Genomic DNA, 114,198 nt, shown 5'->3' with positions numbered 1-114,198 from the left:
CTGAATATTGTTTGAGCTTCTGCCCTTTAAACGCCATAAAAATGCACCCCTTAGATTTTATCGGAATAACCAGGGGGTTTTTCCAATGTCTATTCTAAGGGGTGCACTTCATATACCGGAAGCGGGTCTTAGGTTGGATATAAGATGCAATTGCCGGTTCGTTCTGCAGGTTACCGGGCGCGGAGCGGCTTCTTCCAGAAGCCGAGGATCAGCCCGGACAGAACCGCGCCGACCGCTACAGCGAGAAGGAACAGCAGCGCATGATTGGCGAGCGCAGCTACAAAGATGCCGCCGTGCGGTGCCGGCACGTCGATATTCCAGAGTTGGGTCAGGCCGCCGGCTACAGCCGAGCCGAGAATGCAAGAGGTCAATACCCGCAGCGGATCGGCGGCTGCGAACGGAATAGCGCCTTCGGTGATAAACGACAGGCCGAGCACATAGTTCGTGAGACCGGACTGGCGCTCCTGGTCGGTGAATTTAGATTTGAACAGCGTCGTAGCCAAGGCGATGGCCAGGGGCGGCACCATTCCGCCCGCCATAACAGCCGCCATCATCAGGCCGTTCGTATTTCCGCTGGATGTGAATACTCCGATTGCGAACGTATAGGCCGCCTTGTTGAACGGTCCGCCCATGTCGATCGCCATCATGCCGCCGAGAATGAGGCCGAGCAGCACTTTGTTGCCGGTGCCGAGGCTGTTGAGACCGTCGATCAGGCCCTCGTTGATCCAGCTGAAGACCGGGTCGAAGATGAAGTACATAATGGCTCCGGTGACGAGAAGCCCCAAGACCGGGTAGAGCAGGATCGGCTTCAGTCCTTCAAGCGACTTAGGCATGCCGGCGAGAGCCCGGCGAAGTCCGAGAACGACATAGCCGGCGAGGAAGCCCGCGGCCAGGCCGCCCAGGAAGCCGGCATTTGCCGTGGCAGCCATGAAGCCGCCGACCATACCGGGCATGAGCGCCGGCCGGTCGCCGATGCTCATCGCGATGAAGCCTGCCAGAATCGGAATCAGGAAATGGAAAGCGCCTTCGCCGCCCCCAATGGCTCCGAGCAGCTTGACGAGCTCGTTATCCGGGCTAAGCGTACGCTCCAGCAGGAACGAAATCGCCAGCAGAATGCCGCCGCCCACGACGAACGGAAGCATATGCGAGATGCCGTTCATCAGGTCTTTGTAGATTCGGCTGCCGACCTTTGGCCGACCCGTAGAAGACCCGCCCGAGTGCGCTGCGCCCGCAGCGTCGCCGCCGGCCGCTCCCTGGCTGCGGTAGATCGGCGCTTCGCCGACCGCCGCCTTGCGGATCAGCTCCTCCGGCTTCCGGATACCGTCGCTGACCGGCCGCTGAAGCACCGGCTTGCCGTCAAAGCGCGCCATGTCGACCTGCTTGTCGGCGGCGACAATGACGCCGCTGGCCCGGCGGATTTCGTCAGCGGTCAACACATTCTGCGCGCCTTCCGAGCCGTTCGTCTCGACCCGGATGCGGACGCCGAGCTCCTGCGCTTTCTTCTTCAGCGCATCTTCGGCCATGAAGGTATGCGCAATGCCGGTCGGACAGGCTGTTACCGCGACGACAAAAGCTTCGCCTGCCTCCGGTTGTCCGGCACCCGCATCCGCAGCCGAAGACTCCCGCCCGTCCTGCGGCAGGACCGGGCTTGCCGCGTTCGCTTCTAGCCGCTCCCCCGCTTCCGCTTCGGACTGCTTGGCATCGAACAGAGCAACGACTTCATCGGGCGTCTCCGCCTTCTTCAGCGCCTCCATGAATTCCGGCTCGATCAGCAGCCGGGACAGCGCGGCCAGTGTGCGCAGGTGCATGGTTCCCGCTCCTTCGGGAGCGGCGATCAGGAAGAACAGGTGGACCGGTTCGCCATCGAGCGAATCGTAGTCCACACCGGCGAAGCTTTTGGCGAAGAGTACGGTCGCTTCCTTCACCGCTCCCGTCTTGGCATGCGGCATGGCAATGCCGCCTCCGATGCCCGTGCTGGATTCGCGCTCCCGCTTCCAGATCATCTCCGTGAACAGCTCCCGGTTCACAATGCGACCGCTTTCAACAAGCTTCGCAATCAGCTCGTCGATGACCTCTTCCTTCGTCGCGGATGCCAGGTCCATAATCATCACTTGCTTCAGCATCAAATCCGTGATTTTCATTCGATTCAATCTCCTTTACGGGTCATTCACAGCGGTGTCATCCGTATCAGAAGCGTCCCCGAAGGGCCTGGGTCTATGCGACTAGGCGCAAGACCCGGCAGCCGAACGCAGACGCCTGCTCTTCTATCCGGTGTGTGCTATCTTCCGGATCTCCACCTGCGGACGCAGGCGTTCAATGTCGCTCCGTTCAGCGAGGTCATCCGAGAAAGCGGTCGCGCTTCCGCAGGCCACGCCTGCGCGGAACGCTTCCAGAACGCTGCCGGTGGCATCAAGCGTGCCGACGAATCCGGCAATCATGGAGTCTCCCGCGCCGACCGAATTGCGGACCGTTCCCGCCGGAGCCGCCGTGCGGTACGCCGCGGACTCCGTAATCAGCAGCGCCCCTTCGCCGGCCATCGAAATCAGCACATGCCTCGCTCCCCGCTCCAGCAGCCGCCGGCCGCAGCGGATCAGCTCTTCCTCGGTCCGCAGCTCCGTCCCGAACAGCTCCGCCAGCTCATGATGGTTCGGCTTGATGACGAGAGGGTTCAGCGGCAAAGCGTTCAGCAGCGCCTCGCCGGTCGTATCCATTGCAAAATCGGCCCCGGCTTTCTTCACCGCCTCAATCAGCCGGCTGTAATAGCCTGCGCCAAGCGAAGGAGGCACGCTTCCGGACAGCACGGCGATATCGCCCGGCTTCAGACGGGACAATCTGGTGATTAATTCCTCCGCCTCCGCCTCCCGGATCTCCGGCCCCTGGCCGTTGATCTCCGTCTCTTCGCCCGCTTTCAGCTTGATATTAATCCGGGTATCGCCTTCTATGAAGACGAAATCCCGGCCGATTCCTTCACTCCGCAGCCGGTCGTCCAGATGGCGGCCGGTAAAACCGCCGAGGAACCCGGTCGCCGTATTCGCAATCCCGAGCCGGTGCAGCACCCTGGAGACGTTGATGCCTTTGCCTCCGGGGAGCTTGAGATCGCGGTTCATCCGGTTGAGTCCGCCCAGCTTCAGTTCCCCGACCTCGACGATATAATCGATGGAAGGGTTAAGCGTAACCGTATAGATCATCGTTCTCCCTCCATTACTTGTGTCTTGTGAAGAATGGAAGCCCGCATCTGGGAAGGCACGGCCTCCGTAATCAGGGTCGCTTCGGCAAGATCGAACAGCTTCGCGAAGGAGACCCGCCCGAACTTGCTGCCGTCGGCCAGCACGTAGGTCTCCGCCGAGAGCTGGTGCGCCCGCCGCTTGACCATGGCTTCCTCCGGATCGGGCGTGGTAAAGCCCATTTCGGCATCGACGCCGTTCGTCCCCAGGAAGCATTTGTCAAACCGGAAGTTATCCATATTCTGCAGCGCAATGCTGCCGATAACCGCCTTGGTATGACTCTTCATCATCCCTCCCAGCAGGTAGCTGCGGATCTGCTTGCCGACCAGAGCCTCCACATGCGACAGCCCGTTGGTCACTACCGTAATCCCTCGGGCTTCAATATATGGGATCATGGCAAGCGTCGTTGTTCCGGCATCCAGATAAATGCACTCGCCGTGCTGGACCTTAGCAGCCCCCAGACGGGCAATTACATTCTTCTGTTGAACGTTTGTGGAGGATTTCTCCTCCATGCCCGGCTCCAGACTGCGCTGCGGAGAAAGGGTCGCGCCGCCGTGGACGCGTCTTAGCAGCCCGCGGGCCTCCAGATCAATCAAATCCCGGCGTACCGTGGATTCGGACGCACCAAGCAGCTCGATCAGCTCTTGGATTTTAACGGTTCCCCGTTCCTGTAAGCGCTGTAAGATTAGGGCATAGCGTTCTTCGGTCAACATCTGCATTCCTCCAACTGAGTTAATCATATCATAAAAACCTTAAAAAACAATCATTATTATTCAAATTCATTCACAACCGTTCAGACCACTCTAACCTGACGGCCTAGACCCTATTACCCGCAGCCCTGCCCGCTAAAAAAAAGATGCCGGCAAAGGCCGGCATCCTGTCAGCTTCCGAACCCCCTGCCCCTCCCTGTCGGGATGCAGAGAACCTTGTCTTTTGCCGCCCGGTCCCGGTCTCCAGCGCCAAGCCTCCCGCAGCCAGGTCTCCCGCCGTCCGGCAAACCGGCCGCGGCCGAACCTACCCCTGAAGCGCCTTGCGGACGCTCAGAATATAGCGGGCCTGGTCGAGCGGATTCACGCCCCGGCGTGTCCGCTCCGCCTTCACGTCAGGCGGGCATTCCTCGTAGCCGTCGAATACGCTCGAGAACGTGCCTCGGCCTTTGGTGAAGGAACCCAGCGACGCCGGGTAATCCAGCGAGGTCGCCAGCGGCACCCGCCCTTCTATCCATATCCGCCCTTCCCGGAGCAGCGGCGGCTCAAAGGAGCCCCGCATCTGCACAAGGTCGTTCATCACCCGTCCGGCGTTCTCTTCCGGTACGGCGATCCGCACGCACAGCATCGGTTCCAGCAGCTTCGTTCCCGTCCGCGCCAGCCCGTCCATCAGTCCCATAGGCGTCGCCACGGCAAAATCAAGCGGATGGGTATGCCACACATGATGCTGGCCTTCCACCAGCGTCACCCGCAGGTCGGTGACCTCCCAGCCGAAGAGCCCTTGGCTCAGCGTCTCCGGCACCCGCCGGGCGGTCTCGTTCTGATACTGCGGGAGCAGGTCCGAGCTGCGGACGATGGACTCATAGATCAGGCCGCTGCCCCGCGGCAGCGGTTCGATGGCGAAGCGCAGAATTGCCCAGCACGGTTTGGGCATCGTATAGGCAATGAAGCCTTCGCCGGCCCGGGCCGGCGTCTCCTTGTAGATCACAGACGGCGGTCCGAAGGTGACGGCCAGACCGAAACGCTCCCGAACTACACTCGCCAGAATCTCCAGTTGAATCTTGCCCATGACCTTGATGTGCAGCTCCCGGTCTTCCGGCAGCCACTGGGCATCCAGCAGCGGGTCTTCATCGGCCAGCTCCCGGAAGGCGGCCATCGCTTCATGATCCGCCGCGCCTTCCCAGAAGACGCGGACCGTCAGCAGCGGAACCGCCAGCTTCGCTTCCGGCGGCACGGCGTCCGGCGAGCCGAGCACATCGCCGACCCGGGCGTCTGCCAGCCCGTAGACGGCGGCGATGTCGCCTGCCGCAAGCTCCGGGACGGCCTGGGCCCGTCCGCCCTCCAGTCTGCGGATCTGCGTAACCTTGCCGCCCGTCTCGCCCGCCGGGCCGGGTACGGCGTCCCGGTTGCGGAGCCGTCCCCGGTAGAGCCGGACGAGCGCCGCCTTGCCGAGCCCGGGGTCCTGCTGGACGCCGAAGACAATGCCCGACAGCGGCGCTTCGGGATCGCCTTCCGCCGGCGGCAGGTAGTCGATTACGGCATCCAGCAGCGGCCCGATGCCGATCGCCTTCGCCGCCGCTCCGTACAGGAGCGGGAACATCCGGCAGGCGGCCGTCTCCCGGGCCAGAAAGGCCTTCCACCCGGCCGCGCTGTCCGTCTCCCCCGCCAGATAGCGGGCGAACATGTCCTCGTCGCGTTCGGCGAGGCTCTCCAGCAGCGCCGTCCGCTCCGGGCTTCCCGGCGCATCGGCCCACAGGTCGGCGGCTCCGCTGTAATCCGGCCCCGTCCCAAGGGGGCGCTGCACCGGAATGACGCCGTCCGACAAATAGGCGTGCGCCTGTTCCAGCACCCGGGCGGGGTCCGCGCCGATCCGGTCCATTTTGTTCACGAACAGAAGGGTCGGTATCTTCAAGCGCCGCAGCGCGCTCCAGACCGTCTCGCTCTGGGCCTGCACGCCCTCCGCCGCAGACAGGATGAGCACCGCGCAGTCCATGACCCGCATCGAACGCTCCACCTCCGACAGAAAGTCGACATGCCCGGGCGTGTCCACCAGATTGATCTGCGTGCCTCTCCATTCCAGCGAGACAATCGCCGACCGCACGGAGATGCCCCGCTGCCGTTCCACCTCAAGGGAATCCGTCTGGGCGGTTCCTTCATCGACGCTGCCGAGCGCCCGGATCCGGCCGCTCTCATATAAGATATGCTCCGTGGTTGTCGTCTTCCCGGCATCCACATGCGCGAATATGCCCAGGTTCAATCTGCGTGTTGCTCCCTTGTCCACTCTGCCATCTCCCGCTTTCGCTCCGTTGTCGTCTCTCTTCATTGTAGCCGATCTCCGGCAGGGGTACCAGAAGACGAAAGCGGACCCGTATCCAAGGAATCATCTTGACGGAGGAGTGCAACTTTTTGACGAACCGAGACATCTATAAGAGCAAGAGGTGATGATCATGAGAAAAACTATCGTGGCCTGCGGCATACTCGCCGCATCCTTGTCAGTCGGCACGGGCGCTTACGCCTTCTCCGATCTGAAGGGACATCCGGCCGAAGCCAAGATTGACAAATTGCATCAGTCTGGAGTGATTAACGGCGTGACCAGCGACCGCTTTGCCCCCAATGCCAAAGTGACGAACGGCCAGGCCATTCAGTTCCTCGTATCCGGTCTGGGCCTGAAGGCGAACGATTCCGATGTGCCGGTCTTCACCAAGGTGAACGCCAAGGCCTGGTATGCCTCCGCTATCCACATTGCGGCGCAGAACGGCCTCACTCTGCATGCGTCGTTTGATCCGAACGCCGTCATGACCCGGGCCGACTTCGCCTATCTGCTGAAGCAGGCTCTGGATGCCAAGGGGACCTACCCCGTAACCCGGATGTACCTGTATATCGCGGACGGCGACGTTCTTTCGGGCGAGCTCAATTCCAGTCTTCAAGTGCTGCTCAACACCCGGATTATTTCGCTGGAGAGCGGCGACAGATTCCGGCCGCATGATGCCATAACGCGCGCCGAAGCTGCCGTGTGGCTCTACAACGCCGTAGAATTCGCCCGCACGTCAATTACACCGAAGACAGATCTGCCCGCCGAACCCGCCGGGGAAGCGGACGCGTACACATCTGACGTTCAAGTGGATAAGACATCAGAGGGCGTCAGCCGGGTAACCTTGACGGTCGGCGGTCTGCCGAACCCGGGCTACAGCGTCAACGTCACCAAGATTGAATTCGGCACCGGCAAGACGGCCGTAGTCTACTTCCGGGTGACAGCGCCCAAGACCGGGTTCTATACCCAGGTCATCTCCAAGGGCACTGCTGTAACGTATGTGCCGGAAGGCTACACCGTAACGGCCAAATCCGAGGGCGGAAGCTCCGATTCCCGGTATTCGGACGGCTCCGGCAGCAATCCTCTGCGTTAACCGCCAGGACGCTTCGAGCACTTAAGAAACGGCAATCCTTAGGACCTGCAATCTCCTGATAACCGCATTAGGCAAGAAGAAAGCCCCCATCCTCGCTGCAAAGCGAAGACGGAGGCTTCTTCCTGTTTGCCGCCAAAACGGCCTTAACGAATCAGATTGCACGCTTGCCGAGTGCGCCTTCCGCCCTCCGCCCGCTTACTCGCTTCCATCCTCCGGCGGGATCATCGTCAGGCTGACCCGGCCCTTGCGCTCGTCCACGCCGAGCACCCAGACCGTCACATTGTCGCCGACCGCCACGACGTCCATCGGATGCTTGACGAAGCCGCGGCGCAGCTTGGAGATATGGACCAGACCGTCGTTCTTGATGCCGATGTCGACGAAGGCGCCGAAGTCGATGACATTGCGCACGGTTCCCTGCAATTCCATGCCGGGGCGCAGGTCCTCCAGCTTCAGCACATCCGTGCGGAAAATCGGCGCGGGCAGCTCCTCCCGGGGGTCGCGGCCCGGGCGCTGGAGGCTCTCCAGAATGTCGCGGAGTGTCGGAACGCCAACGTCCAGCCGTTCCGCCAGCTCCTCCGGATTCTGCGCGGCGAGCTTCTGCGCCAGTTCCTTCGTCCCTATCGTCCGGAGGTCGAGCTTCAGCTCGCGGAACAGACCGTCCACGACCGGGTAGGACTCGGGATGGATCGGCGTCTTGTCCAGCACGTTGTCCCCTTCAGGAACACGCAGGAAGCCGATGCACTGTTCATACGATTTGGCTCCGAGCCGGGGCACCTTCTGCAGCTGCTTCCGGGAAGTGAACTTGCCGTTCTCCTCGCGGAATTTGACAATATTCTTGGCGATGGTTCCGTTGACTCCCGCAACGTAGGACAGCAGGGACGGGGATGCCGTATTGACATCCACCCCGACGTGGTTGACCGCCGATTCCACGACCGCCTTGAGGCTCTCCTCCAAATGCTTCTGGGAGACATCGTGCTGATACTGCCCGACCCCGATTGCCTTCGGCTCGATCTTCACCAGCTCCGCCAGCGGGTCCTGCACGCGCCGGGCGATGGAAGCAGCGCTCCGCTCGGCGACGTCGAGGTCCGGGAACTCCTCCTGCGCCAGCTTGGAGGCGGAATAGACGCTGGCCCCCGCCTCATTGACGATGAGATAGGCCAGGGAAGGGTCGCCGATGTCCGCAATGACCTCGGCGGTGAACTGCTCCGTCTCCCGCGAGCCGGTGCCGTTGCCGATGACAATGAGCTTCACGCCATACTTGGCGATCAGCTCCTTGAACTTCGCGGCGGCTTCGCGCTTCTTGTTGTTCGGCGGGGTGGGGTAGGTCACCGCCACCTCCAGCAGCTTGCCCGTCTCGTCCACTACGGCAAGCTTGCAGCCCGTACGGTATGCCGGGTCCACCCCCAGCACGACGCGTCCCTGGACCGGCGGCTGGAGCAGCAGGCTCCGCAGATTGCCCGAGAAGATCGAGATGGCTTGATTCTCGGCCCGTTCGGTCATTTCCCCGCGCACTTCCCGCTCTGCGGATGGCGCGATCAGCCGCTTGTACGCATCCTCGATCACGGCTTCCAGCAGGTCTTTGACCGGGGAAGGCCCTTTTATGAACTTGCGGGCCATGAAGGCGTGAACGCGGGCCGGATCGAGCTCGATGCCGACCTTCAGGATATTCTCGCGTTCGCCGCGGTTAATCGCGAGAATGCGGTGCGGCGGCATCTTCGACACCGGCTCCCGGTAGTGGTAATAGTTCTCGTACACCGATTCCTGCGCGGCGTCCTTCGCTTCGGAGACCACCACTCCCTGAGCCGCCGTATGCTGGCGCACCCAAGAACGAATCGCCGGATCGTCGGCCAGCATCTCCGCAATGATGTCCATTGCACCCTGGAGCGCCTCCTCCGCCGAATTCACGCCCTTCCCGGCGTCGGCATACCGGGCCGCTTCCGTCAGTGCTTCTCCGCTGCGGCGCTGCTCCAGCACCCAATTCGCCAAGGGCTCCAGCCCCTTCTCCCGGGCAACGCTGGCGCGGGTCTTCCGCTTCTGCCGGTAAGGCCGGTACAGATCTTCGACCTCCTGGAGCTTGACCGCACGGCCGATGGCCGTCCGCAGCTCCTCCGTCAGCTTGCCCTGCTCTTCAATGATCCGCAGCACTTCCCGCTTGCGCTCGCCGAGCGAACGCAGATAGCCAAGCCGCTCTTCAATGTCGCGCAGCTGATTCTCGTCCAGCTCCCCGGTCATTTCCTTCCGGTACCGGGCGATGAACGGAATCGTATTGCCCTCGTCCAGAAGCGACACCGTCGCCTTCACCTTGGCGGCTCCCAGCCCCAGCTCCGCCGCGATAACGCCGATCATTCTCTCCAGCTCGCGCCGCTCCGCTTCCGCAGAGACGGCGGCTTCCGTAATTTTGTCCACAGCCAAGCCGATTCCCTCTTTCCTTGTAGCCTAGGGTTAAATGGTATCACATTTATTTGAGCCCAAGCAAAAAGACGCCCCGCTCCCGCAGTGCGCCTCCCTTACAAATGTTTGATTGGTTTTAAAAAGAGCCGGCCCGGATTAAAAGTCGATCAGGCCGAGGCTGATTTGCAGCGAGTCATCCACCTTTTTCATCGTTTCGTCGTCCAGGTGGGTGATCTTGTCAGTCAGACGCTGTTTGTCGATGGTCCGCACCTGCTCCAGCAGGATAACGGAATCCCGGTCGAAGCCGTGTGACACCGCGTCAATCTCGACATGGGTCGGAAGCTTGGCCTTCTGGATCTGGGCGGTGATGGCCGCCACGATTACCGTCGGACTGAAGCGATTGCCGATATCGTTCTGAATGACCAGAACCGGACGTACCCCGCCCTGTTCCGAGCCAACCACAGGCGACAAGTCGGCAAAAAAAACGTCGCCGCGTTTAACGATCAATAGTTACACCCCGCTAACTAAGCGGCCAAGAGTGCTGTCGGCGTCTTCTTCAGCGAGGAACGCTTCACAGGCCATGGACAAGTTGATCTTGGCCATCTCCATGTATCCGCGCTGCATCGACTCCCTTATGGAACGCTTCCTCCGTTCACTAAGATACAGCTTCATGGCCTGCCGGATCAGTTCGCTGCGGTTGGAATTGTCGAGTTCGACGATTCCGTCCACTTCCTGCAAGAGATGATCGGGCAAGCTGATCATGATTCTTTTGGTGTTCTGCAAATTGGCCACCTTCTCTTCCACCCCCACAAACCTTCTGCCCTTGTATTCCAGTGTAGCAATATGCAAGGAATTTTATACAAGGAATATATGCAGCGAGTATATCAACTATGCTGCATCCATGTCGCATCCCATTATAAACTACAATCGGCGGTTCGTATAGACTATACCTCACATAGTTGTATACGATTGAATATTTCGTGACCGTTCGCCACGGCCGCCGGGAGGCTTACAAGAGGCTTTAAGGTTTCAAAAGGGCATTGACGAGACGGGGCTCGGCGCCGCTTCGCGCATATACGCGCGGTACACGCGCCTGAATCATGCAGGTCACCTCGTAGTGAATCGTTCCAAGCTGATCCGCCAGTTCATCGGCCGTTATGACCGCGTCTCCCTGGCTGCCGATCAGTACAACTTCTTCGCCGGCTTTAATATGTTCCGCTTCTTCGGACAAGGATTTGAGTGAGATCATGCATTGGTCCATACAGATGGTTCCGACGACAGGAACGCGGCGGCCGCGGATCAATACTTCCGCTTTGCCGCTGAGCATGCGTGAATATCCGTCTGCATAACCGACGGGCAGCGTGGCAATCCGCTCCCCGCTGTCCGCTGTATAGCGGGTTCCGTAGCTTACGCCCCAGCCTTGGGGCAAATTCTTGACGTAGACGGCCATCGTCTTGAGCGTCATGACCGGATGGAGCCGGACCGTCTGCCGGTTCACCTCCGCAGAGGGATACAGCCCGTACAGACTGGCGCCTACTCGCACCATGCCCAGCGACAACTCCGGCAGATCAATGGCCGCAGCGCTGTTGCTTGTATGTATGATCGGGATGGTCAGGTCTCGTTCCCGAAGCGCTTCCGTCACACTCATGAATCGCCGGTACTGCTTCAGTGTATAGCTCTTGTCCTGTTCGTCTGCCTTGGCAAAATGGGTGAACATCCCCTCCAGTTCCGCTTGCCGGACTGTCAGCACCTCTTCGATAAACGGCGGCGCGTCGGGAGGCAGCAGCCCCAGCCGGCCCATGCCGCTGTCAATCTTGATGTGCACCTTGAGTCTGCGTTCGCCTTCCAGCGGCAGCTGTGCCACCGCCTCCAGAACCTCCGGGGTGAAGAGCGTTACCGTTACATCGTGCGCATAGGCTGCGGCAATCGCTTCCGGCGGCGTATAGCCCAGAACCAGAATCGGGAGGCCCACTCCCGCCTGGCGCAGCTGGATGGCTTCGTCCAGAAAAGCGACGCTGGCGTAGTCCGCGCCCAGCGCTTCCAATTCACGTGCAATCTCCACCGCTCCGTGTCCGTAGGCATTTCCCTTGACACACCCCATGAACCGGGTTCCTTCCGGCAAGTGCCGGCGGAAGGATTCATAGTTGGCCCGCAGCGCATCCAGGTCAATCTCGGCGATCGTCGGTCGATAGCAATCCTGCACTTTCTTCGTCACCTTCTCGTTAGTATTCCCAAGTTCTTAATCGTAATGGTAATGCTAACGGCTGGCAGTGTCAATTCGGCCGGAAAGACCGGGTGCAAAAAGACGGATACCGCCGGCGCAGAGGGAAAACTCCACAGCAGTACCCGTCTACCCGTTATTATTTACCCGATTGCCCTTCCATAGAAGCGGCAATTTGCATCATTTCTGAAAGCGGCAGATTTGCGCTCGTCAGACGGTACTCCATCCCGTCTCCCGGCATCCAGGTCAGCGTCCGCTGCTCATCGCCGGTCAGCAGCCCGGCGGTGAAGCCCAGGTCGATCATTGTGCCCGGCACCAGCGACACGGCCAGGTCCTTCGGCCGCGACTCGCGGATCGTGAACTGGTAGATGCCGTCGTAGCGGAGCAGAACCGCATGGTCCTCGCTGCCTTCAATCACGTTGGAATCCTTCTGCGTTACGCCTTCGGGCAGATAGCCCGGTTCAATCACGCCAAAGCTGCCGAGAACCGCCCCGGCTTCGCCGGACCTAGCGGTTGTGCCGGAATCCCCGGCTGCGCCCGCTGCCCCGGATGCCTCAGGCGACGAATCCTGCCCCTGGCCGGCCTGAGCCGCAGGCAGCGGATTGCCGTTCTCATCCACCTCAGCCACGGTCTCCTTCGAGGCGTCGCCGCTCAGATTCTTCTGCATATCAAAAGAGTCCTTCGAGAACTGCGGATCGAAGGCAAAGCTGTCGAACTTCACATCAACCACTACTTTGGCTTCGGAGTCCGATACCTGCACCTGCTGGGGCCGGTATGTTTTTTTGTCCAGCCAGATCTTCTGGCGGACCAGCGCGCTGCTCTGGTAGTTGGCGGCCACATCGAAGACATAGCTGTTCTTGTCTTCGGCGAACTGGCGGTTGTCGTCGGAAGCGATGCCTTTCAGCAGCGTCTGATAGAGATAGACCTGCCCCTGGTTGTCGGGCCAATCGCTCTGGAAGCGGAAGCTTTTGCCGAGGCTTGGGGTCAGAACGAAGACGCCGTCGTCGTTGCGCAGCACGATCTGCGTAATTTTCTTCTCCACGTTGGCCAGGCTGATCCGGTAGAAGGACGGGTTCTTGTACCAGATCTCAACCTTATACTCCTGCGGCTGCTCGCCCGTGTACAGCGTCATCGTGGCCGCTCCCTTGTAGGCGCCCTCCTTGCTCTCCAGCTTGTCGGCCACTCCGTTCAAATCCTTCACTACGGAAGCGGCATCCTTCTTCCCGCACCCGCTGAGTGCCAGGACCACGCTCAACACAATCACAAGCACGCATGCAATCCGGCGCATGACATCATCCCCTTAACCTGTATTGGTAACGTTGAATAGTACATGTCTATGAGGGACAAGAACGCATTATGCAGACGGGCGTGACAAGCAGGAAGGCGGCCCTGGCGGGCGCACATCAAACAGCGGCCGCCCAGGGATTCCCTGAACGGCCGCTGCCGTTGATACTAAGGAGAGGAGGCGTCTTCAGACCGGTCCGCTATCCGCGAGCCGAACGCCCAGGTGCCGGCAGACGCGCGTACGCCCCGTTCCATAATCCGGTCATGATTGCGGACGCCTCCATCCTTTCTTCACCCGGACCTCCCGGACAAAATGCACCTCCGTGCATCCGTTCCGCCCCCGGAAGGAGCAAGAAGTTCACCCGCATTCACGGCGTCCACTCGTCATGGACGATTCCGACCAAAGCCCGGTCTTCGCCGTGCTTCTTGAAGACGAGCCGCAGACTGCGCCAGTCCATGCCGTCCGCGCCGGGATCGGTGCCGCCGATATGATACTCGACATAATCATATGCAGAGGGGGGATAGACCTCCTCCAGATTGTTGCGGGCCGTGCTCTCGCCCAGCGCCCGGTTCAGGACGGTCTCTGCACCCGCCGCGTAATCGGCGTCGTAGACATACCGCTTGTAATAATCGCTGAACTTCAGCTTGATCGCCTCTCCGGAACCGGCGGCTGTTCCCCAGACGCGGCTCTCGGGGTCTTTCATCAGCTTCTCCGTCTCCTCCCTGGGGAAGACCGGATCCTTCTTCTCGTCCACATGCGCATCCGGCGAGAAACGCAGTCCCTCATCCGCGTCCGTCCACGCCGCCACAGTCTTCATATCGCCTGCCGCCAGCGCCCGCATGACCGTCTTCGCCGCTTCCAGCGCCGTCGGCGGTTGGCCTTCTTCGGGAGCGGCCTCCGGCGGCTCGGCGGAAGCTGCTGACGGAGAGGCCGTACCGGCAGTCTCTCCGGCGGCAGGACCAGAGGACGGGATGGCGGGCGCATGGGTCCTACCGGCCATACCGGCAGACGATTCCGCAGACGGGGCCGCACTCTCCGTGCTCCCGGGCGTGTACGCCGGGCTCGACGGGGAGACGCTGCCCGCCACGCCGCCGCAGCCGCCGAGCAGGAGCAGGACCGCAAGGGAAGCGGAGAGACCCGCTGCGGCTCTTTTGGACGAGAATCGCCCTTCCGCAGGATGGATGCTTCGCATAGAGTTACCCTCCTTAAGCTTGCATGATGGCTGTTGCCTCTTCTCAGACGACACTCGGCTTCCGGAAGTTACAGAGGGTCGGCGGATATGGCCGTCTCCGTGCCGGGTTCCGGCCACAACCGCCGGCGCAGCAGCAGCCCGGCCGTTCCGAGGCCGGCGAGCATAAGCCCGAAGGCGAGGAAGACGGGGCGGGGGCCTGCCGCCTGCACGAGCGTTCCGCCGAGCAGCGGCGCCGCAATCATGATCGCGCTGAGGAGCATGTTCTGGATGCCGAAGACGCGGCCGGTCATGGCGGCGGGCGTTTCTTTTTGCAGCCCGTAATTGAATGCGATGAAGAACACCCCGTTGCCCGCACCCAGCAGCAGACCCAGCAGCAGGACCGGCATGGCTCCTGTCCCGTCCCGCAGCAGGCCAAGTCCCGCCAGCGACGCTCCGATCAGAGCGTATCCGCCCCCGAGGCGAAATCCGAGGCTTCCCCTTCGCATACCGGCGTTCATAGCTCCCACCATGGCAATGGCTCCGATGCCGGCGGCCGAAATCATCCAGCCGGGCAGATAAGACCGGTCCGGGGCCAGTTCCCGGAACAGGCTGGCGAACTGGAAGTCGACCATCTGAATTACAACCGAGCCAACAAGACCGAACAGGAGCAGAACCCGCAGCATCCGGTTCTGAAGCACGAATGCCCACCCCTCCCGCCAAGTCTCGCGAAAGGAGGCCCGTTCCGACGCCAGCTCCTCGGTCCGCTCGCCGCTTGTGCCGCCGGCGGCCTTCATGCCTGCCCCTGCGGGCAGCCCGGCTGTGCGCCCCGTATCCCCTGTATTCCCTGCCCGGACCGACAGCAGCAGGCCCCAGGACAGCAGCCGCATTCCCGCATTCAGCGCAATGCACCATTCGGGCGAGAGCGCGACCAGCACCGCTCCGCCGAACAGCGGGCCTGCTACCTTCGAACCCTGCATGACCAGCGCGTTCAGCGAGGACGCCTGGAGAAGCTGGTCCTCCCGGACCAGACTCCTTGTCAGCGCCTGCTGGGCCGGCACGTTCAGCGTCGATACCGCCGAGCGCAGCAGCAGCACCGGAAGCAGCCAGACCATGCCGGGCGCCCAGATCAGCACCGCTGTCAGCAGAGCCGTGGCCAGATCGCACCAGCGCATCAGCTTCAGCCGGTCCAGCCGGTCGGCGGCGGCGCCGGCCAGGCTGCCTAGCACAATGCCGGGCAGCGCGGCGCTCACCGGAATCAGCGCGAGCATCAGCGGCGACACCTGCCACCGGTAGCCGGCCAGCACCTGAATCGCCAGCATATCGAACCAGTCGCCGAAGCTCGCCGCCGCATACGCGGTATAGACACGCACGTACACCCGGTTCCGCAGCAGGCTGTCCGGTCCGATGCGGGGCCATGCCCGCTTCGGGGACAGCCCTCTCTTCTCCGCAGTCTCTCCTGTTATCTCTTCCATTCTTCCCATCCTCCCCGGACGGCCGCAGGAGCGGCCTCTCTTCCTAGGCTCACTCTACCGCCAAATTGTCAGAGAAAGATCAGAGAATCAAGATCGGCAAGGCGGTGTCCGGGGAGTATGGTGTTCAAATCGCCTAATGCGTTCCAAGAGCCGCGTCCAGCTGCTTCCGCAGGCGCGGCAGCGCCCCTGGTATCCCATACCGTTCCAGCTCATCGGCGAAGCGGGCCTCATAGCGGTTCCGCAGCGGATGCTCCGGCTGCAGACCCATACGCCGGCAGGCGTGAACGATCCGGTGCAGGCCCGAGAGCTTCAGCGGCACAAAACCGGAGACCTCCAGCACATCCAGACCTTCCTCCAGCAGCTCTCCGGCCCGCTTCTCTTCTCCGCTGCGCAGCTCAATCAGCCCGCGAAGCACAGTGAAGCTGCCGATCTCCCGCAGGAAGGGCCGCTCCCGCATCATCGCTTCGATCCGGCACTCGTCCTCCCGCAGCGTTTCATCCGGCGCGCCCGCCAGGAGACGGACGAACAGCGCCGAGGTCGCGACCGGAATGTCGAAGTTCTCGAAATCCGGGGACGCTATCACTTCATAAGTGTCCGTCAGTTGCTCTTCCGCCCGCTCGAACCGGCCGGTGACGGCATAGAGATCGAGGATGTTAAGCACCTTCATCTCCGCATGCTGGAACGGACTCAGCACCTCTCGCTCCAGTGCGCATTCGGCATAGCGCAGACTCTCCTCCGCCTGAAGGCCGGTCATCGCAAAGAGCAGCAGCGCGTATATCCGTTCGGTCAGCGGAAGCGTGTCACCAAGCAGCCACTCCAGATCGCCTTCGACAAAATGGATGTACCAGGCGTAGAACGGGTCAATCTCGTACCCGAGCACCTCCTGCTGCCGGGCCAGCGCCAGCATCGACCGGCCCTGCCCATACCGCTGATAGGTGGCGAATACTCCCCGCATCGCCTCCCGCAGCCCGTCGTCGCGGGCCGACGGATTGGCATCGACGCGCAGGCCCGGCTCCTTCAGTGTCAGGCTGTAGCCCAGCCCCCGCACCGTGCGGATCGTCACCCCCGGCAGCGGCGCAAGCTTGCGGCGGAGCCGGTATATATGATCGTCCACCGTCCGCTCCACCGGATATTCCAGCGGCCAGACGGCGTCCAGCAGATGTTCCCGGGTGAAGGCCCGGTCTCTTCCCTGCACCAGAAATCGCAGCAGCGCGAACTCCTTGGGCAGCAGCGTGACCGTGACCCCGGCGGCCGAAGCCGTGTAGCCGTTCTCATTCAGTTCCAGCATGTTGATGCTCCTCTGCTCCCTTTCGGCCCCTTGGCGGACCTTCCGTATGTATTCTTCCGTTTATTATATCAGACTCCTTATCGGTCAAAAGCGCAGGTTAACCGCCACGGGGGAAGCGCCGGAATTTCTTGACAGAACTCTTCACCGGAAGTAGTATTCTATAATACGTCTAACCAATCCGGCCGATGTGCCGGCAATAAAGGAGCCAAGGTTATGATCGAATCCCTGCGCAAGCTTGGGCTCTCCGATCTGGAGGCCCGCTGTTATCTGGCGCTTCACGGCCAAGCCGCAGCGTCGGGCTACGAGGTAGCCAAACAGGTATCGGTCTCGCGCTCGAATGTATACGCTGCGCTGCGCTTGCTGGTGGAGAAAGGCATCTGCCGGATGATCGAGGGCGATCCCGTTCTGTTCGCTGCGATTCCGGTCGGCCAGGTTATCAAGCTGCTGCAGACCGACTTCGAGCGCACTGCGCGCGAGCTGACCGAACAAATGACGGCTCCGCCGGAGCCGTCCTCCTTCTTCTCCAATTGGAAAGGAGAGCGTCAAGTCACGCAGGCGATCCGCCGCCTGGCGGCGAATGCGCAGCGTGATATTCTGGCCGATCTGTGGGCGGAGGACCTGCCCCGGCTGGAGGAACCGCTGCTCGAAGCCGAGCGCCGGGGCGTCGCGGTCCATCTCATGCTGATCGGGGAGACGCCTACGCCTCTTGGTCACGTGATCCTGCACAGCCGGCCGGAAGGACCGGCCCCGGCGAGCCGGAACTTCTCGCTGCTGCTGGACAAGCAGCAGGCGCTGCTCGGCAGCTTCGGACAGCAGACGGCGTCCGCGCTCGAGAGCAATCACCCTGCCGTGCGCAGCGTGCTGGAGACCTCCTATTTCCACGATGTCGTTATGACGCGAATCGAGAACGATTTTGCCAAGGAACTGAAAGAGAAGTACGGAACGAACTACGCCCTGATCCGGCGCGAGCATCCCGAGATGTGTCCGAAGCCGAAGCGTTCACCGGAGTGAACGGGCGGCGTGCTTCTTCGATTGCCGGGTATTTACTGCAAAGTTACGATAATCGCGTTGCTGATCGGTCGGCCCGGCGCGGTCAGATACTTGCCGTTGCAATACAGGCCGCTTGAGGCGCCGCCGTCCAGGTTCATCGCCTGGTAGGCCCCGGCCTGCTTCATGATCTCCGCCAGCTGCGGAATGGTCGCGCCTCCGGTGGTCAAGAGCAGCAGCTTATGGTCCCGGGTAATGCCAAGCGCGCTTCTTGCGCCGCCGCCGGTGAGAATCTTCGGGTCCCGGAATCCTTCCTCCCGGACATGAATGGATACCTTGCCGTCGGTCACAAGACGAGGCCCGGCCTGCACGGCCCCCTCGATAACGCCCGCATCGAAGCGCCCGCGGAAATCCAGGCCTGGCAGCAGTTCGGCCAGCCCGTTGGCGTCGTAGACAAAGGTGGCTCTCCGGTCTCCCGGGCTGTTCTTCAACAGCTTGCCCCCGCTCGCGATATATCCGTAAGGCGCTTTGTATTCCCCTTTGGTGTACGCGTCAAAGAAAGTCCCGTTAATCGCCGCCACTGCCTTGTTCTGTACCGCGATTGACTTCAATTCCTGCACGTGTCCGACCGTGCCCTGCGCGAGCGCGACCCCGAGACGGACCTTCGGATGCAGCAGCGACACGGTGACAACGCGGGTATGATATGTGCGCGAACCTACTTTGAAGGCCCGCTCGGCGCTCGTGACCGGCTGCGATGCGGCTAAAGAGCCGATGCCATGGACTACCGGCAGGGCAGCCGCGTCGCCGCCCGCCGCCACGGTAACGGAGGTGCCGCCGCTGTTCCAGGTCAGGTTCAGATTCAGCTGTCCGGCCAGGAACCCGGCCGGAACATAAGTCGCGCCCTGCTCGGCGAACGGAGCGGCTGGAAGCGCGGCCGGCTTGCCGTTGACTTGAGCCGTCAGACTGCCCCGGACAAGGGTGAGATGCGTCTCTCCCCGGCTCACCGTAATTGCGCCGTCCGCTCCCGCGCCGGTTGAAATGCCGGCAAATCCGTCCAGGAAGCGGACCGGAAGGAAGCTGCGGTTCTGGCCGTCGACTAGCACCGCCATTTTGACGGCAGGCGCGGCGGCATGGGCGGGGGTCAGGATCAGCCCCAATGCCAGTAGCATGACGGCTCCGAGCGTCAGGAGCTTCAGCCTGCGCAGAGCCTGTCCTGTGCGGGTGCGGAAGCTCCGCCAATCCGAGGATAGCGGCTGAGTCTGCGGCTGGCGGTCCGGCTGAAGTTGTGGGTTCGGTTCGTGGAATGGGCCCGGCTCATACTGTGGGGCCGGATGATACGGTCGGTTCTGCTGGATCATTTCGGTTCTGTACTCCTTTTGTCGATTGATAGTCTGCTAGTGCTATATTTCATCGTTTGCTCTATTTCTATCGGGAAATTCTGTGAATTTCATGAATCCCGGAACTCAAGAGAGGATGTCGTTTCATTGAATGAGAACAAACCCTCCGTGCTCCATAACCGCTCGTTCCTGCGCTTATGGATGGCCCGGATTTTCTCCACTACCGCTTTTCAAATGCTGTCCGTTGCCATCGGCTGGCAGATGTACGTGCTCACGGACAGCGCTTTTCAGCTCGGCCTCGTCGGTCTGGCCCAGTTCCTGCCCATGCTGCTGCTGACGCTCCCGGCGGGGCAGACCGCGGACCGCTACGACCGCCGCACCATCGTCTATGTCTGCCAGTTGGTGGAGTGCGCAGCCGTCATGGTCCTCGTTCTCGGCAGCGCCCAAGGCTGGATCGAACCGGTCCATCTGCTGATTGCCGCCGCCCTGCTCGGCGCTTCCCGCACTTTTGAAGGCCCGGCCTCCGCTGCGCTTGTGCCGGACATCGTCGATCGCGACCAGCTGGCGCAGGCCTCTGCCTGGTCCGCTTCGGCGATGCAGACGGCGATGATCGTCGGTCCGTCGCTCGGGGGCGTGCTGGTCGTCTGGGGGACCTCCGCCGCCTACGTCGCCTCTTTGGTCGCGCTTGCGGCTTCGGTCGTCCTGATTCTCTTCGTCAAGACCGTGCATTTCGTCAAAAAACTGGACGCCGTCAACATGGACACCTTCCTCAGCGGCCTCCGGTTCGTCTTCGCCCGCAAAATCATCCTCGGCACGATCTCGCTCGATCTCTTCGCCGTCCTGCTCGGCGGCGCGACCGCCCTGCTGCCGATCTTCGCCGAGGATGTCCTGAAGACCGGCTCGCTCGGTCTCGGTCTGCTGCGGTCCGCACCGGCCGTCGGCGCGCTGGCCGTATCGCTCGTCCTTACCCGCGTCTCGCTGGAGAACGCGATCGGCAAGACGCTGTTCGCTTCCCTTGCCGTCTTTGCCCTGGCGACGGTTCTGTTCGGCGTCTCCACGAACATCTGGCTCTCGCTGTTCGCCCTGTTCCTCACCGGCGCTTCGGATGTGGTCAGCGTCGTCATCCGCTCGACGCTGGTTCAGGTCAACACGCCCCAGGATATGCAGGGGCGCGTCAACGCCGTGAACTCGCTGTTCATCGGCACCTCGAACCAGCTCGGCGAGTTCGAGTCCGGCACGATGGCCGGCCTCGTCGGCGCCGTCCCGGCGACCGTGATCGGCGGCATCGGCACCCTCGCCGTAGCCGTCATCTGGATGTACGGGCTGTTCCCGGTGCTGCGGGGACTGAAGACGTATACGGTGGAGGAGGGGTAATCGGGCTGGCTCCCGGTTGCTGAATCCATGGGCTGGATGAAATAGAATAACAGTCAATCACCCCCTATCCAGCGGATAGGGGGTGATTGTTCTGAAAGAAACATCAGGAAGCTACCCTGAATTGTTTTGTCGCAAACTCCTTTACAGAGCTAAGAGGAGTGTATGCCCTTCTTCTTGCGTCTAGTTACAGGCTTGGGCTGAAAGGGAAGTTCAATCCGATTAAACATTTCTGCATAGGCACGGTGCGGGAATAAGAGCGGATTATTAATGAGCATTAACAACTGGTTGAGTTGAAATGTAAGTGTGAGCAATGGAATCTCATTTCCCTCTTCCTCTGCCTCCCATACTTTCAACTCATTCATAGATCTCGTCTGAAGCTTTTTATTGATCTTCGCCCTATTCCTAATCGGAAAAGAAGGTTCGTTATGATTCAGCTCGTTAATCCAATCTGCAATCGTATCTTTGCCCGGTTCGCTCACCAACTCTACTTTAAGCCGGCTTCCCTCCGGTTTAATCAGAATATCAAAAGCTTTTCGTTCTTCCGTTAATATTCTCTTCGATGACATGTGGCATAGAATTCGAAGAGGACGTGTGGCAGTCTGAGTTGTCGTTCTGTCTATCCAGTCTCCATTCAGATCCTTATAGTCCATCTCTCCACATAATATCGCTGTTGCAGTCCGACTAATGCCAGTAAATGATGTTTTTAATCGGGCAATACTCTCCGCCCACTCAATTACGCCACTGATACCGGTACTTTTGCATTGTATTACCACGGATACGGCCTCGATTGGAATATATTTCATCTGCCCGTTTCTGAATATATATGGAGTATACTGCTCATCAAAAATCGCCAGGTCTACCTCATGGGAAATACAGCCCTCCGAATCGATAATGAAAACAGACCGGGCTATCGAGAACTTTCTGGGTACCATCTGCTCGAACATCGACATCCAGATATCTTCCCTGAATCCCCCGGTCGTCAAATGATGCTGAGAACTCATATTCAATTGTTCAACAAGGGACTGCTCCCAATGAACATAATTCATTTTCACTTTGGCGATAGCCAAATCGTCTTGGTTCTGCATTGTATCTCTCCTAACTACCTTCAGATAATCTTTCCCTATCGATTCCTACGCAAATAATCCGTAACCGGATGATGTCTTTCCTCCTAATCCCAGGCTCCCTAAGGCAGCTTTGACAATTCTCTCTGCCACCGGCAGCCAATCTTCCACTCCCTCTGCAATTGGATCAAGTTCCAGCCGAAAAGAGAACGAACCTTGTACCGCCAGAAAATGAATCGGAACAGGAGAATCATCGTCTCGCGGTGCATCTTCAGGTCTCTCAGACCGGAAGTTACCGTCGATATCCGACTGCATGTTCTGATATTTCCGGTGATGCGGCGTCAGCACATCCAGAGTCAATACTCGCTCGGCCGATGCTGGCGTTGGCCAGGCATCTTCATAATGAATAACAGCAGATTGGTCATTGTCGCCAAATAACATTTTATAGTAAGCCCCATCCTGTAAATAAGAAGAATTTTCCCTTCCTAATATCTGGTGACAGTAATGAGATGCTGCTCCTTTGATTGCAGTCCCCGGGAAGTAAGGGAATCCATATACCGGATGAAGTGAAACATGCGTTTCCAGCACCGAGGATTGTCCCTGACCGACAACAGCGGGTGCTTGGCAATCAAGAGTAAATATTGTAATTGGGCCAGCACCGATTGCTAGTTCTGCCTTCCTTTCAAACAGCGAATTGTATCTGGCTTCGTACCATTCTATCCACTCGGGATCTTTCCAACTCGTCTTGTAGATTTCAATGACTTTCTTATAGAACTCAGAACGATTGTCTTCTTTGTTGCTGATGACTTTCTCAAGTCTATTGTTTGCGGTTCCATCCACCGATTTGGTCATAAAGAGATAGGGATTCATTTCAGTTCTCCTTCCGGATCACTTGATGCTTCCACTCGAAGGATGGCTTCCGCATATCGTTTGAACCACACAGAGGCAGCTAATGCCTGTCTCGTTAGCATTCGATAGTTACTAGCATTTGACGAATCGTTGTTAGCAGCTTGGACAAGAGATGAATTTCTAATATCCAGTGCTTGGCCAAGATACTTCAAATACCGTTCATAAGCTTTATTTCTTGCTGTGCTTCCGTCCGCTAGAGAAGCTGTTCCCGCCTTAGCCTGATAGTAAATCGCAGTCAACCGTAACCCGTTCAACCGCACCATTGCCGGGAACTGATGACAGATGGAACCGAAGAAATTGGCTTCAGGTGTATTCGGTGTTAGATCAGTTTTCATGGCGCTAAAAGCAGCCTCCGCGTAACGCTGCTCGCTGGAGATCATCGAACAATCCCCCCTTTGCTAAGCAAATAACGTACTCTCCCCTTGCCAACACTGATGTTGGCGCCGATCTGAAGCACCAGATTCTCTTCCAGTTTACTCATGATCGCGTCAGCTGTAATTTGGGACTTTGTATAAACCTGATCACACCAAAGCAGGCCGTAAAATATGGCTTCCGAAGGGACATATTCCTCATACCACAAAGCGCCGTCCATTACCGTCTTCGTATCTGCCTGTATCCGAATTCGAGGCGTAATCTCACTGCACATGGTGACAAAATAATGAAAAGCTTCATCGGAGACAACGGCAAGTCTCCCTTTCCAGCTTAATCGGCTTGCTCCAGCTTCGTCTTCAGGAAAGAGTTGTTCGGCGCACCAATTCGCCCATTGATCCAGCTCTGGCGAATGCCGGGGTGAAAATCTGAACTCATCCAGCCAGATATCATTCGTTTTATCTTGCTGAGTTACCTTTTCGTCAGATTTATACGCCTGCAGCTTGCTATCCTGGTATATGTAAGCAACCTGAGTATTCACTCCCAACTGCTCTTCCATGTTCGCTATACCGGGATCAACCATCTGAAATCCCGCTGCCTCTCCGTCACGCATCATTCTTCGCAGTGCCAGCGGGCAAGTCACATACGCGAATATACCGTGTAGACTTGCAACCGGAAATGCCAGTAAACGGCCATCCGTAATTACCAGCGCACCTGCTGCTGATTCTGATACGTCTGAATACTCATCATCAGCAGTTCCTTCCGCTGCACGCCCAAATGCAGCTTCCACCCAATCGGAAGAATAATGATTAGAGCGCTGACAGTACCGCCGCTGTACCCCTTTCATCCCGCTGCCAGGCAAATATGGCCACTCCGTGGTGCGTTCACGAATAATCGGCAAATCAATATCCCCCACTCCTTGTCCCGTACCAATATGAACAGGTGAAAGGCAATGAACAAAATACATACTCGCGTCTGAGCTCATGGATTATCTTCCCCTTCTTATTCAATTCCCCACATTGCCAATCCAAACCCGTCCTCCCGATCAAGAGGGCCTTTGCGTCGGCGCGTATCGGATACGGATGCCAACCAATGTTCGGCCAAAATTCCCGCATTTCCCTCAAGAATCTCAAAAATATAGACGCTCCCTGCAGGCACCATACGCCGGACCGGCTTTTCCCGTCCTTCTTCCGCCGTACGGCTATAGCTCCAGCCCGATATGGGTTGCGCCCGATTTACACAGGCCCACCGTAAGCGAAGCCGAAGGTTCGGGAGTTTCATATCATCCGGATACCAGTTGGCGAATAAGTTTTGATTGGTTATAGAGTCAGCGTCGATCCAGCGCGGTCTCCAGCCTTTCAGAAAATAGGCAGGAGTTACAAGCGTCATTCGCAACAAACTGCCCGTCACTGCTCCACGCAGTCTTTCTGCGAGTTGGTCTGGACATTGCCATGGCGACAATTGTTCGTTCGGCCAATCCAGTTCCTGAAAAGAAGAGAGTCTACGCTTTCCCCCCATACTGTGCAGGCCTTTAAAAGTTATAGGAAATTCATAGTCTTCCATATCAAGGGATACAACTAGAGAAACGCCCTGTCGATATCGCAGCGCCTCCGTAGAGAAGAGCGCTCCTTCCAGCGTGTTTCCTGTACTCCCTTCTATGGCGTTATGTATCCGCTGTTCTTTGACAAATGGTTGGAGGAATGGAGAGTTAATCGGTGCGGCCTCATCATGCTTTTTCCCCGCTTGCTCCTTGGCCTCCCCACGAAGCCAATTCCTCCAACGTTGCAACTCATGTTCCCATTCCTCATCCGAAAGATCGTTCAAGAGTTCGCGGAACATCCAATCCTCGCGGACATAGGCCGGGCTATCGAAGTAGGGCTTGCCGTGAAAGTTCACGATGGGAGGTTCCAGTTCCATTCTACGACTTCCTTCAACCTTCATCCCGAAGTACCCTTCTCCATGACGAAGTGGCTCAGGCCGCAATCTTTCGGTCCTCGGGCAGCCCTTCTGCTCATAAAAAATACGGTCGGCAGGCATCGGGTAGTATATGTGCCCCTTCCATTCCAGCAACGGTCCGGCAATGCGGACCCGCTTTAAGATATCCGAAGTCGTTCCTTCCGGCAAAGAACCAAGCCTTTTGTAGAGCCAGGTTCTCAAGCTGCCCGAAAGCATTCCCGGTGACACTCCATCCATGCTACGGGCCGATACTCCAGGTGTCGCATCGAAAGGACGCCCATCACGGGGCATTAGCGGGTCAAGCGGCTCAATACGCAACAACATCACGATCCACCTCCATCTTGGTGAGTGTAATGGCCAGCATTATCTCTTCGGCCAAGCTATGTAACCGATCCACTCCTGAAGTCCCGTACTTTTGAAATAGCCACGCTACCCATTCGCTTAAAGAAATTTTGTCGCCTTCTTCACCCTGAACGGGGACCTGATCCAGACCTTTTTTACGGAGCAGCCGATTTAATTCCTGAACAATCACTTCCTTATTTTCTTTGCTACTAGGGCCACTTCCAATGCCGGGCACATTGTGAAGACGCTTTGTATACGTGTCATGCAGCAACCGCGTATCATGGGCAAGCTGTACGGAAATTTGCTTGTCCCGGTATAATTGCTTCCATTGTCGCAACCTTACCACCGGTTCTTCAGACCAAGGCAGGGTTACTTGCAGCTGATTGCTGCCGCTGCGCTTCTGCACATGCACGAATAGGCTGTTTCGTTGCCGTTTTGCTCCGCGTTCAGCCGCTTCAGCCAATTGTCTCACTTCGCCGATCGGCTCCAGCATGTGGGCGATCACCAGACCGGCGGATAGCGATGGCTGTATGGAAGAATCGTCATCCTGCATAATTCCAGCAAAATTCTGACGGAGTTCATCAACAGCCTCCAGGCAAGTGTCCAACGGAAGCAGAGCCATACAATCGTCGCCTCCGCCATAAATGAATTGGCCACCATTTTTCTGAATAACTATTCTGGAACCCGCTGCAAATTCCGAAAGACGTTTCGTCCATAACCGGTGACCTTCAAGCGTGCGGACTTCTCTCAATCGATCCCCAATTCGATCTCCGTCACACAGCAAAAAGGCATAGTAGGGCGAAGGAGCAAGGGCGTACTGGCTCGACCACTCCAGAATATGCCGACGTAACTGCTGTACTAACTTTCGGGGTTCTTCGACCGTCTTGGAACCATACTCATTCACCATGTCTTCCATTTGCTGCGGATAAAACAGCCTGGCGTCAAAATCGGATGCCTTCAGTGCCGATGCAATTTTCTCAGGAAGCTTTAAGTTACTCTTCTCCATGATTTGCAGTAACGAGCTATAGAGTTCACTTGCCTTCTTCTCCAGTTCCGGCTCATCCATCAATCGCATGCGGAATGGCTGAAATGCCAAATCGCATACAGATCTAAACGTTGACTGGCCATCATCGACATCAATAATCCGATTGCTTAATCGTTTGACCAGCGACACAGCGTCGAGCGTTTCGCTCTTACTTATTCCATACCGCGCATAATCTTTATAGCGTCTTTCCTTTAATACAGATTCTCTACCGGGATTCAGTGAAGACTTTTTATCGCCATAGATCTGAGATGGTTCATTCTGTCTGAAATCTCGCAATGTCTTTCGTCCAGCCAGTATTTGATTGACCCGCTCCAGTGTCACAGAATATGAGTCTGCATCCGGCATCGGTGCCCACGCCGCATTAAACTCGACGAAATCTTTGATCTGGCGTCTCCACATTTCAGTTAGAATTAGGCCCTCTCGGTCCAATAACTTTTGGGTCCTCGTTGCGTAGCAATTCCAACGTTCCAGTACTGCTTCATGAATCTGTTCTAGCAGAACAGAGGGATTGGGATGAGAGGTCACTCCAATAATCTTGTTGGCTACGGGCAGACGTTCTTCCGGACGCTGGTCATTGAAATCTTCCATTTCTCCAGCGAAAAAGGGCATCACCAGTTCACCCTCCTGCCGAAGTCGCAACGCTGCCGCCCGACTAAGCTCAGAGAGCAGAAATGAACCAAACCACAGATCGCGCGTTTTGCGGGCTTGAGCAATGAAGTCCTGTACCGGGCCCAGTGAAATAACAATCAGCGTTTGTTGTTTCTGAAGGATTTCTTCCAATTCTGCACCTCCGCACTGCACATAAATCCAGCCACAGCATCCGGCCCGCTGTCTTTAAGCGGGTAATGTGAACTGATGAAATGCTTGGGATAGATATGCTCTGGTAATATCCTGGTTTTTTCTAGCCTTTGGTCAAAATCTTTAGTCCGAGTGTGCATAGACATTTTTCGATCGGGTACACGCTTCAGTCGCAGCGATTTTAAAGGCGGCTGAAGCAGACGAATTATCGCGCCATAAGCTCTATCCTCACTTATAGCCAAGGGCTTAAGAATTAACGGAGAGGCAAGGCGGTTTTTTTCAGGATCTTCGTGGTTAAGTTCAGTTTTCAATGGTTCTTGGCCTGAAGATGAAGAGTCATCTTTAAACTGGAATATTATAGGAAGACCAAATTGCGCACGCGGGAAGGCAATATTAGACTTTTCATCAAGAGAAAAGGGAAGTTTATGCTTTTCGCTCTTCCAGTCTGTAATTCTCCGTATAGCATCCGGCTCAGGCCAATGCGTGCGTGCCTTTGGGGTGTTTCGTTTTTGCCTAAATTTGAAATATAAACGAATAGTATCTCCCCAGACTATATTCGTCGTTGCTGGTTTATCCTGAATAGCTAGCCCCTGCTCTCCATCACGAAGCATTGCTAGGACAGGCCATTCGCGTGATTCATCCGGCATAAGACTAGGTAATTTCTCCAGCCAGTCATTGGCCCATTTCCGGACTTCTATAGCGTTCCACCCATTGTTCATATTTGGTGAAAAGTCCGGACAGTATAGACTTCCGCACCCTCTACGCGTTCTTGCTCCGACTCCTCCAAAATTACACCAAGCCCACAATGCAAATTGGATTTCGTACCGAACCTCCTCCGCAGATAAAATGACCAATGGTTCTTTCGATCCAGACGAATAAGCCACGGAGTCTCCATAATCTAAATGCAGATCAAAACGCCGCCTTCTCTGCTCGTCAAACGCAACAGCACTGCTGTCCGCTTTATCCTTTTGCTTGTATGGAAATGCGACATAAGAATCCATTCGGTAGAGACTTGATTGCTTGACAGATGCATACATAGTGACACTCATTCGGAAGGGACTCGGCAATGAGGTGTCACCAAATATTAGTCTTTCCCGAGCCTTCAGATCCCCAGGAGTACGAAATTGTGCTCCCCGGGTTGCTCTCCACCAAAATCGTAAATGTCCCCGTACTGATGTAGCCCTAACATCCCCCACCTGGGTTAGATCAGTGCTCGTACCGGTCAAAACAGCCGCATTCACAATAGTGAAAGAGTAGGTTTGCCGACGATACTCCTGGGCCTCGCTAGCCCGCTTAATTTGTTCTTCCAGCTCCTGCAACGGAGGCGGCTGAATTCTCACTTTCATCACAAACCTCCTTCATCCTACAAAATATCCACTTTATTCTGAATTTCCAACTTTATACTTCTTTTGTCGCATCGCTGTTTCCTCCTTAAGCCAAAAAAAACACCTACATAAAAAAGTAGGTGTAATGAAAATCGTAGAATTTATGACCTAAATAACTACTATATCTCTCCGCCGAGCTGGGCGATTTCAATCCAGGCACTCTATACGGAGTGCGACGCTGAGGATCGCTATGATTACGGGGCAGTATTATATGTTTCAATCCACGCAATCCATACGGAGTGCGACGTTGCGGCCGGCTTAAAGCTGTTAGGGATGACCGAAATTTCAATCCACGCACTCCATACGGAGTGCGACGCGACCCGCTCAACCAGTTCAACACCGTTGCATGATTTCAATCCACGCACTCCATACGGAGTGCGACTCCGCTTCTGACTGAAGCTTCCGAGCTGATGGGTATTTCAATCCACGCACTCCATACGGAGTGCGACCGTAGCCGTTACAAGTTTTATAGCCTCCGTTGCATTTCAATCCACGCACTCCATACGGAGTGCGACCTACGGAATTCGTCTTGCCTTCCCGTTCCAGGAGATTTCAATCCACGCACTCCATACGGAGTCCGACAAAGGTTCATTACTGCGACGCTGACCGGGCGGAAATTTCAATCCACGCACTCCATACGGAGTGCGACCCACGTCGCCCGTCTATGTAAGTCGCGCGCTCAATGATTTCAATCCACGCACTCCATACGGAGTGCGACGCACAGTCGGGTGGACACGCTGTCCACGGTTGATGTATTTCAATCCACGCACTCCATACGGAGTGCGACGCTGGACACAGAGCGGATGTATCAAATCATTTACAATTTCAATCCACGCACTCCATACGGAGTGCGACCAAGCTGTCGTGGACTTTTTCCAGTCGCTCCCCGGATTTCAATCCACGCACTCCATACGGAGTGCGACCGGAGTCCATCCGGACCGTCGATACCCTCATGAAATTTAATCCACGCACTCCATACGGAGTGCGACAATCGAGAACAACTTTTCTTACCATACACCGAAATTTCAATCCACGCACTCCATACGGAGTGCGACCATAACCCGCAGGTGCATCGTTAAGCATAACCCGATATTTCAATCCACGCACTCCATACGGAGTGCGACGTAGATGGGTTAAAAAAGATTGGAGAGGATTTGCAATTTCAATCCACGCACTCCATACGGAGTGCGACTCTCACTTTTTGGTAGACGCCGGTCCATGCGTTTATTTCAATCCACGCACTCCATACGGAGTGCGACGTCGCGTATCGGCTCGGCCGTTGGATGCAGGTGCTATTTCAATCCACGCACTCCATACGGAGTGCGACAGCAAAAAACCAGCCGATTGATCCCCGCGAAGCATCAATCGGGCGCTTTTTCTGCGACTATCATATCAAATAAATCTGCGTGCTCTAATGACAAATTCAAGAACAGCTCGGATTCGACAGCATTCGTCGAATTTCGAGGTGCGAAGGACCCGGTAATTTCATGGGAGCTTGGGGTTCGCACCATGCGCTTGTGCTTTTAGAATCGCCGCAAATTCCGTGAAATCCGTCAAATGCTCTTCCAAAATCGCCTTAAGAATGTCCAACTGAACGGCCTGGTAATCGTGAACGGCAATATTACGGAAGCCAACCATCGCCTTAAGATTGCGAGCCAATCCCTCGGGAATCACCCCTTCTTGCAGCAGGATGTCAAAAGCTTCCCGGCTCGCCTGCGGCACACCCGTTCCAAGCTCCGCCACCGTATGCATCGCCAGATCGATGCAAGCTTCACAGCATCTTTGCAAGTTCAGGATGATGGAGTCCTGCTTCGTGTAATGGTGCAGATTCCGTTCGTCACCCGCGTACTCCTCATGGATTCGTTTCAGGCATCTGCGAATAACTTCGGTTTTGTTGAGCAGAATGTCTCGATTCATGTCCGTCCCTCCCTCATCCGGTTCTGGATGATCTCGCTTCTTTCTGCATTGAGCATGGCGTATTCCTTCAGGGATCGCATAAACAGCAGCTGACGCTTTAAAGCATCCGTCTCATAGAGCAAAATACCGCCGTCAATGATCTGTGCGCGAAAGACCGGACTCGCCTGTTCAAAATCAACCAGATCTACTTCCCGCCCCACCACATCCGCGAGCGTGGCGGCAATTTGAAACCGTTCATAGGCCCCGGGCCGATGGCAGTTGGGGATATACGCCAAATCCAGATCACTGTCCGGACGAAACGTCCCCTTGGCCGCTGAGCCGAAGAGCATTATGGATGCGGGAGCCACTGTCTCGTTAAGAATCCGTATGATGGCCTCGATCTGAGCAGGACTCAAGTTGACGGAACCTGGCGCTTCATGCTCGAGCTGGTTGATTCTTTTCATTCGATCCCTCCTTCGGCATCTGGTCATCGGCCGGCAGACTCCTGTGAATTACTCTGTGCTGCCATCATATATAATAAAGCCGACTCACTTGCATCTTCGGTTTTAGATTTATCATATCACGATTCCATTTATGCCCTCCATATGGAGTGCTACCTTACTGGATTGGGATGGACACGAGAGCCGAATGCATTTCAATCCACGCACTCCACACAGAGTGCGACAAACGCCCAGGTTGCCGACTGTGTGGTACTGGAATAATTTCAATCCACGCACTCCATACAGAGTGCGGCGTTGTGTATGGTGCAAACTTCAAGGAGGTCTACGTATTTCAATCCACGCACTCCATACAGAGTGCGACAGCGAAAAACCAGCCGATTGATCCACCCGAAGCATCAATTTGGAGCTTTTTCTCCCCCTATCATATCAAACAAATCTGTGCGCCCGGTTGACAAATTAGAGAATAACTTGAAATCGACAAAGTTCGAGGAAATCCGAGGTGCGAAGGACTCGGGGATTTCATGGGAGCTTGGGGTTCGCACCAGGCGAGCCTGGTTCGCCTGGTACGATTGAGAGAGGAGAGCAAGGCCCTTTGCAAGGGCCTGCCCCTCCATTCAGCGGCTCTCATACAACTCCGCACTCACCCCATCCAGCAAAGGGGTCCAGTCTCCGTCCGTATACAGCAGCAGCCGGTGCATCGCGCGCGTGCAGGCTGTATAGAACAGCTTGCGTTCGCTCTCGCGCCCGTATACGGCAGGAGAAGCGTTGTAGATCAGCACGGCGTCGAACTCGATTCCTTTGGCGAGGTAGGCGGGGATGACGACGGTCCCTTTCTCAAAAGCGAGCGTCTCCTTCGTCACGAGCCGCAGATCCTCCCTTCCTTCGTTCGCCAGGGCTTCCAGCGCCTCGCGGCTCTCGGCCGCCGTCTTGGTAATGACGGCGACCGAGCCGAAGCCGGCGGATTCCAGCGCCGCCAGATCGGCTGCAATCGCGGCGTTCCGTTCTCCCGCGCCGGTCCGGCGCACCACACAGGGCTTGCCGCCGCTTCGGTCAAAGGGGATAATCCCTTCGCCGCCGGGAAGCAGCGCCCGGGTGAATTCTACAATCTCGCGCGTGGACCGGTAGCTCCGCAGCAGCTCGATGATACGGGTGTCCGCCTCCCCGTAGAGACGGAGCAGCGGCGAATCCGCTTCGTTCAGGTTCGTCGATTGCGCGAAGATTGCCTGGCCGAAGTCGCCGAGGACGGTCATACGGGCGCGGGGGAACAGCCGGCGCAGGAACCGGTACTGAAACGCCGAGTAGTCCTGGCCTTCGTCCACGAAGAGATGACGAACTTCGGTGTTCGTGCGCACGCCTTCGACCAGCTCTTTCAGATAGAGAAACGGCGTCGCATCTTCATGGAACAGCCCGCCCTGCTCCAGCTTCTCCAGCGTCTGCGCACAGATCTCCGGCCAATGCCCGGGAACCCCGGCCGCACCGGTTAGGGTCCGATAAGACGCCTCTTCCGTGAAGAGCCGGGCATACAGCCCCGCCGCATCCACGAAGGACAGCCGTCGGACCTGACGGCGGAGCGGCTTGAATTTTGCATGAACGATCAGCTTGCGCAGAAGTTCTTCTTCCTGCTCCGCAAAATCAAACACCTCCGCCTCTCCCTGCTCGGTGCCCTCCAGCTCACCGTAGGCTTCCAGATACTCGGTTGTAAAATCAAATACCGGCCGGTCCCGCCGGTATTTGCGCAGCAGCTCGCCGGAGACGGCGTCATACTGGTCTTTGTCCAGATAGTCCAGCTCTTCTTCCACCCAGGACGCCTCCCGCTCCTTCCGCTCCAGCTGTCCGAGTCTGCGCAGCAGCCACTCGCGAAGCAGCGCAATGCGGTTCGGAAGCCGGACCGAGGCGTCTCCAGCGTAGAAGCGGGCGGCCATTTCATCCGCTCCGATCAGCACCCGGCCGTCCAGACGCAGATCGAGGAAGCACATGCCTTCGGCCGCTAGTCGGTCCGCATAACCCTGGAGCGCCTCCAGATAGGCCTCCGACGCTTTGTAGCGAATCCCCGCCAGACGCGCTTCGTGCCCCGGTTCTCCCGCAGCGGTCAGAAGGTACTCCATCTGGTCGAACGGATCTTCCATCCGCCACTGCTTCCCGAGTCCGTATTCCAGATACTCCTGGAAGGTCGTCTGCTGCATATTCTCTTCTCCAAGCTCGGGAAGCACGGTCGAGACGTAGCTGTTGAACAGCGGGTTCGGCGAGAACAGGACAATCTGATCGGCCCGGAGCCGGTCCCGGTGCTTATAGAGCAGGTAGGCGACCCGCTGGAGCGCCGCCGAGGTCTTCCCGCTGCCCGCCGCGCCCTGGACCACCAGCAGCCGGCTGTGGTCGTCCCGGATTATGGCGTTCTGCTCCCGCTGGATCGTAGCGACAATGCTCCGCATCCGGTTGTCGGCGTCCTGCCCCAGCACTTGCTGCAGCAGCTCGTCGCCGATGGTGACGCCGGTATCAAAAACATCCAGCAGCCGCCCGTCCCGGATGCGATACTGCCGCTTCCGCTTCATGGTCCCTTCGATCCGCTCTCCGCCCGGTGTCTCATACGCGCAGGGGCCCGGCGAATAGTCGTAGTACATGCCGGCTACCGGCGTGCGCCAGTCATAGATCAGGAAGCTCATTTCGTCCGTGCCCAGAAGAGAAGCAACGCCGATATATATCGCCTCTTCGCCGCTCTGTCCTGCCTCCTGAACATCAATCCGTCCAAAATAAGGCGAGGGCGCCAGCCGCTTCAGGCTGTTCCACTGACGCCGCCGCAGCTGGTGGCTGCGCTCCCGTTCCGACAGCAGCGCTTCCTGCTGCCGGATGCTGTAGAACGTCTCTTCGAAATCTTCGGGCGTACTGGCATTCACCGTCACTTCTTCCCAGAACCGCTTGCGAAGCTCGGATGCCTGCTCGCGCAGGCCGCCGACCAAGGGCTCCAGTTCGCCGATTCGCTCCTGAAGAAGCGCCTCGACCCGCTCCAGCCGACGTTCCTCTTCCACCCATTCCTGTTCTTCAACCATCCTGCCATCACGCTCCCCTGCAATTTGGTAAGGCATGGCCGGGTCCATTTGACAATCGCGATCCACCGTGGTATGATTAAATTGTAATTAAGATGGTCTTTCTATGTCCGATTGAATAAAATGTACCCATAGCCTTCCCATGATAGCATGGGGGCGGGATTTCTGCAAGGAATCTTCAGCCCCTCTTGGGCGGCGCTGAAACCATAAACAAAGACCCCGGAAACGGGACGCTGAATGGAGCGTCCGCTTCCGGGGTCTTTGCATTGACATCCTAACAGGAGCAACCCGGACGGCGCTCTAGACGCCGCTGTCCTTCTCGTGCCAGCCCTTCGCTTCCGCGCTCTCGGTAATATCCGAGAACACCGAGCGCCACGATGTGCCGAGTCCGGCCTGCTGATCGGCCTTGATTCCGGAATAGCGCTCGGCCAGCTTCTGCACCGCTTCTCCGCCGATCGTCGCTCCGATGGCCTCCTTCTTGCTGTTCTCATCCCAGAGCACATGGAATTCATACCGCTGAATCTCCGGGAAGAAGCGCTGAATACTCCAGGCATACTCCGCGATGGAACGGTAAATATCTTCCTTGATCGGAGCCGATCCGGCCTCCGGGATGAAGCTTAACCGAAGCGCGTATCCTTCCTCTCCGCTCTCCAGCTTGAACGTTTCGACAAACCGGAACGACACCCCCGTGAAGCGGCTGATGGTTTCGGTCATCCATTCCGTTCTCGACTCCTGCGCCGCCGCTGCGTTCGGAGCGGATGCCAGCGGAGCGGCGCTGGGGATGGTCCGGCTTGTGTTCCCATTGGAGTCGGAACAAGCCGCCAGAAGCAGAATGGCGGACAGCCCCGCCGCAGCGAGGATTCCTTTGGTGATTGCTGCCATAGGCACCTCCTTCACCCCCTTTTCTCCATGTTACTAGAAGAAACAACACCGGCACGGTTCTGAAGCCTGTATTCCCGGCTTCGAACCGCACCGGCATCTTCTATCCCGCCATATTGTTGAACGAATCCTTCTCCGAGAAGACCGAGATGTGATCGACCTTCCCCGTGGATTTCGGGATGGCGAATTTCAGCTGATAGCCCTCTTTCGCCTGATAAATGAGAATCTCATCGTCTCCGCTTGTCGTGATGTTGTCCGGCTTGCCGAGCGCTCCCTCCACCTGCTCCCGGGTGAGCGCCTGCACTTCGGACGAGCTGGACCTTACATCAAAGATCCGGCTGCCTTTGTTGAAGCCGATGGCCGCTTTCTTGTCCGTATAAGTGGCGTACATGCCTTTGCCCGCCCAATCTTCACGGTCGGGCTCGCCCCAGGCGGCTTTGACATCGTCGATCAGGTTGTCGTGGACGGCGAATTCGATGCCCGGCGCCTTGCCCTGCTTGGCCAGGGCCAGCATTTCCTGGAGCTGCGCGCTGGCATCCCTCTGACCGGAGTCGGCGGTCTCCGGCTCCGTGGAGGCCGGCGCCGCCGTAGCGGGAGCTTCGCCGCCGGCCGGAGGCATGCTGGCGGCAGGCTGCAAGCTTGCTGCCGGCGAAACCGCCGGAGCGGCTGTGGCGGACGGACGCGCCGAAGCTCCTGCAGGCGCGTTGTTTCCGCCGGACGAGCAGGCGGTCAGTCCGAGCAGTCCCGCCAGCAGAAGCCCGGCGGATAGGGTTTTATATCCATGCTGTCGAAGATTCATCTCATTCTTCATCTCCTTTGTTCTCTTACAGACGGTTCGGCGCCGCCAAAGGTTGCCGCGGGCGGCGCCCGTTTGATCTGTCGGCGGGCTTTGCGGTATGATGTTCAGCAAGTTCAATGAGGAAAGCAGGATGCCGGCATGTCTATTTTATTCGATCAGGTATATGAACTGATGGAGCTGTCCTTCCCTCCGTCCGAGTTCCGGACGCGCCGGGACCAGGCGGCTCTTCTGGACGATCCCCGCTACCGCCTCCTTCCGGTCCGCCATGAAGACGGCGCGCTCGCCGGCTTCATGGCGGTCTGGGAGCTGGAGACGTTCCGGTTCGTCGAGCATCTGGCGGTGCATCCCCGGCTGCGCGGGCAGAGAATCGGCGAGCGGCTGCTGACCGGTTATATCGGGGAAGCCGGAGGCGGACCCGTTGTGCTGGAGGTGGAGCCGCCGGAGGGCGAATGGCCGGAGCGGCGGGTGCGCTTTTACGAGCGGCTCGGGTTCGTCCTGAATTCTTATCCTTATGTTCAACCTCCGCTGCGCGAAGGGCAAGCGCCCTTGCCTCTCATGCTGATGAGTTATTCCGCACCGCTCGCAGAGCCTGACTATCTGCGCTTCCGGGACTCGGTCTACCGCCATGTGTACCGTCAGCCCGCTAAGATGTAGGCCCCGAGCCCAATGGGTCCGGACCGGCGGATGCCCGTTGGATCTGCCGGCGGCGCAAAGTTCATATGCAGCACAAAAAGGAACCGGCCCAGGCCGGTTCCTTTGTACGTGCAACCCTTGTCCTACTGCTGCATTCCGCCGCGTCCCGAAATCGAAGAACCGATCTGCGAACCGGCCGAAGAACCGAAAGACGGAGCATTGAAGGAAGGCATCCCGAAGGAATGCGCGCCGATTCCCTGGCCTCCGAACGCCGGCTGGTTGAAGGAAGCGCTGGACTCGATCTGGCGGCAGATCTGGGTCACCTGCTGAAGCTGTTGAATGGCTGTATGATGGCCCTGCAGTGCGGTCTGAATCGTCTGGGCCGCTCTGCGCTCGCGGTCGGCCAGGTCGTTCAGCTGGGCGGCGTTCTGCTGCTCCTGCTGAAGCATTTGCTGGTACATCTGGCTGGCCTGGTGAGTCTGATTGATCAACTGCTGGATGAGCTGCTCGCACTGCTGAATCTGGCCGGACAAGTTGCTGTTCAAGATGTGATTCCTCCTCGGAGTGGGAAAGTAGTGTAACCGCAGTTATTATGGTTGAGGCGCGCCGGAGCTATTCATCAGATTAACCGTGATTAGCTCCGCTCCTCCGCTTGGCCGGTATTTAAGCAGCCAGAGCTGATTGCCGCGGTACCCCACGAATCGAACACCGGAAGGAGTCCCAGTGAAGGCATGGGCAACGATTAGATTCGCCTGCTGATCGTACTCTTCAAGCTGTCCGGTCTCCGAGTTCATCAGCATCAGCCGATGATTGAAGTAATCGGAGGTCCAATTCGAGTCTATGGAAGAGAAAGTCTTGGTGAGCTCTATATTCACCTTGCCGGTCGGAAGCGCATATCGGGTATAAACCGGATTCGCCTTATTGACATCAATGCCTCCGGGACTGCCTGCAATGCTTGAGCGGGTAACCACCAGTTCCTCCCCTTCAATCCTTCCGCTAGTGGTCAAATTCCACGGCATGGATAGAGTATAGGAGCCTCCGGAAGACAAATTCAGCACCCGGTACAAATCACGCTCCTGAACAAGAGCGCCTCCCCTAAGCTTCAGCACCGCATAAGGGAACTCCAGCCATACCCTGTCCACCGCAACATCCTCATAACGGCGGCTATCCTCTTTCAGGGCATAACTTACCGTCCGGGAGGCTTTGAACCAAGGCGCTTGGTAGAAGAACAATCGGTCTGAACAGGCTACAGCCAACTCCTCCTGATGATTGGCAGCAGAGAAAGTCCAGGCGACTTGCTTCACTTGAGAGTTCAGGACAATCCGGGTGAAGACTTGTGAGGATAGTATCTTTCCTTCCGTAGAAAGTACAACTTTTCTAGGATGGTTATTTTCAGAGGTAATAATGATGATTTTATGGGGGTTAGTGAATACCCGGCTATCATAGATGGCCGGTAGATCCAGCTCCCACTTTATAGTGTTACGGGATAAATCCAACGCCTGAATGCGGTGATCGACCCGATCGATGAATAGAGTTGTCGAAGCGTCCAGCGAGCACACTTCCGTGCTCTTATCCAACAGGCTTTCGGAGAACAGCGGAGCGGCCCCTGCCAAGCCGACAAGCACCCACAGCGAGCCGAACCATAGGACGACGATCATCCCAACCGATTTCTTCAATTCTGTTCCTCCTCTTCTTATAAAATCAGAGAATGCCCTAATGGGCATCCTCTGGCTTCGATGAGACTTCATAGAATGAAGCAGCTCTTTCGTGACAACAGCCTTATTCTATATTTTGGTAATCATTTAAAACATTGGTTCACCCTTGTCTAGTCGGCATTTCTGTATCCGGGCTGCCCCCGCAGCGCGTCAATCTCCCGGCGCAGCCGCGTCATCTCCCGCAGCAGTCCGTCATTCTCTTCCTCGCTGCTTAAGGCCTCGCTCTGAATGAGCTGCGCCAGCCGCAGCTCCAGCCGGCCGGCCTCGTCGGCCCGGACGCGCTCTTCGTCCGGCAGCGAGCGCAAGGCTCTGCCTTCCTCATACTCCCGCCAGCCGCCCGGATACAGCACCGGCTCCCGGCCGGGGGAGAGCAGCACCAGCCGGTTCGCCGCTCTCTCCAGCAGATAGCGGTCATGAGTGACGAGCAGCAGCGCTCCCGGATACGACTGCAGCGCTTCCTCGATCACCTCGCGGGTGTCGATATCGAGATAGTTGGTCGGTTCGTCCAGAACAAGCAGATTGGCCCGGCCGAAGTACAGCTTCAGGAAGGCCACCCGGCATTTCTCGCCAAGGCTCAGGGAACCGATCCTCTTGAAGACGTCTTCTCTCGAGAACAGGAAGCAGCCGAGCAGCGTCCGCGCTTCCGTCACCGTCATCCCCGGCAGGTCAAGAAGGCTGTCCAGAAGGGTGGTCTCCAGGTCGAGACCCTCCAGCTCCTGGGCAAAATAGCCGACCGCCGCCTTCGGATGCCGGGTGACCGTGCCGGATGCCGGTTCATAGACGCCGGCCAGCAGCTTCAGCAGAGTTGACTTGCCCGCTCCGTTCGGACCGATCACAGCCGCCCGGTCGCCCCGGTTCAGCGACAGGCTGAAATCGCACAGGATCGTCTCCCCGCCCGGATAGGCGTACGAAATTCGGTCCGCAGCCACCAGCGTTCCCGCCTCAAACGCCTCGCCCGTGAACGCGACGTTCAGCTTGGCCGCTTCTCTGGGCCGGTCGGCCCGCTCCTTGTTCAGCCGCTCCAGCGCCGATTCCTTGGCATGCAGCCGGGAGACGTTCTTCTTGGCTTTCGCCTTGAGAAAAGGATCCTGCCCGGCGGCCCGGTGCGCCTGTTGGAACCACTCGGAATAGCGGCGGATGCTCTCCTCCAGCTTCTTCTTCTCCGCCTCCTGCTTCCGCCAGGCGATCTCCTGGGTGCGGGCCTCAACGGCCTTCTGGGCCCGGTAATCCGAGTAGCCGCCGGGATAGCGGCGGCAGCCATCCTGCCGGAGCTCCAGCACAGCCGTCGCCGTCTTGTCGATGAACGCCCGGTCATGCGACACATACAGCACCGTGCCCGGATAATCGGCGACGAACTGCCCCAGCCACTCCATCGTCTCGGCGTCGAGATGGTTGGTCGGTTCATCCAGAATCAGCAGCTTCGGCTGGCGGGCGAGCAGCGCCGCGAGCTGGACGCGCGTCTTCTGCCCGCCGCTCAGCGCCGCATAGGGCCGGAGCCAGTTCTCCGGTTCAAGGCCCAATTGAACGAGCGCTTTCTCCGCAGCCGCTTCCCAGCCGTATCCGTCCAGCGCCGCATATTGGTCGAAGGCCGCTCCGTAACGCTGCACAGCTTCTTCCTGCAGCTCTCCGCCTTCCGCCATAAGCGCGGACCACTTCTCAAGCTCGCGCTTCAGCGCGGCCAGCTCCGGGTTGCCCGCCAGCACGCAGCCGAGCGCACTGATCCCTTCCTCCGGCTGGAGCTGCTGGGCCAGCAGGCCCCACTCCGAGCGGGGCAGCTCCCGGTGAATTCTTCCTCCATCCGCAGCAAGCTCGCCGGTCAGACAGCGAAGCAGCGTCGTCTTGCCGGTGCCGTTGCGGCCCAGCAGCGCCAGCCGCTCGCCTTCCGCTACCTCGAAGGATACCTTCTCGAACAGGGGCTTCCCGTTCCATTCTTTACGTACATCCGTTGCTCTAATTATCATCATGAACTCATCATCTCCCGTTGCCTGCTGTTCCAGGCATACTAAAAACCGCAGCGGATCACCGCTGCGGCCGGGATAAAGCGTATGCGCCGAAGACAAGCCGGCCGAAACGAAGGGCATCCTTCCGGGGCGGCAGGGCCGCTTACCGGAATACCCCGGCCGCAAAAGGCGGCAACGGGGAGATTCCTCTCGTTGCAGGTACAGCTTCCCGAAGACATACGTATCCCTGACCGCCGCCCTGCTGGGCGTACTCGGACCTTGGCGCCCACGGCGCCGGTCTGATTCCATTCGGTGGGAACACGCATTAGTTCTTCATGTCTTCGGTAAGTCCTCCGGATTGTCCGTAATTTAAAGCGTTATCCCGATTATACAGGCAGAAGCTGGAGATTGGCAAGGCATCATCTCCCGGAACGGTCCCTTAATCGACTGCGCTATTCCTTCGCCGGACCGACGAGCGGAGGCAGCGTCTTCAGATACCCCGCCTCCTTCAGCCGGTTCTGTACGATCCGGTCCATGCGTTCGGTCACGTAGACGCCCGGATGCATCGCCGGCTTGACCCGCAGCCAGTAGAGCAGCCGGATGCCGCTCCCGTCCTTAAGAGTCAGCTCCATTCCGACCGAATCGGCAAGCCGGGCCTTGCGCAGCTGATCCGGTCGGTAAGAGAGACTCAGGAAATCCGCCAGGAATTCTTCCTGCTCCTGCGCTGTGAGCTTCACGGCTCCGTCCTTCAGCGTCACAGCCTGCACGCGGCCTTCGATATCCATCAATTCGCCCACCGTCTCCGCCTTGGGGTTGAGGGAAGCTTCATACACCCGCAGTCCCTGCGGGGTCTTGGCGAGAATGCGGAAGGAGGAGGCGTAGCCCTGGTGTTCATAAAGCTCCGTTCCTTCTTCCAGATAAGACGCATTGCCGTCCACCGATTCATAATCGGAGCAGGCCTGCCCCGACAGCCGGTAATTGACGCTTCCCAGCCGTTCGCCGGGCAGGATGCCGGTTCCCCGATTCGCATCCTCGGTATACGAGTAGAACACCCCGTTCAACCGCACGAAATCCACATACTCGACTTCGGCATCCGGACAGCCCTGCACCGCCCTGGCGATCGTGCTTGCCGGACCGGAAGAACCCGAGCAGGCGGACAGCAGCGCCAGCACGGCCAGCATCAGCACCGGCAACAGGAGGGCCCCAAGACGCTTCGGTCCCTGCCTCCTGCCTCCGCATTCTTTCTTCATAGCTTCAGCACCGCCGTCTTGCTGGCCGAATTCCAGGCAGCGTCTCCGCCGAGCAGCGCCGGAAGAGCCGCCAGCGGCACCATCAGGACGCCGTCTTCATAGAACGAAGAAGCCGGCAGCCCGTAGTTCCGGCCTTCTGCCGCGACCGTGCTTCCCAGCGGCAGATGCGCAGCCGTCCGTCCGCCCCGGGTGACGGTCAGCGCCCCGCTGTCTTTGCGGCCGAGTACCGCGCCGGCCGCTTCAGCCGCTTCCCGAAGCGGCACGAACACGCGCCCGCCGGCAATCACGAACGGACGGTCCGCCCCGATCCGGCTTGCGCCGATCTGGAAGCTGCCGGCCACGGATTGCCGGTCCAGCTTGTATCCGGCCTTGACGGCCAGCGCCTTCATGGATTGCTCCGACGAGACAATGACGACCCGGGTTCCCTTCGCAATCTTCGGGTACAGCCAGCGGATATCGTCGTTGTGCATCCGGATGCAGCCCGCGCTGACATGCTTGCCGATGGACGACTCATTATTGTTGCCGTGGATGGCATAGGTGGTTCCGTAAGTATCGTTCACCTGAAGGCCAAGCCAGCGGTCTCCGAGCGGATTCTTCGGGTCGCCGCCTGCGATATGATCCTTATAATAAGGCCGGTTCTTGATTTTGCTGACGATCGGGAAGCTGCCCTCCGGCGTCAGCGCCTTTGTTCTTCCCGTCGCCACCGGGAAGGTTCGGATTTCCTCCCCGCCGCTGAACCAGGCGAGCCGGTTGGTCGTTTTGTTCACAATAATCAGATCCCGGGACGGTCCGGCTGCCGAAGCGGCGGAAGCCTGCGGCCATTCCGCCTGCCCGAACAGACCCGCCAGCACCAGCAGCGCCAGCGCCAGCCGGCCGGCAATCCCCCGCAGGCTGAGGCCGGACGCTCCGCAACTCCGGTTCCTGCCGGCTCTTTTTCCGGACCGGTTCTCCGGCAGTCTCATTTCCGTTGCTTGTTGGTTCAACTCTTGACGCCTCCTTCGCTTCTTGCCATGCATTTCCTCTCTTATCCAAACGCGGAAGATGGAGGATAGTTGCAGGAGAGAGCTTGGCCTGCGGCAAATTTTTTGAGCGGAAGAAGATTGGTCGGGCCAGAGACCTCCGTTCCGCAGCGCAGAAGAGGAGTCCGGGAACACGGTCTCGAATAAGGGATCGGAAGGCAGAATGAACAGGTTCAACATCCGCGAAGGGGGACCCTTATGATTAAAGGATTATACGAAGCCCATTTACCCGTCCAACATCTGGACGTGTCCGTCGCCTTCTATTCCGGCTTGGGTCTGAAGCTGGCCTGGCGAGACGAGGACACAGCCTTCTTCTGGATCGAAGAAGGCAAGAGCTGGCTGGGCTTGTGGCAGGGAGAAGCGCCTCTCACGCCTTATCATCCTTCGCTGCGCCATGTGGCCTTCAGGGTTACGTATGCGGATTTGAAGAAGGCGCTCGGCTGGCTGGCGTCCATTGGAGCAGAAGCGGTTCCGTTGGGTCGAAGAACGTCTGTTCAGCCCTTTATTCGTCCGAATCAGGGCAACGCCTCGGTCTATTTCGACGACCCGGACGGCAACAGTCTGGAACTCATGTGTGCGGTGGATGTGCCGGATGAGCTGAAGAAGATTACGGAGAAGCTGTCTTTCGGAGAATGGGAGAGCCTGTTGAAGAAGCGCCGCCTTACAGAGACGGAAGCCGGGCAGGAGACGGATTTCATAGCGCAGGAAGAGCATCTGGACGAAGGACGGCGGCGCCAGCTGGCCCGGCTGCTGGTCGAAGTGGTGGCAGACGGCGCTTCCGTCGGATTTCTGCCTCCGCTCGCCGAAGCGGAAGCCGATGCCTATTGGCACAATGTGCCTGCGGCGAATGTGCGGCTCTGGACAGCCTGTCTGGACGGGGAGATTGTCGGCTCCGTCCAGCTTCACCTGGCGGAGAAGGCCAACGGCCTGCACCGCGCGGAGATCGCCAAGCTGATGGTGCATCCGGGGGCGCGCCGCCGGGGGCTGGCGCGGAAGCTGATAGAGACGGCCGAGAACGCCGCCCGGGCCGAAGGGCGCTCCCTTCTCGTGCTGGATACGCGGGAAGGCGACCCCTCCAACCGGTTATACCGTTCTCTCGGTTATGAGGAAGCCGGAAGAATTCCGGATTATGCCCGGTCGGAAGACGGCCGCCTGGACGCAACTGTGCTGTATTTCAAGCGGCTGTGAATTCTTTAATTTTGAAGTTTGCGGCTGAAATGTGCTACAATCGGAAGCATCTATTCAACCGCAATTCCCAATCGCAACTCTAATTCAGGAAGGTGATTGTATGGCACTTACCCAGCTTCATTCCCAGTCCGATCTGCAGCAATTCGTCGCCCAGCCGGGCAAGAAACTGTTGTTCAAGCACAGCACAACCTGCCCGATCAGCGCCAAGGCGCACCAGGAATTCACCGCTTACCTGGAGAATCATGATACGTCAGCGGCAATTGTCCACGTTATCGAGGACCGCCCGCTCTCCAACGCCATTGCCGAAGAATTCGGCATCAAGCATGAATCTCCGCAGATCTTCCTGCTGGAAGACGGCGAAGTGCGCTGGAATACCTCGCATTGGAAAATCACCCGCGATTCCATTCAGGAAGCGGTTCAGGCATGAGCGCGTCCGTCATTGTCTACTCGACGGAAGGATGCAGCGACTGCGCCAAAGTGAAGCGCATGCTGGACAGCGAGGGCGTGTCCTATGAAGTGCGGGACATCCTCGCCGATGAGGCATATCAGCGCGAGGTGGAGAGCCTCGGCTTCATGGGCATTCCGGTTACGGCAGCCGGCGGCAAGGCCGTCAAGGGCTTCCAGCCGGAAGCGATCAAGAACCTGATCGCCAGTCTGTAGAAGGCCCGGCTTTGCCCCTTATTATCAATCCTCCCCTGCCCTGCGCGGGCTGCATTCGCGTCCTTTCGAATGCAGCCTCGCCGGTCAGGGGATTTTTCATTTCGCGGCGCTCCTGTGCCTCCCAATTCGCCCGCTGGCAATTCCGGATTCTCGTAAGCATAGAATGTACAGCTTGCGACAAAGAAGGAGGGCGATGATCATCACCAGTCCGATTATCAACTTTGCTCACCGGGGAGCGTCCCGCGAATGTCCCGAGAACACGATGGCGGCCTTCCGCCGCGCCGCGGAGCTTGGAGCTACGGGCCTGGAGACGGATGTGCAGATGACACGGGACGGCCGGCTTGTCCTGATTCATGACGAGAGGCTGGAGCGGACAACTAACGGCAAGGGCTGGGTCAAGAATCACACCTGGGAGGAGCTTGCCGGGCTTGACGCAGGCAGCTGGTTCAAGGGCGGCGCTTATGCCGGGGAACGCATCCCCCTGCTGGAAGATCTGCTGGAGCTTGCGCTCGGCAGCCGGCTTGTTCTGAACATTGAGCTGAAGAACGGCCGCTGCTTCTATCCGGGAATGGAACAGAAGGTCATTGCCGCCGTCCGTGCTTGCGGGCTCGGCAGCCGGACCGTGATTTCCAGCTTCAATCACTACTCGCTTGCGCTGTGCCGGACCCTGGCGCCGGAGATCGGCACCGGCATTCTCTACTCGGAAGGCCTGTACCGGCCCTGGGCTTATGCGGCTTCGCTCGGCGCCGGCGCCCTGCATGCCGAGTACCGCACGGCTCTGCCCGAGCTTGTCCGGGAAGCCGCCGCATGCGGAGTCGTCTTCCATCCGTGGACGGTGAACGAACCGGCCGAAATGTCGGCGCTCATCGAATCCGGCGTAGCCGGCATTATCACGGATGAGCCGGGCCTGCTAAGCGCTCTGCTGGAGCGCCGCCTGAACCCCGCTCCTCCCTGAATCGGCTGCCGGAGCCGCTGCGGCGGAATGATCGCGCGGATTTCCGCTTGTTACGTCTCCAGCCAGAATAAGGCAAGATGCTCCGGGCATACTACTTCATCATGACCGACCTAGTCCGAAGGAGAGGTTGTACGATGAAGCTGAAGCTCCCGTTCCGGGATTCCTTCCGGATACCGGACCCTGACCCTGTTGAAACCTCTGTTCCCGCTCCCAGGCCGCTGTCCGAATCGCTGGAGGACAATCTCCGGGAGCTGTCCAGCCGCATCGGAGGAAGCGACGATGTTGTGATCCGGCGGCTGGCCTACGGAGGTTCAGCGGCTTATAAGATGGCCGTTGTCTACATTGACGGGCTGATTGATTCCGAGACGCTCAACCAAGCCTTACTGAAGACGCTGATGAACAATGACACGCTGAAGAGCGGCAGCGTCCAGGGGCGCGAAGCGTACCAGTTCATTAAGGATGCGGAGCTGCCGGTCGGCAGCGTCGCCGAATGCCTGACGATGGAGACGGCGATGGCGAATCTGTTCGAAGGACATACGCTGATCTGGCTGGATGGCTCCAGCGCCGCTCTGTCGGCGGATACCTCCGGTTGGGAGAAGCGCGCCATCAACGAGCCTACCTCCCAGGGCGTCATCCGGGGACCCAAGGAAGGCTTCACCGAGAACCTTCGCACCGGGACTTCCATGATTCGAAGAAGGCTGAAGAGTCCGGATCTCCGGATCGAGCAGTACAAGATCGGACAGCGTTCCTCCACGTCGCTGGCCCTGATCTATATGGACGGTCTGGCGAGCGAAGAGGTGGTGACCGAGGTCCGCCGGCGGCTGAACCGTATTCAGACCGACGCCATTCTAGAGAGCAATTATATTGAGGAACTGATCCAGGACGGGGGACTCACCCCTTTTCCGACCATCCAGAATACCGAACGTCCCGATGCGGTGGCCGGCGGACTTCTGGAAGGACAGGTTGCCATTCTGATCGACGGAACCCCGTTCGCTCTCCTGGCGCCGTCCACATTCTTCAGCTTCTTCCAGTCCAGCGAAGACTTCTATCAGCGCTACGACATCGCCTCCTTCCTGCGGCTGATCCGGTTCACGGCCTTCTTCGTCTCGATGATGCTGCCTGCCATGTATATCGCAGTGACCACCTTCCATCAGGAAATGCTGCCAACCACGCTGCTGATCAGCTTGGCCGCCCAGCGCGAAGGGGTCCCCTTCCCGGCCCTTGTGGAAGCGTTGATGATGGAGCTGACCTTCGACGTGCTGCGCGAGGCCGGAATCCGGATGCCCCGGGCCATCGGCCCGGCGATCTCCATCGTCGGCGCGCTCGTTCTGGGACAGGCTGCTGTGCAGGCCGGTCTGGTCTCGGCGGCGATGGTTATCGTGGTCTCGTTCACCGCCATCTCGAACTTCGTCATTCCGTCGCTGGCGATTGCGAACTCGATCCGGCTCATCCGCTTCCTCATGATGCTGATTGCGGGCACGCTGGGCCTGTTCGGCATCATGTCCTTCCTGATGGCGCTTCTTATCCATATGGCCAGTCTGCGCTCTTTCGGCGTTCCTTACCTGTCGCCGCTCGCACCGATGAAGCTGCGCTATCTCAAGGATATTCTGATTCGGGTTCCGCTCTGGAATATGACGATGCGGCCATCGACCAGCACGGGCAAGGAGACGCGGAGACAAGCGCCCGGCCAGAAACCGGAGACGCGGAGCAGCGCTCCCGGCTCCAAGGAAGAAGGGAACGAATGAACAGCAAAATCGGCTCTGCCCAGGCCTCCATGCTCCTCTTCAACGCCGTAGCGCCCACCGCCCTGATCGTGCTGCCGCTCATCATCGGCACGTATGCGGAGCAGGATGCGCCCTTGGTCGTTCTGATCTCTCTGGCCCTTGGCCTCGGCGTGGCCGGCATCGTCGCGGCCTTGATCCGCACCACGAACGGGATGCCTCTGCTTGACTGGGTCCGCAAGCTCGGTTCTCCCGCGCTTGCCTTCCTGCTCGGGCTGATGCTGCTCCAGTATTATCTGGACGCCACGGCGACAATCCTCCGGGAATACATCAATTTCCTGAAAGACAACGTCCTTCAGAATACGCCGGCTTCCATCCTGCTGGTCGTCATTCTCGGAGCGGCGCTGTATATAACGGGCCGGGGAATTGAATCCGTCGCCCGGGTGAATTCCATCGTGGTGCTTCTGCTGATGCTGTTCCTGCCGGTCTTTCTGGCCGGAGTCATTCCGCTGTCCGATTCCCACAACCTGCTGCCGTTCTTCGATCATTCCGCCGCAGCGCTGACGAAGGCTTCGCTGATGCCTGTAGGGTGGATGTCCGAAATCGCCGTTCTGCTGCTTCTGGCCCCTTACTTGAAGACGCCTCAGCGGGCATGGCGAATCGGCATGCTGGGCTTGCTGTATATTGCGGGTCTCCTGATGCTTGCAATCTTCAGCTCCGTTGCCGTCTTCGGTCCGTATTTTGTCAAAATGTCCGCTTACCCCGGCTTTGCCGTCATCAGCGTCATCCACTTGGGCCGTTTCATCGAACAGCTTGATATCTTATTTATCTCGTACTGGATCTTGATGATCTACATCAAGCTGGCTCTGTTCCTGTTCGCCTGCCAGGAATGTCTGAAGCAGACCTTCCGCCTTAAGGAACGGGAGCCTTATCACTGGGCAATCGCGCTGATTGTCGGCCTGGAATGCACGTACACTTGGCAGAATCCGTCCAAGCTGAGCGAATACAACACCTACGGCCGGTTTCCGGTCTTCTATCTGATCAACATTCTGCTTCCGGCCTTCCTGCTGCTCTACGGACGAATCCGCGGCGGCCGGGCGGCTCCCGCAAAGGAGGAGAAGTAATGCGAAGCACAGACCGAACCGGAACCGAAGCTGGCGGCAGAGAACCAAGCGCGGTTCTGCGGGCCGGCGTCCGCCTCGGACTCGCTCTTCTGCTTCTGACGCCGCTTGGCGGCTGCTGGGACGACCGGGAACTGAGCGAGCTCGGCATCGCCTCAGGGTCGGCCTACGACTGGGAGAACAATCAATTTGTAGGCACCTATCAGATCATCAATCCTTCATCGGGAGCCAGCGGTACGGGGGGCAGCGGCGCGGGAAGCAGCAGCTCTCCGCCGTTCGTCACCTTCCGGGTCAGCGGGCCCACGATTATGGAAGCGATGGAGAAGACCAATCTGACCAGTACCCGCCAATTGTTCCTGAGTCATTCCAGAGTGGTTATCCTCAGCAACAAGCTCGCGCAGGAGAAAGGCATCGCCCAGCTTGTCGATCTCTTTCTCCGCAAGCCGGATGCGCGGGAGACGGTTTATGTGTTCATTACGGACGGCGAGGCCGGCCGCATTCTCGATCAGCTCATGCAGCTAAGCAAGAATCAGGGGGCCGGCATCCAGCTCATGATCGAGCAGGAGAGCAAGCTGGCTTCCTATTATCCCGGCATCCGAATGTTCGAGCTGGCGATGGCTCTCTTCTCCGACTCCAACTGTGCGGCCGTTCCCGAGATTCTGCTGAGCGGCGGCAAGAAAATGGACAAGACGGATGAAGTCAGCCAGACGGATCTGCCCTCCCGGCTTACTTTTGGCAGACTTGCCATCCTGAAGAAAGACCGGTTCATCGGTTGGCTGTCACAGCCGGAGGCGCTGGGGCTGTCCTTCTTGCGCAACCGCGTTCAGATGACCAATATCTCTTTCCCCTCTCTGCCAGATCTGCCGAACGACGACTCGTCCTTCTCGATCCAGCACAGCACGACGACCGTCCATCCCGTCTGGGATAAGGATCATTACGTGATGGATGTCTCCATCAAGGCCGGCGGCTACCTGTCGGAAATCGGCAGCGATGTGAATCTCGGCGAAGAGCGCTCCATCGCCCGCATGGAACAGGCCATTGAAGCCAATGTGCTGAAAATCGTTCAACGCTCCTGGCGAAGCTTGCACCGCCTGAATGCCGATGTGACGGAATTCGCTACGCTGATCCACCGGGAGGACCCCCGCCGCTGGAAACAGATCAAGGCCGAAGGGCGATGGGAGGACGTCTTTCGGGATATTGAGCTGCGTCTGAAGGTCACCATGCAGATCGAACGGATCGGCTTGAGCAACAAGTCGTTCAAAGCCGTCGAAAATCAGGACTGAGAGGTACGCCATGACCATTGCGTTTCTAATTCTCGGGTACCTGGCCCTTCTGGCGGGAGGCAGCCGCAGAATCCGGGGAAGCGGCTCGGGCTTGCGCCGGCTGCTGTATGCCGGTCTGCTCGGCTGGAGCCTCTACCTTGCGGTATCCGCCAGGCTCGGGTGGCCCCGAATCAGCTTGTCGGCCCTGTACCTGATCGGCTTTGAGCCTGTGGGCCATGCTCTATTTCAATGGCTGGGAGGAGAATCCTAAATGACAAGCTCCAGCAACCGCCTCTCTCCGCTGCAGATTGGCTTCATGGTCGTGCTGTTCGAGGTCGGCAGCACCCCGATGTTCCTTCTGGGCGGCAAGGCCCGGCAGGATGCCTGGCTTGCCCTCCTGATCGGCTCCGCCGCCGGCTTCCTTCTGCTGCTGGCCCTGCTTGCCCTTCAGCGTCTGTATCCCGGCCGGCATCTGATGCAGATGCTGGAGAGCGGATTCGGCCGGCTTGCCGGCCGGATTGCCGGATTTGTCTACTGCTTCTATTTTGCCTACGAAGCCATGCGCAACGTCCGCGACCTTGGAGAACTGACGAAGCTGACGCTGCTGCCCAACAGTCCGATGGCAATCACCATGTTCATCTTTGTCTTGACGGCCGCCTACGCAATCGCCAAAGGGACGGAGATTGTCTTCCGTCTTCCCGAGCTGCTGCTTCCGCTGGTGATCATCTCCTATGCCCTGCTGATTCTCCTGCTGGTCGCCACCCGGTGTACAGATTTTGCGCGGCTTGCTCCCGTGATGGAGAACGGACTTAAGCCGGTTCTCCAAGCCGCTCTGCCGGACACGATCTCTTTTCCGTTCGGTCAGATGCTCGTCTTCCTGATGCTCTGGCATCTTCGCGGCAAGCCGGGCTCATCCGCCCCGGAGACGATCACCGGCTATATCGCCGTCAGCCTCTTCCTTGTCTTCATGAACGCCCTCAACCTGGCCGTACTCGGTCCGGCTCTTGCAACCAGCAGAGAGCTGCCGTTCCTGAACTCGGTCCGGACGCTGACCGCGCTCGGGTTCATCGAACGGCTGGACATTATGGTGACCTTTCTCATCTTCATCGGCATTACAATGAAGATGATGCTGTTCTACCTCTGCGCCGTCCGCGGATTGGCCTACTTGAGCGGAATAAGAGGCTCTGCTTGGATCTTCTTCTTCGGCTTCCTGATCTACGCGAGCTCCTTCATCGAGCGGAACTACACGCAGCATATCGCGATCGGACTCGGCCCCAGCCTGAAGATCGACATGCTGTTCCAGCTTGCGATTCCCCTGCTGCTCCTGTTCATCTCCCTCATTCGCCGCAGCGCCAAGAAGAAGAAGAAGAAGAACGGCCTGCAGCGCAAAAAGGCCCCAAGCACCGCCTGAGCGGGCTTGAGGCCTTATTCGTATCCGGCGATTGGCGGAGCCGTATCAGCCGGAGGCAGCGCCGTTCAGCAACGGCGGCGCAGTCTTACCGATTGCGGCGAAGCGGATCAGTATCGGCCGCACGGTCGGTTAATCTCGCGTCCCCTGTCCGGTCGATTCTCGCTTCTTCCCGGCGAACCGTATCCTGCACCTGCTCGGTCTCCTGAACCTCTCGCTTGTGCACATCGACTTCGCCGGTAACTACCGTATTCTTGTTGACTTCGACGCGCTCCTCGCTCACCGGAATGCGGATCGTCTCATCCTGGCCGATCGGACCCGCGCCGGTCTCGTCGGTTACCGCGCGGCGCTCGATTACTACCTCTTCATGCGTAACCGGCACGTGGATCGTCTTCTGCTCTTCAATGACTTCCTTATGGATCGACACTTCGCCGGTCTGGACCTTGTTCTTGGACACATCAAGCTGCTCTTCGCGCAGCCGGAGCTTACGGGCGCTGTCCGCATCCGCCTCGGACGTTACACCAAGATCCGTACGGGCATGATCCGGCACAGCCGTTCCGGTTGCTGACGTACTCAGATGGGAAGCCGCTCCGACTGCTCCCGAATTTACCGTATCCAGTCCGGGATTGCTGCGGTTATCCAGCGAGGAGCCGTTGAATACGGCATCGACCGAATCTCTCACCGAATGGTCGGCCTCCGTCCCCTTTACCTCGTCTTCATAATAGCTGCTGTTCAGCGAACCATGGCTGCGGAAGACGCTATAAATCTCGCTCTCCTTCGCCGTATCGGCATCTACCATAACCAGGATGCGGCCTTCATCGACATAGCGGTCATAGGCTTCAGCCTCTTCTTCCGGAATGCCGAGTCCGATCAGACCGCCGACCAGGCCGCCCGTTCCGGCGCCTACAGCCGCGCCTGCCAGCGTCGCTGCGATAGGACCTGCCGCCAGAATCGGCCCGATTCCCGGAATCGCCAAGGCTCCCAGCCCCGCCAGCAGTCCGGTAAGGCCGCCGAGAATGCCGCCTGTTGCTGCGCCGGAAGCAACGCCTTCCGGCGCCATAGTTCCGGTATGTTCGCTGATGTTCTCCATATCATCCTTATTTCGGGCTATAACCGAAATATCCTCAGTCCGGAATCCCTGTTTCTTCAGTTGCTCAATGGCCGAAGAAGCCTCATGCTCCGATGTAAATACGCCTACGATACGTTTGTTCATTTCAATTACCTCCTTCAGATTTTTGTAAAGTTGCAAATTCGAACTTGATGCACGGTTGTGAACTTGGTGCACGTGATCGGCTACATTGCCTAATTAACCACAGGATTCCGATCGAAACCATCTGCCCGGATTTCTGCGGCAAGAACCCAAACGATCCATTTTGAAACAGGAAAAGATAGAGAGCGCCTTAAGAGATTTCCAGAAATCCGCCTCTAAATCAGGCATTCCGGCCGCGGGAAGGATGCTTTATACTGAAGGTATCTCATCTCTCGAATCTGTAACACGGCTTGATATGGAGGTTCTTGGCATGGCTATCTTTCATTACAACCCCGATCCGCCTTCCCGCTCCGAGCCCGAGCTCCATCTCCTCTTCTGGGGCCGGGAACAATGTTCTCCCGGACACGCTTTCGGACCGGGCGTCCGCGACTACTACAAAATCCACTTCATCCACGGAGGAAGGGGCGTTCTGCAGGCCGCCGGCCAGACCCGCAGGCTGGAAGCAGGCCAAGCCTTTCTCACGTATCCGCACCAGAAGGTCTATTACGAGGCGGACCGGGGGCAGCCCTGGCTGTATTCCTGGATCGCCTTTACCGGATCGAGGGCGGAAGAGCTGCTGGCCCGCACCTCGCTTACGCCGGCCCAACCCGTCTTTCCGGCGGACGGCGAGCCGATGGCTGATCTGTACGACCGGCTGAACGAAGATGCGCGGGCCGGAGAAGCCGCCGATCTGCTGCTGATGGGCCGGCTCTACGAGTTCCTGGCCGCCCTGGTGCGAACGATGCCCGCCCGAGAGACCGGCCTTAGCGGCTCCCGGCGGACCAATGTGCATGTTGCCGACTCGCTGCGCTATCTGCATGCCCATTATTGCGAGGATATTTCGGTCGAACAGATGGCCGAGCAGCTTCAGCTGGACCGCAAGTACTTGTCGGCGCTGTTCAAGCGCGAGACCGGGGTTCCGCCCCGTCAGTATCTGCTGGACTACCGGATGGCGAAGGCGGCGGATCTGCTGACCCGTACCGACTGCACCGTCGGAGAGATTGCCCGCTCGGTCGGCTACCGCGATTCTCTGTTGTTCTCCCGCATGTTCAAGCGGGTAAAAGGTCTCTCGCCCCGGGCTTACCGGGAGCGTAACCGGTGACGGGCACCACGTCCCGCCTCCTCTCCATCCACAGCCGATGCCGCTGAAGACGGCCGGCTTTTTTTGCGTTCATAAAGACAAATAAGGACAGGTCTTGTCCCTCCTTGCTTGCCCTATTTTGTTTTTATATAACATTATTAGGCTTTGTTGTTTGAACAATTGACCGGTGCAACAATCTGCAAATATGATCGATTTATTGGAGACAAATGGATAATTCAAGCCTGCTCCATGGCCCCCTCTCTCTTGTTCCATGTACAATAGAGAGCGCTTTCACTATAATGCCCGAAGGGAGGAACCGTCCGCGCAGACGAAGGCGAAGAAGATCTGCTGCATGGAATCTCATAACCTTAGGAGGTTGGAACTTTGAAGAAGGCATTATCCCTGCTCTTGTGTATATGCTTGTTGATCGCGTTCTTCCCGCAGAACCATGTAAGCGCTGCAACCAATGCTGCCCTGGGCCGAACGGCTGCGGCAAGCTCGACAGAAGACTCCTCCAAGACTCCTGCTATGGCTGTTGACGGCAATTCCTCCACCCGCTGGTCTTCCAGTTATTCCGATCCGCAGTGGATCAGCGTCGATCTGGGAAGTGCGACTCCGGTGGAAGGCGTGAAGCTGAACTGGGAGGTCGCCTACGCCAAGGCTTATCAGATTCAGCTCTCCACCGACAATCAGAAATGGACCACCGTCTACTCCACGACATCCGGGGACGGTGGCATTGACAATATCTCCTTTGCGTCCCAGAGTGCCCGGTATGTCAGAATGTACGGCACGCAGCGCGCAACGTCTTACGGCTATTCCTTATGGGATTTTGAAGTCTATTCCAGCGGGGGCGCTCCCGTCGGCAGCGGGATAACTTCCGGCGCCGTCTATAAGCTGACCGCTCAGCACAGCGGCAAGAATCTGGATGTGCAGGGCGGCTCCTCCGCTGACGGCGCCAACGTCCAGCAGTGGTCGGACAACGGAAACGCCCAGCAGAAGTGGAAGGTTATGGATGTCGGCGGCGGATACTACAAGCTCATTGCCCAATCCAGCGGCAAGGCGCTGGACGTTGCGGATTCCTCCACCGCGGACGGAGCCAACGTGCGGCAATGGACCGATAACGGAAGCGCCGCGCAGAATTGGAAAATTGCCGATGCCGGCAGCGGCTACTACAAGTTAATCTCGCAGGTTAGCGGCAAGGCGCTGGATGTCGCCGGCGGCTCCACCTCGGACGGTGCCAATGTCCAGCAGTGGACCGATAACGGAAACCCGCAGCAGAAGTGGAAATTCACCTTGATTACCGCCTCTTCGGCGGATACTACCGCGCCGACGGCGCCGACGAACCTGACCAGCCCGTCCAAGACCGCGACCAGCGCAAGCCTAGCTTGGACGGCCTCTACCGACAATGTCGGCGTTACCGGCTATGACATCTACAACGGGTCGGCGCTGGCCGGAACCAGCGCGTCGCCTAGCTTCACCGTTACCGGCCTGAAAGCGGGCACGGCGTACAGTTTCACGGTTAAAGCCAGGGACGCGGCAGGCAATGTGTCCGCGGCCAGCTCCGCGCTTCAGGTGACGACCGCTTCCGATAATTCCGCCGCTTCAGGCTTCTATATCCAGGGGACGACGCTGTACGACGCCAACGGCAAGCCGTTCGTAATGCGCGGAATTAACCACGCTTATACCTGGTACAAAGGCCAGGAAGCTGCAGCAATTCCGGCCATCGCCAAGACGGGCGCCAATACCGTCCGGCTGGTTCTCTCCGACGGGCAGCAGTGGACCAAGGACTCCTTGTCCGCGTTGCAGAGCCTGATTACCTTGTGCGAACAGAACAAGCTGGTTGTCATCGTTGAAGTTCATGACGGAACCGGCTCCGACAATGAGACGGTTCTCAACAATATCGCAAATTACTGGATCGAGATGAAGAGCGCGCTCATCGGCAAGGAGAAGACCGTTATCCTGAACATCGCCAATGAATGGTACGGCACCTGGAACGGCGCCGGCTGGGCGAACGGGTATACCTCGGTCATTCCCAAGCTCAGAAGCGCGGGCATCAAGAATACGATTATGGTCGACGGCGCAGGCTGGGGACAGTACCCGCAGTCCATCGTCGATTACGGCACGCAAGTCTTGAACTCCGACCCGCTGAAGAATACCATGTTCTCCATCCACATGTATGAATATGCAGGCAAAGATGCGGCAACCGTCAAGAGCAATATGGATAGCGTCCTGAACAAAAATCTGGCTCTGGTCATCGGCGAATTCGGCATCCGCCACACCAACGGAGACGTGGACGAAGCCACCATCATGAGCTATGCGCAGGAGAAGGGCGTCGGTTATCTCGGATGGTCGTGGAAGGGCAACGGTTCCGGTCTGGAATATCTGGATATGTCGGCCGACTGGGCGGGAACCAGCTATACGGAGCAGGGCAATGCCATTATCAATGGCCCTTACGGCATTAAGAACACCTCCAAGCCAAGCAGCGTGTTCGATCAGCCGGCCGATACGCAGCCTCCGACCGCTCCGGCGAACCTGGCCGGAACGGCCGCTTCATTCTCCAGTGTCACGCTGAGCTGGGCCGCCTCAACGGATAATACGGGGGTGTCCGGCTACAATGTCTACCAGGACGGGACACTGGTTCAGATCAGCCCGACAACAGGCGCTTCGGTACACGGACTCAAGGCCAACACGGAATACACTTTTACTGTAAAAGCGGTCGATGCCGCCGGCAATCTGTCTTCCGCCAGCAATGCGGTGAAAGTCAAAACGCCGGACAGCAACGACAAAACCGCTCCTTCGGCTCCAACCGGCCTTACCGTTATTCCGTCCATCACGACCGCCGCTCTGAGCTGGTCGGCTTCGACGGACAATGTGGGCGTCGCCGGATACCGGATCTACGTGGACGGCATACTCAAAGCCACCAGTGCCGCAACGAGCTATACCTTATCCGGTCTCACGGGCAAGACCTCCTATACGTTCACGGTCAAAGCTATAGATGATACCGGGAACGAATCGGCCGCCAGCAATGCGGTCCAGGCCGCGACCGGCGACCCGGGCCAGGCAGGGACCATCGATCCGGGGCTCATCGCCGACTACTCAACCTGGTACGTCGGCATCAACGGAGCCGACAAGCCGGCAGCTCCAACGGTTGCCGCCCTGTCGCCGCTGGGGAATGGCGGCCTCAATATGACTTTTAATTTGCAGACCGAGAACTATCCCGCCTTCCAGCTCGACCCGGTTCCGGGCGAAGACTGGAGCGGCTACAAGACTATGAACCTGGTGCTGACCAACCCCAACGCCGCCGAAATTCAGGTGCAGCCGATTGTTAAAGACGGGGACTGGAAATGGGCAGAGCTGGGCAATTACATCAAAATTCCGGCAAAAAGCACGATCCTGGCTGCCGTCCCGCTGACCGGCCTGACCAACAAAAAGGTGAACCGGATCATTATCCGGGTCCAGAGCGGCAGCGGAGGACTGGCGGGCAGCATCCAGCTGCACACCATCCGCTTTGATCTGCCCGCCGACGCCTACGCCTCGACCATTGCCGAGATGAACCGTCCCAAGAGCGCAAGCTTCTACCCGTGGAATCTGGCTGAAAGCTCTTTTACGGGGAACGTATCCACCGGTCTGACCGGAGAGACGCTCTATGTCAATTATTCGAATGCGCTCAGCGATACGGTAGCGGCCGGTATCTCTACCGAAACGAAGCCCGGACTGGGCGTTGGGGATGACTGGTCCAAGTACGGCAGCCTCTCCGCCACGCTGACCAATACCGGAACGAGCGCCATCCATGTATCGCTTGTCCTGCGCACCGGAGGCGGCTGGGTCTGGCAGGAGACCGGCGGCCAGGTTCAGGGCGATACGGCAATCGAGCGGATTATCGCTCCGGGCCGATCCGTCGACGTCGTCTATGATTTCAATGCTCCGATCTGGAAATCCGCCAAGACCGGCTGGGTCAATCAGGCGGTTCTGGACAGCGCAACCGATGTCAGAGGCATTCAATTCAAGGTCTATGCCGGAACGGGTGAAACCGTAAAGGCCGGTACACTTACTCTTACGAATTTCCAGGTGAACTTCTGACAGGTTAAGACGTTAGTCCATGTTTTCCTTCCATGCTGATATACCGCTAGGCCGCCGGCTTCGGCTACAATGAAGAGGCTTACACGACAGCGGACAAGCCTCCGGCGGTTCCGCAATCCACCTGGAAGGATGATTGCAGATGTATTCAGCATCGGATACCCGATATGACAAAATGACCTATAACCGCAGCGGGCGCAGCGGGCTGCGCCTGCCGGCCGTCTCGCTCGGCCTGTGGCATAACTTCGGCGGCATCGACACGTTCGAGAACGGACGGGCGATGATTCGCCGCGCCTTTGATCTGGGCATTACCCATTTCGACCTGGCCAACAACTACGGCCCGCCCCCCGGTTCGGCGGAGGAAGCCTTCGGCTCCATGCTCCGGAAAGACCTGCTTCCCTACCGCGACGAGCTGATTATCTCGACCAAAGCCGGGTATTACATGTGGCCCGGCCCTTACGGCGAATGGGGCTCCCGCAAATATCTCGTATCCAGCCTCGATCAGAGCCTGAAGCGGATGGGGCTGGATTACGTCGATATTTTCTACCATCACCGCCCCGATCCGAACACGCCGCTGGAAGAAACGATGGGCGCACTCGACGCCGTTGTCCGCCAAGGCAAAGCGCTGTATGTCGGGCTCTCGAACTACAGCCCGGAAGAGACGCGGGAAGCTTCCCGCATTCTGCGCAGCCTCGGTACGCCTTGTCTGATTCATCAGCCCAGCTACTCCATGCTCAACCGCTGGATCGAAGACGGGCTTCAGGGTGTGCTGGATGAAGAAGGCATCGGCTCCATCGCCTTCTCGCCGCTGCATAAAGGCATTCTGACCGACCGCTACCTGAACGGCATCGCCCCGGATTCCCGGGCCGCCGGCCCCAGCGTCTTCCTGTCCGAGAACGAGATTACGGAAGAAGTGCTCGGCAAGGTCCGCAAACTGAACGAGCTTGCCGCCGAACGCGGCCAGAAGATGTCCCAGCTTGCTCTTGCCTGGGTGCTGCGCGGCGGACGGGTCACCTCCGCCCTGATCGGCGCCAGCAAGGTAAGCCAGATTGAAGACGCCGCCGCCGCTCTGGATGCGCCGGAGCTGTCCGCCGCCGAACTGGAGCGGATTGAAGAAATTCTGCGCGGCTAGACCAAGCGCCGCTGCCAGCCAATGCAGGCACTGCCGCCAGATGCAGGTACTGCCGCCAGGTGCAGGCACTGCCGCCAGGTGCAAGAGCAAGGCCCCCGTTCCGATGGACCGGGGGCCTGCTTCGTTTTACGGAGAGCCATAGATAGGAGATCGGGTCAGCGGCGGCGAACATGGATAGTGAACCATTATTGCCGCGCACGCTTAACAAGGAGGACTCATGATTCCATCGCTCTATCATTATTATGAAGCCTCCCTCGGCCCCTTCCGCAACTTGTCCGACCTGGAGCCGGAAGAAGCGGAAGCCGTGCTGGAGGAACTTCGGCTTCGCGGAACCAGCTTTGCCGGACAGCGGACGCCCGATTATTTGGCGGTTCGCCGCAGCCTGGAGACGGCTGCCCGGGAGCAATTCATCCGCAAGGGCGGACGGCCGCTTCGCTCCTGCCCCCATTACATGACACTGGGAGAATGCCCGTGGCTGCTGGACTGGTACGAGGACGGAAGGCAGCTTGACCTGTCCGTCGGGGATTTTGAGGAAGACCGGATCAGCTTCACCTACGGCGACCTGTTCCCGACCATGCGGTACCGGGACGGAAAGCCTTACCGGGGACAAATCTACACCCTGAAGGAAATAACCGGCCTGATGGATGTGTACGGGCTTCCGCAGGTCTGGAACCCGCACGGAGCGGGCGGCCCCGAGCGCTATATCGAAGTCCAGATCTGGGACGACCGGCCGCTGGCGAATCGGCTGAAGACGCTTTAGCCGCAGGATGCTCCGGGCCGGAATGAACCTACAGCGGCCGGAAGTGGCCGGAGAGGGAGATCTCCCTGCATAAAGCCGGCGTACTGGGCACCCTGTCCCTTCACGCCATGCACTCACCTATAAGGACGCGGCCCTCCCCTGTCCGGCTGCAATCCCCGAACAAAAGGCAAGCCGGCCAGCCCGGCGGACCCGCCCACCGGACCACAGAGTCCTTATTAACGCTGAAACCGGCGTTTTGCTGCTGGGATCGGACCCAGATGACCTTATATGAAGAATTATGCCCGATGTTTAACGCTATTATCGGCCAATAAGGTCTCTGGAGTCCGGTAATCCGGCATAGGAAGCCTGTACGCAAAAATAAGGTCTCTCGGGTCCGCTAAGGGAAGCCAGCTGTGCACTACTGCCGCTGATCCAAGGCGTGAGCCAGAGACACCGGCGGGCGGTTCAGGCATTCTCGCAGCCCCGGCGCGACGGCGGACCATGTCCACCGTTCCTACTCTGCTCCGTCCGCTCCTCCCAGCTTCCGGTATTCCCGCGGCGTCAGGCCCGTCGCCTTCTTGAAGACGCGGCTGAAATATTTCTCGTCCTCGTAGCCGACTCTCTCGGCCACTTGGGACAGGCGGATGTCCGTATGCCGGATCAGGCTCTTGGCCTTGTCGATCCGCAGCCGGGTCAGATAGTCGGACAGATTCTCGCCCGTCACCTGCTTGAACTTGCGCGAGACATTCTCCCGGCTTAGGTAGAACCGCTCGGCGATATGCTGGAGCGTCAGCTCGCGCTCGAAGTTCCGGTCCAGGTAATCGCGGATTTCCAGCACAATCCGGCTGTCCGAAGTCCGGGACAGCCGGAATTCGGCGCACAGCTCCGTTAACAGCTCCATCAGCCGGCGCTGCCAGAGAACCAGCGAGAAGTTGCCCGCCTCGTCGGAGTATCCCGGCAGCTTCAGTTCGCGGGCATCGCCGTCCCCCGCCCATTCCCGGAGCCAGCGCCGGATCTCGTCCATAATCTTCTCCTGCCAGTAGGAGAAGACGCTGCCGGTCAAGAGCGGCAGACCCGTCAGCCGCTCGCAGAATTCGGCCAGCGCGCGGCCGACCCGTTCGGGGTCGCCGGTCAGAAGCGCCAGGCCGAAACGCTCCGCAAGCGGCTGAAGCGCTTCGGTCTCCGCTGCGTTCTCCGTAGGCAGCGCCGCCTCGCGGAATTCCTGAACCCCGGCCGGCGCTCCCAGCAGATTGCGTTCATCCAGCGCCAGACCGGCCTGGTGGAACGCCAGGCGGATGCCGTCCGGGAACGGCTGCTCCGCGCTCAGGCCGATCTCCAGCCCCATCCGGTAAGCCGCCTCCATCGAGCGGTTGATCTCTTCCAGCAGCCCCAGTGCCGGTTCCCGGCTCCAGAGCAGCAGCGCCACATCGGCGCCGTCATGCCAGTAGCGGAAGGCGAAGCCCGAGCGGTCCCGGGAGAGAATCTCATTGCAGATGTTGGCCACGGCAAAAGCGGTCAACTGCACATCGTCGTGCAGCTTCCGCAGCAGTCGGCCTCCGGCGGATTGCAGCGAGACGATCGCCATCCGGCAGGCCGCCGCTCCGGAGGGCAGTCCCAGCTCCTCTTCCATCGCCGAGGCCAGCTCGGCGTATGCCTTCCGGCCGGTCACGAGGTCGGACAGCGCCTTATCCCAGTAGAGCGGGCGCAGCACGTTGAGCTGGATTTTTTGGCGGAAGGCCTGTTCCCGTTCGTTCTTCTCCTTGTTCCACAGCTCGAACGCCCGCTCCGCGGCTTCGGCTACCTGCTTGCCGCTCACCGGCTTGAGCAGGTAATCCGTTCCGCCGTACACGATGGCCGGCTTGACGTAGTCAAAATCCTGGTACCCGCTGACCACAACCGTCTTGGTGTAGGGCGCATGGCTATGCAGCCACTCTAGAAGCGACGCGCCGTCGACCAGCGGCATCCGCATATCGGTGAAGACGACGGCCGGCCGGTGCTGCTGAACCAGTTCCATCGCTTCCCGTCCGTTGCTTGCTTCATAAATGCCGGTTACCCCGTACTGATCCCACGGCACAAAATATCGGATGGCCTCACGGACATGCTTCTCGTCGTCCACGATCAATACGTTCGTCATTGTTCTTCCTCCTTGGGTTCTTCTAAGCTGCGCGGAATCACCAGCGTCACCCGCGTGCCCGCCCCGCTGCTCTCCAGCAGCAGGCCGCAGCCTGCCCCGAGCTGCAGCCGCAGCCGGGCCAGAACGTTCCGCAGTCCGATTCCTTCCTCATCCGACCCGTCCAGCGCCTCCTCGTCCAGACACTGTCTGAGTTCCTCCAGGCGCTCCGCAGGCATGCCCCGGCCGTTGTCCTGGAGCGTAATCAGCAGCCGGCGTTCTTCGTCCAGCCTTCCCCGGATTTCAATGCGGACATCCTGTACCCCGTCCGGAAAAGCATGCTTGAACATATTCTCGACAATCGGCTGGAGAATCATCTTCGGTACGATCATGCTCCGAATCCGTTCCTCCAGGTCAAGCGTCAGCGACAGATTCTCCGCCCCGAAGCGTTCCTGCTGCAGAATCAGGTAATTCTCCACATGCTCCGCTTCCTGCGCCAGCGTAACCAGCGGATTGTTCGTCGTCATCGAATAGCGCATCATGCTGCCGAGCGAATAGATCAGGTCGTAGATCTTCGGCGCGCCGAGACGAAGCGACAAGCTGGCGATCGACTGAAGCGCGTTGTACAGAAAATGCGGATTGACCTGCGCCTGGAGCGCCTTCAGCTCATTCGTTTTGTTGGCGATTTCCAGCCGGTATTCGTTCAGAATCAGATCGTTGATGGTGCGCGTCATATCCGTGATCTTGCGGGTCAGAAGACCGAATTCATCCTCGCTGACCGGCTCGATGTGGGCGCCGAGCTGCCCGATCTGCACCCGCTGCGTATAGGCGATCAGCTTCTTGATCGGACGAGTGAACGAGATCGAGATCAGCACCCCTGCGATGCCCGCAACGGCTACCAGCAGCACGCCGATGCCGGTATTGATGCCGGTAATCGTCCGCGCGTCCGTGTACAGCTCGTCATAGGACACCAGCTTCACGATGTAGCCCTGAAAGAGCCGGGTATCCACATGCTGATAGAGCACGATGCCCTGGAAGTTCCCGTCTCTCCACGAAAAATGCCCGCTCTCCTTGTCCGCCGGAAGTCCGCTCCAGCCTTCCGAGAGCGGCTGTCCGACCCAGCCGTCCCCCTGCGCGTACAGCAGTTGTCCGCGCTCGTCCGCAATATAGAGACGCTCCGTTCCCGCATTGTACATCGCGGCCGAAATATTCTCCAGCTCGCTCAGCTTGAAGTCGATCGAGAGGTCGGCCAGAATCTCGTCGCTGGGTGTCTTGTATACGGGATAATGAAGCGTGAACACCGACGTAATGCCCGGCCGGTAGTTCGAGAAGCCGGATTTCACGCCGTACTGGTGATCCGGATGGGCCGGCTCCACGAAGGGCCGGTTCGTGCCGTCCGGGTTGTCCTGGGGCCGGTAGGTCAGATTCGTCTCCTGCCGGAACTGGCCGGCCAGCAGCGTATTGGACTGCCGGATGCTCCGAATGAAGAGGTGGATCTGAAAGATGCTGCGGTCCGCCGTATACAGATTGTAGAGCTGGCTGGACATGATATGCCGGTTGTCCGGCAGGGCCGTATCCGAGACGGGCACACCGCTCGCATTCTTCGCCGTCAGGATGGCCGTGTAGAAAGATCCCGCCACGTTGATGCCGCTGTACACGCTTGAGGCCCGCTGGTCGATGCCCTCAAAATAATTGCCAAGATCGGCCGCGCCGAGCGAGAGAAGCTTGCCGTTCTGGGCGATGGACTGGCGCGTTACCGATTCCCGGGTGAAGTAGTACGAGAAGATGACTGACACGCTGGCGGGAATAACCGCGGCCAGAAGCACCAGCGCAATCAGCCGGCTGCGGATACTGTGTTTGAACAATGAGGCTCCTCCTGATCCTCCCGGCGATGGGGCCGAGCAATATAATCCACTTTTCTTATCATCATATTGAGTGTTGGAAGCGGATAGCGCTTTCTATAATTAAACCATGTACCACGACACAAGCCAATCTGTCAAAAGGAGAACCGCTATGAGAAAAGCGCTAGGTTTACGCAAAGGCTGGAGCCAGCAAATCGTGTTCCTCTGGCCCGCCCTGATTTTCTTCCTCACGATCGTCGTGACACCGTTTATTCTGGGGTTCTATTATTCTTCGACCGACTGGAACGGTCTGGATCTCAACAAGGCCACCTGGACAGGCTCGGACAACTGGGTCCGGATCTGGCATGACGAGAAGTTCTGGGATTCGCTCCTGTTCACGCTGCGGTTCACCGTGGTGTCGGTTATCATCGCCAACGTGCTGGCCCTGGGGCTGGCCATGATGCTGACCGCCGCCCTGAAGACGAAGAAGCTGCTGCGCACCGTCTTCTTCATGCCGAACGTCATCGGCGGCATTCTGCTCGGTTATATCTGGCAGTTCATTTTCACTAAGGGCTTCCTGACCATCGGAGAAAAAACCGGCCTTTCCTTCTTCGAGCTTCCGTGGCTCGGGACGGCCAACACCGGCTTCTGGGGACTGGTCATCGTCTTTGTCTGGCAGACCGCCGGCTATATGATGATTATCTACATCGCCTCGCTGGCCGGAATTCCGAAGGACCTGATCGAAGCGGCCAAAATTGACGGCGCCCGTCCGCACCAGCTGTTCAAAAGCGTCTATGTGCCGCTCATCATGCCGGCCATTACAATCTGCCTGTTCCTGACGATCTCGAACGCCTTCAAGATGTTCGACCTTAACCTGTCCCTGACCAAGGGCGGTCCCGGAACCTCGACGCAGTCGCTGGCGTACAACATTTACTCCGAAGCGCTGATCAACAACCGGTACGGCCTCGGCACCGCCAAGGCGCTGCTGTTCTTCGTCGCCGTCTCGCTGATTACCGTTACCCAGGTTATTCTCACCAAGCGCAAGGAGGTATCCGCCTGATGAACGCCAGCCGTTATAATACCCGAACCCTCCTGCTGGAAGTCATCGCCATCCTGCTGGCCCTCGTGTTCCTTGCTCCGTTCTATCTGGTGCTGAGCAACTCGGTGAAGACGCTGAAGGAAATTTTGCTGGATGCGGCTTCCTTCCCGTCGCTCTTTCACTGGAGCAACTATTCCGATGTATGGAGCATGATCGACTTCCCGAAGGCCTTCCTGAACTCGCTCCAGATTACCGGGTTCAGCGTCGTGCTGATCGTCATCCTGAGCTCCATGGCGGCTTATCAGATCGTCCGCCGGCCGACCAAGTTCAACAATTTTGTGTTCCTGCTGCTTGTGGCGGCGATGATTATCCCGTTTCAGTCGCTGATGCTTCAGCTCGTGCGGGTGACCAGCCTGCTTGAACTGCGCGGCCACCTGTACGGCATTATCGCCTGCTATCTCGGCTTCGGCATGCCGCTGTCGGTCTTCCTGTTCCACGGTTTCATCAAGACGGTGCCGGTTGAACTGGAGGAAGCGGCGCGCGTGGACGGGTCCAACCCGTACGGCGTCTTTTTCCGGATCGTGTTCCCGCTGCTCATGCCAATTATCGTCACGGTCATCATTCTGAACACCCTCTGGATCTGGAATGACTATCTGATGCCGGTGCTTGTCATCGGGGGCAACAAAGATTTGACAACGCTGCCGCTTGCCGTCACCAAGTTTTTTGGGCAATATACGAAGAAGTGGGATCTCGCGCTGGCCGGTCTGGTCATGGCGGTCGTACCGATCCTGATCTTCTTCCTGAGTCTGCAGAAGTATATTGTCGAAGGCGTTACCGCCGGTTCCGTCAAAGGTTAAGAAGATCCGCCGCCGGTCTCCCGCAACAATATCCACTTTTTCAGACAAGATATTAAGTGTTGGAGATGCGGCGGTTCGATTACGATCATGATGTAAACACTTACAAACAGAAAACAGGGAGGCATTTATCAATGAACAAAAAACGACTCGCGCTTGTTGCGCCAATCGTTTGCGCACTGGCTGTAGCCGGCTGCGGCAACGGCAACAACAATAACAACGCTGCCAAGGCAACCAACAGCGGCACCGCAGAGACCGCAGCCCCGGCCGCCACGAAAGCGCCTAAGAAGGATGTCACCATCAAGGTTTTCCAATTCAAGGTTGAAATCGCCGAGCAGCTCAACGCGCTGGCCAAAGAATACGAGAAAGAAACCGGCGTGAAGGTTGAAGTGGAAACCCACGGCGGCGGCGAAGACTACGGCGCGCTGCTGAAAGCCGAGCTCGCCTCCGGTTCCGAGCCGGAAATCTTCAACAACGGCGGATTCACCGCACTTCAGCCTTACATGGACCGCGCCACTGACCTGTCCGACCAGCCTTGGGTAAGCAATGTGCTCGATTCCGCGAAGATCCCGACCACCGTTGACGGCAAGCTGTACGGCATGCCGATGAACGTGGAAGGCTACGGCATCATCTACAACAAGGACCTGTTCCAGAAGGCCGGCATTACCAATGAGCCGAAGACGCTGTCCGAGCTGAAGGATGCGGTAGAGAAACTGAAAGCCGCCAAGATCACTCCGTTTGAAACAACGAACGAATGGTGGTCCCTTGGCATTCACCTGGTGAACGTAGGCATGGCCAGCCAGCCTGACCCGGCTGCCTTCATCGAGGATCTGAAATCCGGCAAGCAGACGATCAAGGACAACGCCATCTTCAAGCAGTGGCTGGATCTGGTTGACGTCATCTTCAACAACGCCCAGAAGAACAAGATGACGACCGACTATGCAACTCAAGTCGCCGACTTCGCTTCAGGCAAGGCCGCTATGATGCAGCAGGGCAACTGGACCCAGGGCGACATCGACAAAATCGATCCGAATCTGAACCTCGGCGTGCTTCCGCTGCCGATCAGCGATGAACCGGGCCATGTCTTCGTCGGCGTACCGAACAACTGGATCGTCAACAGCAAGTCCGCGCATCCGGAAGAAGCCAAGGCGTTCCTGAACTGGCTCGTCAGCTCCGAGACCGGCAAGAAATATCTGACCAAAGAATTCAAGTTCCTCCCGGCATTCAACGGCGTTCCGGCTGAAGCAGCCGACATCGGCCAGGTTGGCGTAGCTGTGCAGGAGAAATCCGCAGATGCTCTGAGCTGGACATGGGACCGCTTCCCGGATGGCGTAACACAGGGCTTCGGCGCCGCTATGCAGGAATACATGGGCGGCACGATCGACCGCGACCAGCTGCTGGCGAAGCTGGACAAAGCCATCCAGGATATTGTGAAGCAGTAAGAACGGCAATGCCGCTTCTGAAGCGCCTGCCGGAGCAGAGGACCCCCTCCTGCCTGCTCCGGCAGGTTATATAGCAGACCGCAGACCCGCAGCCGTTCAACGGCGGCGGGTCTGTCTTTTTATCCGAACCAATACGTGATATACACCAGCGCCAGCAGGCCGGCAATGAAGGAATACGTGGAAGGCCGCTCATAGCCATGGCCGTGGCTCTCGGGAATCAACTCCTTGTAGACGATGAACAGCATGGCTCCCGCTGCGAACGCCAAGCCGTAGCCAACGACATTCCGAATCGAATTCGCCAAGAAATAGCCGACAGCTGCCGACACCATCTCCATCAGCCCCGTCACCGTAACGAACTTCAGCGTCCTGCGCCTGGACACCTTGGAATTTATGAGGAAGACCGCCAGAATAAGCCCCTCGGGCATATTCTGGGCGCCGATCGCAATCGCCACCATCGGACCCAGTGACGCCTGCTCGCTCGCGTAGCTGAAGCCGGTGCTGAGGCCCTCGGGAATGTTGTGAATGAACAGCGCGATCAGCACCAGAAGCGCCTTGGCGTCCACGCCCGCCGACCCCGGCTTATTCTCAACATCCATATGCGGAACCGTCCGCTCAATGACATCCAGCAGCAGCACGCCGGTGACCAGGCCGAGCGTCAGCGCAATCGCTCCCGATTCCTTCAGCGCCTGGGGCATCAGCCCGAACGTCGAAGCGGACACCATAATTCCTGCGGTAAAAGCGACCAGAATATCCTTCCATTTCTCGGACAGCGTCCGGACCAGCAGCATCGGCGCCGCGCCGAGCACCGTGGCCATCGCCGACAGAAAGCTGCCGAGCATTGCCGTCTCCACTCCCCATCTCCTCCTTGAACCAAGCATGCTTCACCCTATGCCTTAAGCAAGCCCTCTATGCTCCTCAACGGCTATTCTCTGTAGAAAAGAATAAATATATATTGTAATTCAATAAATATATGTTAAGTTATAATAAAAAACAGTGAGGTGTTTTGTCGTGAAACGGGAGACTCTGATATTGAGGCTGGCGATTTGGGGCATCGGAATTCCGGTTCTTCTTCTGTGCGTCTGGGTCTTGCCCCGGGTGCTGGGGCATCCGGCCAATCCCGAGTATGCGCGCTGGCTGTATCCGGTCATTGCGGGGATGTACGCTTCTGCGGTACCTTTCTTCATTGCGCTTTATAAGGCCATGAGCCTGCTGCGCTTTATCGACCGGAACGAGGCTTTCTCGGAATTGTCCGTCAGCGCCCTGAAGACAATCAAGCGCTGCGCAGGCGTCATCGCTCTGCTGTACGCCGCGGTGCTTCCTTTCCTGTATTTGATCGCGGAGAAGGATGACGCCCCCGGGCTTATTCTCCTCGGCTTGGTCGTTGTATTTGCAGCCTTGGTCATCGGCGTATTCGCCGCCGTTCTGCAGCAGCTGCTGAACAAGGCGATCGAAATCCAGTCCGAGAACGAATTGACGGTCTAGAGGTGAACCCTATGGCGATTATTATTCATATTGATGTGATGCTGGCGAAGCGGAAGATGAGCGTCACCGAGCTGTCCGATCGTGTCGGCATCACGATGGCGAACCTGTCGATCCTCAAGAACGGCAAGGCCAAGGCCGTCCGCTTGTCTACCCTGGACGCGATTTGCCGGGCGCTGGACTGCCAGCCGGGCGATCTTCTGGAGTACCGGGATGACGAAGATGCCAATTGTCCCGAAGCTTGAGTCCGCTCCGGCGCCGGCCAGCCGCTTCGACTCCTTCTTCGTTCAGCTCCTGTGCTTCGGCTATCATCAGGCGATGAGCTGTCTGTTCCCGCTCGCCATCTTCGGCACGCTCGCCTTGTCTCAGGCCATTTCATGGCCCGGTTATCTCCACCGCTACGATGCCATTCTGCTCCTTCTTCTGGGCGTGCAGCTCCTGATGTACCTGAGCGGGCTGGAGACGCCGGATGAAATCAAGGTCATCTGTGTCTTCCATCTGATCGGACTCGCGCTGGAGCTGTACAAGGTTCATATGGGCTCTTGGTCGTACCCCGAGCCGGGCTGCACCAAGCTGCTGGGCGTGCCCTTGTACAGCGGCTTCATGTATGCCAGCGTCGCGAGCTACATGTGCCAGGTCTGGCGGCGGCTGCGGATGGATATGACCGGATGGCCGGGCCTTCCCGCCGCCGGCCTGCTCGGCGGGGCGATTTACTTGAACTTTTTTACCCACCACTTCCTGCCCGATGTCCGCTGGTGGCTGACGGCGCTGGTGCTCCTCGTCTTCCGCAGAACCCGGATTCTCTACCGGGTCAGAGAGAAGGTGTACCGGATGCCGCTCACCGTTGCCTTCTGCCTTGTCGGCTTCTTCATCTGGCTGGCCGAGAATATTGCGACCTTCCTGGGAGCCTGGACGTATCCCGACCAGCGGGAGAGCTGGCACCTCGTCGGCTTCGGCAAGATCAGCTCCTGGTTCCTGCTGGTCATCATCAGCGTCATTATCGTCGCCCAGCTGAAGCACGTCAAAGGCCGCAGAACGTCATGAGAGCCCTTCTTCAGCGGCCGGTCGGGCACATACTTTCTACATATTTTCCTCCTATACTGAACGTAGAGTTCTTCATTACAATCCTTGGGGGAAATGAATGTATGACAATGACGCACTACATGTCGCTGCTGTCGGATAACCAGCCCTGGAATCTGATTCTGTTCATGGCGATTCCGGTCATTCTGGCCGAGACGATTACGGTCACCGAGTTCTTTATCCTGTTCACCCGCAATCTGCACGGACGGCTGCGCGCCTTCAACCGGATCTGCAGCATCATCGCCGGACTGTATTTCACCGGAGTCTTCCTGTATCTCTTCCCGGGCACCTTCATTCCGTTGACGGCGGACGGAGAATGGCATACCTGGGTGGACGTTGTAGCGGTCAGCTTCTACCTGGCTGGAGTGCTGTTCCTGCTGCCGCTGGCCCTGCTGGACCTCGGCGTGATCGGACGCAAGCGCACGGAGGAGGAACGGCTGAAGCTTCACTTCCTGCTCGTCAGCGGCTTCCTCGTTGTCGCCCACGTCGCCATGATCTTCGGTATGGTGAATCCCGAGATTGTCAGCGGCATGCCGGGCATGCATCACTGAACCCGGATGCGATTCATTCCAAAAAAGGACGTTGAAGCGATGGCTTCAACGTCCTTTTGGCATATCCGCTTCCCGGCCCTCCGGCGGGCCGTCCTCTTCCCGTCTTCCCGGGTCCAGCCGGATCTCGAAGCGGCTGCCGCGCCCGGGACGGCTCTCCACCCCAAGCTCTCCGCCCTGGAGCTCCACCAGCTTCCGGGCAATGGCCAGACCCAGGCCGCTCCCGCCGTAGCGGCGCGATCTCGACTTCTCGACCCGGTAGAACCGGTCGAAGATATAAGGCGCTTCTTCCTCCGGAATGCCGATTCCGGTATCCTCCACGGCCAGGAAGACCCGGCCGCTTCGCTGCCCGAGCTCGACGGCGATGCCGCCCTTCTCGGTGTACCGCACGGCGTTCTCCAGCAGATTGAGCACAATCTGCTCCAGCCGCAGACCGTCGCCGAAGACGAGCGGCGTTCCGGGGGCCAGGTCCGTCCGGAGCGACAACTGCTTGGCGTCCGCTTTGAGCCGGATTTTGCGGACCGCGTTGTCGGCGATTTCCGCCAGGTCGATCCACTCCAGCGACAGGGAAATCACGCCTTCCTCCATCTTCGCCAGATCGAACAGATCATCGACCAGACGCTCCACGCGCTTCGCTTCTTCATGAATAATGTCCAGATACTTGTCCTTCTCTTCCTCGGTGTCGTAGAGGCGCTGGCGGAGGACCCGGGCATAGCCCTCCAGATAGGTGATCGGCGTGCGCAGCTCATGCGAGATATTGGCCAGGAACTCCTGGCGCGTATCGCGGTACCGCTGCAATTCCACCGCCAGATGGTTGATGGAGTCCGACAATACGCCGATCTCGTCGTTGCGCCGGATCGCAAGGCGCGTCTCCAGCTCCCCGGCGGCAATCCGGCGGGTCGCCGCCTGCATTTGCAGCAGCGGGCGGGTCAGGAGACGGGCAATAATCCAGGCGAAGCCCAGCGCGAGTACAAAAGCGCCCGCCCCGGCCAGCCACAGCACATGGCGGACCGATGAAATCGACTCCTCCATCTGCCGGGTCGAGGACAGGACATAGACGGCGGCGGTGACGCCGTCTCCTGCGCTGTCACCGCCGGCGATGGGCCTTGCCGCGATGAAGTACCGTTCCCCCCGGTCATTCCGGTGTTCCAGCTCCACCGCTTCTCCGGCGAACAGACGCTTCAGATCGCCCGGATGAATATAGCTCCGGTCGGACGCGTCATGGTCGCCCGAACGTTCCAGCACCTCGCCCGATTCCGAGACAACGACGAAGCTCACGTTCGAGAAGTCGGCGAACTGGAGCAGCGCTTCGTCGGCTCCCTCCCCCGGCGTGTGCGATTCGCTCATGGAAGCGAAGTGATTCGTCAATTCATCGACTTCCGTTCTCATCTCGGCATTGTAGAAATTGGTGAACACACGGTTGACCGTCAGTCCCAGCGTCAGCAGAACGGCCGCAAAGGCGCCCAGCAGCATCAGGCCCAGCTTGAAGCCGATCTTATTCCGGCTCATCGGCTTGGCCCGCCCCGCTGAATTTGTACCCGACTCCCCAGATCGTCTGAACCGGATTGTAGCCGAGGCCCGCTCTCCGGACCTTCTCCCGGATGTTCTTGATATGCGTATCGACCGCCCGGGTCTCCCCTTCGTAGTCGCCTCCCCAGACCAGACTGACCAGCTCCTCCCGGCTGAAGGCGCGCTTCTCGTTCTTCGCCAGCGTCAGCAGCAGATCGAATTCCTTCGGAGTGAACTCGACCGGAAGGTCGCAGACCCGCACTTCCCGGCCTTCGGGCAGAATCGCCAACCGTCCGTATTCCAGCCGCAGCGCGGACGGTCCCGCCGGTTGGAGTGTCGTCCGGCGGATCAGGGAGTGAATCCGGGCCAGCAGTTCCTCCGGCTCGAACGGTTTCGTTAAATAATCGTCTGCGCCTAGTCCAAGCCCGTGTACTTTATCCTTCGTCTCCGAACGTGCCGTGAGCATCAGGACCGGCGTCTGCGCATGCTGCCGGATTCGGCGGCAGACTTCCCATCCATCCATGTCCGGGAGCATAACATCGAGCAGGATCACGTGGAACGCCTGCCTCCCCATCAGCTCCAGCGCCTCGCTGCCGCTTGCCGCTTCGGCTACGCCGAACCCTTCCCGCGTCAGGTAGATGCGCAGCAGATTGCGCATGTTCCATTCATCGTCAATGACCAGAATCTGAAGCTGTGACATCGTTCATCCCCCCTTCCCGCCGGAGATAGACACTCCGCTCCGCGAAGCCGAGCGACTTCCAGAAAGCCTGTCCCCGCTTGTTCCAGGAGAGCACCTCGACATCCAGCGCCCCGGTATCCAGGATCTTCAGCAGTCTGCCGAAGGCCACCCGGCCGCGCACCTCTTCGCCTTGCATGAACAGATAAGCCCGGTAGCCGCCGCGAAGCAGCGCCTCCATCCGAATCTTCAGCTTCGGAAAGCCCAGAGGATCATCATGTCCCTCGTCTTCAATCAGTTGGCGGTTCATATCAGCCAGCAGCTCCACATCCTGATGTCCCGCCTCTTCGACGCGCAGTTCCATTCAATTCCGCTCCTCTTCGTGCAGCTCGCCGTCCGCCGGTATAAAGCGCAGCGCCGCCGAGTTCACCCGGTAGTGCAGCCCGTCCGGCGCGGGACCGTCATATAGCAGGTGGCCGAGCCAGGCCCCGCTTAACCGGCTGCGCAGCCCTGTGCGCGGCATCCCCGGCCGAAGGTCCGCTTCCCGGCGGATTCGGCCTTCGGCCAGCGGACGCCGGAAGGCCGGCCATCCGTCACCCGCCTCGTATTGATCCGCAGACGCGAACAGCGGGTCGCCGGTGATAAGGTCAACGTAAACGCCCGGCCGCCGGTTGTTCCAATAGGCATTGTCAAAAGGCGGCTCCATCCCCCGGTTCTGCGTCACATCGTATTCCAGAGGAGTCAGGGTCCGCCGCAGACGCTCGCGGTCCTCACGCCGGTTCCACCGGGCCTCCAAATAATCCGCCCGCCCCGATCCCTTCAGATAGAGCTTATAATCGAACGGCCGATGCTTGTAGTAATGCTGGTGCTCCGGCTCCGCCGGATAGAACGGACCCGCCGGAAGGATCTCCGTTACAATGCGGCCGCTGAACCGGCCGCTGGCCGCAATCTCCCGCTTCGACTTCTCCGCCAGTTCCCGCTGGCGGTCGCCATGGACGAAGATCGCCGTCCGGTACGAGCTTCCCCGGTCCAGGAACTGCCCGCCCGCATCTGTCGGATCAATCTGCTGCCAATACAGCCCAAGCAGCCGTTCATAGGGAAACCGCTCCGGGTCGAACACGATCCGGACGGCCTCGTAATGACCCGTAGTCTCCGTTCCGACCTCTTCATAGGTCGGATTCGCCGTCCGGCCGCCCGTGTAGCCGGATACGACCGAGACGATGCCCGGCAGCTCGTCGAACGGCTTCACCATGCACCAGAAGCAGCCCCCGGCGAAAGTCGCAAGCTCGGTACGGCTGTTCGCGGCAGCCGCTGTATCCGCTGTATCCGGTGTATCCGCTATGGCCGCCATGTCCGCTTCCCCGCAACCTGCGGGGCCCGGCGGAAGGGGCGGATTCATCTCTTGTCCGGTCATCCCGTTCTCCTCCATTCCGACGTTTGGTCTCATTTAATCGCATGCGGCGGCAAATGGCAAGCTGTTTCGGACGGGATGCCCGGCCTTGTTTTACAGCCGGGGACCGGCTTATACTAAGTAACGGTTCATCCCAAGAGCATATCCCACGTCAAGACCTGATGGAGGAATACACGAGTGGCTAGAAATGCCGAGAAAGACCAAGCGCTGCGCGAGAAGCGGCTCAACCACCTGCTGGACTGCGCGCTTGAAGTCATCGCCGTCAAGGGAATCGGGGCAGTCAGCATCAGCGATATTGCGGCCGCGGCCAAGATCAGCGTCGGCAACGTCTATCATTATTTCAAATCCAAGGACGAGATTTTTGACGAGATTCTGAAGCGGGGACAGACAGCCTACGGCGAATTTGTGACCCATACCGCCTCGCTCGATCTGCCGGCCCTGGAGAAGCTGCATCTGATCTGTTCCAGCTGGCTGTCCGTCCGCAACCACTGGGCGCATACCATCCTGATTCACAGCGCCCGCCTGGCGGAGACTTCCCTGCCGGGAACGCGCAGTCAGGTAACAGAGCGGTTCACCCGGAACCTGCTGCCCGTCTCCGCCATTATCGAGCAGGGACAGCGGGAGGGCGCAGTGATCGACGGCGATCCGCTGGAGCTGGCGTTCTATCTGGTCAGCCTGATCCAGGGCCTGACCCTGCAGCGCGTTCCGGGCGCAGAGGTGCAGGCGCCGATTCGGGTAGACGGCGTGCTGAAGCTGCTGGACAAGAGAAACCGAATTTAACGCCCTCCAAGGGGATGTCAGTGATAAAAATCATCTTGACATCCCCTTACTCGTCAGAACATAATACGAATATGACAAACCGATTAATTATTCGGTTTGTACCTCAACCTATTTCGACCAGACACACTGGAGAGAATGGTTTTTTTATTCCCTATAAAACCAAGTATTTTTATCTGATTAATTAATAAAACAAGGAGGCGGTTTCGTGCTAGCCATTCACCAGCTTCACCGCACTTTTGACACGCCGGCCGGGCCGGTTACGGCGCTTCATGATATCCGGCTGCAGATTCAGGAAGGCCAGCTGGTGACCTTCATCGGTCCGAGCGGCTGCGGCAAGAGCACGCTGCTCAAGATTGTAGCCGGGCTCGACACCGGCTACACCGGCCAGGTCGAGTTGAACGGCAAGGCCATTTCGGGCCCCGGCATCGACAAAGGCGTTATTTTTCAGGAACCGCGCCTCTTTCCCTGGCTGACCGTAGAGAAGAACATTGCCGCCAACCTGTCGCTGCGCAGCCCCGAGGTCCGCAAGCGGGTCGCCGAGCTGATTGAACTCGTCCGGCTTCAAGGCTTTGAACGGGCGTACCCCCGGGAGCTGTCCGGCGGCATGGCCCAACGGGTCGCCATCGCCCGCGCCCTGCTGCGCAGGCCGGAGGTGCTGCTTCTCGATGAGCCGTTCGGCGCGCTGGACGCTTTTACCAGATCGCATATGCAGGAAGTGCTGCTCGACATCTGGGAACGCAACCGCACAACCATGCTGTTCGTCACGCACGATCTCGACGAAGCGGTCTTCCTCGGGGAACGCGTCGTGATTATGAACCCCCGGCCCGGGCATATCCGCAGCGTCATCGACATCGACCTTCCCTATCCCCGCAGACGCAGCAGCACCTCCTTCCAGGAATACCGCACCCTTGTCCTCCGTGAATTCGAGAAAGTGGAAGGCCCGGCCATCGACCGGGGAGCCGGCATCTAAATTTATCTGACTATAAGGAGCTGTCTTTCTATGAAAAATAAAACGTTCGCCCTGCTCGCCCTCTTCGTCCTGCTGCTGGCCGTGGCCGGCTGCGGCAGCGGCAGCAACGACTCGAGCGTCAACGCCGCTGCCTCCTCCGCAGGACCCGACGGGAAATCCGGCGCGCTGAACCTGGCTGCCTCCCCCTCCTACGAAGGCGTGACGGTTCGCATCGGTTATCAGGGCAAGGGCGGTCTGTTCGGTAAAATCCGGGAAGAGAAATGGTTCGAGGAAGCCTTCGCCCCCTTCGGCGCCAAGGTCGAATTCTCCGAGTTCCAGAGCGGTCCGCCGATGGTAGAGGCGATGGCCTCCAACCACCTCGATTTTGCCGGCATGGGCAATCTGCCCCCGATTGCGGCACAGGCCGCAGGCATTGATTTCAAAATCGTGTCCCAGACGCTCAGCGGCAAGAACAACGTCGCTCTGATCGTGCCTAAGGACAGCGCCATACAATCCGCCGCCGACTTGAAAGGCAAGAAGGTTGCCGTCACCAAAGGAAGCAATGCCTTCAACTTCCTGTATCAGCTTTTGGAGAAAGCGGGCTTGAAGGAATCCGATCTTCAGGTCATCCAGCTTCAGCCGGATGAGACGCAGGCCGCCTTCGATGCCGGCAAGGTGGATGCCTGGTCCGTCTGGGATCCGAGCATTACGCTGAACACGGCCACCGGCAAAGCGCGGATTGTCGCCGACGGAGAAAGCGCGGGCGTGCTGTCCCCCTCCTTCCAGCTTGTGCGGACCAAGTTCGCCGATCAATCCCCGGAGCTGGTCGTGGCTTATCTGAAAGTGATCGAGAAGGCGCTCCGCTGGCAGGAAGCGCACAACGATGAAGCGATGCAGCGTTATGCGGACGAGAACCAGATTCCCGTGGACCTGATGAGGGGTTTCCAGGAGCGTTCCGCCTATATCAATACGCCGGTGAGCCCGGAGACAATCGCCCAGCAGCAGGCCACCGCAGATTTCCAATACAAGCTCGGCACCATCAAAAAGCAGGTCAATGTCTCGGAGGTATTCGACAATCGCTATATCGAAGAGGCGCTCACCGAGTATGCTGCCGAGAACAGCAAGCCCTGATTCCATCCCCGAAGGAGCGTGACGTCCGTGTCCGTTAGAACAAGCAAGTTCGCTATCCGCTCGGCCAACGCCCTTATCGGTCTGCTGCTGCCCCTTGCTCTGCTCGCCGTATGGCAGTATGCGACGTCGCGGGGCCTCGTCAACGCCGTCCTCATTCCTCCGCCCCGCGCGATCTGGGAGGCGCTGACGGACATGGCCCGCTCCGGCGAATTAGGGAGCAATCTCTGGATCTCCGCGAAGCGCGCAACGCTCGGCTTTCTGCTCGGCGGCGGTCTGGGACTGGCCGCCGGGCTGTGGGTCGGGTTCTCGCTGAAGGCCGAGCGGCTGCTCGATCCTTCCATCCAGCTGCTCCGCACACTGCCCCATCTGGCTGTTGCGCCGCTGTTCATTCTGTGGTTCGGCTTTGACGAGACCTCAAAAGTTCTGCTGATCGCCAAGGCGGCCTTCTTTCCGCTCTACGTCAATACGTTCCTGGGCGTCCGCTCGGTGAACAACGAGCTGTTCGACGTTGCCCGCGTGCTGGAATTCACCCGGGCCCAGACCATCGCAAGGCTTGTGCTTCCGGCTTCGCTGCCCTCCGTCTTCCTCGGCATGCGGCTGTCCATCGGCGTCAGCTGGCTGGCGCTCGTGGTCGCGGAACTGATGGGGTCCAGCTCGGGCATCGGCTATATTATCAATGACGCCCGGTCGTTCTCGCTTACCGCCGTCATCTTCGTAGGGATTCTGGTCTTTGCGGCCGTCGGCAAGCTGACCGACTCGATAGTCCGGCTGGCGGAATCCCGCCTGCTGCGGTGGCAGGACAACCGGCAGGGAGGAGGAGCTTAAATGAACGAACTGATCGATCATCCGGCGCCGGCCTCCGTGCATGCCGCCGCTTCCGGGGCTGCGGCTCCATCGGCCGCTTCCCGGGGTCCGCTGCCCCGGGCCCGTCCGGCCGTCCGGCGGCGCATTCGTCCCGCCGGCTGGCAGGGCTGGATCGTCCCGGCAGCCGTCCTGCTTCTCTGGCAGACCGTATCCATGCTCGGATGGGTCTCTGGAACGCTGCTGCCCGCTCCCTCGCGCATCGTCCAATCGCTGGTTCGGCTCTCTCTCTCGGGCGAACTGTTCCGGCATCTCGGCGCAAGCGCCTTTCGCGCCGCGTCCGGTTGTCTGCTCGGAGGCGCGACGGGCCTCCTCCTGGGGTTGTTCACCGGGCTCGGTAAATGGGCCGAGCAGACGCTGGACCCCTCTATGCAGATGCTCAGAACCGTGCCGCTGATGACTTTGATTCCGTTGTTCATTCTGTGGTTCGGCGTCGGGGAATTCTCCAAAATTCTGCTGATCGCGCTCGGTTCTTTCTTCCCGGTCTACTTCCATACCTTCCTCGGCGTGCGGGCGGCCGACCGGAAGCTGCACGAAGTCACGCTGGTCCTTCAGTATTCGCCCTGGCACAAGCTGACGGCGCTGGTGCTTCCCGCCGCGCTCCCCAACCTTCTGCTCGGCGTCAGGCTGGCCGTCAGCGCCTCCTGGCTCATCCTCGCCATCGCGGAGATGATGGGAGCAAGCTCGGGAATCGGCTACATGATCCAGGATGCCCGCGTGTTCAGCAATACGGACATCGTCTTTGTCGGCCTGATCGTCTTCATGGCCGCAGGCAAGCTGTCCGATGTCGGCGTCCGGGCGCTGGAGCGGCGCTGGCTGAAGTGGAGCACCGCATACAAAGGCTGAGGACGGATCCCTACTACTATTCAACGGAGGCGACTACTTATGACCCGTACCCGTGACGGACAGCTTCATCTCGGAGCATTCCTGTATTTCAGCGGACATCATCACGCCGGCTGGCGGCATCCCGCTTCGGGCGTGGAGCAGATGTTCGACATCAAGCTGTACGAACAGCTGGCGAAGACGGCCGAACGCGGCAAGTTCGACATGATCTTCTTCGCCGACCTGCTGCATCTCATCTACCCCGGCCGGGCGGCGGCCGGCATGCTGGACCCCGTGTCGCTGCTCTCTGCACTCTCCATGGTCACCTCGCACATCGGTCTGACGGCAACGGTCTCCACTACCTACAACGAGCCTTTTCACGTCGCGCGCCGGATGGCAACGCTGGATCTTATCAGCGGCGGCCGGGCGGGCTGGAATATCGTCACCTCGCAGGTTGACGCCGAAGCGCATAACTTCGGCCGGGAGAAGCACCCCGAGCACAGCCTCCGCTACGAGATGGCGGCGGAGTTCGTAGAGGTCGTCACCCGGCTGTGGGACAGCTGGGAGGACGACGCGCTGGTGCTGGACCGGAAGGAAGGCGTCTTCGCCGATGTCTCCAAGCTTCATCCGGTCGACTACCAAGGCGAGTGGTACAATTCCAGGGGACCGCTTATCACCCCCCGGCCGCCGCAGGGCTATCCTGTGCTAATCCAGGCGGGGTCTTCCGAACCGGGCCAGGCATTCGCCGCCCGGATCGGCGAGGTGATCTTCACCGCCCAGCAATCGCTGCCGGCCGCGCAGGCCTTCTACAGCCGGCTGAAAGCCAAGGTGGCCGCGTCCGGACGGGAGCCGGACAGTCTGCTTATTATGCCGGGCCTCTCTCCGATTCTGGGCTCGACCGAAGAAGAAGCGAAGCGCCGCGAACGCGAGCTGCTTGACCTGATCGACCCGGAGGAGGCGGTCATGATGGTGTCCGGCATTCTTCAGGTTGATCTCGGCGGGTACCCGGCCGACGGTCCGCTGCCGGACATCCCCGATCCCGTCGAATCGAGCAACGGAATGAAGAGCCGGGTTCAGCTCATTATGAATCTGGCCCGCAAGGACAATCTGTCCATCCTGGAGCTTGGCCGGAGGCTGCTCGGCGCAAGAGGCCATATGCAATTCGTAGGCACCCCCGGGCAGCTCGCGGATCTGATGGAGGAATGGTTCGAGCAGCGCGGCTGCGACGGCTTCAACATCATGCCGCCGGTGCTGCCGGGCGACCTGGACATCTTCGTCGATCAGGTGGTGCCTGTCCTTCAGAAGAGGGGCCTGTTCCGCACCGAGTACGAAGGCTCCACACTTCGGGATCATCTGGGCCTGGCCCGACCGGAGATTGGACATTTTCGGCAGCCCAACGGCACTTTTGCCATATAACCTCCTGAAACGCCTCAAGCTCTCCGGGAATTGCTCCCGGAGAGCTTTGGCATGCCCTGACCCTTCCCTATCTGGCATAAGAGCGGGGCTTGGAAGCTGCACATCATGATGTAATTTATATACAGGGCGTTATTGCCATAATATACTGATGGGAGCAAAAGGAGGAATTTAATTGTGAACCACAAGAGTTATTCCCGTCTGATTCTTCAATGCATCACCGGCCTGTTGGCCATCGTTCTCTTCGGTCTGTTCGTGTATCCGGGCCTGTACCGCTACGATGAGCTCGAACAGAAATATCCCGTCCGAATCAACCGCATTACCGGCACCACCCATGTTCTTGTCCAGGGCCAATGGATCAAATCCGAAGCCAAGAATGCCGCCTACTTCACGGGGCTGCAGCAGAACAGCAATGAGACGGATTATACCATTACGCAGATGTCCTCCATGCTGCAGCAGCAGCTTGACCTTTTTCGCCAGCAGCTGGAGCAGGACCTTCGGAACGTCTACCCTACCCCCTCGCCATCCTTTTATTCCACCGAGTATCCGCCACTGAACGGCAAGACCGGGAACTGAGTTCATTCACGCCGTGAACCCCGACCCTCATCGAAAGAGGCCTCTCCGAAGTTCACTGAACTTCGGAGAGGCCTCTGCTTTTGTACGATTTATTGATTTATTGAAACCTTACATCATGCCGCCCATACCGCCCATGTCCGGAGCCATTGGCTTCTCTGGAGCCGGCTTGTCGGCGATCACAGCTTCGGTCGTCAGGAACAGACCTGCTACGGAAGCGGCATGCTGCAGCGCGGAACGGGTAACCTTGGCCGGATCGACGATACCGGCTTCGATCATGTTCACCCACTCGTCGGTAGCGGCGTTGTAGCCGATGCCGACTTCTTCCTTCTTCAGACGGTCCACGATAACGGAACCTTCCTGGCCGGCATTCGCGGCGATGGTGCGGATCGGCTCTTCCAGAGCGCGCAGCACGATGTTCACGCCGGTCTTCTCGTCGCCGGTTACATTGACAGCGGCAACGGCTTTGTAGACATTGACCAGAGCGGTACCGCCGCCGGATACGATGCCTTCTTCAACCGCAGCGCGGGTTGCGTTCAGGGCGTCTTCGATGCGAAGCTTGCGTTCTTTCAGCTCGGTCTCGGTAGCGGCGCCGACTTTCACAACGGCTACGCCGCCGGCCAGCTTGGCCAGACGTTCCTGCAGCTTCTCCTTGTCGAACTCGGAAGTCGTTTCTTCGAGCTGGGAGCGGATCTGGCTGACACGGGCCTGGATGTCTTCCTTGGCGCCTGCGCCGTCCACGATCGTGGTGTTCTCTTTGGTTACGCGCACTTGACGGGCATTGCCGAGCTGGTCGACCGTTGTGCTCTTCAGATCCAGACCGAGCTTCTCGGTAATTACCTGGCCGCCGGTCAGAGCGGCGATATCCTGCAGCATGGCTTCGCGGCGGTCGCCAAAGCCAGGAGCCTTGACAGCCACAGCGTTAAATGTGCCGCGCAGCTTGTTGACGATCAGCATGGCCTGAGCTTCGCCTTCGATATCTTCGGCGATAATCACCAGCGGACGGGACTGCTGAACGATCTTCTCAAGCAGCGGCAGAATCTCTTGCGTGCTGCTGATCTTCTTGTCGGTGATGAGGATGTAAGGATTGTCCAGAACCGCTTCCATCTTGTCCGTGTCGGTAATCATGTACGGGGAGATGTAGCCGCGGTCGAACTGCATGCCTTCCACCACTTCCAGCTCGGTCGCGAAGCCGCGGGATTCTTCGACGGTGATAACGCCGTCCTTGCCCACCTTCTCCATCGCTTCGGCGATCAGCTGGCCCACTTCCTCGTCGGCTGCGGAAATCGCGGCAACCTGGGCGATGGACTGCTTGCCTTCGATCGGCTTGGCAATCTTCTGCAGTTCTTCAACAGCGGCGCGAACGGCCTTGTCGATGCCTTTGCGCAGTCCGATCGGGCTGGCGCCTGCCGTTACGTTCTTCAGGCCTTCGCGGATCAGCGCTTGCGCCAGAACCGTTGCCGTTGTCGTACCGTCGCCGGCGACGTCGTTCGTCTTGGTCGCTACTTCCTTCACGAGCTGGGCGCCCATGTTCTCAAAAGCGTCTTCCAGTTCGATCTCCTTGGCGATCGTTACGCCGTCGTTCGTGATCAGCGGGCTGCCGAATTTCTTCTCCAGCACAACGTTGCGGCCTTTCGGTCCGAGCGTTACCTTAACAGCGTTAGCCAGGGCGTCTACCCCGCGGAGCATTGCGTGACGCGCTTCTTCACTGAACTTAATATCTTTAGCCATGATTCAAATTACCTCCCTGTTAAATTGTAAGTATTTGAATGTCGTTCTTATGCAAATCGTCTTAGCCGAGAATGGCGTGAATGTCGCTTTCTTTCATAATCAAATACTCTTTGCCTTCGTACTTGATTTCAGTTCCGGCATATTTGGAGAAGAGCACACGGTCGCCTTCCTTGACTTCCAGCGGCACGCGCACGCCGTCTTTCAGCGCACCGGCGCCAACGGCTACGATTTTGCCTTCCTGCGGCTTCTCCTTGGCGGAGTCGGGCAGTACGATACCGAACGAAGTCGTCTGCTCCTGCTCGATCGGTTCCACCAATACGCGTTCACCTAAAGGTTTGATCATGAAAAACAGCCTCCTTTAATTATGTGGTTGGTCAAGCGGCTGCGGCAACGCCATGCGGGCAAGAAGCGCAGAGCCGCGTTGCGGGTATCCGCCTTTATTAGCACTCGACATCGCGTAGTGCTAACAACAATTTTTATATTACTCAACTTGCGGGCGGATTTCAAGTCCCTGCACACTCTTTTTCCCACAAATTCAGGAAAAAGCGCTCCGGGGGGCTGTCCCCCCCGAAACCTCTCTTCCATTCTATCCACGGCTGGGAGAATTATGCCTCCCGAATATAGCGCGCCTCCCGCGCCGCGTCGGCCGCCAGCTGCTTGCGGTAGACCAGCGCCGACAGCAGAACGCTGAATTCATAGAGCGCAAGCAGCGGAATCGTCACCAGAATATCGGAGATGAAGTCGGGCGGCGTAATGACGACCGCGATAAAGACGAGTGCGAAATAGGCGTACCGGCGAAGCTTCCTAAGCCGCATCGGGTTCAAGAGCCGGATGCGGGTCAGGAACAGTACGGCCAGCGGCAGCTCGAACAGCAGCGCCAGCGGCAGCACCAGATTGAACATGAAATCGAAATACTGCGTAATCCCATAGGTCTCGGCCAGCCCCAAGTTCCGGTTCACCGAAGCGGTAAAGGCCAGCGCCATCGGGAAGACGATATAATACCCGAAGGCAAGGCCCGCCACGAACAGCAGAAAGACATAAGGGACATACCGCAGCGCCGCGCTCCGCTCTTCGGGGTGAAGCGCCGGACGGACGAATGCCCAGATCTGATAAACGATGAACGGCAGGCCGACCGCCAGCGCAACGGCCATGGCAATCTTCATATAGATGCCGATGCCGTCCCAGGATGCGAAGGCATGCAGCTGATACCCCTGGGCGCTCTCCGCGCGAATCAGATAGCGATAGACCGGCTGCGCGCAGTACAGCCCGCCGATCAGTCCGATGAAGAGAACGACCAGCACGCCGATCAGCCTGCGCCGCAGCTCGGTCAAATGCTCGACGAGCGACATTTCTTCCTGTTGTTGCGATCCCGCCACGTTCGTCACTCCTCCCGCGCGCAATCTGTGAAAGGCGGTTCTTTCTACAAAAAAAGGGCCGCCGGCCGGCAGCTCGGCGGTCATCCCTCTTGTCCTGTCTAAGATTCGGCCAGAAGCCTAACGGGCCAGCGGTCTTCTCTAAGGCAACCGCTTGTCCGGTTCAGCCTGCGCCGTCTGTGCCGTCTGCTGCGGACCGGAAGCCGCACGCGCCGAATCCTCGGCCAGCACCTCGCGTGTGCCGTCCTTGAATTCACGGAAGGTTCTTCCCACCGCGCGCCCCAGCTCAGGCAGCTTGTTCGGACCGAAGAGAAGCAGGGCAAGAATGGCGAGCAGTATAAATCCCGGTGTTCCGATGGAGTTGAACATTCGGATTCCTCCCGTTCCAGATTAACGTTGCCTAACTTCCTTATCATACCATAACTTATATCACATGCGAACCGCAGCCGCCGGCTACTGCCTGAACTGCCCGGTCACCATGAGCAAGGCTTCCGGGAGCTGATCCATAATCGCCGCCAGATGCTCATGTACGCCCTTCGGGTTGCCCGGAAGGTTGACGATCAGGGTTCTGCCGCGAATTCCGGCAATGCCGCGGAACAGCATGGCCGTCCGGTTCTTCGGCAGCACGGCCGCGCGCATTGCTTCCGGCATTCCCGGAACCTCGCGTTCAATGACCCGGCGGGTCGCTTCCGGGGTGACGTCCCGGATCGCCAGATCCGTACCGCCCGTCGTCAGTACCAGATCGGCCTGAAAGTAATCGGTCAGCTCGATCAGAGCTGCGATGATCTCATCCTCTTCGTCCGGAACAATCCGGTACTCCACAATTTCACCGCCAAGTTCTTCTTCCACCAGCTCGCGGATAACCTGGGCGCTCGTATCTTCCCGCTCCCCCCGGGCTCCCTTGTCGCTGGCCGTCAGAATGGCCGTCTTCCATGCCATGGGTTCTCCCCCCTTCTTATGTACTTTGCCGTGTGCTTGGCCGCCCTTGCGCGGCTTGGCCGGGCAGCGTCACCGCCGGTAATCGCCGCTTGCGCCGCCGCTCTTGGACAGCAGCAGCGTCGGCCCGATCGTCATGTCTCTCTGAAGCGCCTTGCACATATCGTACACGGTCAGCGCGGCGGCCGATACGGCCGTCAGCGCCTCCATCTCGACGCCGGTCCGGCCGGTCGTCCGCACGGTCGCTTCTATATATAGTTCATCTGCGTTGTTGTCGTCAAAAGACAGCTCCACTCCGGTCAGCGGCAGCGGATGGCACATCGGAATGAGATCCGATGTCTTCTTCGCCGCCATGATGCCGGCGACCTGCGCCACGCTCCGCACATCGCCCTTGCCGACCGTCCCGGATTTAATGGCTTCCAGCACCTGCGGCGCCATCGTCACGGTGCTGCGCGCGGTCGCGCTGCGCTGCGTGACCTCCTTGCCTCCGACATCGACCATCCGGGCGCGGCCCTCATGGTCAAAATGCGTCCATTCCAAATTCAAGCCCTCCCTTTGCAGATCGTGATGCCCTTCTCTGTAATTAGCATATCCATGAACCTGTCCTTCCCGTCGACCGGAACCTCCGGCACCACCTGAGCCGAGAAGCACAGGCCCGCCCGGACCGGACGCTGCCTTCCGCTTCCGGCAGCTTCTTCTTCCAGACGGGTCAGCAGACGGTCGTAGTAGCCGCGGCCGTATCCCAGCCGGCCGCCGCTCTCGTCGAAGGCGAGGCCCGGAACCAGAACAAGTTCCGGCAGAGCCCCGCCGGAGGCCCGGCAGGCCGCAGGGGCGGGCTCGGGGATTCCGAAGACCCCCGGCACCAGCTCGCTGCGGGATCGGACCCGTCCGGTCTCCAGCAGTCCTCCCGCCGCGACACGCGGCAGGAAGACTTCCATGGAAGCGGACCAGGCCTGATCAAGCAGGGAACCGGCATCGAGTTCGGAGCGGATGGCGGCATAAGCCATCAGAGAGGCGTATCCCGCCTCGGTCATCCAGGCCCAAGCCAGGCCGCAGGCTTCCCGCGACCAGTATTCACGCAGAGGTGCCTCCAGCGCATCCCGCCGGCTTGCCGCCAAGCGGCGCAGCGCTGCCTTCGCCTCCGCTGTTTCTCCCGTTCTGTTCCATTCTCCGCCCGGCATATCCATCCCTCTTCCGCTCCGCCCGCTGATGTTCCCATTTAACTATCAGTGTACCACTGTTCCCCCCCGGAAGCCAATGAAGGGAATGCTCTGGCGGTGGCCGTACTTTTTCATGTACACTGGAAGACAGAAGAAAGTTCTGATAATCACAGGCAAGGGCGGAGGTTACACTTACTATGCTGCTTCAAGCAACAGGCATTACGAAATTATATGGCATTCAGCCCGTACTGGAAGGCATCAGCCTTCAGGTCAACGAGAAGGAGCGGGTCGGGCTGGTCGGCGTCAACGGCGCGGGCAAATCGACCTTCCTGCAGATTCTGGCCGGAGAGCTCAGCTACGACAGCGGGCAAATCTATAAAGCGAAAGAAACGACAATCGGGTATCTTGCCCAGAACAGCGGCCTGCAATCGGACCGGACGATCGGGAAGGAGATGCTCGCCGTGTTCGAGCCGCTGCTGGCGGCCGAAGAAGAGCTGCGCCGGCTGGAAGAGCGGATCGCCGATCCGGATGCCGCCGGGGACGAGAAGCGCTACAACGAACTTCTGGAGCGCTATTCCACACTGTCCGACTGGTTCAGGGACAACGGCGGCTACGAGATGAACACGCGCATCCGCAGCGTGCTGCACGGCATGGGCTTCGGCGAATTCCCGGCCGAGACGAAGATCAATACTTTGAGCGGCGGCCAGAAGACGCGGCTCGCGCTTGCCCGCATTCTGCTTCAGGCCCCTGACCTTCTGATGCTGGACGAACCGACCAACCATCTCGACATCGAGACGCTGACCTGGCTGGAGGATTACCTGCGCAGCTATCCCGGCGGCATTCTCGTCGTCTCCCATGACCGCTATTTCCTCGACCGGCTGGTAACCGGCATCGTTGAAATCGAGCGTCACCAGTCCAGACGCTATACCGGCAACTATACGCGTTACGTGGAACTGAAAGAAGCCGAGTACGAGAGCCGGCTGAAGCAGTATGAGAAGCAACAGGACGAGATTGCCCGCATGGAGGAGTTCATCCAGCGCAATATCGTCCGCGCTTCCACGACGAAGCGGGCCCAGAGCCGCCGCAAGGCGCTGGACAAGATGGACCGGATCGACCGCCCGCTCGGCGATCTCAAGAAGGCCAGCTTCTCTTTCGAGCCCGATTTCCAATCCGGCCGCGAGGTGCTCCAGGTCCGCGGCGTCTCCGTCTCCTTCGAGCCCGGCAAGACGCTGTTCCGCGACGCCTCATTCGAGCTTCGCCGGGGCGACACCGCTGCACTGATCGGCCCGAACGGCATCGGCAAGTCCACGCTGCTGCAGTGTCTGATCGGGTCCCGGGAGCCGTCCGGCGGCACCGTGAACTGGGGAGCGAAGGTCAAGATCGGCTACTACGATCAGGAGCAGACCCGGCTGAATCCGAACAATACGGTGCTGGAAGAACTGTGGAGCGAGTATCCGATGCTGGAGGAGGCCCGCATCCGGACCATTCTCGGCAATTTCCTGTTCAGCGGCGAGGACGTCCAGAAGAAGGTGGCCGCTTTGAGCGGCGGCGAGAAGGCGCGGGTTGCCCTCTCCAAGCTGATGCTGCGCGGCGCCAATATGCTCATTCTCGACGAGCCTACCAACCATCTCGATCTTGTCAGCCGGGAGGTGCTGGAGTCGGCGCTCATCGACTTTGAAGGCACGCTGCTGTTCATCTCCCATGACCGTTATTTCCTCAACAAGATGGCGGAGCGGGTGCTGGAGCTGTCGCCGGACGGAATTGATCCGTATCTGGGCAATTACGACGACTACATCGCCAAGAAGCAGGAGCTGGCCGAACTGGCGGCCAGCGAAGCGCCTGCACCGGCCACTTCCGCTCCGGGTGCGGCTCCCCAGGAGGCGGCGGACAAGTCTCCGGCCTCCTCCTACGAGGCCGACAAGCAGGCCAAGCGCGAAGAGCGCAGCCGCCAGCGCCGGCTGGCCGAGCTGGAGGACCTGATCGGAGAGCTGGAGTCGGAGATTGCCGGGATCGAGCAGAGCATGGCGAATCCCGAGGTTTTTCAGGATTATATGGCGCTGCAGAGCCATGAACAGCAGCTTACCGCGCGCAAAGAGCGGCTGGCGGAGGTTTTTGACGAGTGGGAGCGGCTGGCCGAGGATTAGGAAATCGCTGGCTTCAACAAAAATTCATGATTTTCCCGATTTCGTCCTCCTTCGGTTGTCCACAGCCTTATCCCCAGAAGTCGTGTATAAGTTTTCTCAAAAAAAGGCCCAAAGGGCCTTTTTTTCTGCGTCAAAATTGGAAACGTGGAGTCAATCCTTTTTTATCCACGATTCTATCCACATTATCCACATTTTCCACAGTCCGGCTGTGAAAAAGAAGACCCTGTTTTCAGCATTCAAAAAAGAGGCTTCCCTGCTGCATTTCCGCAGATTTTGCACAGATCGGGCAGAATATGTGGATAACGTTGTCCACATCTTGACAAAATGCTCGCACCCCTGCACCTCTTGTCATCGGTTCGATTCGGCAGCCGAGACAGAGACTTCCGCCAGCATCCGGTTGACGGCGCTCAGCAGCGCCTTCACCGAGGACTGCCCAATATGCGTATCCATGCCAGCTCCCCAGAAGCCGCAGCCGGAAGCGTCCACGATTCGGATGTAGGAGACGGCTTTGGCATCCGAACCGACTCGCGTTGCATTCTGGCTGTAGGTTGCGATATCGAAGACAAGCGGCGATGCGCCGGGCTCCTCCCCGCCCGGACTTCCGTTGTTCAGCAGTCCTGCAAGCGCGCCGCGAAGCGCGTCGAGCGGTCCGTTCCCCCGTCCTTCCACCAGGCTGCGGGCGCCGCCGTATTCGATTTCCGCTTCAACCCGGACCCCGTCCTCTTCGCGCGATTCCGTATAGCCCGCCAGCCGGAGCTGATCGCCCCGGTTCACATATTCCTCCTCGAACAGGCGGTACAGTTCATTCGGAGTCAATTCCTTGTTCCCCCGGTCCGAGACCCGGGTGCACCGGTCCCCGAATTCCTGCTGCAGCGCCTTGGGCGGTTCGATGCCGTAGTGCGTATTCAGCAGGTAGAAGACCCCGCCTTTGCCGGATTGCGAGTTGACCCGAATGATCGCTTCATAGCTCCGGCCGATATCCTTGGGGTCGATAATCAGGTAAGGCATCCGCCAGCGTTCATACGGCTGCTCCAGCCGGTCCATCCCCTTCTTGATCGCATCCTGATGCGATCCCGAGAAGGCCGTGAACACGAGCTCGCCCGAATACGGGTAGCGGGGCGGAACGCCCATGCCCGTCAGCCGCTCGCAGGCTTCGGCGATCTCGTCCAGGCGGGAGAAGTCCAGTCCGGGATCGATGCCCTTCGTGTACAGATTCAGCGCCAGCGTCACCAGATCCACGTTGCCCGTCCGCTCGCCGTTGCCGAAGAGCGTTCCCTCGACCCGCTGGGCCCCGGCCATGAGCGCAAGCTCCGTAGCGGCCACGCCCGTGCCGCGGTCATTGTGGACATGGACGCTGACGATAACCGAATCCCGGTAGTTCAGCCGCTCCGATACATACTGGATCTGGTCGGCATAGACATTCGGCGTTGCCAGCTGCACCGTTTCGGGGAGATTGATGATCGCCTTATGCTCCGGGGTCGGCTGCCAGACGTCCAGCACCGCATTGCAGAGCTCAATGACATAATCCATCTCGGTGGCGTTGAAGGTCTCGGGGGAGTATTCAAAAAAATACTTCTCGGGCCCATACCGCTCCGCCAGCTCCTTGAACCGCCGGGCGCCCTTGACGGCGATCGCCTTGATCTCCTCCCGGTCCATCCCGAACACGACTTCCCGGTGCAGCGGGCAGGTCGAATTGTACAGATGGACAATTGCCCGCCGCGCATCCTTCACCGACTCGAAGGTGCGGTCGATGAGATGGTCGCGGGCCTGAGTGAAGACTTCAATCGTCACATCCTCCGGAATCCGGTTCTCTTCAATCAGCCTGCGGACCAGCTCATACTCGGTCTCGGACGCCGATGGAAACGCCACCTCTATCTCCTTGAAGCCGATGCCTGTCAGCAGGTCGAAGAAGGCGAGCTTCTGCTCCGTGTTCATCGGCACCTGAAGCGCCTGGTTGCCGTCGCGCAGATCGGTGCTGCACCAGATCGGAGCCTCCGTAAGAATCCGGTCCGGCCAGGTGCGGCCGGCATAGCGGAAATCGGGTTCTCCTGCGTACTTGCGGGGGGACATGGTCATGGTTGTTACCTCCTGTATGGGGTGGGATGATACAACAAAAAAACCGCATCTCTTGATTATCAAGAGACGCGGTTGTTCACCTCGCGCGGTACCACTCTAATTCGCCTGATTCAGGCGCACTCATCGGATGCAGACACATCCTATCCCTATAACGGGGGCACCCGGCATAGCCTACTGAATCTTCGGTATGCAGCTCCGAGGGGAGTTCCGAATTCCTGGCTGCGGCCTTGCACCTTCCGGCCGCTCTCTGTGAGCTCAGGGAGAAACGTACTAATTCCTCATCCACGCTTGGATATGAAGTTGGTGAAGCTGAAGTTGCTATAGAGATTATCACAGCTTCACGCCGCAATCAAGCCGAAGTTTCCGGTCCATGCCTCCCGGGCGACCATTCCTCGAGCGAAAGCCCTGCGTCGGCTACCATATCCAGCGCCGTGGCGCCGTCATGCCGCCATTTGACATAGGCGGCCGCGCCGATCATGGCGGCGTTGTCGGTGCAGTACACCGGGGGCGGGACGATCAGCTCGATGCCCTCGGCGCTGCACCGCTCCGCAAGCGCCGACCGCAGGCCGCGGTTGGCTGCGACACCGCCGCAGAGCAGAAGCTGCTGCGATCCGGTCTCCCGGACGGCCCGGATCGCCTTGCCGACCAGCACCTCCACCACTGATTCCTGGAAGCCGCGCGCAATTGCGCCTGCATCCGGCTCCAGGCCCTTCATCCGGCTCTGATTGACCAGATTCAGGACCGCCGACTTTAATCCGCTGAAGCTGAAGTCATACGACTCCGGCTCCAGCCACACGCGCGGCAGCGGAGCGGCCTCCGCCGATTCCCGCGCCAGCTTGTCCACATGGGGACCGCCCGGATAGGGGAATCCGAGCGCCCGGGCCACCTTGTCGTAAGCTTCCCCGACAGCGTCGTCCCGCGTCCGGCCGATGATCCGGAACTCTCCTTCCGCTTCCAGACTGACCAGCTCCGTGTGTCCGCCCGATACCACAAGCGACAGGCAGGGATACTTCAGCTCTGCCACAAGCCGGTTGGCGTAGATATGGCCGGCGATATGATGCGTGCCGATCAGCGGCTTGTTCCATGCCAGAGCCAGGCTCTTGGCGGCCACGACGCCGACAAGCAGGGCGCCGACCAGCCCCGGTCCCTGGGTGACGGCGACCGCGTCCAGCTGCTCCGGCTTAAGCCCGGCCTGCCGGAGCGCTTCCTCCACGATGACCGTAATCACTTCGACGTGCTTGCGCGAAGCCACCTCCGGCACGACCCCGCCAAAGGCTTTGTGCGTCTCGATCTGGCTGGAGATGACGCTTGCCAGCACCTCGCTGCCGTCCTTCACGACGGCGGCGGAGGTCTCGTCGCAGCTGGTCTCGATCGCCAGAATATAGAAAGGCGCCTCTGCGCCTGTATGCTCGCTCATTCCTGCTCCACGCTTCCTTCCATGACGCCAAAATCCCGGTAAGCCGGCAGATCCGCCCACATAATCAGCGCATCTTCCCGGTTATCGGAATAGTAGCCCTTCCGCACCCCTGCGGGGCGGAAGCCTTTTTTGCGGTAGAGATTCTGGGCCACCTCATTCGAGACCCGCACCTCCAGAGTGATGGACTTCATCCCCAGGTAGGCGGCCGTCTTCATGAGCTCGTCCAGCAGCCGCTCTCCCCACTTGCGTCCGCGGTATGCCTCCAGCACCGCGATGTTCGTCACATGGGCTTCGTCGACGATGGCCCACATTCCCGCATAGCCGATGATGTCGCCCTGCCATTCCATGACCATATATTTGGCAAAATGATTATGAGTCAGCTCGTTGCGGAATGCTTCTTCCGTCCAAGGCATCGTAAAGGCTTCCCGCTCGATGACCAGGATTCTCGGAATATCCTGCAGCGTCATCAGGCGGAAGACCAGCTCTTCGTCGCTCACGTATTCCCGGCCTCCTTGGCCGCCGCCCGGCGGAGATTGGCCTCCGCCTCCGACAGCTGCGTATAGTTCGGTATCAGGCTGTGAACGTCTTCGCCCTCCGGCTGCTCCAGAAGCCGGAGTTCTCCGAGCAGGCCGACCCAGCGGCCTTCCAGCTCGCAGGGAACCGCCTGCGCCTGCGCCAGCCCTTCGAGCGGGGCGAGCTGTTCCGCCGCAGTATGCTTCTGCGGCTCGCCGACGAACCAGACGGCCTCGGGCGCGGTGCCGGAAGCCTCCGCTTCGCGCAGCATTCCGGCGAGCTCCGGCAGCCAGTCCGCCGTCAGCCGGATGGCGTCCGGCGCCAGCCGCTGTGGCGGCGCTCCGGCCGGCCGGTCTCCGCCGGCTGCGAACAGCGCCGTGTAGGTCTGCCCCCGGCGCGCCTCCAGCATCGGCACGATCCAGTGCGCGGCGGAAGAGTCCGCCGCCGGCAGCGCTTCAGGCCGCACTGCGGCGGGCTCTCCGCGTCCGCCGTCCAGGCCGGCCGCCCGGCTCCAGCCGCACCAGGCCAGGGCGTGCAGCGTCGATACGCCGCAGACGGGCACCTTCCAGGCCCAGGCCAGCGACTTGGCCGCCGTAACCGCGATCCGGGTTCCGGTGTAGGAGCCCGGGCCGATGCCGACGGCAATCCCGGCCAGCTTCGGGCCGGACGTGCGGCTCGCGGACAGCGCCTCTCCGATCAGCGGCAGCAGGTGCACCGAATGGTTCCGCTCGCCGGCCGCGTTGATCTCATGCAGCGTCCGCCCGCTCTCCGTCACGGATACGCCGAGCACGGCCGTGGCCGTATCCAGCGCCAAAAGCCGCTTGCGCGGCTCGCTTTTGTCATCATTCATCATGGCTTGCTCCATTCTCTCCCAGACTGCGGCAAATCTCCGCATGGGCTTCTCCGTATCCGGTCAGCGTAATGCTGCGCTCCTGCGGTCCCGTCGTCTCGATGGCGATCCGCAGACACTCGGCGGGCATCAGATCCCTTATCAGGGTACTCCACTCCACCAGACACACGCCTTCCCCGTAAAAGTATTCCTCCAGCCCCAGCTCATCCGCCTCTTCCGGCGACAGCCGGTACACATCCATATGATACAGCGGAAGCCGTCCCGCGTATTCTTTAATAATGGTGAAGGTCGGACTGCTGACGACGCCGCGCACGCCGAGACGGCGGGCGAAGCTCTGCGAGAACGCGGTCTTGCCTGCGCCCAGATCGCCGTCGAGGCCGATGATACAGCCCGGGAACGCCAGATCGGCCACCGCCGCAGCCAGCCGCTCCGTATCCTCCGGACCGCCGGAAGCCGCCGTATAGCTGCTCTTCTCCATGGCGATTTCCCACCCCTGCCTGTATAATAACTGCTTCTTCCTCTATACGGAACATTCATCTTATTATATCGGGATGCCCTCTAAGCCGCAAGGAAACCGCGTTAAGACAGCTTTGTCCTGCTCTGCGAGCTTGCAGCGCACAAAAAAGGCCCTGTGTCCGGACAGAGCCTCCCTTGTCTCTTGGGGCCGAGCTTCCCCCAACGCCCTCATTCATTCCGCGTTTCAGCGTTTCTCTTCCTCCAGCCGGTCTACGCCGACCGTATGCGTATTGGTTGGCCGGGAGCCGACCTGCACCGTCGCCATGCCGTTCGCCGCATCCACCTGCTCGATCCAGACGGGCTCGCCGTCCAGCTTCACCGCGATGTTATCCCGCGAATTCAGAATATCCTGCGCACGCTGCACATCCATTGTTGACCCCTCCTTATTTATGGATAAAAATCATCATCGTCCTCCGGTTCGCCGATCGTATCCCCGGCGTCCAGCCGCATCGCTTCCGGTTCATCGGCTTCGTCTTCCGGCGCCGTCAGCGCCTCCCAGTCGACCAGACCTGCCGGAATGCCCGGCATCCGCTCTTCCTCCCGGCTCATACGCCTTCCTCTCCCGGCCGCCCGGCCGTCGATCGCCTCCTGCCTGCGCAAGAAGCGGGATGCCTTCTAGTCTGTCCCCGCCCCGGCTCGGGTATTCGCAGGATTAACGGCCCCCCGGGTCCGGATATACTAAGCCGAAGCGAAGCGCACGGCACGTGCCCGCACCATCCACAGCAGAGGAGGTTGTACGTCATGCATACCGTCTGGAAAGGGGCGATCAGCTTCGGTCTGGTCCATGTCCCGGTCAAAATGTTCTCGGCCACCGAAGATAAGGATATTTCGCTGCGCTATATCCATAAGGAATGCGGCAGTCCGCTCTCTTATGTGCGCAAATGCCCCGTGTGCGACAAGGAGGTCGGCTGGGAAGAGATCGGCAAGGGCTATGAGTACGAGAAAGGCAAATTCGTTCTGTTCGACAAGGAAGAACTGGAGCAGCTGACCGAGGAGAGCAGCAAGAACATTGCGATTCTGGATTTCGTCGATTTGAAGGAGATTGATCCGATTTATTTTCAGAAGACCTACTACCTGTCTCCCGACCAGGCCGGTTCGGGCGCTTATCTGCTGCTGATGGAGGCGATGCGGCAGACCGGCAAGATCGGAATCGCCAAGATTTCCATCCGTTCCAAAAGCAGTCTCGCCGCCATCCGCGTGCTGGACGAGTGCCTTGCGATCGAGACGATCTTCTACCCCGACGAGGTCCGTCCGGTCTCGCAGGTTCCCGGTCTGCCGGAGGCCCGGGCGGTTAACGACAAGGAACTCGATATGGCCAAAATGCTGATTGACCAGCTCTCCACCCCGTTCGAGCCCGGCAAGTATACCGACGATTACCGTCAGCGGATGCTGGACCTCATCTCTGCGAAGGTCGCTGGCGAGGAATTCCATGTCGCGCCAGCCCGCCAGGAGAGCAACGTCATCGACCTGATGGCCGCCCTTCAGGCCAGCATCGAAGCGGCCCAGGCCCCGGCCATTCCGACCGATCCGGGACGGGCGGCCGGCGCGGGAAGCGGCGCAGCAGGAGCAGCCGGAGCCAAGCGCCGGAGCGCCGGTAAACGGACGGCGGCCGGCGCAGCGGCAGGTGCGGCAACAGGCGCAGGAGCAGGTGCGGCGGGAATGGCCGCCGGAGCGGATGCCGGGGCGGGAGCCGCGCAGCCGGGGGCCGCTGACGCTGCGCAGGCTGCCCCGGGCGCGAGTACGGGCGCCAGTGTGCCGGTAATCGCGCCCAAGACGCCGAAGCGCCGGAGCAGCAAAGCGAAGAAGACGATATCATAAGGGCGCCCGGTTGCCGGGATCGTCCAAAACGGAGAGGAGGAGAATGGCTATGCCCAAGACGCCGATTGCGGAAGCGGGTGTCTTGTCTTTTCCAGCCGTCAAGCCGTTCGAGCCCGTTCTGGCAGAAGTTCCTCCCCAGGGCCCCGAGTGGATCGCCCAGATTAAATGGGACGGCGTCCGCATGCTGGCCTGCCGGGACGGAAACGGCGCGGAACTGGTCAACCGCCGGGGCAACCGGCGAACGGCGCAGTATCCGGAGCTGGCCGACATTGCCGCCTACTGCCGGGCCGAATCGGTCATTCTCGACGGAGAGATTATCGCGCTGAGCGAAGGCAAGCCTTCTTTTCATGAAGTGATGCGGCGGGACGGGGCGCGGACGGAGGCTTCTATCCGCTCCGCTTCCCGCCAGGTGCAGGTCATCTACATGGTGTTCGATATTCTGTACCGCGGCGGCGTCTGGCTGACCGACCGGCCGCTCGCGGAGCGCCAGAAGATTCTGCAGGAGACGCTTCGTCCTCACCCGCATGTGCAGGCCGTCCCGAGCTACCCGGACGGGGCCGGTCTGCTCGAAGCTGCGCGAAGCCAGTCGCTGGAGGGCATCGTCTGCAAAGACCTCGGCAGCCGCTATGCGCCGGGCGGCAAGGATGCCCGCTGGCGCAAGATCAAGCTGCTCTCCGACGTTACAGCAGTCGCCGGGGGCGTTACCTTCCGCGACGGGATTGTCAACGCCCTGCTGCTGGGCTTGTATGACGAAGCCGGCCGGCTGCATTACATCGGCGACGCCGGCTCCGGGCGCCTGACCGCAGCCGATTGGCGCGAATTGACCGCGCTTGCCCATTCCATGGCCGCCGACCGTATGCCGTTCGTCTCGCCGCCCGTCCGGGCCAAAGGGAAAGCGATGTGGGTCCGGCCCGAGCTGGTATTCAAGCTTCACTTCCTGGAATGGAATGCTTCCGGAACCATGCGCCAGCCGGTCATCCAGTGCCGTTTGAATCTGCCGCCATCCGCCTGTACGCTGGACCAACGGCCAGGTCCGGCGGGGCCGCTGGTTTAGGAACCTATAGCCCCCTGGTTCTTCCACCCGCGGCTCTCCGGCGGCGTGCTGCCCGGTTCTTCACCCACGACGTCTCCGGCGCTGCTGCTCGGTTCTTCCACCCGCGGCGTCTCCGGCGCTGCTGCTGCCCGGTTCTTCTTGCCCGCGGCAGTGAACGGCGGTGCTCCGCGTTTATCGCATCCTTGTCTGTAAGGAGGAATCACTCATGCCGACCGGAGTCAAAGGCACGATCGAGATCAACGGACACACCGTTGACATTACTAACCCAGACAAGCCTCTCTGGCCTGAGATGGGTATCACCAAAGCCATGTATTTGCAAAAACTGGCCGCGCTTGCGCCTTACCTGCTTCGCTACTGCGAAGGCAGGCTGCTGACCGTGATCCGCTACCCGCATGGGGAGGGCGGCATGTCCTTTTACCAGAAGAACGCCCCCGAACCGAGACCGGATTATATCTCCACCTATCTGCACGAAGGTATCCGCTATATGATTCTGGACAGTCTGCCCGCCCTGCTCTGGCTCGGCAATCAGGCCGCGCTGGAGTTCCATCCCTCGCTGCACCGGGCGGGGAGCCCGCTCCCCTGCGAGTGGATGATTGATCTCGATCCGTCCCGCGATGTCGAGCCCCGGATTATGGAAGCCGCGGCCATCGTTGGGGAGGCGCTGCACTCGCTCGGCCTGGCCTCCGTCCCCAAAACCTCCGGAGCCACCGGCGTCCAGATTATCGTGCCGATCTCTCCGGGCATCACCTTTGACGAGTTGCGGGAGATTGGGCTCTTCCTCGGCCGATTCGTTACCGAGAAGCATCCGCATTTGTTCACGCTGGAACGGCTCAAGAAGCACCGCGGCGACAACATCTACTTCGATTATCTCCAGCATTACGGCGGCAAAACGCTGGCCGCGCCCTACACCCCCCGCGCCCGCCCCCGGGCGACCGTCTCCACCCCGCTGACCTGGGAGGAGGTCCGCCGCAACGTCTCCCCGCTCGACTACCATCTGCTCAATATCGAAGCCCGGCTCGCCTCCGTCGGCGATCTTCTGGCGACTCTTCCGCCGCAGCCGGTCGAGCTGGTGATCCGGGCGTTGAAGGGACGGCGGTAGGGTTAGGGTTAGGGTTAGGGTTAGGGTTAGGGTTAGGGAGAGAACGGGAAATTTCCGGAAGCTGCAAGAAGGCTAAAGAGCACGGAAACGTACTGTCAAGGTACAGAACTTACGAGGCTTGCTCCATGAGGGCATAGCAGGCAAGTACAGGAATTCCGCGATGCACCGCTGCATTAAGAGCCAAAATAGCCAAAATACGCTTCGTGAACGGCGACGTTTATATACGAGAATGCTCCGGAAGGACAGCGCACCATCTGGGCATAAGCATGCCTTTATGCAGGCACGGAGCGGTTGCACCGGGACCCAGGATTTGTGCCGGGGCTTTCCGGCAGGTATAATCGGTAGGAGACAGACGTGAAGCACACGCCGCTTTGAGCGACCCCACCCGGTATTCATAGGCCGGGGGGCGGAAGCCGGAGCGGCTTTTTTGCGGACAATTTGAACGGCTGGGATCGGTTGAAACGGAGAGGAGCAGAGGGAATGCCGAAGTTCGAGACGGAGTATGAGTTATGGCTGGAACGGCAGTTGGACGCCGAGAACAATCTGCGGCGCAGGGAACTTCTTGAGCGGGGGCTGGGTCACGGAACCGTGGAATTTTTGCGGCGCGTATGGTTTCCGGCGGTCGGGAATTTGGAGCATCTGCATGCGGAATGGGAGGTGCGTGATTTTCAGGGAGGATACCGCTATGTAGACCTTGCGTACATGCCCCACGGCTGCAAGGGCGGTATTGAAATTCAAGGCTATGGATCGCATGCGCGCGATCTGGATGTCCGCCGGTTCAAGGATCTGTGCCGCAGGCACTGCCTGCTTGCGCTGGACGGTTGGACCTTTCTGCCGATTGCCTATCCTTCCATCGTCGATGAACCCAAGCTGTGCCAGCAGCTAATCCTCGCTTTTATCGGCCGATTCGTGGCTTCAGGCCCCGGGTCCTCTCTGTCCTGTCTGGAAGCCGAGACGCTGCGGTACGCCCGAAGAGTGCTGCGGCCCTTTGCGCCGGGCGAGCTTGCGCTGCATCTGAACGTAACGAACCGGCATGCGCGGCGTATCCTCCAGCGCCTGAGAGAGCGCCAGCTCGTAGAAGCGGCTGCCGGCAGCGAGCGCATTCGCACCTATCGGCTGACCGAGTAGTGCCGGGTGGGGCTAAGTAGCGCAGCCTAGTGCCCATGATGTAGAGCAGCTTAGTGATACCAGTAGTGATCTGTCGTGATCTGTCGTGGCCAGTAGTGTTGATTATTGTACAGTAGTGGCCAGTATACTGAGTAATTCGGAGTAGTGCCGAGTAGTTCCGAGTAGTGCGGAGTAGCGCGGAGTAGTTCCGAGTAGTGCGGAGTAGCGCGGAGTAGTTCCGAGTAGTGCGGAGTAGTGCCCAGTGGTGCGGAGTAGTGCGGAGTAGTGCCCAGTGGTGCGGAGTAGTGCGGAGTAGTGCCCAGTGGTGCGGAGTAGTGCGGAGTAGTGCCCAGTGGTGCGGAGTAGTGCGGAGTAGTGCCCAGTGGTGCGGAGTAGTGCGGAGTAGTGCCCAGTGGTGCGGAGTAGTGCGGAGTAGTTCCGAGCAGTGGTGACGAGTGCTCTGTTAATGGAGGTATTACCTAGTCGTATGAAGTAATGTGAGTTGCTTAGAATTGGAGGTTAGTCGCATTCTTGACGAGAGTCTACTGATCATCCGGACCCTAGAGACCTTATTTTGCTCTAAAATGCCGAATTATACGGGTATGCGGACACAGGAGACCTTATTCTTCTACTCATCGCCCGGTTTCAGGACGTAGTACCGGAATAAGGTCTCTCATGTCCGCTAACTCACATTTTATGGCGTTTTTGGGCTAAATAGCGTCTCCTGTGTCCGCATTGTACAGGGATTGCAGGATAAGGGACAAGCAAGGCCTTGGTAAGGGGAACAAGTCGGCGAAACTCTTGGTACTGGGCGCTGCTGCACAATGGGCTTACTGAACAGCAGCGGTGGAGCAGCAAGACAGGTGGTGCGGGCAGCGAGACAGGTGGCACCGGCGGCAGATCGTGATGCGGCGCGGGTCCGCATCATTCGAGACGCCCGTGCCTTGAGGCGTTGCCGGTAGTCCCGGGCCTATGTGATGCGTCCGCAATACTTGAGGTGCGCGTTCTGCCTGGCGCTCCCGGCGGATTATGCCGGTCCACCCACGGAGAACGAACAAGCCCGCGGTCTGCGAGACCGCGGGCTTGTGTTCGTTTTGGGCCGTTCGCTCTCGGCCTGCTCGCCTCTCGAGCCGTTCGCTTTCGGCTTGCTCGCCTCTCCGCCTGCTCGTCTCTCGATCCGTTCGCTCTCGGCTTGCTCGCCTCTCGGCCTGCGCGCTTCTCGATCCGCTCGCTTTTGGCCCATTCACCTCACGGCTTGTGCGCCTGCCGGGCCGCGTCACCTCTCGGCTTGCACGCCTCTCAAGCCTCCGCGCCTGCCAGGCCACCGCGCCTCTCAGGCCGCGGCACCGCCCAGCCTCCAAACCTTTCGACCCGCTCATTCATCAGGCTGCCCGCAGCGCTAATGAATCGCCTTCTTCTTGAACCGCCCGCCCTTGACGTCGTGGATATTGCCGACCGCCACAAAGGCGTCGGAATCCCAGTCCTCCACAATGGCCTTCATCTTGGCTTCTTCCAGGCGGGTGATGACAACGAAAATCACCTTCTTGTTCTCGCCCGAGAAGCCGCCCTCGCCTTCGAGGTAGGTGACGCCGCGGCCCAGCCGCTCCGTCAGCGCCTCGCCGATATCGCGGTACTTGTCGCTGATAATCCAGACCGATTTGGACTGGTCGAGGCCTTCGAGCGTAACATCGATCATTTTGAATGCAATGTAGTAAGCGATAAGAGAGAACATGGCGTTATTCCAGCCGAATACGAACCCGGCTCCGCTGAGAATAAAGAAGTTGAAGAACATAACGACTTCGCCGACCGAGAACGGCAGACGCTTGGATATGAGAATCGCGACGATTTCCGTACCATCCAGAGACCCGCCGTAACGGACCACAAGTCCGACGCCGACGCCCAGAATCACTCCGCCGAAAACGGCGGCCAGCAGCGGCTCTACGGTAATAGGTTTCACAGGATGCAGCAGCTGAGTGCCGATGGACATGACCACGACAGCGTACAGCGTGGACAGCGCGAAGGTTTTGCCGATTTGTTTATAGCCGATAACAAGAAAGGGTAGATTTAAGAGGGTCAGCAGAAGACCCAAAGGGATATCGAAAATATGCGACAGGATAATGGAGATGCCTGTAATCCCGCCGTCGATCAATGAATTCGGTACGAGGAAAATTTCAAGAGCAACGGCCATCATAGCCGCCCCGATGGTCATCATTACGATCCGCTGCGCGAAAAGGGCCTTTTTGACGGCTCCTGACTTCTGCGGCCTTACGCGGTTGCCTTCTGTAAATGTGTGTGGATTCATAGCCATAGAACTCCCCCTATATCACCAGATTAATTGTGTACACAACTAATTATATCACACTTCCCCCCGTAAATTCGAATTAAAGGCTAAATAAGCTTGAAAAAGCTCGTTTTCAGCATAATTGTTGAAGTTTCCCATCTTTCTCTACAGCAGCGGGGCTAAGAGTCCGCAAATCTCTTCTTTAAGCCGGTCCTTGAACGGCCGCTGCCGGAACCGCTCCGGCTCTATCGGCTCGCTGTCCTCCAGATCCTGCCGGAACGCTTCGGCCAATTCTCCGATTCGTTCGGGACTGAACAGCAGCGCAATCAGCTCGAAATTCGTATACAGGCTTCGCATATCCAGATTGGCGCTGCCCACTGAAGCCGCCGTCTCATCGATGATCCATACTTTGGCATGCAGAAAACCCTTGCGGTACCGGTAGAAACGGACCCCCGCATCCAGAAGTTCTTCCACCTTCGATAAGGTTGCGTACTTGACCAGCTTGCCGTCGGCAACGCCCGGCAGAAGAATTCGGACGTCCACCCCTTTCAGCACAGCCGTCTTGATCTGAAGCGCCAGCGCCTGATCGGGTACAAAATAAGGCGTCGCGATCCACAGCCGCGACTTCGCCACAGAGAAGGCCGCCGATAACAGAGCCGGCAGCGCCTGCAAATCCTGATCGGGTCCGCTCGCAACAATCTGGACCGCTTCTCCGCCCTTCAGCCCGTGCGGGGGGAACAGACGGGGATGAAGAAGCTGCTCGCCGGCGGCGATCCTCCAGTCCCGAAGAAAGACGCGCTGGGAAGCATAGACTGCATCTCCGGTCATCTCCAGAAATGTATCGCGCCAGCAGCCCAGCTTCGGATCTCCCCCGAGATATTCATCGCCAATATTCAGTCCGCCGGTAAAAGCAATGCTCCCGTCTACCACCAGAATTTTGCGGTGATTGCGGTAATTGACCGCCCCTGCCGGAAGAGCCAGCGCGACCGGCAGGAAGAGATGAACCTTGACCCCTGCTGCCCGAAGCCCGTCCAGAAAGGATCGGCCCAGCTTCCGGGACCCGGTGCCATCCAGCAGCAGCCTTACCTTGACGCCCTGCCGCGCCTTGCGGATCAGCGCGGACCGGAACCGCTTCCCCGACCCGTCATCCCGGATAATGTACATCTCCAGATGAATATGCTCCTGTGCGCTCTCTATCGCCTCCAGCATCCGGTCATATGCCGTCTCCGCCGACGGCAGCACGCGGCTGCCGCTGCCTCTGGTGACCGGGTTGCCGCAGAGCCGCAGCAGCAGGCCAAGCAGTTCCGGGCAGCCATCCAGGCCCGGATTTCCTGTTCCCCCGGAAGCCGGGGCCGTGATTATGCGCAGCGGGAGCGTTTCGCTCCCGGCTGCTCGCTTCCGCTCCTCGCAGGCCCGGCGCAGTCTGATTCCCCGCCGCCGGTAGGGCCATTCCAGCGCCGCATAGAGGAACAAGCCGAACAGCGGGAAGATCAGGATCAGGAAGATCCAAGATATTGCCCGCTCCGGCCGCCGGTATTCCACCAGAAACACGACTGCAAGCTGAATCCATAGCCATATGAGAAGAAGTGCAAGAATTGTCATGTCCCATGCCTCCCGTGTCTCGGTGCCTCCGTCCGGTATATACAGGTGTTGCCGAATCCGCTCTCCTTTATTCAGCCGGGGGGTGGCATGAGCGGAAGCGGAACGGAATACATAACTAATACAAGCCGCATACGCCAGAAAGGAGCCGCCATGAAGTCTGTTCCTTCTTCGCCCATAACGGTACTCATTCTGGGGGACGCCGATCGTCCGCTCAGGCAGTTCCGCATCAGCCGCTCGCTGGCGGTCATCCTCCCGGCCGCCGCTGTGCTGTCGATATCCAGCCTCGTTACCTCTATGCATTACCATGCCGAAGCCGCCATGCACCGTCTGGAGTCTCAGGCCGCCTCTGTGGAGCTGGAGAACCGGCTGCTCACTGCCCAATCGGCCGGCAAGGATCAGAGACTCGCTGCCCTGCGCGCAGAGGTAAGCGATCTGTCGCAGGAATGCTCCCGGCTTCGCGCCGGCCTGGAACGCATGGACGGGCTGGAAGAACGGCTGGGAAAGATCACGGGCGCCGAAGATTCGTCCGGATCCGTCCGGCCTGAATCGCCCGGGGATACCCGTCCGGCGGATTTCCCTGCCACCCATGAAGCTCCGGAAGGGATGGCGGGGCAGACCCCGGATACCGCCCGGCAGGTAATCGTCCGCATCGGCTCGTTCAGCGCCCGGTTGCCGGCGGTCTCTGCCGGCTTCGCAGCAGAGACCGGAAGCTATACAGCCGCCTACGAGACGGAAGAGAGCCGGAAGCTTGGCGAAGTCCGCGACGATCTGGAGGAATTGCGCCTCCTTCTGGACGAGGTGGCCAACCGCATGGCTGCCGCCGTGGCCGCCGGAGAATCCGCTCTGGAACAGAAGAACCGGACCGCTTCTGCGGTCTGGCCGACGCCGTCCCGGATCATTTCTTCCAGCTTCGGTACCCGTACCGACCCGTTCAACGGCACCTCTGCCTTTCATTCCGGCTTGGACATAGCCGGGAATGCGGGCGATCCCGTCTTCGCCGCACTGGACGGCACAGTGCTTCAGGCGGAAGAGAATCCATCTCGTGGCCGGTATCTTGTACTGGACCACGGCAACGGGCTGCATACCTGGTATATGCATCTGAGCCGTTTGGAGGTCAAGGCCGGAGCCGCCGTCCGCCGGGGAGAGGTGATCGGACGGCTCGGAAGCACTGGAAGGAGCACAGGGCCGCATCTGCATTTTCAGGTCGAGAAGAAGAATACGCCCGTGAATCCGCTCGCCTATCTGGACGCCGCCGGACCATGAGCGTATCGAAACGGCGGACAGCACCAAAACACCCGTTCCAAGACCGGCAGTCGGTCTGGAGCGGGTGTAAAGGACGGAACCGGATGGGGCCGCTGTTTAGGCCGCCACGTCTCTTTTGGAGAAGACCAGCCAGGAGATCAGCATGAAGACCAGGTAGTAGACCGCCAGAACCGCGGCCGAGAAGCCGATTGTTACGCCTCCGGGGCCTGTACTCGAGTTCATGTACATTTGCAGATCCAAGTGGTTGAACAGCAGGTATTTGGCCCAGCCGTAATGGTCCGGGTTAAAGATTGCAATAATGATTCCGTTCGCGAAGATCAGGAACAGGGACAGGCCAATCGACAGCCCGCTGGCCCGGAACACGCTGGACACCATAAAGGCAAGCGCCGCCGTGATGAACAACTGCACATAGGAGCAGGCTATGCTCGTCAGCATGTAGGTTGCCGGAGTCCAGTCGCCCTTCGTGTATCTGGTAATATCTCCGGTCTTGAACAGCAGAAACGAGGTTCCTAGGGCGAATACCGCCAGCAGCACCGTCGTCAGCAGACTGAACAGCACGACTGACAAATATTTGGACAGCAGGATTTTGGAACGGCTCCAGGGACGGATCAGCAGCAGCTTGATCGTTCCCCAAGAGAATTCCCCTGCGACCATATCCGAAGCGATAATGACCGTAAAGATGGAGTTCAGGAAGAACAGGACGCTCATCGTCATCTCGAAGCTCTCCCAGCGGCCCGGCCGGTTCCCGACGTCGCTCGCTGTATAGAACAGAACCGGAAGCGCAATGCCCAGCAGTACAAGCAGCGCCAGCATCACCCAAGTCCGGATACGGCTGTAGACTTTGATATTCTCGTTATGTAGCAGCGATGCAAAATTACCCAATGCCCTCACCTCCGGTCATTTGCAAAAATTGATCTTCCAGCGACACGGTCAACTCGCGGATCGCATACACCCGGAAGCCGGCATGGACCAGCCTTGCGTTCAGTTCCGGGATATCGGCTCTTGCAGCGGACAAGGTAACGCCTTCCGCTCCGGCTGTACCGCCGATCAGCGCTGCGGCTTCTTCGGGACGGTCCACTTCGAACCGGATATTGCGGGCCGCTTCAGCTGCGCCTTCCTCTTCCTTCAGCGACCGGACATCGACCAGATGACCGTTCTGAATAATTGCGACCGTATCGCACATCAGCTCCATCTCCGACAGCAGATGGCTGGATACGAAGACTGTCGTCCCTTCCTCCCGGCACAATCGGCGCAGATAATCGCGCAGCTCGCGGATGCCCTGCGGATCGAGGCCATTCGTCGGCTCGTCCAGAATCAGCAGCTTCGGCCGGTGCAGAAGCGCCTGGGCGACGCCCAGCCGCTGGCGCATGCCGAGCGAGTAGGTCTTGACTTTGTCATGGATTCGGCTCCCGAGTCCGACCAGCGCCACCACTTCGTCTACCCGCTTCTTGTCGACCCCTTTGACCATGCGGGCGTATTGAAGCAGATTCTGGTAGCCGGTCAGAAACTTGTACATCTCCGGGTTCTCGACAATAGCTCCGATCCGGGTGATCGCCTGCTCGAAGTTCCGGCGGATGCTCTGCCCGTCGATCAGAATGTCTCCCTCGGTAATCGAGATCAGTCCAACCATCATGCGGATCGTCGTCGTTTTGCCGGCGCCGTTGGGACCCAGAAATCCGAACACCTGTCCTTTCGGGATATCCAGGGTAAGACCATTGACCAGCGTCTTCGAGCCGATCTTCTTGGTCACGCCCTTCAGTTGGGCTACGAACTGCCTGTTCTCTTCTGCGTGCTGCATGTCTCCGCTCACTCCCCTCTCTGTGTGTCTTATTCTTCTTCCTCTCCTTAGACGGCCAAGCAGAGCCTCAACCCTGCATCGCCACTCTTGTTACGAGGAATTCCGCCATGAGGTTCCAGAAAAAAGAAAAAAACCGCAGCAATCCTTACGGAATTGCTGCGATTCTCCTGTCTCGGCTTTAAGGCCCTCTCTCCTCGGATCAGCCGCCGACGCGGGCCAGCTCTCTCATGTTCGCTTCGAAAGCGGCCATCAGCGCGGCTTCGCCGGTAAGGCCGGTCTCCTGAACCTTGCGAATCTGGCTCAACATCCGCTTGTAGTCCTTCGGAATGACACGGACGAAGCTTGGCAGGTTCTCCTGCCAGTTCGCCAGCACACGGCTTCCCAGGGCGCTGCCGGTCAGCTCGGCGTGACGGGCAATCATGTCCTGCAGCTCCTGCGCCTCTTCTTCATCCTCGACACGTTCCAGAAGGACCATCTCCAGGTTACAGCGGCCGACAAAGCTGTTGTCCGGATCGTAGACGTAGGCAATGCCGCCCGACATTCCCGCCGCGAAGTTGCGGCCGGTTCCGCCCAGGACGACTACGCGTCCGCCGGTCATGTATTCGCAGCCGTGGTCGCCCACGCCTTCGACAACGACCTTCGCGCCGGAGTTGCGGACTGCGAAGCGTTCGCCGGCAATTCCGCTGATGTAGGCTTCTCCGCCGGTTGCCCCGTAGAACGCCGTGTTGCCGATAATAATATTCTCTTCTGCGGCAAAAGTAGCCTGCGGCGAAGGCTTCACGATCAGCTTGCCGCCGGACAATCCCTTGCCGACATAGTCGTTGGAGTCGCCTTCGACCGTAATCGTAATTCCCTTCGGCACAAAGGCTCCCAGACTCTGCCCGGCCGAACCGCTGAAGTTCAGACGGATCGTATCCTCAGGCAGACCGGCCGCTCCGTACTTGCGCGTGACTTCGCTGCCCAGAATTGTGCCGACGGCGCGGTTGACGTTCGTGATCGGCAGCGACGCTTCGACGGCCGCGCCGTTCTCGATGGCCGGAGCCGCGATGGCGAGCAGTTGAGACATATCGAGCGTCTCTTCCAGGCCGTGGTTCTGGGTCTTGGTGCGGTGACGGGTGCTGCCTTCCGGCAGCTCCGGCGTATGCAACAGTCCCGACAGATCCACGCCCTTCTTCTTCCAGTGATAAGAAGCCTGAACCGCATCGAGGCAGTCCGTCCGTCCTACCATCTCCTCGATCGTCCGGAAGCCGAGGCTTGCCATGATCTCGCGGAGATCCTGGGCCACGAAGGTCATGAAGTTGACCACATGCTGCGGATCGCCGGTGAAGTTGCGGCGAAGCTCCGGATTCTGCGTGGCTACGCCCACCGGACAAGTATCCATCTGGCAGACGCGCATCATGATGCAGCCGACCGCCACGAGCGGAGCCGTCGAGAAGCCGTACTCCTCGGCCCCCAGCAGGGCTGCAACCGCCAGGTCGCGGCCGCTCAGCATCTTGCCGTCCGTCTCCAGAACCACACGGTCGCGCAGGTTGTTCAGCATCAGGGTCTGATGCGTCTCGGCAAGCCCCAGCTCCCAGGGCAGACCGGCATGGCGGATCGAGTTCATCGGCGATGCGCCGGTACCGCCGTCATAGCCGCTGATCAGGATGATGTCGGCACGGCCCTTGGCAACGCCTGCGGCGATCGTGCCTACGCCGACTTCGGATACGAGCTTGACGTTGATATTGGCACGGGGATTGGCATTCTTCAGATCATAGATCAGCTCTGCCAGATCCTCGATGGAATAGATGTCATGATGCGGCGGAGGCGAAATCAGACCTACGCCTGCTGTCGAGCCGCGAACCTCGGCGACCCAAGGATACACCTTGCGGCCCGGAAGCTGTCCGCCTTCGCCCGGCTTGGCGCCCTGCGCCATCTTGATCTGAATCTCGTCGGCGTTCACCAGATAGTTCGACGTGACGCCGAAGCGGCCCGACGCGACCTGCTTGATCGCACTGCGGCGGGAGTCGCCGTTGGCATCGGGAATGAAGCGGGCCGGGTCCTCGCCGCCTTCGCCGGTGTTGCTCTTGCCGCCGATGCGGTTCATGGCAATCGCCAGCGTCTCATGCGCTTCCTTGCTGATGGAGCCGAACGACATGGCTCCTGTCTTGAAGCGTCTCATGATCGCTTCCACCGGCTCGACTTCTTCCAGCGGAACCGGCTCGCCCGCCGGCTTAAGCTGCAGCAGAGACCGCAGGGTCATATGCTTCTGGCTCTCGCCTTGGACAAGCGCCGCGTATTTCTTGTACAGCCCGTAATCTCCGCTTCGCACGGATTGCTGCAGCAGATGGATCGTCTGCGGGTTGAACAGATGTTCTTCCCCGTCGCTGCGCCATTGGTACTCACCGCCCGAATCGAGCACCTTGTCGGTGCCGTCCTTCTCGGAGAAGGCGCGTCTGTGATGGGAGAGCGCTTCGGCGGCCACTTCTTCGAGGCCGATGCCTCCAATTCGGGACGGCGTCCAGGTGAAGTAGCGGTCCACGAATTCGGCTTTCAGTCCGACCGCCTCAAAAATCTGGGCGCCGCGGTACGACTGGATCGTCGAAATGCCCATCTTGGACAAAATCTTGACGACGCTCTTCGTCGCCGCCTTGATATAGTTCTTGACCGCCTTCTCATGCGAGATGCCGCGCAGGAGCCCCTGGCTGATCATGTCATCCAGGCTCTCAAAGGCCAGATACGGATTGACAGCGCTGACGCCGTAGCCAAGCAGCAGCGCGTAGTGGTGCACTTCACGCGGCTCTCCGGATTCCAGCAGAATCGTTACCCGGGTACGCGTACCCTGACGGATCAGATGGTGGTGCAGGCTGGAGACGGCCAGCAGCGCCGGTACAGCCGCATTGTCCTTGTCTACGCCGCGGTCGGACAGAATCAGAATGTTATGGCCCTTCTCGATTACGCGGTCCGCCGCTTCGTTCAGACGATCCAGCGCGAGGCGCATGCCCTCTGCGCCCAGCTCGGCCGGAAATAGAATCGGGATGGTCATCGACTTGAAGCCGGCACGGCGAACATGGCGGATCTTGGCGAAATCCTCATTCGAGAGAATCGGCGTATCCAGCGCAATCTGGCGGCAGCTCTCCGGCTCCGGCTTCAGCAGGTTGCGTTCCGGGCCGATTGTTGTCGTCGTCGAGGTGACCAGTTCTTCGCGGATCGCGTCGATCGGCGGATTGGTTACCTGGGCGAACATTTGTTTAAAATAGTTGTATAAACGCTGCGGACGGTCGGACAGCACCGCAAGCGGCGCGTCATAGCCCATCGAACCCACCGCTTCGGCGCCCGTTGAGGCCATCGGCTCCAGCACCTTGCGCAGATCTTCGAACGTATAGCCGAAGGACTGCTGCAGCTGCTGGACGTTGTCATGCTTCGGATTCGGCAGTTCCGGCGCGTCCGGAAGCTCATCCAGACTGATGAGATGCTCGTCGAGCCAATCCCGGTACGGATGTTCGGACGCAATCTTGGCCTTCACTTCCTCATCGGAAATGATACGGCCTTCCTTCGTGTCGACCAGCAGCATGCGGCCCGGTCTCAGGCGGTCCTTGTAGAGCACGTTCTCCGGCGGAATATCCAGGACGCCCGCTTCGGAGGACAGCACAATCAGGTCATCCTTCGTTACATAATAGCGCGACGGGCGCAGTCCGTTGCGGTCAAGAATCGCGCCGATCTGGATACCGTCCGTGAAGCCCATGGCGGCCGGGCCGTCCCACGGCTCCATCAGCGTGCTGTGATACTCATAGAATGCCTTCTTCTTCTCGTCCATGGTCTCATGGTTGCTCCAAGGCTCAGGGACCATCATCATCGCTACATGCGGGAGCGAGCGTCCGCTGAGGTAGAGGAATTCAAACGTGTTGTCGAACATCCCTGTGTCGGAACCGTCGGGATTGATGACCGGCTTGATCTTCTCCAGATCCTGGCCGAACACTTCGCTCTTGAAGAGCGACTGCCGGGCATGCATCCAGTTCACATTGCCGCGCAGAGTGTTGATCTCGCCGTTATGAATCATGAACCGGTACGGATGCGCGCGTTCCCAGCTCGGGAACGTATTCGTACTGAAGCGGGAGTGGACAAGCGCAATGGCCGATTCAAAAGCTTCGTTCTGGAGATCGAGATAGAACTGGCCGACCTGTACGGTCGTCAGCATGCCCTTGTAGACGATCTTGCGGCAGGACAGGCTGGGCAGGTAGAAAGACTCGCCTTCTTCCACTTCGGCTTTGTAGCGGATGGCAAGCTCGGCCCGCTTGCGGATTACATAGAGCTTGCGTTCAAAGGCAAGTTCGTCCCGAAGATCTTCGGACCGGCCGATGAACACTTGGCGTACATAAGGCTTGGCCGCCTTGGCGGTCTTGCCCAGCATCTCATCGAAGGTAGGCACATCGCGGAAGCCGAGCAGCGTCTGGCCTTCCTCGGCGACAATGTTCGCCAGAATGGCTTCGTGCGCGGCACGGACGGTTTCGTTGTGAGACAGGAAGATCATGCCGACGCCGTAATGGCCCGGTTCCGGCAGTTCAAACCCGAGCGCCGCCGCCTCTGCCGAGAAGAAGCGGTGCGGAATCTGAATCATGATGCCGGCGCCGTCGCCGGAGTTCGGCTCGCTTCCCTGCCCGCCGCGATGCTCCATATTGATCAGCATCGTCAGGGCGTTCTGGACGATATCGTGCGAGGGCTTCCCTTTGATATGGGCCACAAAGCCCATTCCGCAAGCATCTTTCTCAAACTGGGGATCATAAAGGCCTTGTTTGGGCGGCAATTCGGTATGTCTCATCGTACGCAACCTTTCTATAATAAAGTGGGGCATTATTAATAATTATTCAGTTGAAGATTGGTTATATCATTTTATCATCGACCTAACATGAGCGCAATTTAAAGTTTTTTATGAGTTTGATTAACAACCGTTTTTGCGACACAGCTTTAATGGGCAAAAGCTTAAAAAATCTATACCGTGAATATTTATGCATTACTTGCGAATAAGGACTTATGCAATGTAAGCGTTTAAAACCAACTTCGGGCAGAATCTCACATGTCTAAAACGCTTTCATTATAAATGCAAATCAAAAAGCGTCCCCGAAGGGACGCTTTTATCTTGTCGAATCTTGTTCAATTATACATTCATAACTTGTTCACTTTTCACACCGGCCTGCGTATCGCGGTTGCGGGTGAGGAAGTAGATGAGTGTAAGCGCCAGGAAGCCGACGGCGAAGATCGCCAGAATGCCGAGGTCGCTCCACATCGCGCTGTAGTCGCCGGTGGAAATAACCGACTTGAAGCCGCGAACGCTGTAAGTCATCGGCAGCAGCGGGTTCAGGCCCTTCATCCAGTTCGGAATCAGCTCCAGCGGGAAGGTGCCCGCGCTGGTCGTCAGCTGGAAGATCAGCAGGACGATCGCTACGAAGCGGCCAGGCTGATCCAGCCAGGTCACGAGCGCCTGAATGATCCACATGAAGGTCAGGCCCGTTACGAAGGTGAAGAGGAAGAACAGCGGCTTGCTGTGGACCTCCAGCTTCAGGCCGTAGAGAACGATAAGGGCGGCCAGCAGGGATTGAATCAGACTCATGCCTGTGAAGGTCAGCGTCCGGCTCATGAACCGGTTGAACCGGGTTGCGCCTTCGGCTTCGCTCTCGCGCATCGGCACCACAATCGTGCAGATCAGCGCGCCAACGAACAGACCGAGCGACAGGAAGTACGGAGTGAAGCCTGTTCCGTAATTCGGCACTGCATTAAGCGTCTTGGTCTCGACTTGAACCGGCTCGGCGAACATGCTGACCATCTCGTCGGTCTTCTTGACGTTCGCCGTCTGTGTAGCGGCGTCGCCAAGCTTCGTCGCCAGCTCCTTGGAGCCGTCCTTCAGCTGGTCGGCGCCGGTCTTCAGTTCCCCGGCTCCATCGGCCAGCTTCTGCGAACCGTCTGCAAGGGAGCTGATTCCGCCGCTGAGCTGGCCTGCGCCGCTCAGCAGCTTGGAGGTTCCGGCTTCAAGCGCTGCGCCCCCCTGGGCCAGCTTGGAGCCGCCTGCCGCCGCTTCGCTCAGCTTCGTTCCGAACTGGGTCATGCCGGCATTCAGCTTCGTGAAGCCTGCCGTCAGCTCGGACGCGCCGGCAGAGAGCTGCTTCTGGCCCTGCGCGAGCTGTCCCGCGCCGGTGTTGAGCTGCACGGCGCCGCTGTGCAGGCTGTCAATGCCCGCTGCCAGCTGCTTCGAGCCGGCGTTCAGGCTCTTCGCGCCTTCGGCCAGCTGCTGCGAGCCGGAGTGAAGCGCCGCTGCGCCTGCGGAGAGCTGCTGCTGGCTCTGGGAGACTTGTGCGCTGCCCTGAGCCACTGCCGCCGCGCCGGCGACCAGCTTCTGTACGTTCGGATCGGCCGCGAGCTGCGGATTGGACTGCGCCAGAGCCTGAAGGCCCTGGGAGAGGCTCTTCGCGGCATCGGCCACTTTGGCGCTGCCATCGGAAGAAGCCTTAAGCCCCGTTGCGAGCTGCCCGCTGCCTTCCACGGCCGAGTTCAGGCCGGTCGCCAGCTTGTCGGCGCCTGCGGCTACCGACTGGGCGCCGGTCTGCAGCTTCGCCGAGCCTTCTACGGCGGATTGCGTTCCGGCTTGAAGCTTCTGGGCGCCGGTCAGCGACTGCTGAAGGCCGGCGTTCAGTTTCTTGCTGCCTGCCGAAGCGTTGTTGACGCCGGCGGCCAGCTGCTTATGCGCAGCCGAGAGCTGCTGCAGCCCCGAGGCCAGCGTGCCGCTTCCGGTCTTAAGCTGGGCGGCGCCGTTGTTCAGGTCGCTGACGCCCTTGGTGAGCGGCTGGACCCCATCCAGCAGCTTGCCCGCTCCGTCCGTCAGCACCAGCAGATTGTCGTGCAGCTTGGCTGCGCCCTCGTCCAGCTTGCCGGCTCCGTCGGCAAGCTTGGAGGCGCCGCTTCCGGCTTCTCCCAAGCCGCCGGAAATTTCGGAGATTTTGTCGAGGACCGATTCGGTGTAGGCCTCTGTCACTTTTTCCGATACTTTCGTGCGGATATCCTTCACTGCCGTCGTTCCGATCTGAGCCGACAGGAAGTTGTAGCCCGCATTCGGTTCAAATACGATCTGTGCAGGCGTCGGATGCTCATCCAGCAGCGTGGTCGCCTTGGACGAGAAATCCTCCGGCACAATGATTGCCATGTAGTACTTGTTGTCGTCCAGGCCCGCTTCGGCCTCTTCGCGGCTGACAAAGTTCCATTGGAACCCGTCGGTCTTCTTCAGCTCTTCTACCAGATCCTTGCCGGCGTCCAGCTGCTTGCCTTCATACTGGGCTCCCTTGTCCTGGTTGACGACGGCGACGGGAAGCTCGTTCATCTTGCCGTACGGGTCCCAGAAGGCCTTCAAGAACAGACCGCTGTAGAGTACCGGAATGAACAGGACCACCAGCATCGGGATGAACAATTTCGGATTCCGAAACGCCGCCCTCATATCCTTGGCAAAAACGGATAATGATTTCATTCTGGTCTTCTCTCCTTATCTTATATGAAGCTTTTCTATTAGGGAAAAATTGTTATTCGGCAACACCAACTGACCGTTTTCCCCATTCAGTCAGTCAAAGCGACAAAAAAAGCGCCGTAACGGCTCTCCTCAGCCGGGGGCGGCTGCGCTTATGGCTTACCGCTGCTGCGTCACCCCGGTGCTCTGCGCTTCCAGCCCCTCAGCCAGAAACAAGTGAAAATACGTCTTGATCTGCTCCTTGTCCAGCGGCGCATTCAGCTTGTTGAGCTCTGCCGTCAGCACCACATAGAGCCGGAACATGACCAGTGAGACCACTTTGGGGTCGCACGGCTTGATCTCTCCCCGCCGAATGGCGTGCTCCACCTCCCGCTCGATGTAGCCCAGCACCAATTTCTCGATCTTGTCGAGTCCTTCCTGGGCTTGCGGTGTTCCCACCTCCCGGTTCTCCTGCGACAGCTTGATGAACAGCTCATGCTCGTCCCGGAATTCCAGGAGAGCGTCCAGGACACGGTGCAGGTTGTCGAAGAACGGCTTGTCGCGCTGAATTTCGCGCTCCGCGATCCCCTTCATCTCTGCCAGGACCGTATGAAGGATCTCATCGAACAACTGATCCTTGTTGGCAAAGAACGTGTAGATCGTTCCTTTGCCGACGTTGGCGATCCGGGCGATCTGATCCATGGTGGTTGCCTTGTACCCGAACAGCGAGAACGACTTGGCCGCCGCCTGAAGCACCTGTTTCCTTCGGTCTACCACTGCCATTAACCGCGCACGTCCTTTCTTCGCTCCTCAAGCCCGACGGGCCGCAGGAGCCGGGATTAAAAACTGACCAATTTACGCTTTTGGTCATTTGGTCATTCATTACTTTACCACCCTTATCTGCACTTTGCAAGATGCCTGCGGCAGAATTATTTTAATTTTTTGCAGTGTTTGGTCTTTCTATTTCCGTCTTATTTGTATAATGTGAGAAGTGCACAGAATTTTTGGACAAGAATAGCGTATAGTGGTTATTGAAGGGTTCGTGCAATTCTATTGAAATGGAAAGCAGCGGGTGAGATTATGCGCAAGAAACGAGTGCTACTGTTTTCAGAGGGCTTCGGCACCGGCCATACGGCGGCGTCTCGTGCTCTGGCCGAAGGAATTCGCCGGCTGAACCCCGAGGTTCAGTGCCGTGTCTTCGAGCTGGGCAAATTTCTGAATCCGACGGTAGCCCCGTGGGTATTGTCGACTTATCGGGCAACTGTAAGCACTCAGCCTAAGCTGGTGGGACTTCTCTACAAATCCCAATATCATAATCCCTTGAGCCGCCTGACCCGGATGGCTCTGCACCGGGTCTTCTATTCGCGTGCCCGCCGGGTAATCGAACGGCTGAAGCCCGACCTCATCATATGCTCTCATCCCCTGCCGGCTGCAGTGGTCTCGCGTCTGAAGTCGCAAGGGCTGAATGTGCCCCTGTTCACGCTGATTACCGACTATGATGCCCACGCAAGCTGGATCAATCCGGAGACGGACCGTTATCTGGTCTCGACCTCCCGGGTCAAATCCATTCTGACCGGCCGGGGCATCTCCTCCGACGTTGTCGGCGTGACGGGCCTTCCGGTTCATCCGAAGTTCTGGACGTCCCCGATTAAGAAGGAGAGCCGCCGGGAACTCGGTCTGGCGGACATGCCGACCGTTCTGGTCATGGGCGGCGGCTGGGGCCTGATGTTCGGCAAGGAAATCATGGACGCTCTTACGTCCCGGATGGATCAGATTCAGTTGATCTTCTGCATGGGAAGCAACGACCGCATGGTCCGCCGGCTCAGCAGCGATCCCCGGCTGAACCATCCGAATGTGAAGATTCTCGGCTACAGCAGTGAAATTCACAAGCTGATGGACGCCGCCGACCTCCTGATTACGAAGCCGGGCGGCATGACCTGCACGGAAGGAATGGCGAAGGGCATTCCGATGCTCTTCTACAAAGCGATTCCCGGCCAGGAAGAGAAGAACTGCCAGTATTTCGTCAGCATCGGCCTCGGCGAAGTGCTGGATTCCGAAGCGGTGATCGACAAATGGTTCCGCTTGCTTCGCACGGACTACGCCGCCATGGAGGAACAGCGCCGCCGCAGACTCGCCGCGCAGCGTCAGCAGTTCACCTCCTGCGCGCTGTCCGTTCTGGAGCTGCTTGGGTCGCCGCCCCGGCCGGCCGAGCAGCCGGCGCGGACTCCCCGGCCGCAGACTCAGCCACAGGCCAGGAACGAGGAGCCGGCCTACGTGACTCCGTAGCCGGACCGGCCGCTCCGGCCACTCTCAACAGCCCCGTCGCCAATTTGGTCAAGACCCCATTTAGTGGACATTGAAAAAAACACCTAGGTTGCAAGCTGGCGTCGGTACTCTACTGGCGTCAGTTTGTTTAATTTACGCTGTGGTCGTCTTCGGTTGTAAAACCGTATGTATTTCTCGATTCTTCTTTGTGCCTCAGCCATTTTTCGGATATCATAAGGATAGAGTCCTTCCGTTTTGAG

At 59.2% G+C, this 114,198-nt stretch carries 98 protein-coding genes, 1 pseudogene, 1 CRISPR repeat array and 1 other annotated feature; of the genes and pseudogenes, 39 read left to right on the top strand and 60 right to left on the bottom strand.

Annotated features, from left to right (window positions below):
- Positions 1 to 170: 170 nt before the first annotated feature.
- The 4 genes from RBI05_RS13715 to RBI05_RS13700 form a co-directional block, all read right to left on the bottom strand.
- The gene (locus tag RBI05_RS13715; protein ID WP_310551515.1) at positions 171 to 2,141 is read right to left on the bottom strand and encodes a PTS fructose transporter subunit IIABC; all 1,971 of its coding nucleotides are present in this window, start codon (positions 2,139 to 2,141) and stop codon (positions 171 to 173) included.
- A 123-nt stretch (positions 2,142 to 2,264) separates the two neighbouring features.
- Positions 2,265 to 3,188 carry a 1-phosphofructokinase gene (gene pfkB, locus RBI05_RS13710; RefSeq protein ID WP_310551514.1) on the bottom strand — a complete coding sequence of 308 codons (924 nt, stop codon included), beginning with the start codon at positions 3,186 to 3,188 and terminating at the stop codon, positions 2,265 to 2,267.
- Complete coding sequence (locus RBI05_RS13705; protein WP_310551513.1) at positions 3,185 to 3,937, bottom strand: DeoR/GlpR family DNA-binding transcription regulator; 753 nt, start codon at positions 3,935 to 3,937, stop codon at positions 3,185 to 3,187. The genes pfkB and RBI05_RS13705 overlap by 4 nt, the downstream gene beginning before the upstream one ends.
- Before the next feature lie 301 nt (positions 3,938 to 4,238).
- On the bottom strand, positions 4,239 to 6,254 hold the full coding sequence (locus RBI05_RS13700) for a TetM/TetW/TetO/TetS family tetracycline resistance ribosomal protection protein (protein ID WP_310551512.1): 2,016 nt from the start codon (positions 6,252 to 6,254) through the stop codon (positions 4,239 to 4,241).
- Between the two features lie 124 nt (positions 6,255 to 6,378).
- On the opposite strand from RBI05_RS13700, the gene RBI05_RS13695 reads away from it, so the two are divergent.
- A complete protein-coding gene (locus tag RBI05_RS13695; RefSeq protein ID WP_310551511.1) occupies positions 6,379 to 7,335 on the top strand; it encodes an S-layer homology domain-containing protein in 957 nt (318 codons plus the stop codon).
- A 195-nt stretch (positions 7,336 to 7,530) separates the two neighbouring features.
- Here the strand turns inward: RBI05_RS13695 and RBI05_RS13690 are convergent, their stop codons facing one another.
- The 8 genes from RBI05_RS13690 to RBI05_RS13655 all read right to left on the bottom strand — a co-directional run bounded on the left by RBI05_RS13690 (position 7,531) and on the right by RBI05_RS13655 (position 17,163).
- Positions 7,531 to 9,681: a Tex family protein gene (locus tag RBI05_RS13690; RefSeq protein ID WP_150458125.1), complete on the bottom strand. Its 2,151-nt coding sequence runs from the start codon at positions 9,679 to 9,681 to the stop codon at positions 7,531 to 7,533.
- 201 nt (positions 9,682 to 9,882) lie between these two features.
- The gene (locus tag RBI05_RS13685) at positions 9,883 to 10,233 is read right to left on the bottom strand and encodes a type II toxin-antitoxin system PemK/MazF family toxin (RefSeq protein WP_150458034.1); all 351 of its coding nucleotides are present in this window, start codon (positions 10,231 to 10,233) and stop codon (positions 9,883 to 9,885) included.
- A 3-nt stretch (positions 10,234 to 10,236) separates the two neighbouring features.
- Positions 10,237 to 10,518 carry a CopG family ribbon-helix-helix protein gene (locus RBI05_RS13680; protein ID WP_150458124.1) on the bottom strand — a complete coding sequence of 94 codons (282 nt, stop codon included), beginning with the start codon at positions 10,516 to 10,518 and terminating at the stop codon, positions 10,237 to 10,239.
- A gap of 229 nt (positions 10,519 to 10,747) precedes the next feature.
- Entirely contained in the window at positions 10,748 to 11,929 is a 1,182-nt protein-coding gene (gene alr / locus RBI05_RS13675; protein WP_310551521.1) for an alanine racemase, read from the bottom strand.
- Between the two features lie 157 nt (positions 11,930 to 12,086).
- On the bottom strand, positions 12,087 to 13,235 hold the full coding sequence (locus tag RBI05_RS13670) for a LolA family protein (protein ID WP_310551510.1): 1,149 nt from the start codon (positions 13,233 to 13,235) through the stop codon (positions 12,087 to 12,089).
- A gap of 364 nt (positions 13,236 to 13,599) precedes the next feature.
- The gene (locus tag RBI05_RS13665; protein ID WP_310551509.1) at positions 13,600 to 14,424 is read right to left on the bottom strand and encodes a hypothetical protein; all 825 of its coding nucleotides are present in this window, start codon (positions 14,422 to 14,424) and stop codon (positions 13,600 to 13,602) included.
- A gap of 68 nt (positions 14,425 to 14,492) precedes the next feature.
- Entirely contained in the window at positions 14,493 to 15,875 is a 1,383-nt protein-coding gene (locus RBI05_RS13660; RefSeq protein WP_310551508.1) for an MFS transporter, read from the bottom strand.
- Between the two features lie 133 nt (positions 15,876 to 16,008).
- Complete coding sequence (locus tag RBI05_RS13655) at positions 16,009 to 17,163, bottom strand: winged helix-turn-helix domain-containing protein (protein WP_310551507.1); 1,155 nt, start codon at positions 17,161 to 17,163, stop codon at positions 16,009 to 16,011.
- Positions 17,164 to 17,376: 213 nt separating this feature from the next.
- On the opposite strand from RBI05_RS13655, the gene RBI05_RS13650 reads away from it, so the two are divergent.
- Complete coding sequence (locus RBI05_RS13650) at positions 17,377 to 18,174, top strand: TrmB family transcriptional regulator (RefSeq protein WP_310551506.1); 798 nt, start codon at positions 17,377 to 17,379, stop codon at positions 18,172 to 18,174.
- Between the two features lie 32 nt (positions 18,175 to 18,206).
- Here RBI05_RS13650 and RBI05_RS13645 read toward each other — a convergent pair whose 3' ends face one another.
- Complete coding sequence (locus RBI05_RS13645) at positions 18,207 to 19,319, bottom strand: phosphodiester glycosidase family protein (protein WP_408638334.1); 1,113 nt, start codon at positions 19,317 to 19,319, stop codon at positions 18,207 to 18,209.
- A 162-nt stretch (positions 19,320 to 19,481) separates the two neighbouring features.
- Here RBI05_RS13645 and RBI05_RS13640 point away from each other — a divergent pair, with 162 nt between their 5' ends.
- Positions 19,482 to 20,861 carry an MFS transporter gene (locus tag RBI05_RS13640; RefSeq protein WP_310551505.1) on the top strand — a complete coding sequence of 460 codons (1,380 nt, stop codon included), beginning with the start codon at positions 19,482 to 19,484 and terminating at the stop codon, positions 20,859 to 20,861.
- Between the two features lie 149 nt (positions 20,862 to 21,010).
- Here the strand turns inward: RBI05_RS13640 and RBI05_RS13635 are convergent, their stop codons facing one another.
- The 12 genes from RBI05_RS13635 to RBI05_RS13580 all read right to left on the bottom strand — a co-directional run bounded on the left by RBI05_RS13635 (position 21,011) and on the right by RBI05_RS13580 (position 35,802).
- Positions 21,011 to 21,946 carry a DUF6602 domain-containing protein gene (locus RBI05_RS13635; RefSeq protein ID WP_310551504.1) on the bottom strand — a complete coding sequence of 312 codons (936 nt, stop codon included), beginning with the start codon at positions 21,944 to 21,946 and terminating at the stop codon, positions 21,011 to 21,013.
- 45 nt (positions 21,947 to 21,991) lie between these two features.
- Positions 21,992 to 22,792 (bottom strand): type III-B CRISPR module RAMP protein Cmr6, encoded by an 801-nt coding sequence (gene cmr6, locus RBI05_RS13630; RefSeq protein WP_310551503.1) that lies wholly within the window; start codon positions 22,790 to 22,792, stop codon positions 21,992 to 21,994.
- Entirely contained in the window at positions 22,789 to 23,211 is a 423-nt protein-coding gene (gene cmr5, locus RBI05_RS13625) for a type III-B CRISPR module-associated protein Cmr5 (protein ID WP_310551502.1), read from the bottom strand. The genes cmr6 and cmr5 overlap by 4 nt, the downstream gene beginning before the upstream one ends.
- On the bottom strand, positions 23,208 to 24,185 hold the full coding sequence (cmr4, locus tag RBI05_RS13620) for a type III-B CRISPR module RAMP protein Cmr4 (RefSeq protein ID WP_310551501.1): 978 nt from the start codon (positions 24,183 to 24,185) through the stop codon (positions 23,208 to 23,210). Before cmr4 ends, cmr5 begins: the two co-directional genes overlap by 4 nt.
- Before the next feature lie 17 nt (positions 24,186 to 24,202).
- A complete protein-coding gene (cmr3, locus tag RBI05_RS13615; RefSeq protein WP_310551500.1) occupies positions 24,203 to 25,480 on the bottom strand; it encodes a type III-B CRISPR module-associated protein Cmr3 in 1,278 nt (425 codons plus the stop codon).
- Positions 25,464 to 27,323 carry a type III-B CRISPR-associated protein Cas10/Cmr2 gene (cas10, locus tag RBI05_RS13610; protein ID WP_310551499.1) on the bottom strand — a complete coding sequence of 620 codons (1,860 nt, stop codon included), beginning with the start codon at positions 27,321 to 27,323 and terminating at the stop codon, positions 25,464 to 25,466. Before cas10 ends, cmr3 begins: the two co-directional genes overlap by 17 nt.
- On the bottom strand, positions 27,290 to 28,687 hold the full coding sequence (gene cmr1, locus RBI05_RS13605; protein WP_310551498.1) for a type III-B CRISPR module RAMP protein Cmr1: 1,398 nt from the start codon (positions 28,685 to 28,687) through the stop codon (positions 27,290 to 27,292). Before cmr1 ends, cas10 begins: the two co-directional genes overlap by 34 nt.
- A gap of 183 nt (positions 28,688 to 28,870) precedes the next feature.
- Positions 28,871 to 30,053: direct repeats of the CRISPR family, unit length 33 nt; unit sequence ATTTCAATCCACGCACTCCATACGGAGTGCGAC.
- A 158-nt stretch (positions 30,054 to 30,211) separates the two neighbouring features.
- Positions 30,212 to 30,643: a type VII toxin-antitoxin system HepT family RNase toxin gene (gene hepT, locus RBI05_RS13600; RefSeq protein ID WP_310551497.1), complete on the bottom strand. Its 432-nt coding sequence runs from the start codon at positions 30,641 to 30,643 to the stop codon at positions 30,212 to 30,214.
- On the bottom strand, positions 30,640 to 31,086 hold the full coding sequence (mntA, locus tag RBI05_RS13595) for a type VII toxin-antitoxin system MntA family adenylyltransferase antitoxin (RefSeq protein ID WP_310551496.1): 447 nt from the start codon (positions 31,084 to 31,086) through the stop codon (positions 30,640 to 30,642). Before mntA ends, hepT begins: the two co-directional genes overlap by 4 nt.
- A gap of 611 nt (positions 31,087 to 31,697) precedes the next feature.
- Positions 31,698 to 34,127 (bottom strand): RNA polymerase recycling motor HelD, encoded by a 2,430-nt coding sequence (helD, locus tag RBI05_RS13590; protein WP_310551495.1) that lies wholly within the window; start codon positions 34,125 to 34,127, stop codon positions 31,698 to 31,700.
- 297 nt (positions 34,128 to 34,424) lie between these two features.
- On the bottom strand, positions 34,425 to 35,006 hold the full coding sequence (locus RBI05_RS13585; RefSeq protein WP_310551494.1) for a hypothetical protein: 582 nt from the start codon (positions 35,004 to 35,006) through the stop codon (positions 34,425 to 34,427).
- A 100-nt stretch (positions 35,007 to 35,106) separates the two neighbouring features.
- Positions 35,107 to 35,802, bottom strand: coding sequence for a YjgB family protein (locus tag RBI05_RS13580; protein ID WP_310551493.1), 696 nt, complete (start codon positions 35,800 to 35,802; stop codon positions 35,107 to 35,109).
- Between the two features lie 138 nt (positions 35,803 to 35,940).
- Here RBI05_RS13580 and RBI05_RS13575 point away from each other — a divergent pair, with 138 nt between their 5' ends.
- Positions 35,941 to 36,456: a GNAT family N-acetyltransferase gene (locus RBI05_RS13575; protein WP_310551492.1), complete on the top strand. Its 516-nt coding sequence runs from the start codon at positions 35,941 to 35,943 to the stop codon at positions 36,454 to 36,456.
- 122 nt (positions 36,457 to 36,578) lie between these two features.
- Here RBI05_RS13575 and RBI05_RS13570 read toward each other — a convergent pair whose 3' ends face one another.
- The 5 genes from RBI05_RS13570 to RBI05_RS13550 form a co-directional block, all read right to left on the bottom strand.
- Positions 36,579 to 36,980, bottom strand: coding sequence for a hypothetical protein (locus tag RBI05_RS13570; protein WP_310551491.1), 402 nt, complete (start codon positions 36,978 to 36,980; stop codon positions 36,579 to 36,581).
- 45 nt (positions 36,981 to 37,025) lie between these two features.
- Positions 37,026 to 38,111: a hypothetical protein gene (locus tag RBI05_RS13565; RefSeq protein WP_310551490.1), complete on the bottom strand. Its 1,086-nt coding sequence runs from the start codon at positions 38,109 to 38,111 to the stop codon at positions 37,026 to 37,028.
- A 149-nt stretch (positions 38,112 to 38,260) separates the two neighbouring features.
- Complete coding sequence (gene abc-f, locus RBI05_RS13560) at positions 38,261 to 40,114, bottom strand: ribosomal protection-like ABC-F family protein (RefSeq protein WP_310551489.1); 1,854 nt, start codon at positions 40,112 to 40,114, stop codon at positions 38,261 to 38,263.
- Positions 40,115 to 40,542: 428 nt separating this feature from the next.
- Positions 40,543 to 41,340 carry a hypothetical protein gene (locus RBI05_RS13555; RefSeq protein WP_150458007.1) on the bottom strand — a complete coding sequence of 266 codons (798 nt, stop codon included), beginning with the start codon at positions 41,338 to 41,340 and terminating at the stop codon, positions 40,543 to 40,545.
- A complete protein-coding gene (locus tag RBI05_RS13550) occupies positions 41,337 to 42,323 on the bottom strand; it encodes a L,D-transpeptidase family protein (protein ID WP_310551488.1) in 987 nt (328 codons plus the stop codon). Before RBI05_RS13550 ends, RBI05_RS13555 begins: the two co-directional genes overlap by 4 nt.
- A gap of 234 nt (positions 42,324 to 42,557) precedes the next feature.
- On the opposite strand from RBI05_RS13550, the pseudogene RBI05_RS13545 reads away from it, so the two are divergent.
- From RBI05_RS13545 to RBI05_RS13500, 10 genes and pseudogenes are all read left to right on the top strand, one after another.
- Positions 42,558 to 43,007 (top strand): annotated as a pseudogene (locus tag RBI05_RS13545) (VOC family protein); the annotation flags it as partial.
- A 48-nt stretch (positions 43,008 to 43,055) separates the two neighbouring features.
- Positions 43,056 to 43,547 carry a GNAT family N-acetyltransferase gene (locus tag RBI05_RS13540; protein WP_310551519.1) on the top strand — a complete coding sequence of 164 codons (492 nt, stop codon included), beginning with the start codon at positions 43,056 to 43,058 and terminating at the stop codon, positions 43,545 to 43,547.
- A 100-nt stretch (positions 43,548 to 43,647) separates the two neighbouring features.
- Positions 43,648 to 43,974 carry a bacillithiol system redox-active protein YtxJ gene (gene ytxJ, locus RBI05_RS13535; RefSeq protein WP_310551487.1) on the top strand — a complete coding sequence of 109 codons (327 nt, stop codon included), beginning with the start codon at positions 43,648 to 43,650 and terminating at the stop codon, positions 43,972 to 43,974.
- The gene (locus RBI05_RS13530) at positions 43,971 to 44,207 is read left to right on the top strand and encodes a glutaredoxin family protein (RefSeq protein WP_150458004.1); all 237 of its coding nucleotides are present in this window, start codon (positions 43,971 to 43,973) and stop codon (positions 44,205 to 44,207) included. The genes ytxJ and RBI05_RS13530 overlap by 4 nt, the downstream gene beginning before the upstream one ends.
- 193 nt (positions 44,208 to 44,400) lie before the next feature.
- On the top strand, positions 44,401 to 45,162 hold the full coding sequence (locus RBI05_RS13525; RefSeq protein ID WP_310551486.1) for a glycerophosphodiester phosphodiesterase: 762 nt from the start codon (positions 44,401 to 44,403) through the stop codon (positions 45,160 to 45,162).
- 134 nt (positions 45,163 to 45,296) lie between these two features.
- Complete coding sequence (locus RBI05_RS13520) at positions 45,297 to 46,907, top strand: spore germination protein (RefSeq protein WP_310551485.1); 1,611 nt, start codon at positions 45,297 to 45,299, stop codon at positions 46,905 to 46,907.
- On the top strand, positions 46,904 to 48,007 hold the full coding sequence (locus RBI05_RS13515) for a GerAB/ArcD/ProY family transporter (protein WP_310551484.1): 1,104 nt from the start codon (positions 46,904 to 46,906) through the stop codon (positions 48,005 to 48,007). The genes RBI05_RS13520 and RBI05_RS13515 overlap by 4 nt, the downstream gene beginning before the upstream one ends.
- Positions 48,007 to 49,287, top strand: a complete 1,281-nt coding sequence (locus RBI05_RS13510; protein WP_310551483.1) for a Ger(x)C family spore germination protein — start codon at positions 48,007 to 48,009, stop codon at positions 49,285 to 49,287. The genes RBI05_RS13515 and RBI05_RS13510 overlap by 1 nt, the downstream gene beginning before the upstream one ends.
- A 10-nt stretch (positions 49,288 to 49,297) precedes the next feature.
- A complete protein-coding gene (locus RBI05_RS13505; protein ID WP_310551482.1) occupies positions 49,298 to 49,537 on the top strand; it encodes a hypothetical protein in 240 nt (79 codons plus the stop codon).
- Positions 49,538 to 50,677 carry a GerAB/ArcD/ProY family transporter gene (locus tag RBI05_RS13500; protein ID WP_310551481.1) on the top strand — a complete coding sequence of 380 codons (1,140 nt, stop codon included), beginning with the start codon at positions 49,538 to 49,540 and terminating at the stop codon, positions 50,675 to 50,677.
- A gap of 85 nt (positions 50,678 to 50,762) precedes the next feature.
- Here RBI05_RS13500 and RBI05_RS19315 read toward each other — a convergent pair whose 3' ends face one another.
- Positions 50,763 to 51,887: a YsnF/AvaK domain-containing protein gene (locus RBI05_RS19315; protein ID WP_150457997.1), complete on the bottom strand. Its 1,125-nt coding sequence runs from the start codon at positions 51,885 to 51,887 to the stop codon at positions 50,763 to 50,765.
- A gap of 307 nt (positions 51,888 to 52,194) precedes the next feature.
- Here RBI05_RS19315 and RBI05_RS13485 point away from each other — a divergent pair, with 307 nt between their 5' ends.
- The 4 genes from RBI05_RS13485 to RBI05_RS13470 all read left to right on the top strand — a co-directional run bounded on the left by RBI05_RS13485 (position 52,195) and on the right by RBI05_RS13470 (position 58,973).
- Positions 52,195 to 53,025 carry an AraC family transcriptional regulator gene (locus tag RBI05_RS13485; protein WP_310551480.1) on the top strand — a complete coding sequence of 277 codons (831 nt, stop codon included), beginning with the start codon at positions 52,195 to 52,197 and terminating at the stop codon, positions 53,023 to 53,025.
- A gap of 363 nt (positions 53,026 to 53,388) precedes the next feature.
- Complete coding sequence (locus RBI05_RS13480; RefSeq protein ID WP_310551479.1) at positions 53,389 to 57,084, top strand: cellulase family glycosylhydrolase; 3,696 nt, start codon at positions 53,389 to 53,391, stop codon at positions 57,082 to 57,084.
- Positions 57,085 to 57,223: 139 nt separating this feature from the next.
- Positions 57,224 to 58,213 (top strand): aldo/keto reductase, encoded by a 990-nt coding sequence (locus RBI05_RS13475; protein ID WP_310551478.1) that lies wholly within the window; start codon positions 57,224 to 57,226, stop codon positions 58,211 to 58,213.
- Between the two features lie 217 nt (positions 58,214 to 58,430).
- The gene (locus RBI05_RS13470) at positions 58,431 to 58,973 is read left to right on the top strand and encodes a hypothetical protein (RefSeq protein WP_310551477.1); all 543 of its coding nucleotides are present in this window, start codon (positions 58,431 to 58,433) and stop codon (positions 58,971 to 58,973) included.
- Positions 58,974 to 59,466: 493 nt separating this feature from the next.
- Here RBI05_RS13470 and RBI05_RS13465 read toward each other — a convergent pair whose 3' ends face one another.
- Positions 59,467 to 61,086, bottom strand: coding sequence for a helix-turn-helix domain-containing protein (locus RBI05_RS13465; RefSeq protein ID WP_310551476.1), 1,620 nt, complete (start codon positions 61,084 to 61,086; stop codon positions 59,467 to 59,469).
- Positions 61,083 to 62,927, bottom strand: a complete 1,845-nt coding sequence (locus tag RBI05_RS13460) for a sensor histidine kinase (protein ID WP_310551475.1) — start codon at positions 62,925 to 62,927, stop codon at positions 61,083 to 61,085. The genes RBI05_RS13465 and RBI05_RS13460 overlap by 4 nt, the downstream gene beginning before the upstream one ends.
- A 148-nt stretch (positions 62,928 to 63,075) precedes the next feature.
- On the opposite strand from RBI05_RS13460, the gene RBI05_RS13455 reads away from it, so the two are divergent.
- From RBI05_RS13455 to RBI05_RS13445, 3 genes are all read left to right on the top strand, one after another.
- Positions 63,076 to 63,963, top strand: coding sequence for a carbohydrate ABC transporter permease (locus RBI05_RS13455; RefSeq protein WP_310551474.1), 888 nt, complete (start codon positions 63,076 to 63,078; stop codon positions 63,961 to 63,963).
- On the top strand, positions 63,960 to 64,799 hold the full coding sequence (locus tag RBI05_RS13450) for a carbohydrate ABC transporter permease (RefSeq protein WP_408638333.1): 840 nt from the start codon (positions 63,960 to 63,962) through the stop codon (positions 64,797 to 64,799). The genes RBI05_RS13455 and RBI05_RS13450 overlap by 4 nt, the downstream gene beginning before the upstream one ends.
- A 131-nt stretch (positions 64,800 to 64,930) precedes the next feature.
- Complete coding sequence (locus RBI05_RS13445) at positions 64,931 to 66,238, top strand: ABC transporter substrate-binding protein (RefSeq protein WP_150457988.1); 1,308 nt, start codon at positions 64,931 to 64,933, stop codon at positions 66,236 to 66,238.
- A gap of 119 nt (positions 66,239 to 66,357) precedes the next feature.
- Here RBI05_RS13445 and RBI05_RS13440 read toward each other — a convergent pair whose 3' ends face one another.
- The gene (locus tag RBI05_RS13440) at positions 66,358 to 67,089 is read right to left on the bottom strand and encodes a ZIP family metal transporter (RefSeq protein ID WP_310551473.1); all 732 of its coding nucleotides are present in this window, start codon (positions 67,087 to 67,089) and stop codon (positions 66,358 to 66,360) included.
- A 178-nt stretch (positions 67,090 to 67,267) separates the two neighbouring features.
- Here RBI05_RS13440 and RBI05_RS13435 point away from each other — a divergent pair, with 178 nt between their 5' ends.
- From RBI05_RS13435 to RBI05_RS13420, 4 genes are all read left to right on the top strand, one after another.
- Positions 67,268 to 67,720: a DUF2975 domain-containing protein gene (locus tag RBI05_RS13435; protein ID WP_310551472.1), complete on the top strand. Its 453-nt coding sequence runs from the start codon at positions 67,268 to 67,270 to the stop codon at positions 67,718 to 67,720.
- An 11-nt stretch (positions 67,721 to 67,731) separates the two neighbouring features.
- Positions 67,732 to 67,962, top strand: coding sequence for a helix-turn-helix domain-containing protein (locus tag RBI05_RS13430; RefSeq protein ID WP_310551471.1), 231 nt, complete (start codon positions 67,732 to 67,734; stop codon positions 67,960 to 67,962).
- Positions 67,940 to 68,761, top strand: a complete 822-nt coding sequence (locus RBI05_RS13425) for a DUF817 domain-containing protein (RefSeq protein ID WP_310551518.1) — start codon at positions 67,940 to 67,942, stop codon at positions 68,759 to 68,761. The genes RBI05_RS13430 and RBI05_RS13425 overlap by 23 nt, the downstream gene beginning before the upstream one ends.
- Positions 68,762 to 68,862: 101 nt before the next feature.
- Positions 68,863 to 69,348 (top strand): DUF6803 family protein, encoded by a 486-nt coding sequence (locus RBI05_RS13420; protein ID WP_150457984.1) that lies wholly within the window; start codon positions 68,863 to 68,865, stop codon positions 69,346 to 69,348.
- Between the two features lie 45 nt (positions 69,349 to 69,393).
- Here RBI05_RS13420 and RBI05_RS13415 read toward each other — a convergent pair whose 3' ends face one another.
- Genes RBI05_RS13415 through msrA form a run of 4 tightly spaced genes read right to left on the bottom strand, consistent with a single transcriptional unit; the run spans position 69,394 to position 72,881 of the window.
- A complete protein-coding gene (locus RBI05_RS13415) occupies positions 69,394 to 70,854 on the bottom strand; it encodes a sensor histidine kinase (RefSeq protein WP_310551470.1) in 1,461 nt (486 codons plus the stop codon).
- Complete coding sequence (locus tag RBI05_RS13410; RefSeq protein WP_310551469.1) at positions 70,841 to 71,554, bottom strand: response regulator transcription factor; 714 nt, start codon at positions 71,552 to 71,554, stop codon at positions 70,841 to 70,843. The genes RBI05_RS13415 and RBI05_RS13410 overlap by 14 nt, the downstream gene beginning before the upstream one ends.
- On the bottom strand, positions 71,526 to 71,894 hold the full coding sequence (locus tag RBI05_RS13405; protein WP_310551468.1) for a hypothetical protein: 369 nt from the start codon (positions 71,892 to 71,894) through the stop codon (positions 71,526 to 71,528). Before RBI05_RS13405 ends, RBI05_RS13410 begins: the two co-directional genes overlap by 29 nt.
- Positions 71,895 to 72,881 (bottom strand): peptide-methionine (S)-S-oxide reductase MsrA, encoded by a 987-nt coding sequence (gene msrA / locus RBI05_RS13400; protein ID WP_310551517.1) that lies wholly within the window; start codon positions 72,879 to 72,881, stop codon positions 71,895 to 71,897.
- A 237-nt stretch (positions 72,882 to 73,118) separates the two neighbouring features.
- Between msrA and RBI05_RS13395 the strand changes: the two genes are divergently transcribed.
- The 7 genes from RBI05_RS13395 (at position 73,119) to RBI05_RS13365 (ending at position 79,473) form a co-directional block, all read left to right on the top strand.
- Complete coding sequence (locus RBI05_RS13395; protein ID WP_150457980.1) at positions 73,119 to 73,721, top strand: TetR/AcrR family transcriptional regulator; 603 nt, start codon at positions 73,119 to 73,121, stop codon at positions 73,719 to 73,721.
- A gap of 205 nt (positions 73,722 to 73,926) precedes the next feature.
- Complete coding sequence (locus tag RBI05_RS13390) at positions 73,927 to 74,691, top strand: ABC transporter ATP-binding protein (protein ID WP_150457979.1); 765 nt, start codon at positions 73,927 to 73,929, stop codon at positions 74,689 to 74,691.
- Positions 74,692 to 74,721: 30 nt separating this feature from the next.
- Positions 74,722 to 75,801: an aliphatic sulfonate ABC transporter substrate-binding protein gene (locus tag RBI05_RS13385; protein WP_150457978.1), complete on the top strand. Its 1,080-nt coding sequence runs from the start codon at positions 74,722 to 74,724 to the stop codon at positions 75,799 to 75,801.
- 27 nt (positions 75,802 to 75,828) lie between these two features.
- Positions 75,829 to 76,626, top strand: coding sequence for an ABC transporter permease (locus tag RBI05_RS13380; protein ID WP_150457977.1), 798 nt, complete (start codon positions 75,829 to 75,831; stop codon positions 76,624 to 76,626).
- Complete coding sequence (locus RBI05_RS13375; RefSeq protein ID WP_310551467.1) at positions 76,627 to 77,508, top strand: ABC transporter permease; 882 nt, start codon at positions 76,627 to 76,629, stop codon at positions 77,506 to 77,508.
- Between the two features lie 39 nt (positions 77,509 to 77,547).
- A complete protein-coding gene (locus tag RBI05_RS13370) occupies positions 77,548 to 78,900 on the top strand; it encodes an LLM class flavin-dependent oxidoreductase (protein WP_310551466.1) in 1,353 nt (450 codons plus the stop codon).
- A gap of 174 nt (positions 78,901 to 79,074) precedes the next feature.
- Positions 79,075 to 79,473, top strand: a complete 399-nt coding sequence (locus tag RBI05_RS13365; RefSeq protein WP_310551465.1) for a hypothetical protein — start codon at positions 79,075 to 79,077, stop codon at positions 79,471 to 79,473.
- A 108-nt stretch (positions 79,474 to 79,581) separates the two neighbouring features.
- Here the strand turns inward: RBI05_RS13365 and groL are convergent, their stop codons facing one another.
- From groL to RBI05_RS13330, 7 genes are all read right to left on the bottom strand, one after another.
- Positions 79,582 to 81,201 (bottom strand): chaperonin GroEL, encoded by a 1,620-nt coding sequence (gene groL, locus RBI05_RS13360; RefSeq protein ID WP_310551464.1) that lies wholly within the window; start codon positions 81,199 to 81,201, stop codon positions 79,582 to 79,584.
- Between the two features lie 61 nt (positions 81,202 to 81,262).
- Complete coding sequence (groES, locus tag RBI05_RS13355; RefSeq protein ID WP_150457972.1) at positions 81,263 to 81,544, bottom strand: co-chaperone GroES; 282 nt, start codon at positions 81,542 to 81,544, stop codon at positions 81,263 to 81,265.
- A 262-nt stretch (positions 81,545 to 81,806) separates the two neighbouring features.
- Positions 81,807 to 82,550 carry a twin-arginine translocase subunit TatC gene (tatC, locus tag RBI05_RS13350; RefSeq protein ID WP_310551516.1) on the bottom strand — a complete coding sequence of 248 codons (744 nt, stop codon included), beginning with the start codon at positions 82,548 to 82,550 and terminating at the stop codon, positions 81,807 to 81,809.
- A 165-nt stretch (positions 82,551 to 82,715) separates the two neighbouring features.
- On the bottom strand, positions 82,716 to 82,943 hold the full coding sequence (locus tag RBI05_RS13345) for a twin-arginine translocase TatA/TatE family subunit (RefSeq protein ID WP_310551463.1): 228 nt from the start codon (positions 82,941 to 82,943) through the stop codon (positions 82,716 to 82,718).
- An 84-nt stretch (positions 82,944 to 83,027) separates the two neighbouring features.
- Positions 83,028 to 83,513 (bottom strand): MogA/MoaB family molybdenum cofactor biosynthesis protein, encoded by a 486-nt coding sequence (locus tag RBI05_RS13340; RefSeq protein ID WP_150457969.1) that lies wholly within the window; start codon positions 83,511 to 83,513, stop codon positions 83,028 to 83,030.
- 69 nt (positions 83,514 to 83,582) lie between these two features.
- Positions 83,583 to 84,050 (bottom strand): cyclic pyranopterin monophosphate synthase MoaC, encoded by a 468-nt coding sequence (moaC, locus tag RBI05_RS13335; protein ID WP_310551462.1) that lies wholly within the window; start codon positions 84,048 to 84,050, stop codon positions 83,583 to 83,585.
- A gap of 2 nt (positions 84,051 to 84,052) precedes the next feature.
- The gene (locus RBI05_RS13330) at positions 84,053 to 84,691 is read right to left on the bottom strand and encodes a 5-formyltetrahydrofolate cyclo-ligase (protein ID WP_310551461.1); all 639 of its coding nucleotides are present in this window, start codon (positions 84,689 to 84,691) and stop codon (positions 84,053 to 84,055) included.
- Between the two features lie 176 nt (positions 84,692 to 84,867).
- Here RBI05_RS13330 and RBI05_RS13325 point away from each other — a divergent pair, with 176 nt between their 5' ends.
- On the top strand, positions 84,868 to 86,814 hold the full coding sequence (locus RBI05_RS13325) for an ABC-F family ATP-binding cassette domain-containing protein (RefSeq protein WP_310551460.1): 1,947 nt from the start codon (positions 84,868 to 84,870) through the stop codon (positions 86,812 to 86,814).
- 348 nt (positions 86,815 to 87,162) lie between these two features.
- Here the strand turns inward: RBI05_RS13325 and RBI05_RS13320 are convergent, their stop codons facing one another.
- From RBI05_RS13320 to RBI05_RS13290, 7 genes are all read right to left on the bottom strand, one after another.
- The gene (locus tag RBI05_RS13320) at positions 87,163 to 88,890 is read right to left on the bottom strand and encodes a 2-isopropylmalate synthase (RefSeq protein WP_310551459.1); all 1,728 of its coding nucleotides are present in this window, start codon (positions 88,888 to 88,890) and stop codon (positions 87,163 to 87,165) included.
- Between the two features lie 59 nt (positions 88,891 to 88,949).
- Positions 88,950 to 89,184 (bottom strand) — a binding site (T-box leader).
- A gap of 55 nt (positions 89,185 to 89,239) precedes the next feature.
- Positions 89,240 to 90,307 (bottom strand): tRNA (adenosine(37)-N6)-threonylcarbamoyltransferase complex transferase subunit TsaD, encoded by a 1,068-nt coding sequence (tsaD, locus tag RBI05_RS13315; protein WP_310551458.1) that lies wholly within the window; start codon positions 90,305 to 90,307, stop codon positions 89,240 to 89,242.
- Positions 90,304 to 90,774 carry a ribosomal protein S18-alanine N-acetyltransferase gene (gene rimI, locus RBI05_RS13310; protein WP_150458117.1) on the bottom strand — a complete coding sequence of 157 codons (471 nt, stop codon included), beginning with the start codon at positions 90,772 to 90,774 and terminating at the stop codon, positions 90,304 to 90,306. The genes tsaD and rimI overlap by 4 nt, the downstream gene beginning before the upstream one ends.
- A 26-nt stretch (positions 90,775 to 90,800) precedes the next feature.
- Positions 90,801 to 91,670 (bottom strand): tRNA (adenosine(37)-N6)-threonylcarbamoyltransferase complex dimerization subunit type 1 TsaB, encoded by an 870-nt coding sequence (gene tsaB / locus RBI05_RS13305; protein ID WP_310551457.1) that lies wholly within the window; start codon positions 91,668 to 91,670, stop codon positions 90,801 to 90,803.
- A complete protein-coding gene (gene tsaE / locus RBI05_RS13300; RefSeq protein WP_310551456.1) occupies positions 91,663 to 92,148 on the bottom strand; it encodes a tRNA (adenosine(37)-N6)-threonylcarbamoyltransferase complex ATPase subunit type 1 TsaE in 486 nt (161 codons plus the stop codon). The genes tsaB and tsaE overlap by 8 nt, the downstream gene beginning before the upstream one ends.
- Before the next feature lie 222 nt (positions 92,149 to 92,370).
- Positions 92,371 to 92,556 (bottom strand): H-type small acid-soluble spore protein, encoded by a 186-nt coding sequence (locus tag RBI05_RS13295; protein WP_310551455.1) that lies wholly within the window; start codon positions 92,554 to 92,556, stop codon positions 92,371 to 92,373.
- A gap of 17 nt (positions 92,557 to 92,573) precedes the next feature.
- Positions 92,574 to 92,735, bottom strand: coding sequence for a hypothetical protein (locus RBI05_RS13290; protein WP_310551454.1), 162 nt, complete (start codon positions 92,733 to 92,735; stop codon positions 92,574 to 92,576).
- Positions 92,736 to 92,927: 192 nt separating this feature from the next.
- Between RBI05_RS13290 and ku the strand changes: the two genes are divergently transcribed.
- The 4 genes from ku to RBI05_RS13270 all read left to right on the top strand — a co-directional run bounded on the left by ku (position 92,928) and on the right by RBI05_RS13270 (position 97,285).
- Positions 92,928 to 94,004: a non-homologous end joining protein Ku gene (gene ku, locus RBI05_RS13285; RefSeq protein WP_310551453.1), complete on the top strand. Its 1,077-nt coding sequence runs from the start codon at positions 92,928 to 92,930 to the stop codon at positions 94,002 to 94,004.
- Positions 94,005 to 94,047: 43 nt separating this feature from the next.
- Positions 94,048 to 95,058, top strand: coding sequence for an ATP-dependent DNA ligase (locus tag RBI05_RS13280; RefSeq protein WP_310551452.1), 1,011 nt, complete (start codon positions 94,048 to 94,050; stop codon positions 95,056 to 95,058).
- Between the two features lie 205 nt (positions 95,059 to 95,263).
- Entirely contained in the window at positions 95,264 to 96,157 is an 894-nt protein-coding gene (ligD, locus tag RBI05_RS13275; protein WP_310551451.1) for a non-homologous end-joining DNA ligase, read from the top strand.
- Positions 96,158 to 96,637: 480 nt separating this feature from the next.
- Positions 96,638 to 97,285 (top strand): transcriptional regulator, encoded by a 648-nt coding sequence (locus tag RBI05_RS13270; protein WP_310551450.1) that lies wholly within the window; start codon positions 96,638 to 96,640, stop codon positions 97,283 to 97,285.
- A gap of 1,378 nt (positions 97,286 to 98,663) precedes the next feature.
- Here RBI05_RS13270 and RBI05_RS13265 read toward each other — a convergent pair.
- Positions 98,664 to 99,476: a YitT family protein gene (locus RBI05_RS13265; RefSeq protein ID WP_223879842.1), complete on the bottom strand. Its 813-nt coding sequence runs from the start codon at positions 99,474 to 99,476 to the stop codon at positions 98,664 to 98,666.
- Between the two features lie 234 nt (positions 99,477 to 99,710).
- A complete protein-coding gene (gene cls, locus RBI05_RS13260; RefSeq protein WP_310551449.1) occupies positions 99,711 to 101,147 on the bottom strand; it encodes a cardiolipin synthase in 1,437 nt (478 codons plus the stop codon).
- 150 nt (positions 101,148 to 101,297) lie between these two features.
- Here cls and RBI05_RS13255 point away from each other — a divergent pair, with 150 nt between their 5' ends.
- Entirely contained in the window at positions 101,298 to 102,410 is a 1,113-nt protein-coding gene (locus tag RBI05_RS13255; RefSeq protein ID WP_310551448.1) for a M23 family metallopeptidase, read from the top strand.
- A gap of 96 nt (positions 102,411 to 102,506) precedes the next feature.
- Here RBI05_RS13255 and RBI05_RS13250 read toward each other — a convergent pair whose 3' ends face one another.
- The 5 genes from RBI05_RS13250 to RBI05_RS13230 all read right to left on the bottom strand — a co-directional run bounded on the left by RBI05_RS13250 (position 102,507) and on the right by RBI05_RS13230 (position 112,456).
- Positions 102,507 to 103,301 carry an ABC transporter permease gene (locus RBI05_RS13250; protein ID WP_310551447.1) on the bottom strand — a complete coding sequence of 265 codons (795 nt, stop codon included), beginning with the start codon at positions 103,299 to 103,301 and terminating at the stop codon, positions 102,507 to 102,509.
- Positions 103,285 to 104,208 carry an ABC transporter ATP-binding protein gene (locus RBI05_RS13245; protein ID WP_150457955.1) on the bottom strand — a complete coding sequence of 308 codons (924 nt, stop codon included), beginning with the start codon at positions 104,206 to 104,208 and terminating at the stop codon, positions 103,285 to 103,287. The genes RBI05_RS13250 and RBI05_RS13245 overlap by 17 nt, the downstream gene beginning before the upstream one ends.
- A gap of 199 nt (positions 104,209 to 104,407) precedes the next feature.
- Positions 104,408 to 109,006, bottom strand: a complete 4,599-nt coding sequence (gene gltB / locus RBI05_RS13240) for a glutamate synthase large subunit (RefSeq protein WP_310551446.1) — start codon at positions 109,004 to 109,006, stop codon at positions 104,408 to 104,410.
- 336 nt (positions 109,007 to 109,342) lie between these two features.
- Positions 109,343 to 111,697: a YhgE/Pip domain-containing protein gene (locus tag RBI05_RS13235; protein ID WP_310551445.1), complete on the bottom strand. Its 2,355-nt coding sequence runs from the start codon at positions 111,695 to 111,697 to the stop codon at positions 109,343 to 109,345.
- 156 nt (positions 111,698 to 111,853) lie between these two features.
- A complete protein-coding gene (locus tag RBI05_RS13230; RefSeq protein WP_310551444.1) occupies positions 111,854 to 112,456 on the bottom strand; it encodes a TetR/AcrR family transcriptional regulator in 603 nt (200 codons plus the stop codon).
- A 297-nt stretch (positions 112,457 to 112,753) separates the two neighbouring features.
- Here RBI05_RS13230 and RBI05_RS13225 point away from each other — a divergent pair, with 297 nt between their 5' ends.
- Entirely contained in the window at positions 112,754 to 113,959 is a 1,206-nt protein-coding gene (locus RBI05_RS13225; RefSeq protein WP_310551443.1) for an MGDG synthase family glycosyltransferase, read from the top strand.
- Between the two features lie 83 nt (positions 113,960 to 114,042).
- Here the strand turns inward: RBI05_RS13225 and RBI05_RS13220 are convergent.
- The coding region (locus tag RBI05_RS13220) for an IS3 family transposase (protein ID WP_310550946.1) at positions 114,043 to 114,198 on the bottom strand (156 nt) is incomplete at its 5' end.

Origin of the sequence: Paenibacillus glufosinatiresistens (assembly GCF_031470375.1) — a bacterium.
Lineage (GTDB): Bacteria > Bacillota > Bacilli > Paenibacillales > Paenibacillaceae > Paenibacillus_AQ > Paenibacillus_AQ glufosinatiresistens.
Note: the sequence above shows the minus strand (reverse complement) of the source record. Positions and strands in the feature narration are given on the sequence as shown.

Excerpts from the sequence above, each read along its gene's own strand:
- RBI05_RS13660 (WP_310551508.1), bottom strand. The coding sequence starts at position 15,875 with ATGGAAGAGATAACAGGAGAGACTGCGGAGAAGAGAGGGCTGTCCCCG.
- helD (WP_310551495.1), bottom strand. The coding sequence starts at position 34,127 with ATGGTTGAAGAACAGGAATGGGTGGAAGAGGAACGTCGGCTGGAGCGG.
- RBI05_RS13640 (WP_310551505.1), top strand. The coding sequence starts at position 19,482 with ATGATACGGTCGGTTCTGCTGGATCATTTCGGTTCTGTACTCCTTTTG.
- RBI05_RS19315 (WP_150457997.1), bottom strand. The coding sequence starts at position 51,887 with ATGAACAAACGTATCGTAGGCGTATTTACATCGGAGCATGAGGCTTCT.
- RBI05_RS13235 (WP_310551445.1), bottom strand. The coding sequence starts at position 111,697 with ATGAAATCATTATCCGTTTTTGCCAAGGATATGAGGGCGGCGTTTCGG.
- rimI (WP_150458117.1), bottom strand. The coding sequence starts at position 90,774 with ATGACGCTGCAGGATATTCCGAGAATCCTGGTCATCGAGCGGGAAGCC.
- RBI05_RS13370 (WP_310551466.1), top strand. The coding sequence starts at position 77,548 with ATGACCCGTACCCGTGACGGACAGCTTCATCTCGGAGCATTCCTGTAT.
- groL (WP_310551464.1), bottom strand. The coding sequence starts at position 81,201 with ATGGCTAAAGATATTAAGTTCAGTGAAGAAGCGCGTCACGCAATGCTC.
- groES (WP_150457972.1), bottom strand. The coding sequence starts at position 81,544 with ATGATCAAACCTTTAGGTGAACGCGTATTGGTGGAACCGATCGAGCAG.
- RBI05_RS13445 (WP_150457988.1), top strand. The coding sequence starts at position 64,931 with ATGAACAAAAAACGACTCGCGCTTGTTGCGCCAATCGTTTGCGCACTG.
- RBI05_RS13345 (WP_310551463.1), bottom strand. The coding sequence starts at position 82,943 with ATGTTCAACTCCATCGGAACACCGGGATTTATACTGCTCGCCATTCTT.
- RBI05_RS13245 (WP_150457955.1), bottom strand. The coding sequence starts at position 104,208 with ATGCAGCACGCAGAAGAGAACAGGCAGTTCGTAGCCCAACTGAAGGGC.
- RBI05_RS13530 (WP_150458004.1), top strand. The coding sequence starts at position 43,971 with ATGAGCGCGTCCGTCATTGTCTACTCGACGGAAGGATGCAGCGACTGC.
- RBI05_RS13520 (WP_310551485.1), top strand. The coding sequence starts at position 45,297 with ATGAAGCTGAAGCTCCCGTTCCGGGATTCCTTCCGGATACCGGACCCT.
- RBI05_RS13280 (WP_310551452.1), top strand. The coding sequence starts at position 94,048 with ATGGCTATGCCCAAGACGCCGATTGCGGAAGCGGGTGTCTTGTCTTTT.
- ytxJ (WP_310551487.1), top strand. The coding sequence starts at position 43,648 with ATGGCACTTACCCAGCTTCATTCCCAGTCCGATCTGCAGCAATTCGTC.
- pfkB (WP_310551514.1), bottom strand. The coding sequence starts at position 3,188 with ATGATCTATACGGTTACGCTTAACCCTTCCATCGATTATATCGTCGAG.
- ligD (WP_310551451.1), top strand. The coding sequence starts at position 95,264 with ATGCCGACCGGAGTCAAAGGCACGATCGAGATCAACGGACACACCGTT.
- RBI05_RS13580 (WP_310551493.1), bottom strand. The coding sequence starts at position 35,802 with ATGAATCTTCGACAGCATGGATATAAAACCCTATCCGCCGGGCTTCTG.
- cmr4 (WP_310551501.1), bottom strand. The coding sequence starts at position 24,185 with ATGAGCTCAGACGCGAGTATGTATTTTGTTCATTGCCTTTCACCTGTT.
- RBI05_RS13320 (WP_310551459.1), bottom strand. The coding sequence starts at position 88,890 with ATGACCATGTCCCCCCGCAAGTACGCAGGAGAACCCGATTTCCGCTAT.
- tatC (WP_310551516.1), bottom strand. The coding sequence starts at position 82,550 with ATGTCGCTCGTCGAGCATTTGACCGAGCTGCGGCGCAGGCTGATCGGC.
- RBI05_RS13470 (WP_310551477.1), top strand. The coding sequence starts at position 58,431 with ATGATTCCATCGCTCTATCATTATTATGAAGCCTCCCTCGGCCCCTTC.
- RBI05_RS13715 (WP_310551515.1), bottom strand. The coding sequence starts at position 2,141 with ATGAAAATCACGGATTTGATGCTGAAGCAAGTGATGATTATGGACCTG.
- RBI05_RS13515 (WP_310551484.1), top strand. The coding sequence starts at position 46,904 with ATGAACAGCAAAATCGGCTCTGCCCAGGCCTCCATGCTCCTCTTCAAC.
- mntA (WP_310551496.1), bottom strand. The coding sequence starts at position 31,086 with ATGAAAAGAATCAACCAGCTCGAGCATGAAGCGCCAGGTTCCGTCAAC.
- RBI05_RS13375 (WP_310551467.1), top strand. The coding sequence starts at position 76,627 with ATGAACGAACTGATCGATCATCCGGCGCCGGCCTCCGTGCATGCCGCC.
- RBI05_RS13295 (WP_310551455.1), bottom strand. The coding sequence starts at position 92,556 with ATGGATGTGCAGCGTGCGCAGGATATTCTGAATTCGCGGGATAACATC.
- gltB (WP_310551446.1), bottom strand. The coding sequence starts at position 109,006 with ATGAGACATACCGAATTGCCGCCCAAACAAGGCCTTTATGATCCCCAG.
- RBI05_RS13255 (WP_310551448.1), top strand. The coding sequence starts at position 101,298 with ATGAAGTCTGTTCCTTCTTCGCCCATAACGGTACTCATTCTGGGGGAC.
- RBI05_RS13485 (WP_310551480.1), top strand. The coding sequence starts at position 52,195 with ATGGCTATCTTTCATTACAACCCCGATCCGCCTTCCCGCTCCGAGCCC.
- RBI05_RS13575 (WP_310551492.1), top strand. The coding sequence starts at position 35,941 with ATGTCTATTTTATTCGATCAGGTATATGAACTGATGGAGCTGTCCTTC.
- cmr6 (WP_310551503.1), bottom strand. The coding sequence starts at position 22,792 with ATGAATCCCTATCTCTTTATGACCAAATCGGTGGATGGAACCGCAAAC.
- RBI05_RS13410 (WP_310551469.1), bottom strand. The coding sequence starts at position 71,554 with ATGTCACAGCTTCAGATTCTGGTCATTGACGATGAATGGAACATGCGC.
- RBI05_RS13510 (WP_310551483.1), top strand. The coding sequence starts at position 48,007 with ATGCGAAGCACAGACCGAACCGGAACCGAAGCTGGCGGCAGAGAACCA.
- RBI05_RS13455 (WP_310551474.1), top strand. The coding sequence starts at position 63,076 with ATGAGAAAAGCGCTAGGTTTACGCAAAGGCTGGAGCCAGCAAATCGTG.
- ku (WP_310551453.1), top strand. The coding sequence starts at position 92,928 with ATGCATACCGTCTGGAAAGGGGCGATCAGCTTCGGTCTGGTCCATGTC.
- cmr3 (WP_310551500.1), bottom strand. The coding sequence starts at position 25,480 with ATGTTGTTGCGTATTGAGCCGCTTGACCCGCTAATGCCCCGTGATGGG.
- RBI05_RS13635 (WP_310551504.1), bottom strand. The coding sequence starts at position 21,946 with ATGCAGAACCAAGACGATTTGGCTATCGCCAAAGTGAAAATGAATTAT.
- RBI05_RS13290 (WP_310551454.1), bottom strand. The coding sequence starts at position 92,735 with ATGAGCCGGGAGGAAGAGCGGATGCCGGGCATTCCGGCAGGTCTGGTC.
- msrA (WP_310551517.1), bottom strand. The coding sequence starts at position 72,881 with ATGGCGGCCATAGCGGATACACCGGATACAGCGGATACAGCGGCTGCC.
- abc-f (WP_310551489.1), bottom strand. The coding sequence starts at position 40,114 with ATGATGATAATTAGAGCAACGGATGTACGTAAAGAATGGAACGGGAAG.
- RBI05_RS13695 (WP_310551511.1), top strand. The coding sequence starts at position 6,379 with ATGAGAAAAACTATCGTGGCCTGCGGCATACTCGCCGCATCCTTGTCA.
- RBI05_RS13225 (WP_310551443.1), top strand. The coding sequence starts at position 112,754 with ATGCGCAAGAAACGAGTGCTACTGTTTTCAGAGGGCTTCGGCACCGGC.
- cmr5 (WP_310551502.1), bottom strand. The coding sequence starts at position 23,211 with ATGATCTCCAGCGAGCAGCGTTACGCGGAGGCTGCTTTTAGCGCCATG.
- RBI05_RS13585 (WP_310551494.1), bottom strand. The coding sequence starts at position 35,006 with ATGGCAGCAATCACCAAAGGAATCCTCGCTGCGGCGGGGCTGTCCGCC.
- RBI05_RS13505 (WP_310551482.1), top strand. The coding sequence starts at position 49,298 with ATGACCATTGCGTTTCTAATTCTCGGGTACCTGGCCCTTCTGGCGGGA.
- RBI05_RS13700 (WP_310551512.1), bottom strand. The coding sequence starts at position 6,254 with ATGAAGAGAGACGACAACGGAGCGAAAGCGGGAGATGGCAGAGTGGAC.
- RBI05_RS13330 (WP_310551461.1), bottom strand. The coding sequence starts at position 84,691 with ATGCCGGGCGGAGAATGGAACAGAACGGGAGAAACAGCGGAGGCGAAG.
- RBI05_RS13705 (WP_310551513.1), bottom strand. The coding sequence starts at position 3,937 with ATGTTGACCGAAGAACGCTATGCCCTAATCTTACAGCGCTTACAGGAA.
- tsaB (WP_310551457.1), bottom strand. The coding sequence starts at position 91,670 with ATGAATGATGACAAAAGCGAGCCGCGCAAGCGGCTTTTGGCGCTGGAT.
- RBI05_RS13645 (WP_408638334.1), bottom strand. The coding sequence starts at position 19,319 with ATGCTACTGGCATTGGGGCTGATCCTGACCCCCGCCCATGCCGCCGCG.
- cls (WP_310551449.1), bottom strand. The coding sequence starts at position 101,147 with ATGACAATTCTTGCACTTCTTCTCATATGGCTATGGATTCAGCTTGCA.
- RBI05_RS13650 (WP_310551506.1), top strand. The coding sequence starts at position 17,377 with ATGATCGAATCCCTGCGCAAGCTTGGGCTCTCCGATCTGGAGGCCCGC.
- RBI05_RS13325 (WP_310551460.1), top strand. The coding sequence starts at position 84,868 with ATGCTGCTTCAAGCAACAGGCATTACGAAATTATATGGCATTCAGCCC.
- cmr1 (WP_310551498.1), bottom strand. The coding sequence starts at position 28,687 with ATGAAAGTGAGAATTCAGCCGCCTCCGTTGCAGGAGCTGGAAGAACAA.
- RBI05_RS13525 (WP_310551486.1), top strand. The coding sequence starts at position 44,401 with ATGATCATCACCAGTCCGATTATCAACTTTGCTCACCGGGGAGCGTCC.
- RBI05_RS13665 (WP_310551509.1), bottom strand. The coding sequence starts at position 14,424 with ATGCGAAGCATCCATCCTGCGGAAGGGCGATTCTCGTCCAAAAGAGCC.
- RBI05_RS13465 (WP_310551476.1), bottom strand. The coding sequence starts at position 61,086 with ATGACGAACGTATTGATCGTGGACGACGAGAAGCATGTCCGTGAGGCC.
- RBI05_RS13475 (WP_310551478.1), top strand. The coding sequence starts at position 57,224 with ATGTATTCAGCATCGGATACCCGATATGACAAAATGACCTATAACCGC.
- RBI05_RS13265 (WP_223879842.1), bottom strand. The coding sequence starts at position 99,476 with ATGATGACCATCGGGGCGGCTATGATGGCCGTTGCTCTTGAAATTTTC.
- RBI05_RS13230 (WP_310551444.1), bottom strand. The coding sequence starts at position 112,456 with ATGGCAGTGGTAGACCGAAGGAAACAGGTGCTTCAGGCGGCGGCCAAG.
- RBI05_RS13655 (WP_310551507.1), bottom strand. The coding sequence starts at position 17,163 with ATGCTGGAACTGAATGAGAACGGCTACACGGCTTCGGCCGCCGGGGTC.
- tsaE (WP_310551456.1), bottom strand. The coding sequence starts at position 92,148 with ATGGAGAAGAGCAGCTATACGGCGGCTTCCGGCGGTCCGGAGGATACG.
- RBI05_RS13415 (WP_310551470.1), bottom strand. The coding sequence starts at position 70,854 with ATGAGCCGGAATAAGATCGGCTTCAAGCTGGGCCTGATGCTGCTGGGC.
- RBI05_RS13690 (WP_150458125.1), bottom strand. The coding sequence starts at position 9,681 with ATGATCGGCGTTATCGCGGCGGAGCTGGGGCTGGGAGCCGCCAAGGTG.
- RBI05_RS13340 (WP_150457969.1), bottom strand. The coding sequence starts at position 83,513 with ATGGCATGGAAGACGGCCATTCTGACGGCCAGCGACAAGGGAGCCCGG.
- RBI05_RS13500 (WP_310551481.1), top strand. The coding sequence starts at position 49,538 with ATGACAAGCTCCAGCAACCGCCTCTCTCCGCTGCAGATTGGCTTCATG.
- RBI05_RS13270 (WP_310551450.1), top strand. The coding sequence starts at position 96,638 with ATGCCGAAGTTCGAGACGGAGTATGAGTTATGGCTGGAACGGCAGTTG.
- RBI05_RS13420 (WP_150457984.1), top strand. The coding sequence starts at position 68,863 with ATGACAATGACGCACTACATGTCGCTGCTGTCGGATAACCAGCCCTGG.
- RBI05_RS13425 (WP_310551518.1), top strand. The coding sequence starts at position 67,940 with ATGCCAATTGTCCCGAAGCTTGAGTCCGCTCCGGCGCCGGCCAGCCGC.
- tsaD (WP_310551458.1), bottom strand. The coding sequence starts at position 90,307 with ATGAGCGAGCATACAGGCGCAGAGGCGCCTTTCTATATTCTGGCGATC.
- RBI05_RS13385 (WP_150457978.1), top strand. The coding sequence starts at position 74,722 with ATGAAAAATAAAACGTTCGCCCTGCTCGCCCTCTTCGTCCTGCTGCTG.
- RBI05_RS13405 (WP_310551468.1), bottom strand. The coding sequence starts at position 71,894 with ATGGAACTGCGCGTCGAAGAGGCGGGACATCAGGATGTGGAGCTGCTG.
- hepT (WP_310551497.1), bottom strand. The coding sequence starts at position 30,643 with ATGAATCGAGACATTCTGCTCAACAAAACCGAAGTTATTCGCAGATGC.
- RBI05_RS13670 (WP_310551510.1), bottom strand. The coding sequence starts at position 13,235 with ATGCGCCGGATTGCATGCGTGCTTGTGATTGTGTTGAGCGTGGTCCTG.
- RBI05_RS13430 (WP_310551471.1), top strand. The coding sequence starts at position 67,732 with ATGGCGATTATTATTCATATTGATGTGATGCTGGCGAAGCGGAAGATG.
- RBI05_RS13555 (WP_150458007.1), bottom strand. The coding sequence starts at position 41,340 with ATGAAGAAAGAATGCGGAGGCAGGAGGCAGGGACCGAAGCGTCTTGGG.